At 67.5% G+C, this 113,047-nt stretch carries 108 protein-coding genes and 2 tRNA genes (1 of these 110 cut by a window edge); 52 read left to right on the top strand and 58 right to left on the bottom strand.

The window, feature by feature from the left end; translation table 11 throughout:
- The 4 genes in view from ACFTWF_RS26480 to ACFTWF_RS26465 are tightly spaced (at most 34 nt apart) and all read right to left on the bottom strand, a layout consistent with a single transcriptional unit that may run on beyond the window.
- Window positions 1-1,094, bottom strand: partial view of an oligosaccharide flippase family protein gene (locus ACFTWF_RS26480; protein ID WP_378464115.1) — the 5' portion only. Its footprint begins 466 nt before the window's first position; the window shows 1,094 of its 1,560 coding nt (coding positions 1-1,094); its start codon is at window positions 1,092-1,094; its stop codon lies beyond the left edge, outside the window.
- Window positions 1,095-1,108: 14 nt separating this feature from the next.
- Window positions 1,109-2,137 carry a glycosyltransferase family 2 protein gene (locus tag ACFTWF_RS26475; protein ID WP_378464114.1) on the bottom strand — a complete coding sequence of 343 codons (1,029 nt, stop codon included), beginning with the start codon at window positions 2,135-2,137 and terminating at the stop codon, window positions 1,109-1,111.
- A 2-nt stretch (window positions 2,138-2,139) separates the two neighbouring features.
- The gene (locus tag ACFTWF_RS26470) at window positions 2,140-3,501 is read right to left on the bottom strand and encodes a nucleotide sugar dehydrogenase (protein ID WP_378464113.1); all 1,362 of its coding nucleotides are present in this window, start codon (window positions 3,499-3,501) and stop codon (window positions 2,140-2,142) included.
- A gap of 34 nt (window positions 3,502-3,535) precedes the next feature.
- Window positions 3,536-5,563: an alginate lyase family protein gene (locus ACFTWF_RS26465; RefSeq protein ID WP_378464112.1), complete on the bottom strand. Its 2,028-nt coding sequence runs from the start codon at window positions 5,561-5,563 to the stop codon at window positions 3,536-3,538.
- A gap of 218 nt (window positions 5,564-5,781) precedes the next feature.
- On the opposite strand from ACFTWF_RS26465, the gene ACFTWF_RS26460 reads away from it, so the two are divergent.
- Window positions 5,782-7,149 (top strand): putative glycoside hydrolase, encoded by a 1,368-nt coding sequence (locus ACFTWF_RS26460; RefSeq protein ID WP_378464111.1) that lies wholly within the window; start codon window positions 5,782-5,784, stop codon window positions 7,147-7,149.
- A 14-nt stretch (window positions 7,150-7,163) separates the two neighbouring features.
- Here the strand turns inward: ACFTWF_RS26460 and ACFTWF_RS26455 are convergent, their stop codons facing one another.
- From ACFTWF_RS26455 to ACFTWF_RS26435, 5 genes are all read right to left on the bottom strand, one after another.
- Window positions 7,164-8,369, bottom strand: a complete 1,206-nt coding sequence (locus ACFTWF_RS26455; protein WP_378464110.1) for a glycosyltransferase family 4 protein — start codon at window positions 8,367-8,369, stop codon at window positions 7,164-7,166.
- Window positions 8,369-10,648 carry a glycosyltransferase gene (locus ACFTWF_RS26450; protein ID WP_378464109.1) on the bottom strand — a complete coding sequence of 760 codons (2,280 nt, stop codon included), beginning with the start codon at window positions 10,646-10,648 and terminating at the stop codon, window positions 8,369-8,371. Before ACFTWF_RS26450 ends, ACFTWF_RS26455 begins: the two co-directional genes overlap by 1 nt.
- Window positions 10,645-11,634 (bottom strand): glycosyltransferase family 4 protein, encoded by a 990-nt coding sequence (locus tag ACFTWF_RS26445; RefSeq protein WP_378464207.1) that lies wholly within the window; start codon window positions 11,632-11,634, stop codon window positions 10,645-10,647. The genes ACFTWF_RS26450 and ACFTWF_RS26445 overlap by 4 nt, the downstream gene beginning before the upstream one ends.
- A gap of 71 nt (window positions 11,635-11,705) precedes the next feature.
- Window positions 11,706-13,229 carry an O-antigen ligase family protein gene (locus ACFTWF_RS26440; RefSeq protein ID WP_378464108.1) on the bottom strand — a complete coding sequence of 508 codons (1,524 nt, stop codon included), beginning with the start codon at window positions 13,227-13,229 and terminating at the stop codon, window positions 11,706-11,708.
- A gap of 10 nt (window positions 13,230-13,239) precedes the next feature.
- The gene (locus ACFTWF_RS26435; RefSeq protein ID WP_378464107.1) at window positions 13,240-14,700 is read right to left on the bottom strand and encodes a hypothetical protein; all 1,461 of its coding nucleotides are present in this window, start codon (window positions 14,698-14,700) and stop codon (window positions 13,240-13,242) included.
- A gap of 227 nt (window positions 14,701-14,927) precedes the next feature.
- Between ACFTWF_RS26435 and ACFTWF_RS26430 the strand changes: the two genes are divergently transcribed.
- Window positions 14,928-15,638 (top strand): GNAT family N-acetyltransferase, encoded by a 711-nt coding sequence (locus ACFTWF_RS26430; RefSeq protein ID WP_378464106.1) that lies wholly within the window; start codon window positions 14,928-14,930, stop codon window positions 15,636-15,638.
- A 57-nt stretch (window positions 15,639-15,695) separates the two neighbouring features.
- Here the strand turns inward: ACFTWF_RS26430 and ACFTWF_RS26425 are convergent, their stop codons facing one another.
- A complete protein-coding gene (locus ACFTWF_RS26425) occupies window positions 15,696-17,039 on the bottom strand; it encodes a polysaccharide pyruvyl transferase family protein (RefSeq protein ID WP_378464105.1) in 1,344 nt (447 codons plus the stop codon).
- A gap of 203 nt (window positions 17,040-17,242) precedes the next feature.
- Here ACFTWF_RS26425 and ACFTWF_RS26420 point away from each other — a divergent pair, with 203 nt between their 5' ends.
- The 3 genes from ACFTWF_RS26420 (at window position 17,243) to ACFTWF_RS26410 (ending at window position 19,856) form a co-directional block, all read left to right on the top strand.
- The gene (locus tag ACFTWF_RS26420) at window positions 17,243-18,613 is read left to right on the top strand and encodes a glutamate-1-semialdehyde 2,1-aminomutase (protein WP_378464104.1); all 1,371 of its coding nucleotides are present in this window, start codon (window positions 17,243-17,245) and stop codon (window positions 18,611-18,613) included.
- Window positions 18,614-18,981: 368 nt separating this feature from the next.
- Window positions 18,982-19,209 carry a hypothetical protein gene (locus ACFTWF_RS26415; RefSeq protein WP_378464103.1) on the top strand — a complete coding sequence of 76 codons (228 nt, stop codon included), beginning with the start codon at window positions 18,982-18,984 and terminating at the stop codon, window positions 19,207-19,209.
- The gene (locus ACFTWF_RS26410; RefSeq protein ID WP_378464102.1) at window positions 19,206-19,856 is read left to right on the top strand and encodes a class I SAM-dependent methyltransferase; all 651 of its coding nucleotides are present in this window, start codon (window positions 19,206-19,208) and stop codon (window positions 19,854-19,856) included. Before ACFTWF_RS26415 ends, ACFTWF_RS26410 begins: the two co-directional genes overlap by 4 nt.
- A gap of 36 nt (window positions 19,857-19,892) precedes the next feature.
- Here ACFTWF_RS26410 and ACFTWF_RS26405 read toward each other — a convergent pair whose 3' ends face one another.
- The 3 genes from ACFTWF_RS26405 to ACFTWF_RS26395 all read right to left on the bottom strand — a co-directional run bounded on the left by ACFTWF_RS26405 (window position 19,893) and on the right by ACFTWF_RS26395 (window position 22,259).
- On the bottom strand, window positions 19,893-20,738 hold the full coding sequence (locus ACFTWF_RS26405; protein WP_378464101.1) for a polysaccharide lyase: 846 nt from the start codon (window positions 20,736-20,738) through the stop codon (window positions 19,893-19,895).
- 152 nt (window positions 20,739-20,890) lie between these two features.
- The gene (locus ACFTWF_RS26400) at window positions 20,891-21,532 is read right to left on the bottom strand and encodes a ScbR family autoregulator-binding transcription factor (RefSeq protein WP_378464100.1); all 642 of its coding nucleotides are present in this window, start codon (window positions 21,530-21,532) and stop codon (window positions 20,891-20,893) included.
- A gap of 112 nt (window positions 21,533-21,644) precedes the next feature.
- A complete protein-coding gene (locus ACFTWF_RS26395; protein WP_378464206.1) occupies window positions 21,645-22,259 on the bottom strand; it encodes a TetR/AcrR family transcriptional regulator in 615 nt (204 codons plus the stop codon).
- 239 nt (window positions 22,260-22,498) lie between these two features.
- Here ACFTWF_RS26395 and ACFTWF_RS26390 point away from each other — a divergent pair.
- From ACFTWF_RS26390 to ACFTWF_RS26355, 8 genes are all read left to right on the top strand, one after another.
- Window positions 22,499-22,569, top strand: a tRNA-Gln gene (locus ACFTWF_RS26390).
- Window positions 22,570-22,644: 75 nt separating this feature from the next.
- Window positions 22,645-24,147, top strand: a complete 1,503-nt coding sequence (glmU, locus tag ACFTWF_RS26385) for a bifunctional UDP-N-acetylglucosamine diphosphorylase/glucosamine-1-phosphate N-acetyltransferase GlmU (RefSeq protein ID WP_378464099.1) — start codon at window positions 22,645-22,647, stop codon at window positions 24,145-24,147.
- Window positions 24,144-25,124, top strand: a complete 981-nt coding sequence (locus ACFTWF_RS26380) for a ribose-phosphate diphosphokinase (protein ID WP_005238800.1) — start codon at window positions 24,144-24,146, stop codon at window positions 25,122-25,124. Before glmU ends, ACFTWF_RS26380 begins: the two co-directional genes overlap by 4 nt.
- A gap of 67 nt (window positions 25,125-25,191) precedes the next feature.
- Window positions 25,192-25,827 carry a DUF2461 domain-containing protein gene (locus ACFTWF_RS26375; protein ID WP_378464098.1) on the top strand — a complete coding sequence of 212 codons (636 nt, stop codon included), beginning with the start codon at window positions 25,192-25,194 and terminating at the stop codon, window positions 25,825-25,827.
- A gap of 154 nt (window positions 25,828-25,981) precedes the next feature.
- The gene (locus tag ACFTWF_RS26370; protein ID WP_378464097.1) at window positions 25,982-26,656 is read left to right on the top strand and encodes a hypothetical protein; all 675 of its coding nucleotides are present in this window, start codon (window positions 25,982-25,984) and stop codon (window positions 26,654-26,656) included.
- 25 nt (window positions 26,657-26,681) lie between these two features.
- The gene (locus tag ACFTWF_RS26365) at window positions 26,682-27,086 is read left to right on the top strand and encodes a hypothetical protein (RefSeq protein ID WP_378464096.1); all 405 of its coding nucleotides are present in this window, start codon (window positions 26,682-26,684) and stop codon (window positions 27,084-27,086) included.
- Between the two features lie 52 nt (window positions 27,087-27,138).
- Window positions 27,139-28,359, top strand: a complete 1,221-nt coding sequence (locus tag ACFTWF_RS26360) for a cytochrome P450 (protein WP_378464095.1) — start codon at window positions 27,139-27,141, stop codon at window positions 28,357-28,359.
- Complete coding sequence (locus ACFTWF_RS26355; protein ID WP_378464094.1) at window positions 28,356-28,949, top strand: TetR/AcrR family transcriptional regulator; 594 nt, start codon at window positions 28,356-28,358, stop codon at window positions 28,947-28,949. The genes ACFTWF_RS26360 and ACFTWF_RS26355 overlap by 4 nt, the downstream gene beginning before the upstream one ends.
- Before the next feature lie 160 nt (window positions 28,950-29,109).
- Here the strand turns inward: ACFTWF_RS26355 and egtD are convergent, their stop codons facing one another.
- From egtD to egtA, 4 genes are read right to left on the bottom strand one after another with little or no spacing between them, the layout of a single operon-like run.
- Entirely contained in the window at window positions 29,110-30,084 is a 975-nt protein-coding gene (gene egtD / locus ACFTWF_RS26350; RefSeq protein ID WP_378464093.1) for an L-histidine N(alpha)-methyltransferase, read from the bottom strand.
- Entirely contained in the window at window positions 30,081-30,827 is a 747-nt protein-coding gene (gene egtC, locus ACFTWF_RS26345; protein WP_378464092.1) for an ergothioneine biosynthesis protein EgtC, read from the bottom strand. Before egtC ends, egtD begins: the two co-directional genes overlap by 4 nt.
- 1 nt (window position 30,828) lies before the next feature.
- Complete coding sequence (gene egtB / locus ACFTWF_RS26340; RefSeq protein ID WP_378464091.1) at window positions 30,829-32,133, bottom strand: ergothioneine biosynthesis protein EgtB; 1,305 nt, start codon at window positions 32,131-32,133, stop codon at window positions 30,829-30,831.
- Window positions 32,133-33,347: an ergothioneine biosynthesis glutamate--cysteine ligase EgtA gene (gene egtA / locus ACFTWF_RS26335; RefSeq protein WP_378464090.1), complete on the bottom strand. Its 1,215-nt coding sequence runs from the start codon at window positions 33,345-33,347 to the stop codon at window positions 32,133-32,135. Before egtA ends, egtB begins: the two co-directional genes overlap by 1 nt.
- 145 nt (window positions 33,348-33,492) lie before the next feature.
- Here egtA and ACFTWF_RS26330 point away from each other — a divergent pair, with 145 nt between their 5' ends.
- The 3 genes from ACFTWF_RS26330 to ACFTWF_RS26320 all read left to right on the top strand — a co-directional run bounded on the left by ACFTWF_RS26330 (window position 33,493) and on the right by ACFTWF_RS26320 (window position 36,708).
- Window positions 33,493-34,668 (top strand): aminotransferase class V-fold PLP-dependent enzyme, encoded by a 1,176-nt coding sequence (locus tag ACFTWF_RS26330; RefSeq protein ID WP_378464089.1) that lies wholly within the window; start codon window positions 33,493-33,495, stop codon window positions 34,666-34,668.
- Window positions 34,669-34,708: 40 nt separating this feature from the next.
- A complete protein-coding gene (locus ACFTWF_RS26325; RefSeq protein ID WP_378464088.1) occupies window positions 34,709-35,113 on the top strand; it encodes a PPOX class F420-dependent oxidoreductase in 405 nt (134 codons plus the stop codon).
- A gap of 122 nt (window positions 35,114-35,235) precedes the next feature.
- Window positions 35,236-36,708 carry an FAD-dependent oxidoreductase gene (locus ACFTWF_RS26320; protein WP_378464087.1) on the top strand — a complete coding sequence of 491 codons (1,473 nt, stop codon included), beginning with the start codon at window positions 35,236-35,238 and terminating at the stop codon, window positions 36,706-36,708.
- Between the two features lie 6 nt (window positions 36,709-36,714).
- Here the strand turns inward: ACFTWF_RS26320 and ACFTWF_RS26315 are convergent, their stop codons facing one another.
- Window positions 36,715-37,917 carry a GAF domain-containing protein gene (locus ACFTWF_RS26315; protein WP_378464205.1) on the bottom strand — a complete coding sequence of 401 codons (1,203 nt, stop codon included), beginning with the start codon at window positions 37,915-37,917 and terminating at the stop codon, window positions 36,715-36,717.
- Window positions 37,918-38,212: 295 nt separating this feature from the next.
- Here ACFTWF_RS26315 and ACFTWF_RS26310 point away from each other — a divergent pair, with 295 nt between their 5' ends.
- Window positions 38,213-38,839 carry a 50S ribosomal protein L25/general stress protein Ctc gene (locus tag ACFTWF_RS26310; RefSeq protein WP_378464086.1) on the top strand — a complete coding sequence of 209 codons (627 nt, stop codon included), beginning with the start codon at window positions 38,213-38,215 and terminating at the stop codon, window positions 38,837-38,839.
- 104 nt (window positions 38,840-38,943) lie between these two features.
- A complete protein-coding gene (gene pth / locus ACFTWF_RS26305) occupies window positions 38,944-39,516 on the top strand; it encodes an aminoacyl-tRNA hydrolase (RefSeq protein WP_378464085.1) in 573 nt (190 codons plus the stop codon).
- A gap of 58 nt (window positions 39,517-39,574) precedes the next feature.
- Here the strand turns inward: pth and ACFTWF_RS26300 are convergent, their stop codons facing one another.
- Window positions 39,575-41,209 (bottom strand): fatty acyl-AMP ligase, encoded by a 1,635-nt coding sequence (locus tag ACFTWF_RS26300; protein ID WP_378464084.1) that lies wholly within the window; start codon window positions 41,207-41,209, stop codon window positions 39,575-39,577.
- A gap of 212 nt (window positions 41,210-41,421) precedes the next feature.
- Between ACFTWF_RS26300 and ACFTWF_RS26295 the strand changes: the two genes are divergently transcribed.
- A complete protein-coding gene (locus tag ACFTWF_RS26295) occupies window positions 41,422-43,125 on the top strand; it encodes a peptide chain release factor 3 (protein WP_378464083.1) in 1,704 nt (567 codons plus the stop codon).
- Between the two features lie 33 nt (window positions 43,126-43,158).
- On the opposite strand, the gene ACFTWF_RS26290 is transcribed toward ACFTWF_RS26295, so the two are convergent.
- Entirely contained in the window at window positions 43,159-44,238 is a 1,080-nt protein-coding gene (locus tag ACFTWF_RS26290; protein WP_378464082.1) for an ABC transporter ATP-binding protein, read from the bottom strand.
- A gap of 172 nt (window positions 44,239-44,410) precedes the next feature.
- Here ACFTWF_RS26290 and ACFTWF_RS26285 point away from each other — a divergent pair, with 172 nt between their 5' ends.
- Window positions 44,411-45,235: an NAD-dependent epimerase/dehydratase family protein gene (locus ACFTWF_RS26285; protein ID WP_378464081.1), complete on the top strand. Its 825-nt coding sequence runs from the start codon at window positions 44,411-44,413 to the stop codon at window positions 45,233-45,235.
- 44 nt (window positions 45,236-45,279) lie between these two features.
- On the opposite strand, the gene ACFTWF_RS26280 is transcribed toward ACFTWF_RS26285, so the two are convergent.
- On the bottom strand, window positions 45,280-46,461 hold the full coding sequence (locus ACFTWF_RS26280; RefSeq protein ID WP_378464080.1) for a hypothetical protein: 1,182 nt from the start codon (window positions 46,459-46,461) through the stop codon (window positions 45,280-45,282).
- Window positions 46,462-46,517: 56 nt separating this feature from the next.
- Between ACFTWF_RS26280 and ACFTWF_RS26275 the strand changes: the two genes are divergently transcribed.
- The 7 genes from ACFTWF_RS26275 to ACFTWF_RS26245 all read left to right on the top strand — a co-directional run bounded on the left by ACFTWF_RS26275 (window position 46,518) and on the right by ACFTWF_RS26245 (window position 53,690).
- Window positions 46,518-47,603, top strand: a complete 1,086-nt coding sequence (locus ACFTWF_RS26275; RefSeq protein WP_378464079.1) for a hypothetical protein — start codon at window positions 46,518-46,520, stop codon at window positions 47,601-47,603.
- Between the two features lie 243 nt (window positions 47,604-47,846).
- Window positions 47,847-48,806 carry a carbohydrate ABC transporter permease gene (locus ACFTWF_RS26270; protein ID WP_378464078.1) on the top strand — a complete coding sequence of 320 codons (960 nt, stop codon included), beginning with the start codon at window positions 47,847-47,849 and terminating at the stop codon, window positions 48,804-48,806.
- Between the two features lie 5 nt (window positions 48,807-48,811).
- A complete protein-coding gene (locus ACFTWF_RS26265) occupies window positions 48,812-49,693 on the top strand; it encodes a carbohydrate ABC transporter permease (protein ID WP_378464077.1) in 882 nt (293 codons plus the stop codon).
- Between the two features lie 26 nt (window positions 49,694-49,719).
- Entirely contained in the window at window positions 49,720-51,042 is a 1,323-nt protein-coding gene (locus tag ACFTWF_RS26260) for an ABC transporter substrate-binding protein (RefSeq protein ID WP_378464076.1), read from the top strand.
- Between the two features lie 28 nt (window positions 51,043-51,070).
- Complete coding sequence (locus tag ACFTWF_RS26255) at window positions 51,071-52,231, top strand: enolase C-terminal domain-like protein (protein WP_378464075.1); 1,161 nt, start codon at window positions 51,071-51,073, stop codon at window positions 52,229-52,231.
- Between the two features lie 72 nt (window positions 52,232-52,303).
- Window positions 52,304-53,101, top strand: coding sequence for an IclR family transcriptional regulator (locus tag ACFTWF_RS26250; RefSeq protein ID WP_378464074.1), 798 nt, complete (start codon window positions 52,304-52,306; stop codon window positions 53,099-53,101).
- A gap of 97 nt (window positions 53,102-53,198) precedes the next feature.
- A complete protein-coding gene (locus ACFTWF_RS26245; protein WP_378464073.1) occupies window positions 53,199-53,690 on the top strand; it encodes a hypothetical protein in 492 nt (163 codons plus the stop codon).
- 6 nt (window positions 53,691-53,696) lie between these two features.
- Here the strand turns inward: ACFTWF_RS26245 and ACFTWF_RS26240 are convergent, their stop codons facing one another.
- Genes ACFTWF_RS26240 through ACFTWF_RS26230 form a run of 3 tightly spaced genes read right to left on the bottom strand, consistent with a single transcriptional unit; the run spans window position 53,697 to window position 55,340 of the window.
- The gene (locus tag ACFTWF_RS26240; RefSeq protein WP_378464072.1) at window positions 53,697-54,374 is read right to left on the bottom strand and encodes a pyridoxal 5'-phosphate synthase; all 678 of its coding nucleotides are present in this window, start codon (window positions 54,372-54,374) and stop codon (window positions 53,697-53,699) included.
- A 28-nt stretch (window positions 54,375-54,402) separates the two neighbouring features.
- Window positions 54,403-54,816 carry a VOC family protein gene (locus tag ACFTWF_RS26235; RefSeq protein ID WP_378464071.1) on the bottom strand — a complete coding sequence of 138 codons (414 nt, stop codon included), beginning with the start codon at window positions 54,814-54,816 and terminating at the stop codon, window positions 54,403-54,405.
- A gap of 47 nt (window positions 54,817-54,863) precedes the next feature.
- Entirely contained in the window at window positions 54,864-55,340 is a 477-nt protein-coding gene (locus ACFTWF_RS26230) for a nuclear transport factor 2 family protein (protein ID WP_378464070.1), read from the bottom strand.
- 409 nt (window positions 55,341-55,749) lie between these two features.
- Here ACFTWF_RS26230 and ACFTWF_RS26225 point away from each other — a divergent pair, with 409 nt between their 5' ends.
- Window positions 55,750-57,249 (top strand): acetyl-CoA acetyltransferase, encoded by a 1,500-nt coding sequence (locus ACFTWF_RS26225; RefSeq protein ID WP_378464069.1) that lies wholly within the window; start codon window positions 55,750-55,752, stop codon window positions 57,247-57,249.
- Window positions 57,250-57,283: 34 nt separating this feature from the next.
- On the opposite strand, the gene ACFTWF_RS26220 is transcribed toward ACFTWF_RS26225, so the two are convergent.
- The 10 genes from ACFTWF_RS26220 to ACFTWF_RS26175 all read right to left on the bottom strand — a co-directional run bounded on the left by ACFTWF_RS26220 (window position 57,284) and on the right by ACFTWF_RS26175 (window position 66,676).
- A complete protein-coding gene (locus tag ACFTWF_RS26220) occupies window positions 57,284-59,068 on the bottom strand; it encodes an ABC-F family ATP-binding cassette domain-containing protein (RefSeq protein ID WP_378464068.1) in 1,785 nt (594 codons plus the stop codon).
- Window positions 59,068-60,003, bottom strand: a complete 936-nt coding sequence (locus ACFTWF_RS26215) for a 4-(cytidine 5'-diphospho)-2-C-methyl-D-erythritol kinase (protein WP_378464067.1) — start codon at window positions 60,001-60,003, stop codon at window positions 59,068-59,070. Before ACFTWF_RS26215 ends, ACFTWF_RS26220 begins: the two co-directional genes overlap by 1 nt.
- A gap of 137 nt (window positions 60,004-60,140) precedes the next feature.
- On the bottom strand, window positions 60,141-61,283 hold the full coding sequence (locus ACFTWF_RS26210) for an RNA-guided endonuclease InsQ/TnpB family protein (protein ID WP_378464066.1): 1,143 nt from the start codon (window positions 61,281-61,283) through the stop codon (window positions 60,141-60,143).
- Between the two features lie 112 nt (window positions 61,284-61,395).
- The gene (locus tag ACFTWF_RS26205; RefSeq protein ID WP_378464065.1) at window positions 61,396-62,049 is read right to left on the bottom strand and encodes an urease accessory protein UreD; all 654 of its coding nucleotides are present in this window, start codon (window positions 62,047-62,049) and stop codon (window positions 61,396-61,398) included.
- A 2-nt stretch (window positions 62,050-62,051) separates the two neighbouring features.
- On the bottom strand, window positions 62,052-62,738 hold the full coding sequence (ureG, locus tag ACFTWF_RS26200; RefSeq protein ID WP_378464064.1) for an urease accessory protein UreG: 687 nt from the start codon (window positions 62,736-62,738) through the stop codon (window positions 62,052-62,054).
- Window positions 62,739-62,771: 33 nt separating this feature from the next.
- A complete protein-coding gene (locus ACFTWF_RS26195; RefSeq protein ID WP_378464063.1) occupies window positions 62,772-63,404 on the bottom strand; it encodes an urease accessory protein UreF in 633 nt (210 codons plus the stop codon).
- Complete coding sequence (locus ACFTWF_RS26190) at window positions 63,404-65,125, bottom strand: urease subunit alpha (protein ID WP_378464062.1); 1,722 nt, start codon at window positions 65,123-65,125, stop codon at window positions 63,404-63,406. The genes ACFTWF_RS26195 and ACFTWF_RS26190 overlap by 1 nt, the downstream gene beginning before the upstream one ends.
- Window positions 65,122-65,436, bottom strand: a complete 315-nt coding sequence (locus ACFTWF_RS26185; RefSeq protein WP_378464061.1) for an urease subunit beta — start codon at window positions 65,434-65,436, stop codon at window positions 65,122-65,124. The genes ACFTWF_RS26190 and ACFTWF_RS26185 overlap by 4 nt, the downstream gene beginning before the upstream one ends.
- Window positions 65,437-65,444: 8 nt before the next feature.
- Window positions 65,445-65,747, bottom strand: coding sequence for an urease subunit gamma (locus ACFTWF_RS26180; protein WP_185728368.1), 303 nt, complete (start codon window positions 65,745-65,747; stop codon window positions 65,445-65,447).
- An 86-nt stretch (window positions 65,748-65,833) separates the two neighbouring features.
- The gene (locus ACFTWF_RS26175; RefSeq protein ID WP_378464204.1) at window positions 65,834-66,676 is read right to left on the bottom strand and encodes a YdcF family protein; all 843 of its coding nucleotides are present in this window, start codon (window positions 66,674-66,676) and stop codon (window positions 65,834-65,836) included.
- A gap of 226 nt (window positions 66,677-66,902) precedes the next feature.
- On the opposite strand from ACFTWF_RS26175, the gene ACFTWF_RS26170 reads away from it, so the two are divergent.
- Together ACFTWF_RS26170 and ACFTWF_RS26165 are read left to right on the top strand one after the other, a co-directional pair.
- A complete protein-coding gene (locus ACFTWF_RS26170) occupies window positions 66,903-67,871 on the top strand; it encodes a helix-turn-helix transcriptional regulator (RefSeq protein ID WP_378464060.1) in 969 nt (322 codons plus the stop codon).
- Window positions 67,872-67,978: 107 nt separating this feature from the next.
- Window positions 67,979-68,413, top strand: coding sequence for a hypothetical protein (locus ACFTWF_RS26165; protein ID WP_378464059.1), 435 nt, complete (start codon window positions 67,979-67,981; stop codon window positions 68,411-68,413).
- Between the two features lie 94 nt (window positions 68,414-68,507).
- On the opposite strand, the gene ACFTWF_RS26160 is transcribed toward ACFTWF_RS26165, so the two are convergent.
- The 4 genes from ACFTWF_RS26160 to ACFTWF_RS26145 all read right to left on the bottom strand — a co-directional run bounded on the left by ACFTWF_RS26160 (window position 68,508) and on the right by ACFTWF_RS26145 (window position 72,127).
- Window positions 68,508-68,711, bottom strand: a complete 204-nt coding sequence (locus ACFTWF_RS26160) for a cold-shock protein (protein WP_005255446.1) — start codon at window positions 68,709-68,711, stop codon at window positions 68,508-68,510.
- A gap of 248 nt (window positions 68,712-68,959) precedes the next feature.
- The gene (rsmA, locus tag ACFTWF_RS26155; protein ID WP_378464058.1) at window positions 68,960-69,850 is read right to left on the bottom strand and encodes a 16S rRNA (adenine(1518)-N(6)/adenine(1519)-N(6))-dimethyltransferase RsmA; all 891 of its coding nucleotides are present in this window, start codon (window positions 69,848-69,850) and stop codon (window positions 68,960-68,962) included.
- 10 nt (window positions 69,851-69,860) lie between these two features.
- Entirely contained in the window at window positions 69,861-70,988 is a 1,128-nt protein-coding gene (locus tag ACFTWF_RS26150) for a transglycosylase family protein (RefSeq protein WP_378464057.1), read from the bottom strand.
- Between the two features lie 23 nt (window positions 70,989-71,011).
- Complete coding sequence (locus ACFTWF_RS26145) at window positions 71,012-72,127, bottom strand: transglycosylase family protein (protein WP_378464056.1); 1,116 nt, start codon at window positions 72,125-72,127, stop codon at window positions 71,012-71,014.
- Window positions 72,128-72,368: 241 nt separating this feature from the next.
- On the opposite strand from ACFTWF_RS26145, the gene ACFTWF_RS26140 reads away from it, so the two are divergent.
- Window positions 72,369-73,838: an amino acid ABC transporter substrate-binding protein/permease gene (locus ACFTWF_RS26140; RefSeq protein WP_378464055.1), complete on the top strand. Its 1,470-nt coding sequence runs from the start codon at window positions 72,369-72,371 to the stop codon at window positions 73,836-73,838.
- On the top strand, window positions 73,835-74,605 hold the full coding sequence (locus ACFTWF_RS26135) for an amino acid ABC transporter ATP-binding protein (RefSeq protein ID WP_378464054.1): 771 nt from the start codon (window positions 73,835-73,837) through the stop codon (window positions 74,603-74,605). The genes ACFTWF_RS26140 and ACFTWF_RS26135 overlap by 4 nt, the downstream gene beginning before the upstream one ends.
- A gap of 51 nt (window positions 74,606-74,656) precedes the next feature.
- On the opposite strand, the gene ACFTWF_RS26130 is transcribed toward ACFTWF_RS26135, so the two are convergent.
- Both ACFTWF_RS26130 and ACFTWF_RS26125 read right to left on the bottom strand, forming a co-directional pair.
- Window positions 74,657-75,097 carry a DoxX family protein gene (locus tag ACFTWF_RS26130; protein ID WP_378464053.1) on the bottom strand — a complete coding sequence of 147 codons (441 nt, stop codon included), beginning with the start codon at window positions 75,095-75,097 and terminating at the stop codon, window positions 74,657-74,659.
- Window positions 75,098-75,235: 138 nt separating this feature from the next.
- On the bottom strand, window positions 75,236-76,078 hold the full coding sequence (locus ACFTWF_RS26125) for a TatD family hydrolase (protein ID WP_378464052.1): 843 nt from the start codon (window positions 76,076-76,078) through the stop codon (window positions 75,236-75,238).
- Window positions 76,079-76,114: 36 nt separating this feature from the next.
- Here ACFTWF_RS26125 and ACFTWF_RS26120 point away from each other — a divergent pair, with 36 nt between their 5' ends.
- The 3 genes from ACFTWF_RS26120 to ACFTWF_RS26110 all read left to right on the top strand — a co-directional run bounded on the left by ACFTWF_RS26120 (window position 76,115) and on the right by ACFTWF_RS26110 (window position 79,907).
- Complete coding sequence (locus ACFTWF_RS26120) at window positions 76,115-77,023, top strand: SDR family oxidoreductase (protein ID WP_378464051.1); 909 nt, start codon at window positions 76,115-76,117, stop codon at window positions 77,021-77,023.
- A 40-nt stretch (window positions 77,024-77,063) separates the two neighbouring features.
- Window positions 77,064-78,623, top strand: coding sequence for a methionine--tRNA ligase (gene metG / locus ACFTWF_RS26115; protein WP_378464050.1), 1,560 nt, complete (start codon window positions 77,064-77,066; stop codon window positions 78,621-78,623).
- Between the two features lie 108 nt (window positions 78,624-78,731).
- The gene (locus tag ACFTWF_RS26110) at window positions 78,732-79,907 is read left to right on the top strand and encodes a DUF2786 domain-containing protein (RefSeq protein WP_378464049.1); all 1,176 of its coding nucleotides are present in this window, start codon (window positions 78,732-78,734) and stop codon (window positions 79,905-79,907) included.
- Window positions 79,908-79,922: 15 nt separating this feature from the next.
- Here the strand turns inward: ACFTWF_RS26110 and rsmI are convergent, their stop codons facing one another.
- The gene (gene rsmI, locus ACFTWF_RS26105) at window positions 79,923-80,753 is read right to left on the bottom strand and encodes a 16S rRNA (cytidine(1402)-2'-O)-methyltransferase (RefSeq protein WP_378464048.1); all 831 of its coding nucleotides are present in this window, start codon (window positions 80,751-80,753) and stop codon (window positions 79,923-79,925) included.
- Between the two features lie 29 nt (window positions 80,754-80,782).
- Between rsmI and ACFTWF_RS26100 the strand changes: the two genes are divergently transcribed.
- On the top strand, window positions 80,783-82,336 hold the full coding sequence (locus tag ACFTWF_RS26100) for a dolichyl-phosphate-mannose--protein mannosyltransferase (protein ID WP_378464203.1): 1,554 nt from the start codon (window positions 80,783-80,785) through the stop codon (window positions 82,334-82,336).
- Window positions 82,337-82,402: 66 nt separating this feature from the next.
- Here ACFTWF_RS26100 and ACFTWF_RS26095 read toward each other — a convergent pair whose 3' ends face one another.
- From ACFTWF_RS26095 to ACFTWF_RS26080, 4 genes are all read right to left on the bottom strand, one after another.
- Window positions 82,403-84,040 carry a BCCT family transporter gene (locus ACFTWF_RS26095; protein ID WP_378464047.1) on the bottom strand — a complete coding sequence of 546 codons (1,638 nt, stop codon included), beginning with the start codon at window positions 84,038-84,040 and terminating at the stop codon, window positions 82,403-82,405.
- Between the two features lie 84 nt (window positions 84,041-84,124).
- Window positions 84,125-84,556: a DoxX family protein gene (locus tag ACFTWF_RS26090; RefSeq protein ID WP_378464046.1), complete on the bottom strand. Its 432-nt coding sequence runs from the start codon at window positions 84,554-84,556 to the stop codon at window positions 84,125-84,127.
- 64 nt (window positions 84,557-84,620) lie between these two features.
- Window positions 84,621-84,995, bottom strand: coding sequence for a GntR family transcriptional regulator (locus tag ACFTWF_RS26085; protein ID WP_378464045.1), 375 nt, complete (start codon window positions 84,993-84,995; stop codon window positions 84,621-84,623).
- Between the two features lie 81 nt (window positions 84,996-85,076).
- On the bottom strand, window positions 85,077-85,760 hold the full coding sequence (locus ACFTWF_RS26080) for an NAD(P)H-binding protein (protein ID WP_378464044.1): 684 nt from the start codon (window positions 85,758-85,760) through the stop codon (window positions 85,077-85,079).
- An 88-nt stretch (window positions 85,761-85,848) separates the two neighbouring features.
- On the opposite strand from ACFTWF_RS26080, the gene arsC reads away from it, so the two are divergent.
- Window positions 85,849-86,205, top strand: a complete 357-nt coding sequence (gene arsC, locus ACFTWF_RS26075; protein ID WP_378464043.1) for an arsenate reductase (glutaredoxin) — start codon at window positions 85,849-85,851, stop codon at window positions 86,203-86,205.
- A 66-nt stretch (window positions 86,206-86,271) separates the two neighbouring features.
- On the opposite strand, the gene arcA is transcribed toward arsC, so the two are convergent.
- Window positions 86,272-87,489 carry an arginine deiminase gene (gene arcA / locus ACFTWF_RS26070; RefSeq protein ID WP_378464042.1) on the bottom strand — a complete coding sequence of 406 codons (1,218 nt, stop codon included), beginning with the start codon at window positions 87,487-87,489 and terminating at the stop codon, window positions 86,272-86,274.
- A 107-nt stretch (window positions 87,490-87,596) separates the two neighbouring features.
- Here arcA and ACFTWF_RS26065 point away from each other — a divergent pair, with 107 nt between their 5' ends.
- Complete coding sequence (locus ACFTWF_RS26065) at window positions 87,597-88,127, top strand: FABP family protein (RefSeq protein ID WP_378464041.1); 531 nt, start codon at window positions 87,597-87,599, stop codon at window positions 88,125-88,127.
- A gap of 42 nt (window positions 88,128-88,169) precedes the next feature.
- Window positions 88,170-88,649: a redox-sensitive transcriptional activator SoxR gene (gene soxR, locus ACFTWF_RS26060; RefSeq protein WP_312033868.1), complete on the top strand. Its 480-nt coding sequence runs from the start codon at window positions 88,170-88,172 to the stop codon at window positions 88,647-88,649.
- Between the two features lie 3 nt (window positions 88,650-88,652).
- On the opposite strand, the gene ACFTWF_RS26055 is transcribed toward soxR, so the two are convergent.
- The gene (locus tag ACFTWF_RS26055) at window positions 88,653-89,147 is read right to left on the bottom strand and encodes a DUF2505 domain-containing protein (protein ID WP_378464040.1); all 495 of its coding nucleotides are present in this window, start codon (window positions 89,145-89,147) and stop codon (window positions 88,653-88,655) included.
- A gap of 169 nt (window positions 89,148-89,316) precedes the next feature.
- Between ACFTWF_RS26055 and ACFTWF_RS26050 the strand changes: the two genes are divergently transcribed.
- The 7 genes from ACFTWF_RS26050 (at window position 89,317) to ACFTWF_RS26020 (ending at window position 99,082) form a co-directional block, all read left to right on the top strand.
- Entirely contained in the window at window positions 89,317-90,771 is a 1,455-nt protein-coding gene (locus tag ACFTWF_RS26050; protein WP_378464039.1) for a wax ester/triacylglycerol synthase domain-containing protein, read from the top strand.
- Between the two features lie 16 nt (window positions 90,772-90,787).
- Window positions 90,788-93,046, top strand: coding sequence for a glycerol-3-phosphate 1-O-acyltransferase (locus tag ACFTWF_RS26045; protein WP_378464038.1), 2,259 nt, complete (start codon window positions 90,788-90,790; stop codon window positions 93,044-93,046).
- 4 nt (window positions 93,047-93,050) lie between these two features.
- Window positions 93,051-94,490: an HAD-IB family hydrolase gene (locus ACFTWF_RS26040; RefSeq protein WP_378464037.1), complete on the top strand. Its 1,440-nt coding sequence runs from the start codon at window positions 93,051-93,053 to the stop codon at window positions 94,488-94,490.
- Window positions 94,491-94,598: 108 nt separating this feature from the next.
- Window positions 94,599-95,003, top strand: a complete 405-nt coding sequence (locus tag ACFTWF_RS26035; RefSeq protein ID WP_378464036.1) for a YciI family protein — start codon at window positions 94,599-94,601, stop codon at window positions 95,001-95,003.
- Window positions 95,000-96,217 (top strand): RNA polymerase sigma factor, encoded by a 1,218-nt coding sequence (locus tag ACFTWF_RS26030; RefSeq protein ID WP_378464035.1) that lies wholly within the window; start codon window positions 95,000-95,002, stop codon window positions 96,215-96,217. The genes ACFTWF_RS26035 and ACFTWF_RS26030 overlap by 4 nt, the downstream gene beginning before the upstream one ends.
- Window positions 96,218-96,337: 120 nt before the next feature.
- The gene (locus tag ACFTWF_RS26025; protein WP_378464034.1) at window positions 96,338-96,967 is read left to right on the top strand and encodes a hypothetical protein; all 630 of its coding nucleotides are present in this window, start codon (window positions 96,338-96,340) and stop codon (window positions 96,965-96,967) included.
- A 72-nt stretch (window positions 96,968-97,039) separates the two neighbouring features.
- Window positions 97,040-99,082, top strand: a complete 2,043-nt coding sequence (locus ACFTWF_RS26020) for an ABC transporter ATP-binding protein (protein WP_378464033.1) — start codon at window positions 97,040-97,042, stop codon at window positions 99,080-99,082.
- Between the two features lie 3 nt (window positions 99,083-99,085).
- Here ACFTWF_RS26020 and ACFTWF_RS26015 read toward each other — a convergent pair whose 3' ends face one another.
- Window positions 99,086-99,925, bottom strand: coding sequence for an SDR family oxidoreductase (locus ACFTWF_RS26015; RefSeq protein WP_378464032.1), 840 nt, complete (start codon window positions 99,923-99,925; stop codon window positions 99,086-99,088).
- 143 nt (window positions 99,926-100,068) lie between these two features.
- Complete coding sequence (locus tag ACFTWF_RS26010) at window positions 100,069-100,212, bottom strand: hypothetical protein (protein ID WP_162850290.1); 144 nt, start codon at window positions 100,210-100,212, stop codon at window positions 100,069-100,071.
- A 641-nt stretch (window positions 100,213-100,853) separates the two neighbouring features.
- Between ACFTWF_RS26010 and ACFTWF_RS26005 the strand changes: the two genes are divergently transcribed.
- Together ACFTWF_RS26005 and ACFTWF_RS26000 are read left to right on the top strand one after the other, a co-directional pair.
- A complete protein-coding gene (locus ACFTWF_RS26005; RefSeq protein WP_073360053.1) occupies window positions 100,854-101,270 on the top strand; it encodes a helix-turn-helix domain-containing protein in 417 nt (138 codons plus the stop codon).
- A 134-nt stretch (window positions 101,271-101,404) separates the two neighbouring features.
- A complete protein-coding gene (locus tag ACFTWF_RS26000) occupies window positions 101,405-102,823 on the top strand; it encodes a glucose-6-phosphate dehydrogenase (NADP(+)) (RefSeq protein ID WP_378464031.1) in 1,419 nt (472 codons plus the stop codon).
- Window positions 102,824-102,836: 13 nt separating this feature from the next.
- Here ACFTWF_RS26000 and ACFTWF_RS25995 read toward each other — a convergent pair whose 3' ends face one another.
- The 8 genes from ACFTWF_RS25995 to ACFTWF_RS25960 all read right to left on the bottom strand — a co-directional run bounded on the left by ACFTWF_RS25995 (window position 102,837) and on the right by ACFTWF_RS25960 (window position 109,873).
- The gene (locus ACFTWF_RS25995; RefSeq protein WP_378464030.1) at window positions 102,837-103,850 is read right to left on the bottom strand and encodes a hypothetical protein; all 1,014 of its coding nucleotides are present in this window, start codon (window positions 103,848-103,850) and stop codon (window positions 102,837-102,839) included.
- A complete protein-coding gene (locus ACFTWF_RS25990) occupies window positions 103,850-104,350 on the bottom strand; it encodes an ImmA/IrrE family metallo-endopeptidase (RefSeq protein ID WP_378464029.1) in 501 nt (166 codons plus the stop codon). Before ACFTWF_RS25990 ends, ACFTWF_RS25995 begins: the two co-directional genes overlap by 1 nt.
- Window positions 104,351-104,352: 2 nt before the next feature.
- Window positions 104,353-105,273, bottom strand: a complete 921-nt coding sequence (locus ACFTWF_RS25985; protein ID WP_378464028.1) for a cell surface protein — start codon at window positions 105,271-105,273, stop codon at window positions 104,353-104,355.
- A 511-nt stretch (window positions 105,274-105,784) separates the two neighbouring features.
- Window positions 105,785-105,860 (bottom strand) — tRNA-Ala (locus tag ACFTWF_RS25980).
- Window positions 105,861-105,960: 100 nt separating this feature from the next.
- Window positions 105,961-106,701: a gephyrin-like molybdotransferase receptor GlpR gene (gene glpR, locus ACFTWF_RS25975; RefSeq protein WP_378464027.1), complete on the bottom strand. Its 741-nt coding sequence runs from the start codon at window positions 106,699-106,701 to the stop codon at window positions 105,961-105,963.
- A gap of 287 nt (window positions 106,702-106,988) precedes the next feature.
- On the bottom strand, window positions 106,989-107,624 hold the full coding sequence (locus ACFTWF_RS25970) for a GNAT family N-acetyltransferase (RefSeq protein WP_378464026.1): 636 nt from the start codon (window positions 107,622-107,624) through the stop codon (window positions 106,989-106,991).
- A gap of 49 nt (window positions 107,625-107,673) precedes the next feature.
- Window positions 107,674-108,933 carry a gephyrin-like molybdotransferase Glp gene (glp, locus tag ACFTWF_RS25965; protein WP_378464025.1) on the bottom strand — a complete coding sequence of 420 codons (1,260 nt, stop codon included), beginning with the start codon at window positions 108,931-108,933 and terminating at the stop codon, window positions 107,674-107,676.
- Window positions 108,934-108,952: 19 nt separating this feature from the next.
- A complete protein-coding gene (locus ACFTWF_RS25960) occupies window positions 108,953-109,873 on the bottom strand; it encodes a UTP--glucose-1-phosphate uridylyltransferase (protein WP_378464024.1) in 921 nt (306 codons plus the stop codon).
- 105 nt (window positions 109,874-109,978) lie between these two features.
- On the opposite strand from ACFTWF_RS25960, the gene ACFTWF_RS25955 reads away from it, so the two are divergent.
- From ACFTWF_RS25955 to mscL, 4 genes are all read left to right on the top strand, one after another.
- Window positions 109,979-110,557: a 5-formyltetrahydrofolate cyclo-ligase gene (locus ACFTWF_RS25955; protein WP_378464023.1), complete on the top strand. Its 579-nt coding sequence runs from the start codon at window positions 109,979-109,981 to the stop codon at window positions 110,555-110,557.
- 104 nt (window positions 110,558-110,661) lie between these two features.
- Window positions 110,662-110,973: an FmdB family zinc ribbon protein gene (locus ACFTWF_RS25950; RefSeq protein WP_378464022.1), complete on the top strand. Its 312-nt coding sequence runs from the start codon at window positions 110,662-110,664 to the stop codon at window positions 110,971-110,973.
- A 97-nt stretch (window positions 110,974-111,070) separates the two neighbouring features.
- Entirely contained in the window at window positions 111,071-111,784 is a 714-nt protein-coding gene (locus ACFTWF_RS25945) for an SAF domain-containing protein (RefSeq protein ID WP_378464021.1), read from the top strand.
- Window positions 111,785-111,867: 83 nt separating this feature from the next.
- Window positions 111,868-112,335: a large conductance mechanosensitive channel protein MscL gene (gene mscL, locus ACFTWF_RS25940; protein ID WP_378464020.1), complete on the top strand. Its 468-nt coding sequence runs from the start codon at window positions 111,868-111,870 to the stop codon at window positions 112,333-112,335.
- A 70-nt stretch (window positions 112,336-112,405) separates the two neighbouring features.
- On the opposite strand, the gene ACFTWF_RS25935 is transcribed toward mscL, so the two are convergent.
- Window positions 112,406-113,047 (bottom strand): MspA family porin (locus tag ACFTWF_RS25935; RefSeq protein ID WP_378464019.1); only part of this gene is annotated, 642 nt, incomplete at its 5' end.

Genomic DNA, 113,047 nt, shown 5'->3' with positions numbered 1-113,047 from the left:
TTCATCGCCACACCGAGTCCGATACCCGCCATCGAAGCGACCGCCACGCCCGCGCCACGCCATGGCTCGCCGAGCAGCACCACGACGGCGGGCTCACCGACAGCGACCATCACCGCCCCGGCCGGCATCGCCACCCGCCAGATCCAGCTCAGAGCACGGAGGAAGGCGGCCTTGAACCGCTGCGAGTCGGAGGAGATGCGGGCGAACGCGGGAAAAAGCACATACGAGCAGACCTGGACGATCGCCATGCCGGGGAGTAACGCGATCCTGCGGCCGTACCGGTAGTTGCCGAGCGCAGCCTCGCTCAGCCCGCGGCCGATGATCGTCAATTCGACGACCTCCTGTGCACGGGCGGCCGCGCCGTCGAGCAGCAGCGGAAAGGAGAAGACTGCCATCTCGCGCCAGATCCGAAACGAGAACCGCCCACCGAACGGATGCCATCTCGACAGCCACCAGCTCGCGACGATCCAGACGAGCATCGACGCATACGATCCGATCGCAAGGGACCAGACGCCGTACCCCAGGGCGGCGAAGACTATGGAACCCACCGCGAAGGTGATGCCCACGGCGGGATCGACGATGATCCGGCGCTTGAACTGGAAACGGCGCTGCATCAGGGCATCCGGGACGCAGGTGATCGCGATCAAGAACATCGAACCCGACATGACAGCGGCCACCGTCCCCACCGCGTGGCTGTTGAATACGCGTCCGATGATCGGAGATGCCGCCAACATGACCAGGCTCATCAGGAGCCCCGTCCCGAGAGTAACCCAGAACACGGTGGTGGCCGCATCCTCGATGTCGTGCTCACGCTGAACGAGCGCCTGGGCCAACGTGCCGTGGGTGACGACCACCAGGAAGGTGGTCATCACCGTGCCCGCCGCGAACACGCCGACGATCTCGGGGCTCAGCAACCGCGCCAGCACCAACGTCTGCACGAACGTCACACTCTGGACGATCAGAAGACCCGCCGCGGCCATCGCGGCGCCGCGGCGCAGGATGCCACTCAGTGTGCCGACCGGGGTGGTCTCGGTCGCCGGTGCAGATCCCGGGTCACCGCGCTCCGAGGCGTGCCCGGGTGTCGACGAATCCACTGCGCCGCCTTCGTTCACGGCCGACTCACGGGCTCGCGGCGCCGACCGAACGTGTGTCCGAGTGCGACGGTGATCCGGTGCTTGACCGGATGCAGCCTGCGCATCGTGTCGGGAAAGAACGCCAGTGAGCAGGCGACCAAGGCGGCGCGGAGTGTATGCCGCTGCGCGAACGCCGCTTTCGCCTCGACACGCGCCGCAGCCGAATCCCCTTCGAGTAGCGACCATCGGGCCCGCCGCATCGCCTGGTGATACCGCAACCGTCGTAGGTTGCTCTGGAGCGCGTCCCAGTCCTCGGCCCGGCTCGTGGAGCGGGCCACCGTCTGGAACGACCGCTGAATGCGCCACTCGAACGCCTCGACCCCGGCGGGGTCGCGCGACACCGAGTCCTTCCGGACGCGGCAACGCGCGAGGCGTTCGGGGAGCATGCGCACATCGAATCCGGATTCGACGAGCCTCAGCCACATGACGACGTCCACTTCGACTTCCTGTGCCGCACGCTCGTACCCACCCACTGCGCTCCACGCCTCGCGCCGAACCGCGCCCGTGTAGTAGGGGATGTATCCCGCGAGCATCTCGGTCAGCGCCAGACGGTGCCCTGGGTGCGGTCGCGTCCTGATGCCGATCGAGCGGAGGTATCCCTTCGAAGCGCCACCGTCATCGTCGAACAGGAATGCGTCACAGCCGACCGCGTCGACGGTCCTGTCTGTAGTGAGTACCGCCCCCATTCGCGCACAGAAGTCCGGCATCAGCAGATCGTCGCTGTCGAGCACGCAGAAGTATTGTCCGCGCGCCAGAGCGGCCGCAGCCGACACACCTCCCTCATATCCGCGATTCTCCTGGCGTATCAGTCTGATTCGGCTGTCGGATGCGAAGGAGCGGACTATCCTCGCGATCTCGTCGGAGTGCCCGTTGTCGACGACGATCAACTCCCAGTCGGTGCGCGTCTGGCCGCGCACCGACTCGATCGACTGTGCCAGATACCGTTCGGTCCGGTAGGCGGTGGTCAGAAAACTGAAGGCAGGGCGAGGTTGCGATTCGCTCACCGTCACCACCCCAAACCCACGTAACCTTCGCGCCGGCGTCGCTCCTCGGCGCCCGGGAGCCGGACGAGGTCGACGACCGTGTGCTGTGCGCCCGCCCGGTCGACCGCCGCCACCACCGAGGGCTCCCGGGACCCTGCGATGAGTACCTCCGCGTGGTCGAGAACGGCATCGACATCATCGGTGAGAACCTGACCGATGTGCGGTAACAGTTCCTCGATGAAGTCGCGGTTCGCACCCAACAGCCTGGACAGTGCGACATTGGCATCGCAGATCTTGACGTCGTAACCCTTGCCGATGAGCCTCTCCGCCAAGTCGACCATCGGACTCTCGCGCAGATCGTCCGTGCCGGGCTTGAAGGACAGACCGAAAATGCCGATCCTGCGCTTGCCCAGCGCGATCACCTGGTCCACTGCCCGCCGCAGGTGCATCTCGTTCGACACCAGCACGTTCGCCAGCACCGGCACTTCGACGTCGTGAATTCGTGCAGTGTGCATCAGCGCGCGCACGTCCTTCGGCAGGCAGGAGCCGCCGAACGCAAATCCCGGACGCAGATAGGCGGCACTGAGATTGAGTTTCGTGTCGGCGAGGAAGATGTCCATCACGGCGTGCGAGTCGAGCCCCAGAGATGCACAGATGGCTCCGATTTCGTTGCCGAACCCCACTTTCAGAGCGTGGAAACTGTTGTCGACGTACTTGATCATCTCGGCGACGGGAATCGGGACACGGAACCGCGGTCCACCGAGCCCGTCGTACAGGCTTGTCACCAGCCGGCCGCTGCGCTCGTCACTTTCCCCGACCACCGTCTTGGGCGGATTGAGGAAGTCGCGCACACTGCTGCCTTCGCGCAGGAATTCCGGGTTGACGCAGACGCCGAAGTCGACACCCACCCGCTTGCCCGATGCTCTTTCCAGGCGCGGAATCAGTATGTCCTCGCAGGTACCCGGGACCATGGTGCTGCGGTAGACGACGACGTGGAAGGTGTCCTTCGCCGCCAGCGCGGCGCCGATCTCGTCGGTCGCGCGCTCCAGATAGCGGGTGGTCAGGCCTCCCCCCGGTGCGGACGGGGTGCCGACGCAGACGATCGTGACGTCGCTCGAGAGGACGGCGCGGGCGGGATCCTCGCTGACGGTGAGCAGGCCGGATTCCACCACCTCGGCAATCAGCTGGCCGATCCGCTCCTCGAAGACCGGGGTCTGCCCCCGGCGCAGGAACTCGATCTTCGCGGGATTGACGTCGACCCCGACCACGGGGAAACCCCGGGACGCCAGGCATGCCGCCGAAACACATCCGACATAGCCCAGCCCGAAGACGCTCAGGGTCATCCGCCGCGCGGATGGACGCAGATGCAATTCGGTCGCGCTCATGACAACCGCCCACCAGTAGGGTTCTTGAGGTTTGCTAGTGAAGCGTCTTCCATACTACGTCCCCGTTTTTCGCCATGGTTCCCATCGAGCAGTTGATTGTTACTCGATTTTCAGCGTCCCTGTCCCGCCACCTTGCGACGAGGCACCCGTCGCGAACCGCAACGGTGAGGTCTTCAGCCCATGCGAGGCGCTCGTCGAGCGGATTGAGCACGGTAGCGACCACAGCCGGTACGCCGCCCGTGCAGTACCCACCGACCAACCATGACGGCTCTCTCGATTCGAGCCGGGACGACCACCATCCGAGGCCGAGTTCGGCGTCACCGCGCACCTCGTACGGGATCAGGTCACCGCTGGCGGCGTGGACCAGCTGGAGAACCGGCTCCCCGTCGCGGCTGGCCACGTGGCCCGCCGCGACCGGTGTGACGTCCAGCGACGGCGACAGCGGCCACGACGTGCGCACCTCGTGGCATCCCCGGCCGACGACGAGATCGACGACCAGGACGCTGCAGCGATCCGGCGGCGCGACGACCCACCTTCGATGCACCACCGGCTTCGAGAGCCGACGGTAGCCGCTGTGTTCGGCATCGACGACACCGCGCTCGAGGTCGACCGACCGAACCCGCACCCGGGCGTGCTCGGTCCACAGAAACGGCCCGCCGACCACCGACTGGTCCAGTCCGTCGACACACACGGTGGCATGAGCACGAGTGCCCCGATGAGCAACGCGCCAGTCGGGGTGCCGGTAGTAGCTGCCGGTGCCGGGATCGCCGATCACGTCCTCGCCGTCGATGCTCAGCGTCACCGAGAGGGCGTCGGCGTGCCCGTGTGCCGCCAGCGAGAGGTATCCCAGCGGGCCGACGTCGGCAGTCAGCCGACGAGCTCCCGCGCGAAGCACGACGAGCCCGCCGTGCGGAGCGAAGAAGCCATGCGAACCGGGGTCCGGGACCGCGCCCGACCCGGAAAGAGATTCTGTGCGAGCGTAGTTCATCCAGGCCGCCGACAGCGTCGTGCGGCCCACCCGACGTGCAGCCATATTGCCGGTCACCGCGCCGACAGTGCCGAGATGATCTCTGACCGTGCGCAACGGCTCGGCGCCGAGCCGGAGCGCGAAGCCCTCGTCGTCGTCGCCATAGCGTGGCGCCGGGTCACGATCACCGACGAGTGCTGCGATGAAATCGCCGCTCCGATCGACGGCCGCGATCAATTCCGCGGGCGGCCGACCGTCGCGAAGGGTCAGCAACGCGGCCACGGTGAGAAGAAGTTCCGACGTGAAGATCTGGTATCCCATTGCCTGCTCGGCGCCTGCGCCGTCGGGCAGGATCTGCCGCGCGGCCTCGGCCGACAACACGCGAATCGCGTCCCTCTCCCAGCACGCGGACCCGGCCAGGTCCGGCAGAAGAATCGCGATTGTGGCCAGACCTGCCATTTCCCCGACGAGGTGGTTGTTCGCCGAGCTGAACCGCGAACGCTCGTCCCAGCAGCGACGGGCAGACTCGGCGAGCACATGGACGACGGCCCGAAATCGCGCGGTTGTCAACGCCGGCGAATCCCGTAGACCCTGGAGTGCCACCGCGATGGAGATCGAGCGGATCCCCGCCTCGAAGGCACCCCGCCATCCGATGCCGATGCCCGGCGGATTCTGCTCGATCCACGAGTCGAGTTGACGAAACGCCTCGTCAGCGAATCGCTCGTCATCGGTGAACAACCACGCCTGGGCGAGCCAGGGAAGATGCTGGAGTCTATTGAGTTCCCAGATCCACTTCGGATCGCCGGCCGCGGTGCGGTGGTCGATCTTGGATGCGGGCACGACAGGCCAGCCGACATTCGAATGTGGGTCGTAATGCCAGTCGATCGGCTCCGGCAGAGTCACTTCCGGGTACCCGAAGTAGGCAAATCGGTGACCGGCCACGCGCTCGGCAGCCGCGATCACCTGCCCGACCCCGGCCGGATGTTCCCGCGCGATGACGGCCGCCCGGTCACGGTCCAGAAGCGCGGGCCTGCCGACGCATTCCCGGAATCGCGCCAATGCGGCGTCCCAGTCGGCCTCGGGTGTGCCGAACACGTCAGCGTCACTTTTCGCACCGTGCCCGCCGCGCGGAAGCATGCTCCGGGCGGCTCGACTCGTACGCCAAGCCACCTCGCGTGCGCTCATCGACTGCAATCGGCGCACGCGCCAAGGAAGTTGACTCACGGTGTACTCCATGCGGGTACGGGAGCGTCGTGCGGCAGATGACGGTGCGGTAGGTGACAAGGTGCCGTCGAGCGTGTCAAGCTGAGTCGGTGTCCGGCACTCTCGCCTCGCGGCGTTTCGGCCGCCTCCGGTTCGCCCTGACGACGGTCGTTACGGCCGTTGGACTGATCGCCGCGTGCGCTGTGCCCGTCGAAGAGCGTCCCGCGCCCGCCACTGCCGATCCGAACTCCCTGACCTTCCCGAGGACTGCAACCTATTTCCTGAATCAGCAGGATCTTCCGCCCGTCGAGGAGCTTTCTCGATATGACGTGGTGGTCATCGACAACGAATGGGCGAACCGGAAGCCGCGCGAATACTTCGACGAGCTCCGTCACGCCAATCCCCGTCTCCGGTTGCTCGCCTACGTGAACGTCGTCGACCATCCCGATCAACTCGGGACGCCGGCGTACTGGGCCAACCGATACGCGCTGTGGCAGTTCGACCGGAACGGTGACAGCGCGTTCCCGAAACCATGGCTGGCGCACACGAAGGATGGCGCGCCGGTCAGCGAGTGGCCGGAGTCGACGATGACCAACCTCACGGACGAGGCGCCACAGGTAGACGGCCAGATCTTTGCGGAGTACGCCGCGAACTGGGTGGTGGACGACGTCTGGTCTTCGGGTGTGTGGGACGGCATCTTCCTGGATGTCTGGGGCGACCGGATCTACAGTGCGGACCGCGATCACTGGGACATCGATTCCGATGGAACCGACGAACCGGATGATTCGATCTACGGGCTCGGCAACCCCTGGGAGCGCGGCGTGAATCGGGCAGAAGCGATCATCCGGCAACGAATTCCGAATGCCATCCTGGTCGCGAACGGGGACCGGACACTGCTGAAGCAACAATTGGACGGCCGGGCGTGGGAGAAATTCGCCGACTCCACCGCCGACCGGAATCCCATGTTCGACATCGAGCAGTACGTCAGCCTGACCGCCGAAGGGGACCACCGTCGACCCGGCCTCGCGATGACGATCGACAGGCTGGGTGCCGCACCGCATTCGGCACAGGATTTCCAGCGCGCCCGGTACTTTCTGGCGGCGACGTTGCTCCAGGACGGATTCTGGGCCCCGATGGGCGCCGACTACGACGAGATGGCGTACTTCGACGAGATGGACGGCGGCGGACTCGGCCCGGGTTACCTCGGGCATCCACTGGTGGCCGGCCCGTCGCCCGCCGCCCTCAACGATCCGTACACGGACGGGGTCGGTTCGCTGGGTCACGGCCTCTTCCGTCGCGACTTCGAGCACGGAATCGTGCTGCTGAATACCGATGACAAACCACGAGAAGTGCACCTCGAGAAACCGTTTCGCCGAATTCAGGGCGTGCAGGATCCGAGCACCAACAACGGGGCCACCGTCACGTCGGTGACCCTCCAACCGAACGACGGTCTCGTGCTCTCGAGCGAGAACCCATGACCGCATTCGGTCCCTCATCGCATCACACGCTCGGCCGCGAACAGCCGCGCGTAGAAGTCCGTGAGTGCCCGGCGCGACGTCTCCCACGACAGCTGCTGCTCCACCCGCGCCCTGCCCAGTTCGCCCATCCTGCGACGCTTCAGCGGGTCCCGTAACAGCTCGTCGATCCCTGCTGCGAAGACCGCCTCGTCGTTGGCCGGGGCGTAGACGGCGGACTCCCCCGCCGACACTCTGGATTCGACGAGGTCGAACGAAACGAGTGGCCGACCCATCGCCATGTATTCGACAACCTTGTTCATCGTCGATACGTCGTTCAACGGATTGCGTGGATCCGGCGCGAGACAGACATCTGCGGTCGACAGACACCGCTGCACGAACTCGTCGGGGACCCGGCCGGTGAATTCGACCATGTCCGTGAGTCCCAGTTTCTCACTGAGGGCCACCATGTCGTCGAAGGAGTCTCCCGCTCCCATGAATATGCAGTGGAGATCGTCCCGCCCGAGGCGGTCCCGCAGGTGCGCGAGGGCGCGTAACGCATAGTCGACGCCGTCCTGCGGACCCATCACACCCAGATACGCCGCGAGATACTGCTTGCCGCGCTTCAGATTCGGATCGGGGTCCCGGCGGACGAACCGACTCAGATCGGGTGCGCTCCGGACGACGGTAACCCGCTCCGGTGCCAGGCGACCGCGCTCGAGTGCGACCCGACGGTAGCTGTCGTTCGTCGAGATGACTGCGTCGGCGGTGGCGAATGTGAGCCGCTCCAGTAACCGGGTCGCCCAATAGAGTACCGGGCCGCCTCCGGGAAACCGGGACAGAAAGAGTTCGGGCACCAGATCGTGGTGGTCGAACACGAACCGGGTACCGGCCGGACGGAGCAGCGCAGCGACGAGGAACAGCAGATCGGGCGGATTGCAGGCGTGGACGGCGTCGACCGGATCGTCACGCCCCACCCGAAGAGCGAGCCTCGTGGTGTGCCACAACGCCAGTCCATACTCCCGCAGATAGCCCAGCGGGCCACCTTCCGCAGCACGGAGCGGGTAGCGGAGAATGCGGACCCCATCGATCGTGACGTCCGGCTCGACGTCCTGGGTCACCCCCATCGGGCATATCACCGTGACGCGGTGGCCGGCCTCGACCAATGCGCTGCTCTCCTGCCACACCCGACGGTCGAACGGGACCGAAAGGTTTTCCACCAGAATCAGAATGTGCCGACTCATCACACCTCCACAACTTCGGTGAGCAAGCGCTCGAAGCCTCGCGCCGTGTCTTCTATCCGGTAACGCTGTTCCGCCCGTGCACGCCCGGATCTCCCCTGTCGTGCGCGTAGTCCCGGGTCCGCCGCCAAGGAGAGGAGCCGCTGCGCCATCGCATGTGCATCTCCGACCGGAACCACGTATCCCTGTTCACCATCGGTGACCATGTCGCGCAGGCAACCGCAATCGGTGACCACGAGTGGCACAGCCGCGGCCATGGATTCGATCGCGATGATCGGCACTCCCTCGTGCACCGACGACAGGCAGGACACGTCGAGCCCCGGCAGGAGTTGTCGCACATCCCGGCGCACCCCCATGAATCGCGTGCGGTCGGAGATTCCGAGTTCGGCGGCAAGAGTGTGTAGCTCATCCTCGCGTTCGCCACCGCCGATCACGACCAACCGGACCCGGACATCGGACTCCGCCACAGCAGAAATGGCTTCGAAGAGCACCTGGTGCGCCTTCTGAGCACTGAGCCGACCGACGATACCGACGATGAAGTCCTGATGGTCGAGACCGAACGCGGCCCTGGCACGCTCACGGTCCGTGTTGCTCGGCAACGGCGGCAGCACGATCCCGTTGGGAATGACCACCTCGCGCGTGCGGCGCCAGGCGAAGCGTCCTACCCCTTCTTCCCGGCGCAGGTACTCGCCCTGTCGAGGGGCGAGTAGGACGAGCGCGCTCGACAGCCACAACGTTTCCACGGTGGACCGCGGCAGGCAGCGCTTGCCGACGGACGTCAGGTCCATGTCGTGGACCGCAACGATGTTGGCACTCACCCCGGCGAGTCGCGCCGCGATCCGCCCCAACGCCAGTGCTGCCCGATGGTGATGAGTAACCACTACCGCGTCCGTGTGATCGCGTCGCAGGCTACGGATCAATCGTGACAGGGTGCGAACGTCGTAGCGCCCCGTGCGGTCGAGGACTTCGACATCGAATCCCGCGCTCCGGAACTCCTCGCCGAGCGGCCCCGCCTCGCGCAGGCAGATCAGGCGCGGTCGTACCACCCGCGGATCGAGATTCCGGAACAGTTCCAGCATCAGGAGCTCGACGCCCCCGACGAACGTCAGGTCCAACACCAGACTGAGCCGGATCGGCCTCGTCGAACGACGTGGGCGCCGCCCCGCCACCTCCTCGAGCGCGCGTTCGCTCTCGGCGACGCTGGCGCGCAGACTGAACTCGGATTCGACTCGGATTCGCGCTGCCAGGCCCATGTCCCTGGACTTCTCGGTCTCCGTCAACACTCGCATCAGCCTCTCCGCGAGCGCCGTCGGCGCACGTGGGGGCACGAGAAATCCGGTCACACCCTCCGAGATCATCTCCGGCACGCCGCCGACCGCGGTGCACACCGCGGGCCGACCGGTGGCCATCGCCTCGAGCAATGCCATCGGAAAGCATTCCACGCTGTACGAGCTCAGGACGAAGACGTCCATCACTCCGAGCAGCTCCCGCACATCCGGACGCGAGCCGGTGAACACGACACGGTCGGCAATGCCCAGCTCACCGGCCAGCCGTTCCAGATCGCCGCGCATCGGCCCGTCCCCGACGACCAGGAATTTCGCGGCAGGCAGCTCGTCGATGACCTGCCGTGCCGCGCACAACAACGTGGCATGGTCCTTCTCGGGACGAAGCGCGGCCAGAATTCCCACCACCCGGTCACGGCCGCCGATCCCGAGCTCCGCGGCCGCTGTCCGGTCTCCGATCGGATCGAACTCTGCGGGATCCACCCCGTTGTGAACGATCCGGATCTTGCCCGGCGGGATGTGCAGATCGTCTACCAGATACGGAACCTGCAATTTCGCCACGCCGAAATAGGCGCTCGTGACCGGGCCGAGCGCGCGGTCGACGATCCGCCGAAGCACGCTCCTCGTGGTGGTCTCACCACAGTTGTGAACCCAGACGACCGTCCGGGGAACTCGCGCCAGGACAGCAGCGACACGACCGAGGGTCTCGGCGTTGAAGCCGCGCACGATCATGATGTCCGGGGCAATCCTGCGCGTCTCCCGCACGAGGTCGCGAAGCGCACCGACCACCTGAAACTTCGTTCGCCGCAACGCCACGGCGGGAACATCACCCGCCGCCAGGGCCGGAAACAGCTCCCCTTCGCTCCCGATGCAGATGACGCTGGGCTCGAACCTCTTTCGGTCCAGCCGCGGGAACAACGTCGCGACATGCCGCTCGGCTCCACCCACGCGGAGGTCCGGCACCACATACAACACGCGCAGTGGGCGATCGGGGGTCATCGCAGCACCTCGCGGTAGAGGGCATCGAACCGGCGCCAGACGACGTCGACGTCGAACTCGGATCGGATGCGCTGCAACGCCTGGGTTCCGAGTTCGGTGCGGGCATCGTCGTCGTAGACGACATGACGCAACGCCTCCGCCAGTGCATCGACGTCGTCAACCGGAACCAGCACCCCGCAACGGTCGTCGATCAGTTCGGGAATGCCCCCCACGGCGCTGGCGACGACGCACACCCCGTGGGCCATCGCCTCGAGTATCGCCATCGGCTGGCCCTCGTTGCGCGACGGCAGGGCCAGGACTTGGGCGCTCGCCAACAATTCGGGCACCCGGTCCGGAGCGAGCCATCCGAGCACCGTGACGGTGCTACCCACCGACAGCTCTTCGACCCTTTCCCGCGCGCGCTGTACTTCACCGTCGCCGGCGATCGTCAGTCGCGCACGCCCCTTGCCGTCGCCGATCATCTTCGCCCACGCTTCGAGCAGGGTGAAGGTCCCCTTGCGATCGCCGACGCAGCCGAGGAACAGAACGTGCACCGGTTCTCCTCCGGACGGCTGTCGTACCGGACGGCAAGGCCGTATCGCATTGGGAACGGAGACGATCTTCGCCTGCGGCGCGATCCGTCCGAGTCGCTCAACCCACCGGTCGCCGAGTGCCACGACCACGTCTGCGCTGGTGAGGGTCGCGCGGATGATCGCCTTCAGTGGGCGCGGCGATCGGTCGTAGAACAGGTGGAAATCGGAACCGTGTACGTGCATCACAACCGGCACCCGAAAGATTCGGCAAATCCACGTGAGGATGGCCTTTCGGATGAAGCTGCCGGCGACGGAGGTATGAAGGTGAACCACATCGGGCCGGTCGAAGACCAGAGCGGTCACGAACGCGCCCAGCCCCCTCACGAACGCCCCGATCCTCGTGGCGACCGACCCGTTCCGGTGGGTACTGACATGACGAATGTTCCACAGCTCCCACAGCGGAGTGGCTTGCATCGTTCGGACGAAGCTCGCTACCCCGCCCCGGGTGGATGTGCTGGTCGATGCCCACAGGGCCCGCTGCCGGTTCATGTGCGTACCTGTGCTGGTATCGATACGGACCCGAGTCCATGCGCATCCGATGTCACGAGGTTCTCAGGGGATCGATCGGCCCATCCGATCGTGATTCCGACGAGCAGCATCACGACCGCGTTCGGAAAGTCGAAGAACCGCAGATCCACCGTGAGACCGGAGATTATGAGCACGATGAAGGCCATGATCGCCACAAGCGCCAGACGCCTTCCGCACAGGCCGTCGGCCGGCAGCACCCGGTATGCGTGGAAGAGACCACAGGCCAGGAGAAGAAGCACGGCGAGCCACAACGTCAACCCGATCAGACCCAGTTCGGCCGCGATGCCGAGCTCGTTGAAGTGGGACGCGATTCCGAACCCGCGAATCCACGGCACATCGGGCGCCCACTGCTGGTGATGGTACGTATTCATCGCGGTGAATCGCCCGATCCCCCATCCTGCCAACGGTTTCTCCTGGATCGCCCAGATCGCCGTCTTCGCGGTATTGAGCCGATCCTGCAGTTCGTCGGGCGAGCCGACGCCACCCGCGGAACGATCGCTACTCGTGAAGGCCGACCATTTGACGGTCACGGCGGCCGCGGCGACCCCGCCTGTCGTGACGAATCCCGTTCGAAATCCCTTGGCAGACACCGCTCCGATCAACACCACGACAGCGAATGCCAGCCAGACGACTCGCGTGTGCGTCAGATAGACGCCGTACGCGGACGCTACCGCGATAGCGGTGGCCAGAATTCTGCTCCACCGGGGTTCGCTGCGTGTTGCGGCCAGGAGGAGTGCGACGATGAAAGCGAGGATCAACACCACGCCGTTGACCACGGGCTGGTCGAAGATGCCGACTGCTCGCCCCACCCAGCTGGGCGACGCGACGATGTAGCGGGGCCACACGAGTGCAGTCGGACCGTGAAATTGCAGGATGCTCACCGCCGCCGAGTAGGCCCCGAGCGTCAGAATCGTCCACAGAAGTAGCCGGACTGCGGACACCCGGTCGAACGTGGCCCGCCCCACGACGAATACCGTGAACGGAATGATAGCGCCGGTCAGCACGAATCGCGGCACGGAGAGTTCTGCGCCGGAGAGCGGGATCACGGAGCCGTAGGGGTGCGAGGAGAACATCGACATCACGTTCCACGTGACGTAGAGAACCATTGCACACTCGATGGCGCCCAGACGCGGAGTGCGGTCGGCCCCCCGGGCAATCCAGATCGCCCAGGCGCCCACCACCCCGAGATACGCCAGGACGAAGGGATCCACCGGCAGGATGCTGGGTGTAGCCACCCGGAGAAATGTGGTGACCAGCAGCAGAAGCACCGCGACCACCGGATCACGCAGCCCGGCGAAGACGAGAGCACTGCCGACGGCGCCGAGTAAGAGAAGCACACCGAAGTGAGTCGGTACCTTTACCACGGCCGCAAACACGACGAGCACGGCGACGGGAAACGCAACGCCCGGCATCCATCGTGAGACCGATCCACCCGTGGACGAAACGCTGGTGGGGTCGGCGAGGTGCGGAGTCCTGCTCATCGTCGTCAGGTCACGGATGCGCGGTCTGATCCGAAGCGGACTCGCGGACCTCGACCAGGTCGACCGTATCCAAGTCGTCGGAGTCGGCCGACTCCGCCGGTGGCGGGGCCGGCACACTGCGTGGCGCGCATCGAGGATCGATGATGACGGCGCCGAGCAATCTCGATTCCACCTGTCCGAGCAGCCGGCACGCCTCCACCGTTTCGGGGACGCGCGTGGTGCCCCGCTCGACGACGAGCACTACCGCATCTGCCGCCGCGCACATCACCTGCGCCTCAGCAGCTTCCGTGATCGGCGGAGCCTCGACGACAACCACGTCTGCGACATTGTGCGCGTGGTGGAGAAGATCGCCGAACCGCTCACGAGTGAACAATGTGTAGGGATCACCGTGCTCTGTCCCGGTCGGCATTTCCGGTACAGCGCCTGGTGCCGACACCAGGATGTACCCAGCGATCCCGGGTCGCCTGACGGCGGCGAGAAAATCGGCGACGCCAGGAGATCCATCGACATTCGTCATGCGCTCGGAGCTGCGCAGATCCGCCCGCAAGATCAGGCAGCGTTCACCCTGAATCGCCCTGTGCTCAGCGATTGCCCGCATCACCTGTGCAACACCTTCCGTCCGTCGCGGCGCGGTCACCACAAGCGTTGCCGGACGGGGAAGATCGGCCAAACCGACAATGTTTGCCAACCGTCGGAATTGTTCCTCGCGACGATGCTCCGCGCGCGGTTTCCCGCCGCGCGGTACCTCGACCAAGGTCTCCACACCAACCTTGCCACGCACGTCGTCGGCGGTCGTGAGGCGCTTCGACACCGCATCCAGCGCAAGAGCCGCAACGCACCCGAGTATGAGTCCACCGAACAGCCCGAGCACTGCGTTCCGCATCAGAGATGGACTCTCCTCGGCGACGCCTGCGGAGAGCTGCTGGTCTTGCAGCTCGTTTGTCGTGTCCAGTTCGATCGCAGTGATCCGGTCCTGGAGTTGTGCCATTGCGACGGGGTCCGCCTGAGGGGACGAACGCAGCTGGTCCAGCTGTTGCCTGAGCTCGTCGAGGGTGCTCGCCCTGCCGGCAAACCTGACGGCGTTGACGTCGTCGCGGAAAGCCCCGGCCATCAAGGTTGCCGCGGATGCCGCGGTCTCCGGGTCGTTCGCCGTGGCGTCGATGTAGAGGATCGGACTCGCGGCGGCCATGCTGGCCGCGAAGGCTACGTCGTCGGGAACACCTGCTCGCGCCCGGATACTCTCCTGATAGGGCTCGTTGTTGAAATAGTCGACGTACCCCACCACGAGGATTGCGTCCTGCTCGGGAGCCCGGCCCGGCGAGGAGACGATCAGCGCCGCCCTGCCCGTATAGCTGGTCCCGGCTTCCTTCACCGCTGCGACCGCGCCGAGGACTGCTAACGCCGTGATGAGGAGAACCAACACACGACGGCGCCAAATACGCTCGATCTGAACGTTCAATGTGCTGGTCACGTGTCCCTCCCACCAACGGGTTGCGGAGAATCGCGCATCCCCGCTGCGATGTCGGCCGACTCGGCACACAATCGTCCAACCCAGGGTGCCGATCCAAAGTGTCGACTTTGCGATTCCCGACCTGGAGATTAATTTACAACATCAATGAGGACTTGCGGTATGGTTTTGACGGACTTTCCATATTTGGCGTTCAGGCGCATAGAGCCGAGTAGCATCGACGGCCAGAGGTGAGATCGTTGGATCTTCCGAGAACAAGAGTTGCAGTCGTCGCGGCCGTCAGGTTCCACCTGCGGCCGCTTCGCCGGATTCGTGTTCCACGCCGCACTCCGGCCTTGCGCCTCGGCCCCATAGGCGTCGCCGGGCACCAAGTAGCGCTCCGGTCCCCGCTGCTGTCCGACGCAACCGCCTGGCGGGAAATTCGGCTGCGGGATCAGCGCCTGATCGAACCGTACTGGGTCAGTTCCACACTGAGCTGGCCCGAGCGCCACACCGAGACGATGTGGGTGGATGAATGCCTGCAGTCACGTAAAGACGCCCGCGCCGGACTCACGCTGCCACTGGTAGTCGAGGTCGATGGGCGATTCGCGGGGCAATGCAATCTCGAGCGCATCGACGTGCGCACCAAGACCGCGGAGTTGGGCATCTGGCTCGACGCACAGGTGACCGGCAGAGGCGTTTGCTCAGTCGTGGGCGTGCTACTCGCGGACTACGCGATCGATACCTTGGGACTGCGCCGAGTGACCGCGCCCATCTGTGTGGACAACGCTCCGGCCGCGAAGCGGGCTCAGGGCATGGGCATGAAGCGCGAGGGCACGATCGCCGCCTTCCTCGACGTCGGCGGCCACCGAAGAGATCACGACATGTGGGCAATCACGTCGGATATGTGGGCGCTCACCTCGACCATGAGGGAACCACAATCCGACGACATCCAACGTTGACGCACCCCGACCACCGCATTCGGTAGCGCGCGATTCGACCGGAACACGAACGGCGCGTTACCGTTCCGTTGTCCGGTGCGGTTGTTCCGACTCCAGGAGGGTGAACACGCGCTCGAACGCCCCCCTACTCGCGCACACCTGCGCGCGTGCCTCCGCACGCAGCTCGGGACGCAGATCCGGAGCGGCCCGCCACATACGGGTGATCGCACGCGTGAGTCGTTCGTCGAGCCCGTCCTCGGCGAGCTGTACCAACTCGACGCCGCCGGGGAACATCCCGCTCAGACCACCGAGCTTGTCGTCGTAATAGCGCGAAGTAGACAGTCCCACAACCGGAATTCCTTGGGCGAGAGCGAAAACCGCAACGTGGTAAGCGCCGGTGACGAGGACACGACACCGAGCCACTTCCGACACGAGGTCTCGGGCAGTGGCGAAGCGACCCAACGTGGGTCTCACGACCGGGAACCCGTCGACCAGCGGCATCGTCGAGCGACGATCCTCGGCCTCGTATTCCGAGACGATCAGCGGGACGAGACCAGCGTCGACCGTACCGGCGAACCCCCTGACCACGCGGCCGACTACATCTTGCGCCCTGCCCGTGACCGGGGAATATCCGGCAACGCGAAGGCATACCCCGATGTCTGACCCGATCGAATCGGATTGCATGTCGTAAGCCAGTTCCACCGCGTCGTCGCCGGTGACCACGATCCTTTCGGCGGACACACCGAGCGACCGTAAGAGCGCCGGACCGCGCACTCCCTCCCGGACCGCGATGAGGTCGACCTTCGGCAAGACCCGTGCGGCATGCGCAAGTATGTGATCACCCGTGATCGGCCCGATGCCCTGACCACACATCGCGGTCGGTATCTGCAGGTCAGCCGCGCGCTCGAGCAGGTCGAGGGTCCGGTGGGCTTGGTAGGGATCCACGTCGGTCATGTAGCCCCCACCCATGGCGAGCACGAGTGAGGCATCGCGGACGGCCATCGGAATGCGCGGAATGCGCCCGGTTTCGTCAGGCACCGGGACCGAGCTACGAAGGGAGTCACGAACCCTGCGCGCGTATCGCCGCGGACGATCAGAGGCAGCCCACCAGCCCTCCGATACCGGGCCGACCAGCTGGGGTCCCGCATACGCAGGTACCTGCCACCAGGGTCCGGATCGCGACCATCTGCTCCCACGGCGATAGGTGACGGGCTCGGCAGCCGGAGCGTACGCACGCAACAGGGACGGCGCGTAGGTCAGGACGCCGAGCCGGGCACCGGGCCATCGTTCGCTCAGTCTCCTGACGGTGACGTCGAGGATGGCGAGATCGCCTCGATTGGTGAGCCAGTACTCCCCGTTCTCGATCAGCACACGCACAGTCGAACTGTCGATGCCAGTCATATCGGCCTCATAGTTCGCCATTGCTGTCCTCGAGAGTCCGGAGAGATCGTGTACGGCTACAGTCTCGCGCGAGAACGCGGGGCCGACAACAGTCGCGTCAGCTGCAGCCGGGGAATGGATTCCGATCGACGCCGCTTGCGAGTACATCCCGACGGGGAGAGACTCGTGTCGACAGTACCGCAGACTTGAAGACGCTGCACCCCTCCACACCCCGGAGTTCGGCTATGTCGAATGCACCCGATGACGGCTCGGCCCGCCGATCGTTCACGCGCTCCAACGAGCTGCAGTCCCGGCTCAACAGATTGGTCCCGGGCGGCGCGCACACCTACGCGCGCGGTCCCGACCAGTATCCGGACTTCATGGCCCCCGTCCTCGTCCGCGGTTCAGGCGCGCGTGTATGGGACGCCGACGGAAACAGCTTCATCGAGTACGGCATGGGTCTGCGATCGGTGACGTTGGGGCACGGCTACCGTCCTGTCACCGAAGCCGTATCCGCAGCGATCGCCGACGGGACCAACTTCAGCAGGCCGACGGAACTCGAACTGCACGCCGCGGAAGACTTCCTCGAACTGGTTCCCGCCGCAGACATGGTGAAGTTCGCCAAGAACGGTTCGGACGTCACCACCGCCGCCGTCCGCCTCGCACGAGCGGTAACGGGTCGGGAGATGGTGGCCATCTGCAATCAACCCTTCTTCTCGATCGACGACTGGTTCATCGGTACCACAGCGATGAACAACGGTGTCCCCACCGACGTCGCCGCCAAGTCCGCCGGTTTCGCGTTCAACGATCTCGCTTCGCTCACGGCGCTCTTCGACGGGAACCCCGGTCAGATCGCTTGTGTCATCCTCGAAGCCGCCACTGCGACGGCGGAGCCGGACCCGGGCTTCCTCCAGGGTGTCCGCGCCCTCTGTGACCGGCACGGCGCACTGTTGATCTTCGACGAGATGATCACCGGATTCCGATGGGCAGCCGGCGGCGCACAGTCGCTCTACTCGATCGAACCCGATCTGTCGTGTTGGGGAAAGGCCATGGGCAACGGCTTTCCGATATCAGCCCTTGCCGGCAAACGTGAGTTCATGGACTTGGGGGGCCTGAACACGGACAGCGAGCGGGTGTTCCTCCTGTCGACCACGCACGGGCCGGAGCGCGGTGGACTGGCAGCTTTCCGAGCGGTCGTTCGCGCCTACGCCACCGAGGACCCAATCTCGCACATGATGCGGTCGGGACAGCGTTTGGCCGACGGTGTCAACACGGCCGCGGCAGAGCTGGGCATCGCAGACTACGTCCAAGTGATCGGCCGACCGTCCTGCCTCGTCTTCGTCACCCGAGACCCCGAACGTCAACCATCGCAGGAGTTCCGCACGCTCTTCCTCCAGGAACTGCTGTCGGGCGGAGTGCTCGGCCAATCGTTCGTCACATCCGCAGCGCACACCCGAACGGACATCATCCACACCATCGAGGCAACGCGAGGCGCATTGCAGATCTACAGCAAGGCGATCGAATCCGGGAGTGTGGCGGGATTCCTGCGCGGCCGGCCGGTCGCACCCGCCCTCCGCCGGTACGCCGCACCCCGCAGGATCGGCACATCCCACTAGTTCGTCAGCAGCAGAATCGCTTTCGCCGACGAAGAAATCTGATGGCAACCACAAAATTCGTCCGAGCGTCCGGTGATACCGGAGTGGCCGAGCCGTATCGGCGTCCCCACCCGAGGGAGACACGTCGAGACCCTGAAAAGGGTTCTGCAAAGCCAGAATTGCGAGTCCTCTCCTCGTCCACGACCAGCGAGCCCCGAAAAGGACGGCCGAGGTTCATTGTCGGTGTGTCGACCCGTTCACCTCGGTGCGGGCTGTACGGATGTCTACACTGAAGATCGTGGGCCGATCTCCGTCCTCGACTGATTCTTCGTGGTCAGAGGTCTCGGCCGGGGAACCCGCACATCAGTTTGCAGAAGGTCTCGATCGACATGTCTCAACCACCGGGCGAGTCCTCGAACCACTGGCCACCGCCGGAAGACCGAGCCAGAGTGCACTGGAACATCGAGCGGGAACTGCGTGAGGAACTGTTGGCCAGCACCCCCCGACACGCGCGAGGCCGTACTCGCGACGTGCACAACCGCCTGTTCGACGAGGTTCCGTGGCATCGAGCGCACGTCACGGTCGCCGCCTCCGAAGAAGCGTTCGAAGAAGGATGATTCCAACAGTACGGGGCACTGACCAGGCCGACCGACACGCTGGTCGACGTCGGCTGCGGACGAGGGGGCTGATTCGGCGATTCGCGCCGGCCGTATGCGAATGCATCGGCATCGACGCCTCGGACGCGATGGTGCAACTGGCGAACCAAGAGCGCCCGGCCAACGCACGGTTCATGGTCGGTAGCGTACTGAGCCCCCCGCTACCGCCGTCCTCGGCCGATTTCGTGGTGAGCCGTCAGGTCATGGAGCATCTGCACCCCGACGATGTCCCCGGGCACCTGGCCGCGGTTCGGAAGATTCTGCGACCCGGAGCGCGCTTTCTCATCGAAACACCCAGCCGGCTGACCGGTCCATGGGACATTTCGCGCGGCTTCACTCCTGTGGCCACGGGCTTCCACCTTCGGGAGTACACCAACGGGGAGATGGGTGCCATGCTTCGCGATGCCGGCTTCCGGCGCGTGCGCAGCCGTGCCGTGCCGAGTCGGATATTGATACACCTCGGCAGGGCAAAGCGTCATGCTTACGTGCCGGTCGCGATCAAGGCAGCCATCGAGCGTCTGCTGCAGGCGGCTCCGCTATCAGTTCGCACGAAGATCGCCGGCCCCCTGTCGGTGCGTGAAGTCATCTTGATTGCCGAGCGTAAGTAACGCGCACCCCGCTGACCTCGAATTCTGGGGCACCTCCTACAGCGCCGCCTCGTCCGTGGCGCACCGGAAGCCGGTGTGGAACACGACTCCAGTGGGTTGCATAGGTTCCCGGTAGTAGCCCTCTTTGTAGTAGACGGTGCTCGTGCCGGGAATCAGGGTGCGCACGAAGTAGGTGTCGGAGCCGGTGGTGAACGTCTGCGGTACGCCGTTGAGCCACAGCTTGATCCAGCCGGTGGCGTCCGATGCCGACCAGTTGATCTGCATCGTCACGTCATGCCACCGCCCCACGTCCAGGGGCGTCTCGAAGAGGGTGAGTGTTTCCAGATAGGCGCCGGGCACGGACTGCTTCTGGACGACCAACGACCAGTATCCGTCCCGCTGGCCCACCGACCATGCGACCGGAGGACTTCCGACGCCGACGTCCTGGTGCCACTGGTTCGTCAGCCCCCAGCCCAGGGTGGCGTGGTTCTGAGGAAACGCCGGGTCGAATTTGGTGGAGAACCGATACCAGCGTGTCTGGCCCTCGAAGCCGCCGGTGTCGTTCCCGGCCGCCACTTCGGAACGCTCACCGCCCCCGAACGACGGGACGTCACCACTCCGAACCTCGAAACGGGCCGACCTGCCGTAGGTCGGGTCCGGGACGATGCTCGCCGAATAACTGGGAACGTAACCCGTTCCCGGGCCGTTGTAATCCTTGGTCTGCACCGACGGCCATTGGGAGAAATCCCCGCTGCTGTAGTCGCCCGTGAAGAGCCGCGCCGCCGCGGGGATGATCGGCACCGCGCCTGCCTCTGGCGTCACCGCGAGCGGTGTGACCGTGGCGGAGATGACGACGGCCGCAGCGGCCGCGAGTGAACGAAGCGCGGGATGTAAGTGGAACATGGTGGCTCCATCGATATGGGTGAGCGCTGCCTCCACAGCCTTCTCTTGGCCCCCGACACAGACAAGAGAGCAATGTCACTTCGATCGAGACTACCCAGCCTGACCCCCAGAAGCTAGGGGCTCACGAGCCGGTTCCAGCGCTGGTTAGGCACTCAGCGCAGCAGACGCCGCGACGCGAACTGCCGGAAGTAGACCAGCTTCGACGGCTCGACCAGACCGGGAAGGATGAAGTACCAGACCCGTTCCATGCGTCGTGGAAGGTCGTCGAAGGCACCCGTCGCGGTCGCGACGACATGCGCCCCCAGCAACGACCCCAGCAGGAAGGCGGACAGCGTTTCGGTGGAGACGTCGTCCTCCGCGAGAATGTCGCCCTCTTCGACGGCTCTCGCCACCAGCCGCTCGAAACCCTGCTGCCACGAGGACACCACGTTGCCGTGCGTTCCCTGGTAGTCACCGATCTCGTGCTGGAGCCGCAGCATCGCGGCGACGATCGGATCCGCACTTGCCGCTTCGATCGCGACATAGGACAGCGCGACGAGCGCTTCCAGGGCCGGCGTCGGCCCGTCGCTGACGGACGTCATTCCCGCAGTGAGCCGGATCTGGCCCTCGTCGATCACGCCGCGAGCCAGGTCTTCCTTGGAACTGAAATGGAAGTACAACGCGCCTTTGGTCACTCCGGACTGCTCGATGATCTCGTTGAGACCCGCGTTCGCATAGCCCAGTCGTAAGAACACGTCGGCCGCCGCCATGAGGACCGAAGCCCGAGTTACCTCTGCTCGAACCTGTCTCGCCATCGACTGCCTCCCGAACAACCCCCCCGACGGGGCGCAAACTCCAGCGAACCCTAGCACTTGACAGGGTCCGCCCTCCGGATGTTGAACCGCGAGTCGGAAAACGAGAACATGTTCACCGAGGGGCGGAATGCGACCGATCGGTACCCAGCTGGGGATCCGCCTCGAGATTGGTCAACCCGTTCCAGCACAGGTTGACGAGGTGCGCGGCAACGACCTCCTTCGGCGGCGTCCGCTCGTCGAGCCACCACGTCGCGGTGGTGGACACCATCCCGACCAGCGCCTGCGCGTAGAGCAACGCCAGATCCGGATTGAACCCGCGCCGCGCGAAGTCGCCGGCGAGGATGTGCCCCACCTGACCGATGGCCTCGTTGAGCAGGCTCGAATACGTGCCGTCCGGCGCCGCCACCGGAGAGTCGCGGACGAGGATGCGGAATCCGTCGGTGTGCTCCTCGACGTACGTCAGCAACGCCAGCGCCACCCGCTCGACCCGGATCCGGGACCGATTCTGCTTCAGCGAGGACGTCACCATCTCCAGCAGCCGCGACATCTCCCGATCCACGACCACGGCATAGAGGCCTTCCTTGCCGCCGAAGTGCTCGTAGACGACGGGCTTGGACACGTGCGCCCGCTGGGCGATCTCCTCGATCGACGTCGCCTCGTAGCCCCGCTCGGCGAACAGGGCTCGACCGATCTCGATCAACTGCTCCCGGCGCTGGGTGCCGGTCATCCGGGTGCGCACGGCCCTCTCGGGGGTCGCGTCCACGTCCGTGGGTCGGGGCACCGGGGGCACCATCCTTTCCTGACACGCGCGACGACGAAGCGCCGCGGGCGGCGTAGAAACACTGCAGGTAGCACCCACTCTATCGGGGCGGCCGACACGAATTTCGGAAGCGGTTCGACGGGCGGCGGGTCGGCATGCGAGGATTCTCTCGCGCAAACGGGCGTGACACCCCGTGTGTGTGGCAATCCGCCGTAGTGTAATGGCAGCACCTCTGATTTTGGTTCAGATAGTTCAGGTTCGAGTCCTGGCGGCGGAGCGAAGCCTGCAGAGCGAATTCCTGCAGGTGGAGCTGTCGAGAACAGCAACAGCAGAATGACCCAGAGGGAGCTTCATGCCAGTGCAGACCGCCGTGGTCGTCCTCGCCGCCGGTGCAGGAACTCGGATGCGGTCGAAGACCCCCAAGGTGTTGCACACCCTGGGTGGACGCACGATGCTCGCGCATTCGCTGCACGCCGCCGCGGAAGTCGACCCGGCGCACCTCGTCGCCGTCGTCGGTCACGACAAGGAACGCGTCGGGGTCGCCGTCAGCGCCCTCGAGTCCGAACTGGGTCGCCCGATCGCCGTCGCCGTCCAGGAAGAGCAGAACGGCACCGGACACGCGGTCGAATGCGGCCTGTCGGCGCTGCCCGCCGATTTCCGCGGCACCGTGCTCGTCACCGCCGCCGACGTCCCGCTCCTCGACGGCCACACCCTGCACGCTCTCGTCGACGAGCATCGCAGCGAACCGACCCCGGCGGCGGTCACGGTGCTGACGTTCACCGCTCCCGAGCCCCGGGGTTACGGACGTATCGTTCGGCTGCCCCACGACGGCGAGATCGCCGAAATCGTGGAGGAAGCAGACGCCACCGAGGAGCAGGCGGCCATCACCGAGGTCAACGCGGGGGTGTACGCGTTCGACGCCGAGTTCCTGCGCTCCGCGCTCGGGCAGCTCAACGCGGACAACGCGCAGGGCGAGCTGTATCTGACCGACGTCATCAAGATCGCGCGGGAGGCCGGCGCTCCCGTCTTCGCCGCCCACCTGTCCGACTCGGCGAAGGTCGCGGGAGCCAACGATCGCGTCCAGCTGTCGCGGCTGGCCGCCGAACTCAACCGCCGCACCGTCGAGAACTGGATGCGCGCAGGCGTCACCGTCGTCGATCCGTCGACCACGTGGATCGACGTCGGTGTGACGCTCGGCTGCGACGTCACGATCCATCCGGGCGTGCAACTGCTCGGCACCACCACCGTGGGCGAGGACGCCGTGATCGGCCCCGACACCACCCTCACCGACGTGTCGGTGGGCGAGGGTGCCAGCGTCGTGCGGACCCACGGCTCGGAATCGACCATCGGCGCCGGCGCCACCGTCGGCCCGTTCTCCTACCTGCGGCCCGGCACCGTCCTCGGTGCGTCCGGCAAGCTCGGCGCTTTCGTCGAGACGAAGAACGCCGACATCGGGGCGCACTCCAAAGTTCCTCACCTGACGTATGTGGGTGACGCCACGATCGGCGAGTACAGCAACATCGGTGCGTCGAGCGTGTTCGTCAATTACGACGGCGTCGCCAAGAGCCGTACGGTGGTGGGGTCGCACGTCCGGACCGGGTCGGACACCATGTTCGTCGCTCCGGTACAGGTCGGTGACGGTGCTTACACCGGCGCCGGCACGGTGCTGCGTTTCGATGTACCACCGGGGGCACTCGCGGTCTCCGGTGGGAAGCAGCGCAATATTGACGGCTGGGTGCAGCGAAATCGGCCCGGTACGCCCGCTGCCGAGGCGGCGTCCGCCGCGTCACCGCACCACAGTTCAAATCTGCACGAAACCGAGAAGCAAGATTTAAAGGATGGCATAGAGCAGTGACCGCGAATTGGATCGACAACCAGAAGAACCTCATGCTGTTTTCTGGTCGCGCGCATCCGGAGCTGGCCGAGCAGGTGGCGAAGGAACTCGACGTGCGGGTCACCCCGCAGACTGCCCGTGACTTCGCGAACGGCGAGATCTTCGTCCGTTTCGAGGAATCGGTCCGCGGCTCCGATGCCTTCGTGCTGCAGAGCCACCCGGCCCCGCTGAACACGTGGGTGATGGAACAGCTGATCATGATCGACGCGCTCAAGCGCGGATCGGCCAAGCGCATCACCGCGATCCTGCCGTTCTACCCGTACGCCCGCCAGGACAAGAAGCACCGCGGTCGTGAGCCCATCTCGGCTCGCCTGATCGCCGACCTCCTGAAGACGGCGGGCGCCGACCGCATCATCACGGTCGACCTGCACACCGATCAGATCCAGGGCTTCTTCGACGGCCCCGTCGATCACATGCACGCCCAGGGACAGCTCGCGGAGTACATCCGCGGCAACTACGGCACCGAGAACATCGCCGTCGTCTCCCCCGACTCCGGTCGTGTCCGGGTCGCCGAGAAGTGGGCCGACACCCTCGGTGGCGCGCCGCTGGCGTTCATCCACAAGACGCGCGATCCGCTGGTGCCCAACCAGGTGAAGTCCAACCGCGTCGTGGGTGACGTCGAAGGCCACACCTGCATCCTGATCGACGACATGATCGACACCGGTGGAACCATCGCCGGCGCCGTGAAGATCCTCAAGGAGGCCGGCGCGGGCGACGTGATCATCGCCGCCACGCACGGTGTCCTGTCCGATCCCGCGGCCGAGCGCCTCGCCGCGTGTGGTGCCAAGGAAGTCATCGTCACCAACACGCTGCCGATCGACGAGTCGAAGAAGTTCCCGACGCTCACGGTGCTGTCCATCGCGCCGCTGCTCGCTCGCACCATCAAGGAAGTTTTCGAGAACGGCTCGGTCACGTCGCTGTTCAACGGCAACGCCTAGGCTTCGCCCGTGCGCCTTTCTGGTTGCTCCAGCTACCAGAAAGGCGCACAGGCGTAGCCTTGCCCGTGTGTTCACCGGGATCCCCACCGCTGCCCTCGACTTCTACGAGGACCTCGAGGCAGACAACAGCAAGAGTTTCTGGACCGCGCACAAGAGCGTGTACGACGACTCGGTGCGCGCACCCATGACCGCACTGCTCGCGGAACTCGAACCGGAGTTCGGCGCGGGCAAGGTGTTTCGCCCCTACCGCGACGTGCGCTTCTCGAAGGACAAGACGCCCTACAAGATCCACCAGGGCGGATTCGTCGAGACGCGCCCCGGTGTCGGCTACTACGTGCAGATCGACGCCGCCGGGCTGTTCGTCGCGGGCGGCTTCTACTCGCACACCCCGCTCCAGGTCGGCCGCTTCCGGGACGCCGTCGACGACGACCGCAGGGGCCGCGAACTCGTCAAGCTCGTGAAGAAGGTGCGGTCGGCGGGTTTCGAGATCGGCGGCGACGTTCTCAAGACCCGGCCGCGCGGCGTCGCCGAGGATCACCCGCGACTCGACCTGATGCGTCACAAATCGCTCACCGCCAGCCGGGCGTACCTGTCCCCCGACTGGATCGAAACTCCCCGCGCCGCTGACGAAGTGCGCGCCGCGTGGCGTTCGATGCGACCGCTCGTCGAGTGGCTGACCACCGTCATCGGCGCCGGGGAATGAAACTTACCGGTCAGGAAAGTATGTGTGGCACACAGCGTTTGCGGAGCGCTTCGGGGGGCCTCGGCATGATCTTCGTCACGCTGGACCACAGAACCGCAGGTCGTACTTCCGGCGATGTGACCCGCACGCCCGAATTCCCCTACTGTGGCTCGTCGTGATCGACGCGCAGACTCTCTCCGGCCCTATCGATATCGCTGCAATTCGAAACGTCCGGCGTTGGTCGCCGGGAGCGTGCGTGTGGTGCGGAGACGACAACGCCGTCGAGATGTTCCGGAACGAACCTCGCTGTGGCACTTGCCGCGAGAAGGAATCGGTCATCGACGAGGCCCGCCGCTTCCTCGGCATGTACGGCCTGCGTCCGCTCGGTGGCACGTTGCAGTCGGACGACGACGAAGAGCGTGAGCACCGGGTCAACGCCCGCGATGCCCGCCGCGACCTCAACGAGATGAAGCTCGCGGAACTCCCCGACCCGGCGGCGGTCCGCAAGGCCCTGCGCCCCCGCGCGGCGAGCGTGGTGTCGGAGCCGCGTAGCACCGCGCATTCGGGAACGTCGAGCGCCACCACCTCGAGCCGTCCGAGCACGTCCCGTACGTCCGCCACGCCGCCGGTCGCGCCGGTGCGCACCGACGCCGTCGACGTCGCCGCCCTGGAAACCCGGGTCACGGGCCTGCTCGATCAGCTCTCGGCCATCGACGCTCAGATGAACCTCATCGGCGAACCGGCCGGCCTCGCCGCGCGTGCCCGGATCAGCGACCTCGAGAAGCAGCGCGCCACGGTGCTCCGCACTCTCGCGGCCCTGGAGAAGGCCCGGATCGCGGCCGGCCAGTAGGCCGCACTATTCGGACTGCGGCCGGGTGATACCCTCGCCCTTCATGCAGCCCGCCTCCTCACCCACCGCGCTCGTCATCGACGCGAAGAAGCCGCCGATGGGCCCGATGCTGGTGACACCCAACGCCCGCATCAACGGATTTCCCGTACCGCTTCGGTGGGGGCGCAACGTCATTCCGGCACCGCCCGGTGTGCATCACATCCAGATCTTCGTGCCGTGGATCGTGGAGCAGGGCAAGGCGCAGATCACCGTCGACAACCGGTACCAGCCGGCACCGCCCGTGTACTACGCGTCGCCGTTCAGCAGTTTCAGCAGGGGCGCCATCGATCACCGGCCGGTGAAGAACCCGGGGCTGCTGGGACTGCTGCTCATCCTCACACCGGTCCTCGTGCTGATCCTCGCCGTCGTGGCGTTCGCCCTCTTCGGGTAAGCATCCCTCGCCCACCATTGACACTTTGGCTGATGTGTCTCAGCATCGATACATGACCGTACATGTGTCGAGCGTCTCATTCGTGCCGAGTTCCGGACAGTCGTGGCGTGCCCCGTGGCAGATGTACGCCGGCCTGCGCGATCACGACCCCGTCCATCACGTCGTCCCGGACGGCGCACCCGAGCACGACTACTGGGTGCTGTCCCGGCACGCCGACGTCTACGCCGCCGCCCGCGACGCCGAGACGTTCTCCTCCGCCGCCGGTCTCACCACGACGTACGGCGAGCTGGAGAAGATCGGGCTCCAGGACAATCCGCCGCTGGTGATGCTCGACCCGCCCGACCACACCGCGTTCCGGCGGCTCGTGTCGAAGGGGTTCACCCCGCGGCAGGTCACCGCCGTCGAGCCGGCGGTCCGGGCGTTCGTCGTGGAGCGCATCGAGCGGCTGCGGGATGCGGGCGAGGGCGACGTGGTGAAGGAACTGCTCAAGCCGCTGCCGAGCATGGTCGTCGCCCACTACCTCGGTGTCCCGGAAGAGGACCGGGCGCAGTTCGACGGCTGGACCGAGGCGATCGTCGCGGCGAACGCACAGGGCGGCACACTGCAGGCGACGGGCGCCGTCACCGATCTGATGAGCTACTTCGGCAGCCTGATCGAGCGGCGCCGCACCGATCCGGAGGACGACACCATCTCGCATCTCGTCGCGAGCGGAATGGGAGCCGACGGCGATGTGCCCGGACTCCTCTCGATCCTCGGCTTCGCGTTCACCATGGTCACCGGCGGCAACGACACCACCACCGGGATGCTCGGTGGCGCGGTCCAGCTGCTCACCACCCACCGGGAGCAGAGGCGGGACCTGATCGAGCACCCGGAGCTGATCGGTGACGCCGTCGAGGAACTGCTGCGACTCACCTCACCCGTGCAGGGCCTCGCACGCACCGCGACCCGGGATGTCGAGATCGCGGGCACCGTCGTGCCCGCGGGCCGGAAGGTGTTCCTGCTGTACGGTTCCGCGAACCGCGACCCCCGCCAGTTCGGACCGGACGCCGAGGAGCTGGATGTGCGTCGCAGGCCGAAGCAGATCCTCACGTTCAGTCACGGAGCCCATCACTGTCTCGGTGCGGCGGCCGCACGGATGCAGGCACGGGTCGCCTTGGAAGAACTCCTGATCCGGTGCCCCGACTTCACCGTCGACATCGACGCCGTCCGGTACGCCGAGGGGAACTACGTGCGCCGCCCGACGAGCGTCCCGTTCCGGGCGTGCGGCGCATGAACGCCGACTGGATGCGTGACGAACGCCCCCGCCTCGCCGCGGAGCGGATCCTCGACGTCGCCGCGCGGCTGTACGTCGAGAACGGCATCGCCGCAGTCGGGATGGCCGAGGTCGCCCGCGCGGCCGGATGTTCCCGCGCCACGCTGTACCGCTACTTCGACAGCAGGCAGTCGTTGCAGCTGGCCTTCGTCCACCGCGAGGCCCGGCGCATCGGCGCGCTGGTCGCGGAACAGGTGCCGGCGACGGGCGATCCGAAAGAGGTGATCGTCGATGCCGTGCTGACGGCGATCCGACTGGTGCGCGCGGATCCGACACTGGCCGCCTGGTTTCAGCTCGGCGACTCCGGCCTGGCCGCGCAGATCGCTCATTCGTCGGACGTCATCGAATCGCTCGGCACCGCGTTCCTGGGGCAGGCGGGGTTCAGCGGCGAGGAGTCGTCCCGCGGGGCGCGGTGGCTCGTCCGCATCATCGTCTCCCTGCTCACCGTCCCCGGTCTCGACGACGCCGACGAACGCACGATGCTCGAGCAGTTCGTCGCACCCGTCCTCGCCGCCCGCGATACCGCCGAACGGGACGCTCGTTCGATCTGACGCAACGAGCGTCCCGTTCGTCCGGGGGTGGGGTGACAGAACCCTCGGGGTACGGACGAGATAGCCAAGACCTGGCCCGATAGTGTGGTCGAGGACGCGCCGAGGCGCCTGGGGCTCGTTGCCATGCTTGCCCTTCTGTCCGGCGCTGTAGGCGAGTCGGTCAGCTCCGCGCGGCGCACACGAGCGCGAAGCGATCGTCGGGATCGCTCCAGGTGCGGTCGACGCCGAATCCCGCTTCCGCCAATTCCCCTCGAATGCCGTCGAGGGTGAACTTCGCCGAGATCTCGGTCCGCAACTGCTCGCCTTCGGCGAACTCGACGTCCAGATCCAATTCGCCCAGGCGCACCGACATCGCGCGCCCGGCCTCGAGCCGCATCTCGATCCACTCGTTGCCGGCGTCCCACAGCGCGATGTGCCGGAACTCGTCCAGCGGGAAGTCCGCGTCCAGTTGTGAATTGAGTACCCGCAGCACGTTCAGGTTGAACTGCGCGGTCACCCCGGCCGCGTCGTCGTACGCGGGGACGAGGACAGCGGGATCGGTGACCAGCCCGACGCCGAGGAGGAGGTGCTCCCCCGGCTCGAGGACGTCGGCGATCCCGGAGAGGAACTCGGCACGCTCGGCGGGCACCATGTTGCCGAGGGTGCCGCCGAGGAAAGCGATCGTGCGGCGGCCGCCGCGGGGCAGGTGGTGCAGCGACTCGGTGAAGTCGCTCACGACACCGCGCACGGTGAGATTCGGGAACTCCACACCGATCTGCTCCGCCGCGCCCTCGAGCGCGGACACCGACACGTCCTGCGGCACATATGTGTGGAGGCTTCCGTGCCGGGTGCCCGCCTCGAGCAGGAGCCGCGTCTTCTCCGACGACCCGGACCCGAGTTCCACGAGGATCTCCGGCGCCGCGACCTCGGCGATCTCCCCCGAATATCGCCGGAGCAGTTCCCGTTCCGTGCGCGTGGGAAAGTATTCGGGCAGGGCCGTGATCTGCTCGAACAACTCGCTCCCGCGGGCGTCGTAGAAGTATTTGGGCGGCAGCCACTTCGGGTTCGACGTGAGCCCGACGGTGGCGTCCTTGCGCAGAGCGGCCTTCAACTGCTCGGGCTGCAGGTACACGTCGAGTGTCGGTGTGGTGGTCATTGTGCTCCCATCTCGAGCGGGGTGACGATCAGGTGTCCGGGGCGAGCGCTGACGAAGTGTCGGTCCGGTATCGACTGCCACGCAGGGTCGTCGTCGTAGGGTTCGGACATCACGATGGCCCGCTCGTCGTCGACGAGCGCCGACAGTGAGTGGTGCCAGGTGGTGGCCCAGAGTTCGCTGCCGTTGCCCAACAGCAGATTCAAGCGGGATCCCGGGGCTGCGGCATCGACGGCACGGACGAGTGCAATCATCGCCTTCTCCGGGTCCAGCTCGCCGAGGGCGCGGCGCAGCAGCAGCCACAGCGCGGCGGAGTCGGTCGGCGCCTCCAGTTGCAGGAGATCGGCGACCGCGAGATCGCCCGCCAGCGCGCCGAGGGACTGGGGCCATCCGCGTACCACCCCGTTGTGGCTGAACGCCCAGTTCTCATCGGAGAACGGCGCACATGCCGTGTGCTGTACGGGCATCCCGACGGTGGCCGATCGCGCGGCCGCCACCACGGCCCCGGAGCGGATGTTCGGCAACATCTCTCGCACGACGGGGTCGGACCAGAGCGGCTGAGCGCTGCGGTACCGGGAGAATCCGTCCTGCCCCCACCACCCCACCCCGAATCCGTCGGCATTGATCGTTCCGCCGCCCCGCATGTCGCGCGGCGCGTACGACTGGCGCAGCAGCGAGTTCTCGCCGCGGCTGACGAGGTCGCCCACTGAGTGTTCCGGTCCCAGATAGCCCAGGTGTCGGCACATCTCAGCAGTCGTCTCCCGGAAGGTCCCGGGCGCAGCGGAATCCGGAGAAGATCTGCCGGCGGATCGGATGGTCCCAGTTGCGGAACGTCGCCCGGCACGCCACCGGGTCGGTGCCGAACGAACCGCCGCGCAGCACACGGTAGTCGCCGCCGTAGAAGACCTCCGAGTATTCGCGGTACGGGAACGCCGCGAAACCGGGATAGGGCTCGAAGGGCGACGACGTCCACTCCCACACGTCACCGATCAACTGGTGGACGCAGAGCGGGGATGCGCCCGACGGATACGCCCCGACCACGGCAGGACCGAGATGACGCTGTCCGAGGTTAGCCCGTGAACTGTCGGGTTCTCCGTCACCCCAGGGGAATCGGCGCGACCGCCCCGTGAACGGATCCCATCGTGCCGACTTCTCCCATTCGGCTTCTGTCGGTAGCCGCTTGCCGTCCCAGCGGGCGAACGCTTCTGCTTCGAAGAAGCAGACGTGCACCACAGGTTCCTGGAGATGGATCGGTTCGGTGACTCCGAACCGTCGGCGCCACCACGTTCCGCAGCCGTCGTTCTCCCAGAACTGAGGTGCCTCCAGCCCCGCCTCGACGCGGTGGGCCCATCCTCGGTCACTCCACAGTTCCCGCCGGGCGTAGCCGCCGTCGTCGATGAATTCGAGGTAGCGGCCGTTGGTGACGGGGACTGCATCGATGACGAACGCGGGAAGGTGCACGGAATGCGCGTCCCGCTCGTTGTCGAGAGCCCACGGTTCATCCGACGTTCCCATCGTGAACTCGCCAGCGGGGATGATCACCTCGTCCTCGGCGATCACGCCACCGATGCGCGGCGCGCTCTCCGCGGCCAGCACCGCTGAGCCGGAACGCAGTTGGTGGGTGGCCAGCATGGTTTCGGCGTGCTGCTGCTCGTGCTGGGCGATCATGCCGAACGCGAATCCGTTCTCCTCGAGCGGCCGGCCCCGGAAGGTGCTGCCGTCGAGGACGTCCCACGTCTTGTCTCGAACCGTACGCACGTATTCCCTGGCCTCGTCCGGATTGAGCAGCGGCAACGACGGCCGGGAATTTCTCGAATGCTTGAATGCGTCGTACAACTCGTCGATGTCGCGGCGAACCGGTTCGCGGCCGCCGACGTCGCGGACGAGCCACAACTCTTCCTGATTGCCGATGTGCGCGAGATCCCAGACGAGTGGGCTCATCAGCGGAGAGTGCTGCGCGACGAGGTCCTCCCCGTCCACACAGTCCGTCAGTGCGACGGTGCGCTCGCGCGCCCGCGTCAGCGCGGCCGCGATCTTCTCGCGGGTACCCATCAGCGGCCCTCGCTCGGAGCCTGGCCCCGGCAACATCGTTCGGCAGCGGTGTCGAGCAGTCTCACGAACTCGGGGTCGGGCGAGTACGACGCCGCCAGCGACAGCAGAGCTGTTGCCGCAGCACGTAGTTCGAGGTCGGCCAGCCCGAACTCGGCCGCGTCCCGCCAGCGTTCAGACGTGGGCTGCGCCGCGGCGAGGGCCTCGGCCATGGCACCCGGCCCCGACAGCAGCGCGTCGATCGCTGCGATCGGCACGCGCCACTGATCGCCCGGTTGCGCGTCCAGGTATCGCACCTCCAGATGACCGGCTGCGCGGACGGGCGGGAACAGGGTGGTGAGGTGATAGTCGAGGTCCGTGGCGGTCGGTCGTTCGATCACGCCGTCCAGCGCCCCGTCGGCCCAGTCCGCGAACGTGACTCCGTCGGGCGCCGTCCAATCCGTTCCGTCGTTGCGGATACACAGCAGCGGCACGTCCAGCACCCAGCCCGCATAGTCGGCGGCGTGCGGGGTTCCGGTGGTGCGCGGCGAATCGAGTTCGAGCCACGTGCGCATCCGCTGCGACGCCCACTGCCCGTCGGGCACCCCGTACAGCCGCGGCGAACACGCGAAGGCCGCGATCAACGCGGGTCCGATGGCGTGCAGCAGATTCCAGCGCCTCTCCACCGCAGCCGGATCGGTCCCGGCGTCCACGCTGATCTGCGTTGCGGCGGTGTTGCACATCATGAGCTTCCCGAAAGGGCCGATCCCGGCGAAGCGGGATTCCATGGCGCAATATCGGGGCGACTGGAGGAGACGTTGGGCGGGTCTGCGTGTGTCCGCGGCCTCGGACGACATGAGGATCGAGTGGGACGACAACAGGTCCGCGAGAAGCTTCCGGTCCGCGACAAGATAGTCGCACAACTCACGCGCGGAGTGGTATGGAGCGCTGGACAGTTCGATCTGTCCGCCGGGTTCGACCGTGACGGCGCTGCCACCGGGGAGGGGCTGGGCAGGGGAAGAAGGATCGATGGTTCGGGGGGTGTGCGGGCCGAGAGCTTCGGCGAGAGCGGCGAGATCGGGGCGCACGTGTTCCGGCAGTTGCGCGGTCAGCCACTCCAATTCCGCGCCGATCAACTGCGGTGGGCCCAGTTTGAAGCACACGCCACCGAGGTACGCCTCCGCCGCCGGCCTCGACGTGAGACACGTTGCTTCGACGGACTGAACTGCAGTAGCCATTCGACCCTCCCCTTCGGGCGCCGCCTGAACGTCGTTATCGACATTAGAGCGCCTCGGCCGTCGATGCACGCCCCATCGGCATACTTTTCGAGGAACCTACACAGGTACGTTCGAATCCAGTGACCGCGAAAGGGAGGTATCGGACATGCTCGACCTCGAGCAGGCGCGACGGGACACCCCGGGCTGCCTCGACAAGGTGTTCCTGGACAGCGCGGGCTCCTCGCTTCCCCCGGCCCCGGTCCTGGACGCCGTCTTCGCGCATCTGCGCAGGGAGGCCGACGTCGGCGGTTACATCGCGGCCGCGGAACGGGCCGACGACCTCGCCGCGGTCAAGTCGTCTCTCGGCCGGTTGATCGGGGCGCGCGCCGACAGCATCGCGCTCGTCGACAGCGCCACCACCGCCTGGAACGACTTCTTCCACGCCGTCCCCCTCCGGGCCGGCGACCGGGTGCTGATCTCGGAGGTCGAATACGCCAGCAACGCCATCGCCGTCCTGCAGCGCGCTCGGGCGGTGGGGGCGACGGTCGACGTGATCCCCAGCGACGCCGCGGGCCAGATCGACGTCGCCGCGCTCGCGACGCTCCTCGACGAGCGGGTCCGACTCGTGTCCCTCGTGCACGTGCCCACCAACGGCGGCCTGGTCAACCCGGTCCGCGAGGTGACGGAACTGGCGCACGCGCACGGGGCCCTGGTGTTGCTCGACGCGTGCCAGTCCGTCGGTCAGATCGCGCTCGACGTGGGCGAGCTGGGCGTCGACGCCCTCTCCGCCACGGGCCGCAAATGGCTGCGCGCACCGCGGGGCACCGGCTTCCTGTACGTCCGGCCGGAGCTGGCCGCGACCCTCGAACCGGCGGCCCTCGACCTGCACAGCGCACAGTGGACCGCGGCCGACGCGTACCGGCTCGCGACCGACGCGAGCCGGTTCGAGTTCTGGGAATGCGACGTCGCCGCCCGCCTCGGGCTCGGTGTCGCGGCCGACTATCTCCTCGACCTCGGCGTGGACGACGTCGAGGCGGCCGTCCTGGCCGGGGCCGAACACCTCCGGTCGGGGCTCGCCGCGATCCCCGGCGTCACCGTGCGCGACCTCGGTGCCCGCCGCTGCGGCATCGTGTCGTTCACCGTCGACGGACTCGATCCCGGCGACGTGCGGAAACGGCTGGCCGCCCGGAACGTCACGGTCACCGCCAGCCTGCGCGGATCGACTCTGCTGGACATGAGCGCCCGCGGACTGGACGCCGTGGTGCGCGCGTCTCCGCACTATTTCTGCTCCCCGGACGACCTCGACCGGTTCCTCGTCGAGGTGCGGACGCTCGCACGCTAGCGCAGTACGCTGGAGTTCACCCGAGAACCAGGACTGCGCCATGACGGACCAGGGATCACCGGCGTTGCCGCGCTTCGCCGCGGAGAAGGTCGTGCAACTGCAGACGCGCAAACGCGACGGGTCGTGGGTGGACACCCCGGTCAATCTCGTCGTAGACGGCGACCGGGCGTACTTCCGCACCCCGGGCCGGGCGTCCAAGAACAAACGACTCCGTAATTTCCCCGAAGTCCGGATCCGTCCGTGCACGTGGTCGGGCAAACCGACGGGTCCGCAGGTGCAGGCCACGGCGCGACTGCTGTCGGGCCGGGAAGCAGAGGCCGCCGGCGCCCTGATCGACAAGAAATTCCCCGTGGTGCAGCGAATCGGAGTGCATCTCGCGCACCGGCTGGCACGCACGGAGACACTGCACTACGCCCTCTCCGACGTCACGGATCTGCCGACGTAGCGAGGTCCGGAAACGCCGTCCCACTGACCGGGAGATCCCCCGAGCCCCGTTTTGTAACAGGTTACAGTCTGGGAGTTACCCCCGTCACACTGCGCCTGTGACCGCCCGAGAGGACTTTTCCCATGGCTGATGCCACCCCGATCCGCCCCCGGTCCGCAGCAGACGTCGCCGAGTGGGATTACGAGGCCGACGTCGTGGTCGCGGGATACGGCATCGCCGGTGTCTCCGCCTCCATCGAGGCGGCGCGCGCCGGCGCCGACGTCCTGGTCCTCGAACGCACCAGCGGGTGGGGCGGGGCCGCCGCGCTCGCGGGCGGGTTCATCTACCTCGGCGGTGGCACGCCGCTGCAGAAGGCGTGCGGCTTCGAGGATTCCGCCGAGAACATGAAAACGTTCATGATGGCGGCGCTCGGCCCGGGCGCCGACGAGGAGAAGATCACCGACTACTGCGAGGGCAGCGTCGAGCACTACAACTGGCTGGTCGACTGCGGCGTTCCGTTCAAAGAGAGCTTCTGGGCCGAACCCGGCTGGGAACCGCCGTTCGACGACGGCCTCATGTATTCCGGCGGCGAGAACGCGGCCCCGTTCAACGAGATCGCCACTCCCGCACCCCGCGGGCACGTCCCGCAGATGGACGGCAAGAGGACCGGCGAGAAGGGCGGCGGCTACATGCTGATGAAGCCGCTCGTCGAGACTGCCGAAAAGCTCGGGGTCCGAGCCGAATACGACATGCGGGTTCAGACTCTGATCACCGACGACACCGGCCGCGTGGTCGGAATCGTCGCCAAGCAGTACGGCAAGGAGGTCGCCGTCCGGGCGCGCCGGGGCGTCGTCCTCGCCACCGGCAGCTTCGCCTACAACGACAAGATGATCGAGGCCCACGCGCCGCGCCTCATCGGACGGCCCGGCGCCGCCATCGAGGAACACGACGGCCGGTCGATCCTCATGGCGCAGGCGCTCGGCGCCGACCTCGCGCACATGGACGCCACCGAGGTGGCCTTCGTCTGCGACCCCCAGCTGATCGTGCGCGGCATCCTCGTCAACGGGCGAGGCCAGCGCTACGTCCCGGAGGACACCTATTCCGGCCGGATCGGCCAGATGACTCTGTTCCACCAGGATAACCAGGCGTTCCTCGTCATCGACGAGGCCGCGTACGAGGAGGGGTCGGCCGCGACGACCGCCACCCCGTTCCTGCGGGTGCAGCCGAAGTGGGTGGCCGAGACCGTCGAGGAACTCGAGTCCGACATGGGACTGCCCGCCGGGGCACTCCAGTCGACCGTCGAGGTATACAACAAGCACGCGACCGAGGGCACGGACCCGTTGCTGCACAAGAAGTCCGAGTGGGTGAAGCCGATCGGCTCACCGGTCGCCGCCCTCGACCTGCGCGGCTTCACGCTCGGCTTCACGCTGGGCGGCCTGCGTACCAGCATCGATTCCGAGGTGCTGCACGTCTCCGGCGAACCGATCCCCGGCCTGTTCGCGGCGGGCCGATGCACGTCCGGCGTCTGCGCGGGCGGCTACGCCAGCGGTACCTCCCTGGGCGACGGCAGCTTCTACGGCCGCCGCGCGGGCATCAGTGCGGCGCAACAGGGTTGACGGGAACTACCCGACGAGCCGCACCGTCACATCGGGGGCGAACCGGTAGGGCTGGGTGCTGAGGACCGCGCCGAGACTCTTGCGCAGACGCGAGATCTCGGCGCGGACCGCCACCACATGATACCGGTCCCCGAACAATGATTCACTGAGTGCGCCGGCATCGACACCCGCCGGCCCCGCCACCGACAGCACCCGCAGGATCTGAGCGTGCCGGGGCGAGAGCGCCCGCGTCCAGTTGACGTCGCCCCGAACCGTTACGTGTGGGGTGTCGCCGAGGTCGAGTTCCAGTTCGATGGCCGCGCCCTCGACTTTGCGGCGCACCAGCCAACCGTCGCCGAGCGGTTCGGGGACACACAACCCGAGCCCCGGGACGAGCAGCGGCTTGTCGAGACTGGGCGGCGCGACCCGTTCGGGCGCCGCGATTCCACTCGCCTCCGCGACCCAGCCGTGCTTGTCGACGACCAGCGCGGGACCGCCCGCCGACGCGAGGAGCGGCGCCGCCCGGCCGCGCAATTTGTCCAGTTGCGCCGTGTGCTCACGCCACAGCGTCGCCTCGGCCAGGCGCACCGCGGTCCGGACGAGCGCGACCGTGGTCGGATGGACCGACATCGCCGACCCGCTGATGTCGACGACGCCGAGGATCTCGCCCGTCCGCGGATCGTGCACCGGCGAACCTGTGCACGACCAGCCGTGATGCGATGGCGCATAATGTTCGGCCGAGAATAGTTGCACCGCAGCATCTTCGATGAGCGCGGTGCCGATCGCGTTGGTACCGACGGCCTGTTCCGCCCAGCGCGCACCCTCCGTGAACCCCAGGGCGTCGGCCGCTTTCCGGACCCCGCGGGACCCTTCCCGCCACAACAGGACACCGTCGGCGTCGGCGATGACGACGATGAAATTCGCATCCTCCGCGACCTGCGTCAGCGTGCTGCGCAACTCCGGGAGCACCGTGCGCAGCGCCGTCCGGGTACGCCGGGCCTCGATCTCCGAGTAATCGGCGGGCTCGACGTCCGCGCAGTGGTCCGGGCTCACACCACCCGCCTGCAGGCGGGACCACGACCGCGCGACCACGTCCCGCGGCAACGCCGGCGGCCGCTGCCCGGACAGCACGGCATCGTGCACCCGACTGAGGAGCCGCGCATGACGCGGCAGATCTACTCCGGTGGCCACTGCGGTCAGCCGGTCGGCGGTAGGACGTTCAGCGCTCACAAGGGCGAGGCTACCCGCGGCGTTGTGAGCCACACCACTGTCCGTCGCCGCGGCCGCGCATTCACGTCGGACCGGCCGTCCGAGGACACCCGACTAGCAGGTCAGCGGGCCATCCGGTAGAGTTCCATAAGTTGTCTCGGCGAGGGTGAACCAGAAGTTCCAATTGGCTGGCTCACCGTGATCGACGCGGCTACGGCTCTGCTCGAGCGTTTCGCTCCTGGCCGTCGCGCGTTCGTCCCTCGCCGACTCGAACCGCCCGCCAGTTACCACCGTGAGTTGTAGGAGCCGTTTCACCATGTCTGACGAAAATCGCCTCGTAGCCGCCGTGCGCACCGAGTTCGGCAAGGGCGCCGCCCGCCGCGCGCGCCGCGACGGCCAGGTCCCCGCGGTCCTGTACGGCCACGGTGAGGACCCCCGCCACCTGAACGTGCCCTCCCGCGACTTCGCCGCCATCCTGCGCGCGCACGGCACCAACGCCGTCCTGACCCTCGACATCGACGGCAAGGAGCAGGTCGCGCTCACCAAGTCGGTCGTGGTTCACCCGATCCGCAACTACATCGAGCACGCCGACCTCCTCGTCATCAAGAAGGGCGAGAAGGTCACCGTCGACGTTCCCGTCGTCGTCACCGGTGAGGCCGCGTCCGGCACGCTGGTCGCACAGGACGCCGCCACCGTCTCCCTCGAGGCGGACGCGCTGCACATCCCCGAGCAGATCGAGGTCTCGGTCGAGGGCCTCGAGGTCGGCACCCAGATCCTCGCCAACCAGCTGGAGCTGCCCAAGGGTTCGACCCTGCAGGCCGACGAAGAACTGCTCATCGTCAACGTCGTCGCAGCCCCGACCGCTGCGGACCTCGAAGAGGAGACCGGCGAAGCTGCGGGCGAGACCGCCGAGGCTCCGGCCGAAGAGGGCGCCGAGGGCTGATCCTCTCGCAACCGCACTGATGTCGGCGGCGCGTCGTCCCGGATTGCCCGGGGTGACGCGCCGCTGTCGTCTGACACGACCCCGTCGCACGGAAGGACCTGTCGGTGAGTGAAGACACCGCGCTGGTGGTGGGTCTGGGCAATCCCGGACCGCAGTACGAGAAGACCAGGCACAACGTCGGCTTCATGGTGGCCGGCGTGCTGTCCGCTCGCATGGGTGGCAAGTTCAGCGCACACAAGAAGAGCGGCGCCGAGATCGTCCAGGGACGCCTCGAAGGCCGGCCGGCGATCCTCGCCAAGCCGCGATCGTTCATGAATCTGTCCGGTGGCGCCGTGGCCGGGCTCGCCCGGTTCTTCTCCGTCGACCCCGGCAACATCGTGGTGATCCACGACGAACTCGACCTCGACTTCGGGACCGTTCGCCTGAAGCAGGGCGGCGGTGAGGGCGGGCACAACGGACTGCGATCGATCTCGCAGTCGCTCGGCACCAAGGACTATCTGCGCACCCGCGTCGGGATCGGCCGTCCCCCGGGACGGATGGATCCGGCGTCGTACGTGCTCAAGCCGTTCTCCTCCGTGGAACGCAAGGAACTCGACCTCGTCTGCGAGGAGGCGGCCGACGCCGTCGAACTGGTCCTGCGCGTCGGGCTCGAGGCCGCGCAGAACCGCCTGCACTAGGCGCTCCGCGCCTGTGCGCCTTTCTGGTTGCTCCAGCTACCACAAAGGCGCACGGGCGCTACGCGCCTACGAGGTTCGCCGACGTGGTGCGGCGGAGTTTGCCCGACGACGTCTTGGGGATGCTGCCCGGCCCGAGGACGGCGACGGTGCGGGGGCGCACACCGACCTCGGAGAACACGGCGTGCACGACCTCGTGCTCGATGCGCTTGACCGTTTCGGGATCCTGGTAGTCGTTGGTCTCGACGGCGACGGCGAAGCTTTCCCGCTTCTGCCCCGCGTCGAGGCGCACCGCCACCGCGTTGCCGGGACGCACGCCTGCGACGGTGCCCGCGGCCCGCTCGATGTCCGTCGGGTAGATGTTGCGGCCGCCCATGATGATGACGTCCTTGACGCGACCGCAGACGACGACGAGACCTTCTTCGGTGAAATAGCCGACGTCGCCGGTGTTGAGCCAGCCGTCTGCGTCCTGCGCCGGCTTGTGCCCGTCGAGCGTGATGTATCCGGGGGTCACCGCCTTGCCGCGGACCTCGATGATGCCGACGCCGCGGGTCGGGAGCAGCTCACCGTCGCTGTCGACGACCCGGCCCTCGAGGTTCGGCACCATCTTGCCGAGTGTGGCGAGGGCGCGCGCGTTCGGTTTGCTCGACGGCACGGCGCGCTGCATGGCCTCGAGCAGGTCCGGGTCGACGCGATCGAGCACCTGGCCCTGGTCCGGATCCGGGATGGATACGGCGAGGGTGGTCTCGGCCATCCCGTAGACGGGGGCGAGTGCGGACGGATTCAGCCCGAACCGGGCCCCCGCCTCGGCGAGTGCGTTCATCGTGTCGGGGTCGACGGGCTCGGCGCCGTTCCACATGTACCGGACGGTGCTGAGGTCGACAGCGCCGTCCTCCGCCTGCTTGAGCCTGCGGGCGAGCAGCGAGTACGCGAAGTTGGGGGCGGCCGTCACGGTGCCGTTGTACTTTCCCATCAGTTCCGCCCACAGCAGCGGCGTGCGGAGGAAGTCCATCGGGGTGATGCTCACGACCTCCGCGCCGACCTGCATCGGCACACTCAGGAAGCCGACCATCCCCATGTCGTGGAACAGCGGAAGCCAGCTGATCATCACGTCGTCGTCGATGGAGAACTTGATGCGGTCGATCATGGCGTACGCGTTGGTGTAGAAGTTCTCGTGCGTGATCTGCACGGCCTTGGGCGAACCGGTGGATCCGGACGTGAGCTGCTGCAGCGCGATGTCGCTCTCGAACGTCTCGACCGGGTCGATCTCCGTGCCCTCGTTCAGCTCCGCGACGGTCAGCACCGTGATGCCGCGCTCCTCCAGCAGCGGCTTGGCGGCGTCGAACGGCGCACCGAGGATCACAGCCTTCGCGTCGATCATCGTGATGACGGTCTCGGTGTCCTTGGCCCACACCATCAGGTCGGTGCGCGGCGTCGGCTGGTGCAGCATCGTGACGGAGGCGCCGCGCATCCACGTGGCCTGGCAGGAAGGTGCGATGTCGACGGGCTGACCGGCGAGGATGCCGATGGCGTCACCGTGGCCGATACCCGCCCCGGCCAGTGCGCCCGCCATTCGCCGCGCGGACTTGTGGATCTCGCCCCACGGCTGTCGCAGCGGCGCGTCGGGCTCACCCGTGTTGAGGCCGCGGGTGCTGCTCTCCGCGGTCGCGTACATCTCGTCGGTGAACTTGCTCACTGTCTTCCTCCTGCACATACGGGTGTCCGAACGCAGAAACGGTGAACTCCGGAGCGCCCCGACGACTCACCCTGATTAATCCTCGACCGGCGCCCGATCGTTACTTCGCCCTGGATGTGACTGTGCTGCGAGTTCGTCCTCGGCACCCGAGTAACCTGGTATGCGGCCGCACGGCCTTCCTGCACGCATCCCGTCCCCCGAGAGGTTCTTCGTTGACTACCCCGTCCGACTCGGCCGACACCATTCCAGCCGAGACGGCGTCCGTCGCCACGGCCGCCTCGCCGGAGGGGAAATCCGAGAAGGGTGTCCGTGCCGAGGCGTCGCGTCGCCGCACGTTCGCCGTGATCTCGCATCCCGACGCCGGTAAGTCGACGCTGACGGAGGCGCTCGCGCTCCACGCGAAGGTCATCTCCGAAGCGGGCGCGGTGCACGGCAAAGCCGGCCGCAAGTCGACGGTGTCGGACTGGATGGAGATGGAGAAGGCCCGCGGCATCTCGGTCAGCTCCACGGCTCTGCAGTTCAACTACCGCTCCACCGAGGCGTCGGCGGACGAGCCCGTCGACAATGTGATCAACCTGGTCGACACCCCCGGCCACTCCGACTTCTCGGAGGACACGTATCGCGTACTGACCGCGGTGGACGCCGCCGTCATGCTGATCGACGCCGCCAAGGGTCTCGAACCGCAGACGCTGAAGCTGTTCCAGGTGTGCCGCCACCGCGGAATCCCGGTGATCACCGTCATCAACAAGTGGGACCGCCCCGGTCAGACGCCGCTCGAACTCCTCGACGAGATCCAGGAACGCATCGGCCTCACCCCCACTCCCCTGTACTGGCCCGTCGGCATCGCCGGCGACTTCAGGGGACTGTTGCGCCGCGGCGAGGACGGCGCCCCCCGCGAGTACATCCGGTTCACCCGCACGGCGGGCGGCGCGAAGATCGCCCCCGAAGAGGTCATGGACGCCGCCGCCGCCCTCGCGAAGGAGGGCGGCGAATGGGAGACCGCCGCCGAGGAGAGCGAACTGCTGTCTGCCACGGGTCAGGACCACGACCAGGAGTTGTTCCTCGGCGGCCAGACGTCGCCGGTCATCTTCGCGTCGGCGATGCTCAACTTCGGTGTCCGCCAGATCCTCGACACGCTCGTCGAGCTGGCACCGCCGCCACGCGCCCGGGACGACCTCGACGGCACCCCCCGCGAGGTCACCGACCCGTTCAGCGCGGTCGTCTTCAAGGTCCAGGCCGGCATGGACACCGCCCATCGCGACCGCCTCGCGTTCATGCGCATCGTGTCGGGAGTGTTCGAGCGCGGCATGGTCGTCACCCACGCCCAGACCGGTAAGCCGTTCACGACGAAGTACGCGCAGACGGTGTTCGGACGCGAACGGTCGACCGTCGAATCGGCGTACCCCGGCGACGTGGTGGGACTCGTGAACGCCACCGCACTGGCCCCCGGCCACACCCTGTTCTTCGAGAAGAAGGTGGAGTTCCCGCCGATCCCGTCGTTCGCGCCCGAACACTTCTCCATCCTGCGCGCCGAGAGCGCCGGCAAATACAAGCAGTTCCGGCGGGCGGTGGATCAGCTCGACTCCGAGGGTGTCGTGCAGATCCTCCGCAACGACCTGCGCGGCGACGCCTCGCCGGTGATGGCCGCGGTCGGGCCGATGCAGTTCGAGGTGGTCGCCGCGCGGATGAAGGCCGAGTTCAACGTCGAGGCCCGGATGGAACCGCTGGGCTACGCGTTGGCGCGGCGCACGGACGCCGAGTCGGCCGACGAATTGAATCGTCAGCGCGGTGTCGAGGTGTTCACCCGTTCGGACGGCGTGATGCTGGCCCTCGTCAGCGACAAGTGGCGCCTGCAGTACATCCAGAAGGAACTGCCCGACCTCACGCTCGAACCCCTCGTCGCCGCCGCCGACTGATGCGCGGGTCACCGCCCGGCCGGTGACCCGCCCCTAGTCGACGAGCCGTTCGCCGGTGACGGTGGAGAACAGGTGCGTGCGCTCCGCCGCGTACGACAGGGTGATCACCTCGCCGCGCTTCGGTGGGATGCGGCCGTCGGCGCGAACGACGATGGGCTGCTTACGCCCGTGGATGTCCGCCTGGCCGTACACGTACGCGTCGGCACCGAGTTCCTCGACCACGTCGATGGTGACGTCGAGTCCGCTGCCCGTGGTGATCACGAGGTCCTCCGGACGCACACCGAGCGTGACCGAGCTTTCCCCGATGCCGGCGATCGCGCCGCGCGGAACGGGCACCACGGAACCGCCGAAACTGACACCGCCGTCGACGAGGGGAAGTTCGAGCAGGTTCATCGCGGGCGAGCCGATGAACCCGGCGACGAAGACGTTGTTCGGGTGCTCGTACATGCGGCGCGGGCTGTCGCACTGCTGGAGCACCCCGTCTTTCAGGACGGCGACGCGGTCGCCCATCGTCATGGCCTCGACCTGATCGTGGGTGACGTAGACGGTGGTGGTGGCGAGGCGACGCTGCAGCGCGGAGATCTGCGCGCGGGTCTGCACGCGCAGTTTGGCGTCGAGGTTGGACAGCGGCTCGTCCATCAGGAACACCTGCGGCTTCCGAACGATGGCGCGTCCCATGGCAACTCGCTGCCGCTGACCACCCGACAGCGCCTTGGGCTTGCGGTCGAGGAACTTGGTGAGATCGAGGATCTTGGCGGCGTCCTGGACGCGGCGTTTGATCTCCGCCTTGTCCTCGCCGGCGATGCGGAGGCCGAAGCCCATGTTCTCGCCCACCGTCATGTGCGGGTAGAGCGCGTAGTTCTGGAAGACCATCGCGATGTCGCGGTCCTTCGGCTGGAACTCGGTGACGTCGCGTCCGCCGATGGCGATCGTGCCGCGGTCGACGTCTTCGAGGCCCGCGAGCATGCGCAGGGACGTGGACTTGCCGCAACCGGACGGTCCGACGAGGACGAGGAACTCGCCGTCGTCGATGTCGAGGTTCAGCTGATCGACCGCGGCCTTGTCGCCGCCGGGGAAGAGTTTGGTGACGCCGTGGAATGCGACTGTGGCCATGATGATGGTGGTCCCTTCACCGGCAGGAACGTGCCGGACGATCCGAGTGGGGGTGCGATGCACAGAAGTTGTTCACATATGTGAATGTTTGCCAACATAGTGACTTCGTTTAGGAGTATGTACTACCGTGATGTGCATTACAAGGCTTACTCCGAGAGAGGCACGACAACACATGACCGACACCACCTCGCGGCTGCTGATCACCGGCGCCGCAGGAAACATGGGCCGGATGCTCCGGCCGCTGCTCCGCAGGCCCGGCCGCACCCTGCGCCTGTTCGACATCGCCGACATCACCGACATCGACCCCGGACACGAGGAGTTCGTGCGGGGGTCGGTCACCGACCGTGCCGCCGTGGCCGCCGCGGTCGACGGCGTCGACGCCGTGCTCCACCTGGGCGGACTCAGCACCGAGGACTCGTGGGCGAACATCCTGTCCGTCAACGTCGACGGCACCCAGGCGGTGTTCGAGGCCTCCGTGGCACACGGCGTGACGCGCGTGATCGCAGCGTCGAGCAACCACGCCGTCGGCTTCTGGACGCATGCGGAAGCCGGCTCCGACCCGCTGCCCGGCGACGTCGCGCCGCGCCCGGACGGGTTCTACGGCTGGAGCAAGGCCGCGGTCGAGGCGCTCGGCCGGCTGTACCACGATCGGTTCGGCATCGACGTCGTCAACCTGCGCATCGGCTCGAGCTTCGACCGGCCGCCCAACTACCGCGGCCTCGCCTCCTGGATGTCACCGGCCGATACCGCCCGGCTGATCGAGGCCGCACTGTCCGACTCCGCCAAGGGTTTTCACACCGTGTGGGGCATCTCGCGCAACACTCGCAGCTGGTGGTCGGCGGCGGAAGGCGCCGCCATCGGATACGAACCTCGCGACGACGCCGAGGTGTTCGCGGACGAGTTCCTGGCCGAACACGAGTGGACGTTCGACGACCCGATCCTCCAGCGCGTCGGCGGCGCGTTCTGCGACCACCCGCTCGGACAGCGGATGCGCTGAGCGATCCGGGGTGGGCACCCATCGTGGCGCCCACCCCGGAGGCGTCAGAGCGAGTACTCGGCGACGATGCGCCCCAGCGCGCCGAGCTGCGCCCCGTCGACCAACCCGAGGTGATAGAGGTGCAGCTCGTTCGCTCCGGCGGCGACCGTGGCCGCGACGTGGCTGCTCACGTCGTCGAGGTTCTTCGGCGGCAACACCGACACGTAGGCGCCCACGTCGACGGAATCCCCGACGATTGCCCGGGTGGCCTTCGTGACGGCGACGGTTTCGGCGGTGCCGGGCCAGGCCGACACGAGCACGGCATCGACGTCGCCGGGAGCGGCGGACGTCAGCGCCGGCGACGGCCCCGTCTTCCAGGGGCTCGGGTGGCCGTGCAGCGTGACGCGGGCCGACGGGAGTTCCGCACGCACGGCGCCGAGCACCGCACCCCGGAGAGCGTCGGCGTCCGCGCGACGCACGGACAGCACCGCGTCGGCCTCGTCGGCATCGAGAATGTCGGTGATCGCAGATTCCGGGGGGAGCGTCCCCGCGGTCAGCGCGTCCACGCCGGCACGCAGTTTTGCTGCCAGTTTGTCGGGATCGACGTTCCGCTCCGCCCACAGCGCGCGTTCCCGTTCGGTGCAGCTGATCGACATCAGCGTGTCGCCGATTCCCGGAAATGCGCCGTCGGTCTTCTCGTGCGGACCGACGTGCGCAATACCCAGTTGCCCGCAGGCTTCGATCGACACACCGTGCAGGTCGAGGCCGCGCACCGCCTCCGCGGTGAGGGTACGGGCGTACCGGACGATGTCCGGATGCCCGGGCGCGAGCGCGTACGGGTAGCGGTCGCCGAAGCAGTTGACGACAGTGGCGCCGGGATGCGCGTGGCCCAGAACGGTGCTGTGCGACAGCACGATCCATGCGTTCACGCGGATGCCCGCGTCGGTCAGGATCCGGGCGGCATCGGCGAACGCGTCCTCGGATCCGCCCCAGGTCGCCGCTCTGGCAATGACCGTGTGGCCGTCCCACGCGGCGGGACGGATGGGGCGGTACAGCGCCGCGTGGTGCGCGTCGACCACCTTGTGGGCCGGGTGCAGCGGCGTTGCGGCGCGGGTCGAGTGATAGCTGGCGGCGAGCGAGATCTCGGCGACCCCGAGCGTGCGCGCTCGGTCGACGAAGTACGGATCACCGAGCACGTCCCACGGGTAGGCGTGCGCGACGATGCGATCGACAGTTCTTTCGGACATGTGGCGCCCCTCGGCAGTTCGACAATTGAGTTCGGTAGACAAGACGGAGTTCACACATGGGAACACATTCTTCGCTTCACTGTCCACGATCGATCCCCATCGCCGGGCGCCGCGACGCCGTCCGCCAGGCCCTCGGCGTGCCGGACGCACCGACCGCGGTCACGCCCGACGTGCGGTACGGCAGGTCGTGGATCCGACACGGTGTCGCCGGCCGCGAACTCAGTTGGCCGGCCCGCGACGGCGGTCCGGACACCGCTGCCTGGCTCCTGCGCCCCGACCGTCCACGCGCGACCACGGATCGCCCCGCCATCCTGCTCATGCACGCGCACGACGGCGTCAAGTTCTACGGCAAGGAAAAGGTGGCCGACGGTCCGGGCGGTGTCGCGCCGGGAATCGCCGAACTCCGGGCCCGCGGCTACGAGGGCGGCGCGGTCGCAACAGGCCTGGTGCAGGCCGGTTTCGTCGTACTCGTCCACGACGTGTTCCCCTGGGGCAGCCGGCGCGTGCCCTGGCCGGAACTACCGGACCGCGCCAGGTCGGCAGGGTTCACCGCATACCCACCCGGGCCAGACACCCCCGACATCCGTCGGCGCCGCTACGAGGCGGCGGCCCGCGAGCACGAACACGGGCTCGCGAAGGTCGCGGCCCTGACCGGCACGTCGCTCGCCGGCACGGTTGTCGCCGAGGATCTCCGGGCACTCGACGTCCTCCTCGCGACCGACGGCGTCGACCCGAACAGGGTCGCCGCCGCAGGATTCTCGGGCGGCGGTGCGCGCGTCGCCCACCTGCTGGCGTGTTCGACACGCCTGCGGGCAGGAGCGATCACCGCGATGATGAGCACGTTCGCCGACGTCGCGGACGGCAGGGCAGACGACACGACGTGGCTGATGATCACTCCCGGCCTGCCCGCGGTGTGCGACTGGCCCGACGTCGCCGGGAGCGCGGCGCCGCGGCCGCTACTGGTTCAGTTCGCAAGCGGCGATCCCCATTTCAGCCGGCCGGGGATGGAGGATGCCGAGACGCTGCTGCGCCGGGCGTACGACGGATCGGACGCGCTCACCACGCAGTGGTTTGCCGGCGGACACCGGTTTTCAGCACGCATGCAGGCCGCGGCGGCCGCGTGGCTCACCCGCACGGTCTAGGCGATCACCCTTGACAGACCTTGTGACTGCCGTCATAGTGAGTTCGGCAATTCACATAGAGGACGTGAGTTCACATACATGAACAATAAGCGCGCACACGCCGCCGACGGAAGCCCATTGCATATTTCGGGCGCCGCGAGCAGGTCGGAGTCCGCATCGTCCCCCTCGATCTCGCCCCAGCCGCAGCAACTACATTCCCCTGACCCGCCGGCGCGACCGGCACCGAACTTCGGAGCGTGCACCATGGTCACCACCACCTCCTCCAGGCCGGGAGGGCAGTCCGCGCCGGCGGCGCCGGTCTCCCCCGGTCGCACACATCGCAGACCGGCCCGGCGCAGGGCCTGGGCCCCCTACATCCTGATCGCACCCGTGGTGATCCTGCTGACCGTCTTCATCTTCTACCCCGTCGGCAGTGTGTTCTATTACAGCCTGCAGTACTACAACCCGACGACGCCGTGGGACAACGGATTCGCCGGCCTCGACAACTTCCGGCTGATGTTCGCCGACTCCCTCTTCTGGACCAGCCTGGTCACCACCGCGAAGTGGGTGGGGTTTCAGGTCGTGTTCCAGCTGATCCTCGGACTCGGGCTGGCCCTACTGGTCAACGAGGTGTTCCGGGGCCGCGGCCTGGCCCGCGCCTTGGTGTTCTCCCCGTGGGCCGTCTCCGGCGTCCTCACCACCGGCATCTGGCTGCTGATCTACAACCCGTCCACGGGCCTGTTCAAACTTCTCGGCAACATGGGCATCGGTGACGGCACCGCCGCTCCCATCGCCGATCCGGACACCGCGTTCTGGGCGACGGGCGTTGCGGAACTGTGGCGCGGTGTTCCATTCTTCGCCATTCTCATCCTGGCCGAGCTGCAGAGCGCTCCCAAGGACTTGTACGAGGCGGCCAACGTGGACGGCGCCAACCGCTGGCAGCGGTTCCGCTTCGTCACCCTCCCACACCTGAAGGCCGTCATCATCCTGTCGACGCTGCTACGCGGTGTGTGGGAGTTCAACAACGTCGATCTGCTCTACACCCTCACCGCGGGCGGCCCGGCCGACGTCACCACGACACTCCCGCTCTACGTCTCCCAACTCGCCACCACTGCCCAGGACTTCGGATACGGCGCGGCACTCACCACGGTCGCGTTCGTGATCCTGCTGTTCTGCTCGATCCTCTACTTGCGCCTGAGCAAGTTCAACAGTGAGAAGGTCTGACCGTCGTGACCACCACCACCGATCGTCCCACCGCTGCGCCGGCCGAGCCGGACACCTCCGGACTGCTGCGCGCGCCCGCGAAGAAGCCGCGCATGTTCAGTGTCGGACTCCCCCTCGCGCTGTACCTGCTGTTCACTCTCGTCCCCTTCTACTGGATGATCGTGTTCGCGTTCCGGCCCGCCGGATCGAATTCGATGCTCCCCTGGCCCATCACGTTCGACCATTTCGACACCGTGTGGAACACCCTCGGCTTCAGCTTCTTCTTCAAGAACAGCCTCATCGTCGCGGCGCTGTCGCTCGTCCTGACCACCTTCGTCGCGCTGGCCACCGGATACGCGTTGGCTCGCTTCAAGTTCCGCGCCAAGATCCCGTTGGTGATGGCCCTGCTCTGCAGCCAGTTCGTGCCCGGGGCCATGCTGCTCATCCCCCTGTTCCAGGTGTTCCGCGAGATGAATCTCGTCAACAATCTGACGGGCCTCATCGTCGCCGACACCGTGTTCCAGCTTCCGCTGGCCGCCATGCTCATGGCCGGTTTCATCGCGCAGATCCCGGTGGAACTCGAGGAGGCCGCGATGGTCGACGGCTGCTCACGCCTGCGTGCGTTCCGCATCATCATGCTGCCGCTGCTGCGGCCCGGCCTTATCGCCGTCGGATCGTTCGCCTTCATCGGCAGCTGGAACAACTTCCTGTTCGGCCTGATGTTCATCAGCAGCCAGGAGAAATTCACGCTGCCGGTTGGGCTCAGCTACACCATCGGCTCCTACAACGTCGACTTCGGAGTCCTCGCCGCCGGTGGTCTGATCGCCGCCGTGCCGGTGGTCGCCGTGTTCGCCGTCATCCAGAAGTACCTCGTCCAGGGCCTCAGCGCCGGCGCGGTCAAGGGCTGATCATGACTTCCGAAAAGAGGACCCACATGAACCGGCGAACGCTCCTGCGTGCCACCCTGGTCGGCGCGGCGGCGACGCTCGTGCTCGCCTCCTGCAGTTCCGAGACCTCCCTGCCCGACGGAGCCCTCGGCGACCCGAACAACGCCCGGCTCACGTTCTGGGACAACAACGCCGGACCGGATCGCACCCCGCTGTACGAGGAGCTCATCCGGAGGTTCGAGGCCGCCAACCCCGGGATCGAGATCCAATACGTGGGCCTGCCGTCGGACAGCGCCCAGCAGAAGTACCAGACCGCGCTCGCCGGCGGTTCGGCGCCGGATCTCGGGATCGTCTCCACGGCCTACCTCGCCCCGCTCGTCGCCCAGGACGCCGTCATCTCACTCGACGACTTCATGGCGGCGTCACCGCAGCACGACGAGTACGATGCCGGAATTCTCGAATCTGCGCGTGAATCCGGCGGCGGCGAACATCTCTACGGTCTCCCGTACACCAGCAACAACGCCACCCTCTGGTACCGCGCCGACTGGTTCGCCGAGGCGGGGATCGAGCCCCCCGACACGTATGACGAGTTCTACGAGGCGGCGAAGGCGCTCACCGACAAGGACGACGGCCGTTACGGATTCACCATCCGCGGCGGCGCCGGGTCGATCTACCCGCTGTTGCAGTACATGTTCGCGAGCACCGGCATCGAGAGCTTCTTCGAGGACGGCAAGTCGACGCTCAACCGCCCCGAGATGGTCGACGCCATCGAACGCTTCGCCGCGCTCTACGACGTCGACACCCCGACCGCGGACGTCAACAACGGCTTCCCGCAGATGGTCGCGAGTTTCGGCGGCGGATCGGTTGCCATGATGCAGCACAACCTCGGCTCGCTCAGCAACCACCAGAAGGCACTCGGCGACAAGGTCGGAGCGGTGGCACTGCCCCGCAACGAGGACGGAAAGCGCACCGTGATGACGGACCCGTTCCCGTCGTACACCGTGTTCAAGAGCAGTCAGCACCAGGCCGCGGCGTGGAAATTCCTCGAGTTCATGACGTCCCAGGAATCGCAGGCGTACTGGAACGAGCGCGTCGGACAGATCCCGGTCAACAAGGCCGCCCGCTCGGCCCCCGAATTCGCGAGCATGCCGTCGGTGCAGGCCGCTCTCGCGGCGCTGGACGACCCGAAGACCGTACTGGTCACACCGCCGGACTACCTGCCCGATTTCGGCAAGATCGTTCAGGTGCAGATGCTCGGCCAGTGGCAGAAGGTGCTGATCGGGCATCTCAGCGCGCAGGACTTCGCCGACGATTTCGCCGAGAAGCTCGATCGCTCCATGGCCAAGTACGTCGCCCGCCAGGGCAAATAGAAGATTTTCGAACAGGAAGCGAATCATCATGTCCAGCGTGATCACAGAAGTCGCCGTACAGGTTTTCAAGACCGAGGCACGCACCTCGGTCGACTCGTACGGTCATCGCCATCCCGGCCCGTCCGTGCCTACGACCGGGGCGCTCCTGCGGATCACCGACTCCGACGGCGTCAGCGGATACGTTCTGGGCAAACCGAACTACCTTCGGCAGGACCAGGTGGAGCAGCAGTTCCGGCCCGTCCTGATCGGTGCCGATCCGCTGGCGCGCGAGGCGATGGACAAGAAGTGGTCGATTCGTCAGCGCACCCGGGCCGTCGAACTTCCCGAGCACACCTGCAGCTACCTGGACCAGGCGCTGTGGGATCTCGCGGGCACCAAGTTCGACACCCCGGTGTGGAAGCTGCTCGGCGGCGCCCGCACCGAGGTCAAGGCGTATGCGAGCACCATGTGCGGTGACGACATCGACGGCGGCCTCGCCACACCGGAGGACTACGCGAACTTCGCTGTGGCGCTGAAGAAGCGCGGATACCAGGGCATCAAGCTGCACACCTGGATGCCTCCGCTGCCGGACTCACCGAACCTGAGCCGGGACATCGACGCCTGTGCCGCGGTCCGCGATGCCGTCGGCGAGGATTTCTCGCTGATGCTCGACGGATACCACTGGTACTCGCGCACCGACGCCCTGAAACTCGGGCGCGAACTGGATCGGCTGAAGTTCGATTGGTTCGAGGAACCGATGGACGAGTTCTCGCTGCGCTCGTACCGGTGGCTCGCCGACCAGATCGACACCCCGGTGATCGGGCCCGAGACCACACCGGGGCGCCACCGGTCACGCGCGGACTGGATCGCGAACGACGCGTGCGACATCCTGCGTGTCGGGGCCATGAACGGCGGCGGCATCACACCGGCGCTGAAGACGATGCACATGGCCGAGGGTTTCGGCCTCGAGTGCGAGATCCACGGCAACGGCGCGCCCAATCTCGCGCTCGTCGGTGCCGCCAACAACGTCCAGTGGTACGAGCGCGGCCTTCTTCACCCGCACGTCGATTACGACTGGGTGCCGCCCCACCTGAAGTCCATCGTCGATCCCGTCGACGAGAACGGCATGGTGGCGATGCCGCAGAGACCGGGTCTCGGCGAGGACATCGATCTCGAGTACATCGCGGCCAACCTCGTTGCGGAGTACTGAATGGGCTCCGTCGCCGGCAGCGAACACGCGTCAGTAGGTGATATCGCGTTCAGAATGAGAGATAGTGTCTTCATGGTGACAGAAGACATTCGTGGGGCCGCCCCGGAATCCCAACCGGTCAAGTCTGCCGAGCGCACCATCCACATCCTCGAGACGCTCGCCGCGTCGCCGACGCGGATGAGCCTCGGTGAGCTGCAGGAGGCGTGCAAGTACCCGCGCTCGAGTCTGCATGCCCTCCTGCGCACGCTCAAGGATCTGCGGTGGATCGAGGCGGACGAGTCGGGTTCGCGTTACGGCATCGGCACCCATGCGCTGCTCGCGGGCACGTCGTATCTCGACAAGGATTCGGTCGTCTCGCGTGCGGCGGCGGTGCTCGAGGCGCTGCGGTCGGAAGTCAGCCACACCGTCCACTTCGCGCGGCGCGACGAGGCCAGCGTCATCTACCTCGCCAGTCGCGGATCGAAGGTCGAAGTTCGGCGCATGCACCGCGTCGGGCGCAAACTGCCGTGTCACGTCACTGCACTCGGGCAGGCGCTGCTCGCCGAACTGACCACCAGCGAGGTCCGGCAGATGCTTCCCGAGAAGCTCGAGCGGTTCACCGACAACACCATCGTCGACCTCGACGACCTCGTCACCGAACTCGGCGAGGTGCGCAACCGTGGCTGGGCTCTCGAACGGGAACAGGGGACGGTCGGTGTGGTGTGCATCGCGACCGTCGTGCCCTACCGGATTCCCGCCACCGACGCCCTCAGCGTGTCCATGCCCGCCGAGGTCGCGTCGTACCCGGGTGAGCTGGAGCGGATCGCCGGCGTGCTGACGAAACACGCCTCGGCGTGGGCCCGGGAATTGCGGGCGGAAGGCGTTCGCTGACGCGGCCGTTCCACGCTGCTGGTAACTTTCACTGCGAATCGAGCACACTGACGGGCTTTGCGCGGTACCCGTTCGGCCACGAGCAGGAAGCGACACGATGGAAAACGGCATTTCCACGAACGGATCGGGCAGCAACGGCTCGGCGGCGGAGTCCCCGTTCGCCGAACCGGGCACGGGCGGTCTGACCGGTGGCAACGGCAACGGCAAGTCCACCACCAGCTCCGCCGAGACGTTCACCTTCCCACTGCCGACGCGTAGCTCGGGTTCGCACAGCACCGAGGAGCCGGTCGCCGCGCCCGAGACGACGGCGTCGCTGGAATCTCGAGGACGCACCGTCATGCGACGCAACGCGATGGGAGTGGCAGCCGTGCGAGTCGCCGGTCGTCTTGCACACACCGAACTGCTCGAGGAGCACCTCGCGTCGTCGAGCAGTCACTCCGCCGACCCCACCGTGGACGCCGACGAACTGCTGGCACTGCTTGGCGAGTACCTCGTCGCTGCCGGGTTCGAGCGCCCGGAGATCCACGCGAAGCTCAACGGCCAGTCGATCGTCGTCGACCTGCGCTCGCCCTCGGCGACCACCCGCTGAGCCCGGCTACGGCCACAGCACCTCACGGATCCACCGGTCGGACACGCGGCGGTAGAGCTGGCGCACGTGCCTGCGCCCCGTGTCCGCCTGCCAGAACTCGACGGTGCCGGGAACGACGCACCATGCCCGCCACGTGTCCGACACGAAGTCGGGGTCGGCCTCGATGCGGGCCACCGCCGCCGCGACGGCCCGGTCGTACTCGGCGGGGTCGTCCAATATCTCGCTCTGGCGGCTCGCGGCAGCCACGGCCCGCGCGGTGATCGACCGTTCGCGGAAGTCACGGGCGGAGAGCGCCGGATCGCCCTCGACGACAGTTCCGCGGACCCGCACCTGCCGCCCCTGTTCCTTCCAGTAGAAGGTCAGGGCCGCAACGGCATTCGCTTCCAGATCACGCCCCTTCGGCGACCGGGCGTCGCCCGAGAACCAGAAGCCCTGCTCGGTGACGTCCTTGAGGAGCAGGAATCGGGCGTCCGGAACGCCCTCGGCATCGACGGTCGACAGCGCCGCGGCGTGCGGTTCCGGAACGCCGGCCGCCGCGGCCTGCGTCATCCAGTCGAGAAACAGCGCCCCGGGTGACTCCGGAAGCGCGCCGACGGGCGGAGGGGTGACGCCGCCGAGTGCGGGCAGGGCCCGAATCCACGCGCGGGTGTCCGGATACGACGAACGGTCGGGAGTAGTCGGCATGTGCCGAGAGTAGCCGCGGCGCTGACCGTCAAGCGGGCGCGGCCGGATCCGATGGCCCCACCAGCATCCAGCGATGGCCGAACGGATCGATGAGGGTCGCGTTGCGATGGCCGTGCCCCTCCGAGATCCACCGTTCCACCGTGCCGCCGGCGTCGCGGGCACCGACCAGGACCGCATCCGGATCGTCGACCGACAACATCAGGCTCACGGACGTCGACCCGGATTCCGGCGCGGTCAGGCCCATCTCGGGAAACTCCTCCGCCAGATAGATCATGCCGGTCGGCAACCGCAGTTCGGCGTGGCCCACCCGGCCGTCGTCCATGACGATCGGCTCCCCCACCACCTCGGCGCCGAACACCTTGGAGTACCACTCGATGGCCTCGATGCCCCGCCGCACCGTCAGATACGGCAGCGCGCCGGGAACAGGGACGTCCGGAGACATCGTCACCTCCCTGTGGTCCGTGATGCGTCGGATCTCAGTGTGCTCCCTCAGGCGGACGCGGGAGGTTGCAACATCGCCCACTTGTTGGACGTGAGCCGGAAACTCGGGAAGTCGGAGAGCGCCGCCACCGATTCCCAGGTGCGTTCGTATCCGGTGTGCGTGATCCGCCAGTTCCCATCGGAGCACCGAAGATAACGGTCGTGGTAGTAGGCAGAGCCCCGCAACAACATCCCGTCCTCGGGAATCAGCGTGGTGTCGGCGAGAAACCACACGCCGACGGCGGTGTCACCGGTGACGGTGATCTCGGGCTGGCCGCACTGATGCTCGGTGATGACGTGGGTCCCGAGAGTGTTCTCGAGGAAGGACACGAATGAGTCACGGGAGTCGAACGTGAGGTATTCGCTGTACGTCGCGGTGACGTCCGGGACCATCGTATCGGCGAACTCGACCCACGACTTCGTGTCGAGAGCACGTGAATAACGGTGCTTGAGCTGCTCGATCTGTTTGATTGCTTCGAGATCCATGACCCCCGCCTCCTGTGCAGCGAACATGCAAGCCCTGGAGTGCAGATTAGTCGGAAAATCTGCACGTTCGCCTTGGATTCCCCCGTTTTGCCCGGATCATGCATATTCAGGCCGTGATCCGGGACACGAAAAGGTTACGAAATGACTGCGTGGCCTGCGGTTCCAGCACACCCACAGCCTACCTTAGGCAAGCCTCACCTGATGAGCTTCGGTTGGCAAAGCTCGCGGCGCGAGCCGCACCACCCGAATCTGCACCAATACCATTGCTTTGCTTGATATCTCGCGCTGTCCACATCCCCAGCCGCGCCTTCACTCGGGCACTCCGGATGCAATTGCTGTGACCCGAAGTCCACAGGTAACTCGTCCCGCACTATCGTGACGCTGACGTGGTCACGCGAGAGGGGTACCCATGGCCGATCCGACCCGCACACCGGTGATCGTCGGTGTCGGCGACCTCCGTTCCGGCAGGGCGGGCGACACCGCCGGCCCGCGGGAACCCCTCGACCTGATCACCGACGCCGCCCGCGCCGCCGTCGCCGACAGCGGTTCGGCTGCGCTCGGTGCCGAGATCGACACCATCCGTGCGGTGAAGACTGTCAGCTGGACCTACGACGACCTCCCTGGACTGCTCGCCGCCCGGCTGGCGCTGCCGGCACCGCGATCGAGCACGTCCCCGATCGGCGGGCACTGGCCCGCCGCGCTCCTCGACCGCATCGGCGGCGACATCGCGGCGGGACGGTCGTCGGCAGCGTTGCTCGTCGGCGGGGAGACGCAGGCGACCATGACGTCGCTGCGGAAGTCGGGTACCGATCCCACGTCGCTGGACTGGTCGCGCGCCCCGGGCGGACCGCCCGCCTTCGATCCCGCGGATCTCGGAAGTCCCGCGATGCAGCGTGCGGGGCTCATCGTGCCCACGCGCGTGTATCCGCTGTTCGAGAACCGCCTCGCCCACGAGTCCGGCCTGAGCCCCGACGAGTCGCTGGCGGAGTCGGCGCGGATGTACTCGGCCTTCTCCGAACTCGCCGCGGAGAATCCGGCGTCGTGGACGTCCGAGGTGTACACCGCGGAGGAGATCGCCACGGTGGGTCCGGGGAACCGCATGGTGTGCGAGCCGTACCCGTTGACGCTCAACGCCATGCCGTTCGTCGATCAGGCCGCCGCCGTGCTGGTCTGCTCGCTGGCCGTCGCCCGGGAACACGGTGTCCCGGACGACCGCATCGTGTACGTATGGGGCGGGGCAGGAGCCACCGATTCGGTGGATGTACTGAGCCGCAACGGTTTCGGCACGTCGAATGCTCTGACCGACGCGGTGGGCCGGGCGCTGTCGCGGGCATCGATCGATGCCTCGGCACTCGACGTCGTCGACGCCTACAGTTGTTTCCCGGTGGTTCCGAAGCTCCTGGCCCGGACGCTCGGCCTGCCCGCGCACGCCGTGCCGAGCGTGACCGGCGGTCACTCCTTCTTCGGCGGTCCCCTCAACAGCTACACGCTGCACTCCATCGCCGAGGTCACCCGCCGGCTGCGGGAGGGCGCCGGACCGGCCCTGATCCACGGCAACGGCGGCTACCTGACGTACCAGCACGTGGTGTTGCTGGCGAGCACCCCGCACCCGGGCGGATACGTCGGCGATCCGGAGCCGGCGCAACTCGCGTCGGAGGCACCGGAGATCGTCACCGGTTACCAGGGACGAGCCGAGATCGTCACGTCGACGGTGGAGTACGGCCGCGGCGGCGCTCCCGCCACCGGCCTCGTCGTGGCGACCACCCCCGACGGCCGGCGGCTCGCCGGACAGACCGGCCCCGAGGAGGCGGCCGCGCTGTCCGCGTTCACGCGGACCCCCGCGCGGTCGGCGATCGGCTGCTCCGTCCACGTCGAGGACCGGGACGGCGTCCTGTCGCTGCGGTTCTGACGCGACCCGCGACCCGCGACCGAGGGGGAGGATGCTAGTCCAGCTCGGCGGCCAGCTCCATCCACTGCTCCTCGGTGGCTTCCTTCTCCGCGACGACCTCCTTGAGCTCGGCGTCGAGCTTCTGCAGCTTGTCCGGATCGGTGGCCGCCGCCGCCAGCTTCTCGTGCAGCTTCCGTTCGCGGTCGTCGAGCTTCGCCACGGCCCGCTCGAGACGCGACAGTTCCTTGCGGGCGGCGCGCTCGGCGGCCCCGTCGCGCACCTGCTTGGGTGCGGACGCACCGGAGGCCGTCGACGCGACCGACGGCGCGCCGGTGTCGACCATCGCCGCCCGGCGACGCAGATAGTCCTCGATGCCGCCGGGCAGGTTGGTCAGTTTGCCGTCGCCGAACAGGGCCCACGTCGAATCACAGATGCGCTCGATGAGGTACCGGTCGTGACTGATGACCACCATGGTGCCCGCCCAGCCGTCGAGAATGTCCTCGAGCTGCTGCAACGTGTCGATGTCGAGGTCGTTGGTGGGCTCGTCGAGCAGCAGCACGTTCGGCTCCGCCATCAGCACCCGCGTCAGCTGCAGCCGGCGCCGCTCACCACCGGACAGGTCGCCCACCGGCGTCCGCTGCCGGGCCGGCGTGAATCCCAGCCGTTCGGCGAGCTGCCCGGCCGACACCTCCTTGTCGCCCAACGTGATCCGCTCGGCAACGTCCTTGACGGCCTCGAGCACCCGCATGTTCGTCGGCAGGTCGTCGAGTTCCTGGCGCAGCCAGCCGATGTGCACGGTCTGACCCTGGAGCCGCTTGCCCGACGCCGGGGCGATCTCCCCGGCGAGCGTGCGCAGGAGCGTCGTCTTGCCGGAACCGTTGACGCCGACCAGGCCGACCCGCTCCCCCGGAGCCAACCGCCACGTGAGGTCGTCGACGAGCACCCGGCCGTCGGGGGTTTCCAGCCGCGCGTCCTCGAGTTCGATGACGACCTTGCCGAGCCGGCGCTGCGCGAACGACGCCAGCGCCACGTTGTCGCGGGGCGGGGGCACGTCCGCGATCAGCGCCTCGGCGGCCTCGATCCGGTACTTCGGCTTGGACGTGCGGGCGGGCGCACCGCGGCGCAACCAGGCCAGCTCCTTGCGGGCGAGGTTGCGTCGACGTTCCTCGGCCGCGTCGGCCTGCCGCGAACGCTCCGCCCGGGCGAACACCCAGTCGTTGTACCCGCCCTCGTAGCTTTCGACCCTGCCGCCCACCACTTCCCACGTGCGGTTGGCGACGGTGTCGAGGAACCAGCGATCGTGGGTCACGACCACCAGCGCGCTGCGGCGGCCGACGAGATGCTCCGCCAGCCACTGCACACCCTCCACGTCGAGGTGGTTGGTCGGCTCGTCGAGCACCAGCAGATCGAGATCCTGCACGAGCGCCGCGGCCAGCGCCACACGACGCCGCTCGCCGCCCGACAGCCCGTCGACCTTGGCCTCGAGACCCAGGTTGTCGATGCCGATCCCGGCCAGGATCGACCGGATGCGGGCGTCGCCCGCCCATTCGTGGTCGGCCACACCCAGCGGTCCGAGCACGACGTCGCCGACGCTCGAACCGGCAGGCAGGACGCCGCGCTGGGTCACGACCGCCATCCGCAGTCCGCCGACCCGGCTGACCCGTCCGGAATCGGGTGCCTCCACCCCGGCGAGCACCTCGAGCATGGTCGTCTTGCCACCGCCGTTGAGGCCGACGACACCGATGCGTTCGCCTTCCTGCACTCCGAGAGATACCGAATCGAGCAGCGGCTTGATGCCGAAGGACTTCGATACCTGCTCGAGATTGATCAGATTCGCCATCAGTGCGATCCCTCCGCCGCGTCGTTGATTATTCGTGCGCCCGGCACGGGTCCGCTGGCGACCCGCACCGTGCGACACACCCCCGCACCAGCGAGTTCTGCACTGACCTGGACCGCGGCATCCGCGTCAGCGCACAAGAAAGCACAGGTCGGGCCGGACCCGGAGACGATCCCGGCCAGGGCGCCCGCCGAGACCCCGGCACGCAGCGTCCGCCGCAGGCCCGGGTTCAGGGACAGGGCGGCAGATTGCAGGTCGTTGCCCAGCAGCGGGGCGAGCGTCGCGGCGTCGCCCGTCGTGAGCGCGTGCATCAGTTCCTCGGCACCGCCGAGTCGCGGCGGATTTCCCTCGGCCCGCAGACGGTCCAGCTCCCGGAACACCGTCGGTGTGCTCAGTCCGCCCTTCGCGAGCGCGAGCACCCAGTGGAACGTGCTGCGGGACAGCACGGGCAGGAGGCGCTCGCCGCGCCCCGTCCCGAACGCGGTACCGCCGTGGAGGGCGAAGGGGACGTCGCTGCCCAGCTTCGCGGCGAATCCGTCGAGTTGCTCCCGCGACAGGTCCAGCGCCCACAGCGCGTTCAGCCCCACCAGCGTCGCCGCCGCGTCGGCGCTGCCGCCGGCCATCCCCCCGGCCACCGGGATCCCCTTGTCGATGGCGATCTCGACGTCCGGGCGGCGTCCCGATTCGGCGGCGAGCATCTCCGCGGCCTTCCACACCAGGTTGCTGCTGTCGGTGGGTACCACGCGGGCGTCTTCGCCGCGGACCGTCACCGACAGTGTCTCCGCGGGAACCACCGACACGGTGTCGCCGAGCGAGAGCGCCTGGAACACCGTGTTCAGCTCGTGATAGCCGTCGCCACGCAGGTCCCCGACGGCCAGATGCAGATTGACCTTGGACGGGGCCCGGACGACGACGGGGCGGGGAACGACGGAAAGCACAAGGGTAGAGCTTAGGCGCTCCCGGTACGCGTGCGGAAATGCGCACCTTGACGTCCTCTCGGCCGTGAACGACCGAGATTCCCCTCGAGACTCACGTCCCAAGGTTCCTGTTTCACCGACAGTTGCCTCCCCACACCTTAGGTGCGGGGAGGTCTCACACCATCTCCGCAGGCTGCCACCGCCAGTCCGACGGCCAAAATATTCCTCGCCGCATTCACATCCCGATCGTGGACGGCGCCGCACCGGCACGTCCACTCCCGCACGTCCAGCGGCATCGCCGACGCGATCTCCCCGCACACCGAGCAGGTCTTCGACGACGGATGAAACCGGTCGATCGCCACCACCCGCCGCCCGTACCAGTCGGCCTTGTACTCGAGCATCGACCGGAACTCGGACCACCCCGCATCCGAGATCGCCCGCGACAACGACCGATTCCTGACCATGTTCCGCACACTCAGATCCTCGACGGCGATCACTTGGTTTTCGCGCACCAGTCGAGTGGAGAGTGTGTGCAGATAATCGCGCCGCCGATCGGCGATCCGACCGTGAATCTTCGCGACCGTCAGTCGGGCCTTGGCCCGGTTACGGGATCCTTTCTGCTTCTTGGCGAGCACCCGCTGCGCCTTCGCCAACCGCGCACGGTCCCTGCTTTCATGACGCGGGTTGGTGATCTTCTCCCCCGTCGACAGGGTGTACAAGCTCTCGATCCCGGCGTCGAGCCCGACCACCCGATCGGTCGGTTCGAGTTCGGTGATCGTGTCCTCGACGAGAATCGAGATGTGATACTGGCCGCGAGCATTACGCGACACCGTCACCTGCGACGGCACAGCCCCCTCCGGGAGCGGCCTCGACCACCGAATGTCCAGCGGTTCGGACTGCTTGGCCAACCGAATCTGCCCGCCGCGGTACGTGAAGCAGTTCGAGAAGTAGGTCGCCGAATCCTTCGACTGCCCCTTCTTCTTGAATTGCGGGTAGCGGGTCTGCTTGCGCCAGAACTTGTCGTAGGCGCCCTGCAATTGCCGCAGCGACTCCTGCAACGGTCCCTTCGACGGCTCCGACAACCACGCGGTCTCCGCCTCCCGTTTCCATCCGGTGAGCATCTTCGAGGTATCCGCGTAGGTGATCCGCCGCCGCTCCTGCGCCCAGGCACGCGACCGCTCCGCCAACGCCCGGTTGTAGACATACCGGGTGCACCCGAACGTCCGAGCAAGCTGATCCGCCTGCACCGCAGTCGGATAGAAACGGTACTTGAACGCCCGCCTCACCACCCTCCCCGCCATAACCCAGACACTAACCCCACGGTCCGACAAAACCAGATCGGCTATCCCAGACCTGAAGGACCGGGTCTGCGCCGAAAGACTCACGGATCACGCACTTTGCCGCTCACCTGCGTCACAGGTGCGGGCCCAGCCGCGTGGTGAGGCTGCCACCGCGTGCGAGGGGAAGACGGGTGCGTGCCGACCGGATGTCGCCCGCGACGTCCGCAGGCCGCGAGTCCGGATACCGCAGCGCACTCGTCACTGCTGCCGGGCGGTCCAGCACGTCGTGCGAGACCGTGCCGATCCCGAGTTCCAGCTGGTGCCGGAGCAGGGGCACAGCGCCGAGATCGGCGTTCGTGATGCCCACCCAGCGGCCGGTCTCCTCCCCCGACCGGCCGATCTGCACCCGCTCGCGCAGCAGCAGTGTGGACGATTCCGCGAGTGACACGGTCGTCTCCACACGATGCTCCGCGCCGCCCGCGATCACCGTGGGTTCCAGCGCGCAGTCGAGCGCGGCGTCGTCCGCGACCTCCACCGACCACCGCGCCGTGGACAGCGCGCAACCCCGGCCCGGCAAGGCCAGGGAGGCCGCGACGCTGCGCAGCGTCAGCCGGGCCCCCGGCAGCACCCGGACGGTGATATCCCAATGGTCGCCGCCGAGCGGGGTCGCGGCGGTGCCGATCACGTGGACCGTGTCGCGTCCGGTGATCCGGGCTGCCAGTCCCCCGGCCGCGGCGATCCGCGGACTGCGATCGGGCGACGCGACGATCGTCAGTTCGGTGCGCACCGTCAGTGCACGGCGGTGAGCGTGCGCACCTGCTCGCGCACCCACGCCAGCGCCGGCCCGGACGACGGGTCCTCCGTCAACGAGATCAACACCGTGGGCCTGCCCTCGCGGACCTTCTCGGCGTCGCGGCGCATCACCCCGAGATCGGCTCCGACCATCGGGGCGAGGTCGGTCTTGTTGATCACGAGCAGATCCGAGAACGTCACACCGGGACCACCCTTGCGGGGCACCTTGTCGCCACCCGCGACGTCGACGACGAAGATCTGCACGTCGATCAACCCCGAGGAGAACGTCGCGGTGAGATTGTCGCCGCCCGACTCCACCAGGATCAGATCGAGCGGTGGATTGGCCGCGACCAGGTCGTCGATGGCGTCGAGGTTCGCGGTGATGTCGTCGCGGATCGCCGTGTGGGGGCAGCCCCCGGTCTGGACGGCGGCGATGCGCTCGTCCGGCAGCACGGCGTGGCGGCGCAGGAAGTCCGCGTCCTCGGTGGTGTAGATGTCGTTGGTGAGCACGGCCAGCGACAACTCCTCGCGCAGCTGCCTGCACAGCGCCGCGACGAGCGCGGTCTTGCCCGACCCGACGGGCCCACCGATCCCGATCCGGACCGGTTCGCCCGCCACCCGGACCCGCCGGGGACGGTCGTGCTGATGGTCGTGGGGTTCACCATCGATGAAATGCGGTGGCATGGTTGATCTCTCCTTACCGGGGTACAGCTGGTGTCACGACATGAACAGGGGGCGGTCCCGCAGGACGTGCCGCTCGGCGACGATGTCCAGGAAGGGGTCGGACACGCTCGACAGTCCGGTCGCGCACTGGTCGGCGATGTCGTCGCACAGATCGGACAGTGCGAACGTGCACGCGGCGACCTGCGCGGGATCGAGAGCGAGCAGCCGCTGCGCGGCGATCGCGGAGCCGGTCATCGTGGTGTAGACCACGACCAGCGCGGCCTCACGGGGCGCGAGCGCGGTGACGGTTCCGACCGTCCCCGAGACGACGGGCAGGTGCGGGCGGGTTCCGAGCGGGGACCAGTCGTGCTCGGGCCACGTGGTGCGGGCCAGCCGCAGCAGACCTCTCCCCTGTGCCCGCGACGACGACCGCGCCGCCGGGGACGGGGTTCGCGCATCCATCTCCGCGTCCGCGTGTTCGGGGGTGAGCCGGCCGTCGCACACCGCCGCGCCGATCGATCCGGCGACGAGTCCGGCGGTCCGGATCCGTCGCCGCAGGAACGCCTCCATCGTGGCGACGTCGCGGACGACGCCGCTCGCGACGGCCTCCTCGATGCCGCCCGAATGCACGTGGCCGCCGGTCGGCAGCCGCGAATCTGCGAGGGACATCAGATGAGCGAGGCGCATCAGAACAGGAAGTAACGCTGGGCCATCGGCAGTTCCGCCGCCGGCTGTTCTTCCCACACCTCGCCGTCGATGCGGACCGTGAACGTGTCGGGGTCGACCTCGATTCTCGGCTGCGCGTCGTTGCGGGGCATGTCGGACTTGCCCCGCGAACGCACGTTCGCGACCGGCACCAGTCGCCGGCTCAGATCGAGCCGGTCGGCCAGGCCGTCCTCGAGGGCGTGCGGCGCGACGAAGTGCACGGACGTGGCGGCCGCCGCCTTGGGCGCCGCCCCGAACATCGGGCGCGGCAACACGGGCTGCGGAGTGGGGATGGACGCGTTGGCATCTCCCATCGCGGCCCAGGCGATCATTCCGCCCTTGAGCACGGCGTGCGGCCGCACCCCGAAGAACGCCGGATCCCACAGCACCAGGTCGGCGAGCTTGCCCACCTCGACCGATCCGATCTCGCCCTCGAGGCCGTGCGCGACGGCGGGGCAGATCGTGTACTTCGCCACGTAGCGCTGGACGCGCCGGTTGTCGGCGCCGTTGTCGCCGGACAGGAATCCCCGCCTGCGTTTCATCACGTGCGCGGTCTGCCACGTGCGCAACACGACCTCGCCGATGCGTCCCATCGCCTGGGAGTCGCTGCCGATCATGGAGATGGCGCCGAGGTCGTGGAGGAGATCCTCCGCCGCGATGGTGGACGGCCGGATACGGCTCTCCGCGAACGCGAGGTCCTCCGGGATCGCCGGGCTCAGGTGATGACACACCATCAGCATGTCGAGATGCTCGTCGAGCGTGTTGACCGTGTGCGGCCGGGTCGGATTGGTGGAACTCGGCAGGACGTTCGCGTGCGCGGCCACCGTGATGATGTCCGGCGCGTGGCCGCCGCCCGCCCCCTCCGTGTGATAGGCGTGGATCGCGCGTCCGGCGATCGCCGCGACTGTGTCCTCGACGAAACCGGCCTCGTTCAACGTGTCCGAGTGGAGTGCCACCTGCACACCCGCGGCGTCCGCGACGGTGAGGCACGCATCGATCGCGGCGGGGGTCGAGCCCCAGTCCTCGTGCAGCTTGAATCCGGAGACGCCGCCGCGCAACTGCTCCCACATCGAGTCGGAACTGACCGTGTTGCCCTTGCCGAGCAGGGCGATGTTCATCGGCCAGCCGTCGAGCGCCTCCAGCATCCGGGCGGTGTGCCACGAACCGGGCGTGACGGTGGTGGCCTTGCTGCCCTCGGCCGGGCCGGTGCCGCCGCCGATCATCGTCGTGATGCCGCCGCCCAGCGCCTCGTCCATGATCTGCGGGCAGATGAAGTGCACGTGGCAGTCGATGCCGCCGGCGGTGAGAATCTTGCCGTTCCCGGCGATGATCTCGGTGGACGGCCCCACCACCAGATCCGGGTGGACACCCGACATCGTGTCGGGGTTGCCCGCCTTGCCGAGCGCGACGATGCGCCCGCCCCGAATACCGACGTCCGCCTTGATGATTCCCCAGTGATCGACCACCACGACCCCGGTGATCACCGTGTCGGGCGCACCCTCGGCACGGGTCGCCCGACCCTGGCCCATGGACTCGCGCAACACTTTTCCACCACCGAACACCGCTTCGTCGCCGGCCAGTCCCGGACCGCCGCTCCGGTCCTCGGTGATCTCGATCAGCAGGTCGGTGTCGGCGAGCCGGATCCGGTCGCCCGTCGTGGGACCGAACAACTCGGCGTAGCGGGCACGGCTGAGATGGGTCATGACGCATCCAGCTTCCCTGGCGGAGTGAGGCTCAGCCCGTGCACTTCACGGGTACCGCGCAGCGGCACGAGCGAAATCGTCTGCGCGATACCCGGTTCGAAGCGCACCGCGGTGCCCGCGGGGATGTCCAGCCGCAGCCCGTGGGCGGCGGCCCGATCGAACTGCAGGGCGTGATTGGCCTGCGGAAAATGAACGTGGCTCCCGACCTGGACGGGGCGGTCACCGGTGTTGACCACCGCGAGTTCGGTGCGCGGAGAACCCTCGTTGAGCTCGATCACGCCCTCGGCGCACAGCACTTCACCGGGAATCACGGCCACCCCTACGCAATCGGATCGTGGACGGTGACGAGCTTGGTGCCGTCCGGGAACGTGGCCTCCACCTGCACGTCGTGCAGCATCTCCGGAACGCCGTCCATCACGTCGGACCGGGTGAGCACCTCACGACCGGACACCATCAGTTCCGCCACCGACCGGCCGTCGCGGGCACCCTCGAGGATGTGATCCGTGATGAGGGCCACCGCCTCCGGATGGTTCAGCACGAGCCCGCGCTGCCGGCGCCTGCGCGCGAGATCCGCGGCATAACTCAGGAGCAGACGCTCCTGCTCGTGGGGCGACAGTCGCATGTGTCCTCCTGCGGTCGGTGCGTCGCCATACTGCCACGAACTGCAGTCCGGCACCGCCCACACCGGAGGGGCCGGGTAGGAGTGCGTCAGTAGCCGGCGGGAATGCCGAACACCCTGATCGCGTCGCGATACATGCCGAGCTGCTGGTCCTTGGTCAGCGGCATCACTTCGGCGATCAGCTGACCGGCACTGGTGACCGCGCTCATCGCCCCGACCACCGGCAGTCCGGCGACGGTGAAATCGACCGTTGCCCTGCGGATGTGGTTGGCGGATGTCACGAGAATCGCCCCTCCCGCACCGAGCGACCGGGCGAGCGGGACCGAGTTGAGGGCGTTGCCCACCGTCGATCCGGCGCGGTGCTCTGGGTGGATGCGATCTGCCGGGACTCCGTGAGCCTGCAACCATCCCTGCATCGCGGCGGCCTCGGTGATGCCGTTCTGCGGATTGCCGCCGGTGACGATGATCGGCGAGAGCGGCGACACCCACGACTGGACGAGCGCGGCCTGCAGTCGGGTGACCAACTCCGGCCGCATCGTGCCGTCGGGGAGCAGTCCGAAGCCCAGGACGATGATCGCGGTGGACGGCCCCTGGATGGCCGGCAGCGGGTTCGGAGGGGTGAACGACGCGATCCGGATCGCGTTCAGCATGCCGTCGACGCCGGCGCGCATGCCACCGTCCAGGCCGCCGAGACGGGCGAGCGCGGCCTCCCGGGTGATCAGGTCGCCGGCCGCATCGGCGTAGATGGCTTGCAGGGCCAGGGCGTTGGTGTCGCCCGGTTCCCCGGCGACGGCGCCCCCGATGTCCGCGAGAGCGCCGTGGGTGTCGCCGGCGGCGAATCTGCCCTGTGCGCTGTTGAAGAGGTCGGCCGCCGACGCGGACGCCGTCGCGGTGGTCGACACCGCGAGGGTCAGGCAGAAGGCGGCGGTCATGACGGTGGCGAGCAGCGCCCGAACTGCTGCGGAGAGGGGCTGGACACGGGAGTGCGTCACTCGAGGGACCTTTCCGTCGGATTCTTCACTGAAGTACGTGCGATGTCCGTGGATCGTCGGCGCCAGTGTAGTGACACTTGTGGGGCTGGTGGGAATATTGTTACTTACCGTTATCTACTCCCGATAGAGGACAGAAGATGTCCGCTATCGGTGGCATCCTGAGGCGATGCGGGAAACCTCGGCACGACTCCTCCGGCTGCTCTCCCTGCTCCAGACCCGAAAAGACTGGTCCGGGGCGGAACTCGCCGACCGGCTCGGAATCACCCCACGCACCGTCCGCCGAGACGTGGAGAAGCTGCGCGACCTCGGCTATCCCGTCGACGCGACGGTCGGGGTGGGCGGTGGATACCAGCTCGGCGCGGGCGCGGAGATGCCGCCGCTGCTCCTCGACGACGAAGAGGTGCTGGCGGTCGCACTCGGCCTGCAGTCCGGCGCGACCGGTTCCGTCGTCGGCATCGGCGAGGCGTCGATGCGAGCGCTCACCAAACTCCGGCAGGTGATGCCGTCCCGACTCCGGCACCGACTCGAGACGCTGCAGGTCGACGTGGTCCACCGCGAGCCCGCGAAGAGCGCCGTCGACGCGCAGGTGCTGTCGGCCGTCGCCTCGGTGTGCCACAACCACGAACGGCTCCGATTCGACTACCGCACCCACGACGGCACCGAGAGCCGTCGTGAAGTGGAGCCGTACCGGCTCGTCCGGGCCGGCCTGCGCTGGTATCTCGTCGCGTGGGACCTCACGCGCGCGGACTGGCGATCCTTCCGGATGGACCGCCTGACACCGAAGATCCCGACGGGACCACGATTCGTACCCCGCGAACTGCCGCCCGGCGGCGCCGCGGAATTCGTCGCCCGCGGAATCAACCGCGCCGTCACCCGGGTTCGGGCGCGAGTGCTGCTGCACGCGTCGATGGACGAGATGGCGGCCCTGGTGCACGAGGACTGGGGCACCCTCGAGGAGATGCCCGACGGGCGGTGCGCGGTCGCTCTCGGCGGCGACTCCGTGTCGTCGATCGCCAACTGGCTCAGCGCATTCGGCGTCGACTTCACCGTCCTCGACCCCCCTGAGCTGCGCGAAGAGTGCCGACGGGTGGGTGAGCGTCACCGCCTGTTCGCCGACCGCTACGGTAACGCCTGACCGAGACGCCGTTCAGCCGTCACCGTGGACCGAAAATCCGTGGAACCGAACGGTCCTGCGCGGCGTCCAACCAGGTGACGGACAAGGAAGGGTCGGGGTAGTCGGGGATGCAGCACACGATTGTCGAGAAGGGGCGGGCGCGGGCGCCCGCGGGGGTGGGAACGGCCGGGAAGGTGCTCGTCGGGGGCCATCTCGCGCTCGGTGGCGCGACGGTGGTGATCATGGCGTTCTCGCTGTCGTTCGTGTGCACTCTCGACAATGGAACCCAGCCGTGGACGTGGCCCAGCCGGTATTCGACGGCGTGGTTCGTCGCGGCCGCCATCGTCGTGACCACCCTGTGGGCGCTCTTCGTGACCGGTGTGGTGATCTTCGCGTCGGGCCCCAGCCGGGCACTCGGCACGGCCACCCTCGTCGTCGCGACCGCACTCGGAGCCGCCGCGGTGATCGGATTGTTCGGACCGTCGGAGAATTCCGCGTTGCAATTGTGGCTGGTCTGCGCCATGAACCTCGGCTATCAGGCAGTCCACCTGCGGTCGGGGTGATACCCGACGGCAAACGAGACAAGGCCCCACTCCGTGACGAGTGGGGCCTTGCTCGAACGTCATGTCCCGGCGAACCGGGAAGTCATGGCCGTTCTCAGATCAGGGTGACGCCGGTGGCCTGCGGGCCCTTGTTGCCCTGGCCGATCTCGAACGAAACACGCTGATTCTCCTCGAGCGTGCGGAAGCCGCCGCTCTGGATCTCCGAGTAATGGACGAACACGTCAGCGCTGCCGTCCTCGGGGGCGATGAAGCCGAACCCCTTCTCGGAGTTGAACCACTTCACGATGCCCTCTGCCATGTAAATCTCCTCTAACACAGTAACTTCTTCAGGCAACCGGCTCGGTTACCAGGGTCATTGACACGACCGCTTACGACAATTCCTGTGGAGGACGTCCAAACGCTCGCAACCATCGATTTGCGAGCGTGGGAAACACAAACACAAAACTTACGACCTCCAATAGTGAACCACACATCCGGTCGGTTGTCTCCCCCTGGGTGCGCTTCGCGCCCGTGAGTACTTGTTAACCGCCCGCGGTTAACAAGTACTCACGGGTGGGTGGAGGCGAGCCGGACGAACGCGGCGGCGTCGAGGGTCTCGCCGCGACTCGACGGTGCGATACCGGCCTCGAGCAGCCGCCGCTCCGCGTCCGCCGGCGAGCCCGCCCACCCACCGAGAGCGGCGCGTAACGTCTTGCGGCGCTGGGCGAAAGCCGCATCGATCACGGTGAAGACGCGGCGGCGGTGTTCGTCGTCGATCGGCCACGGCGGTTCGGCGTACCGGTCGATGCGCACGAGACCCGACTCGACCTTCGGGACGGGCCAGAACACGGCACGCCCGACGGCGCCCGCGCGACGGACCGAGCCGAAGAAATTGGCTTTCACACTGGGCACGCCGTAGATCTTGCTGCCCGGGGACGCCGCCAGGCGGTCCGCGACCTCGGCCTGCACCATCACCAGAGCCGTTCGGAGACTGGGCAGTTCGGAGAACAGATGCAGCAGCACGGGCACTGCCACGTTGTAGGGCAGATTCGCGACGAGCGCCGTGGGTTCGCCGGGAATCTCCGACGGTGTGACCCGCATCGCATCCGCACCGACCACCGTGAGCCGGTCCGCGAGGCCGGGGGCACGGTCGGCGACCGTGACCGGGAGTCGTGCGGCGAGGTTGGGGTCGATCTCGACGGCGATGACCTTGTCGACGACGTCGAGCAGCGCCAACGTCAGTGACCCGAGCCCGGGGCCGACCTCGAGGACCGTGTCCTCGCGTCCCACCCCGGCGGTCGCGACGATGCGACGGACCGTGTTGGCGTCGTGCACGAAGTTCTGCCCCAACTGCTTGGTGGGGCGCACACCGAATTCCTCGGCGAGCGCGCGCACCTCGGCGGGGCCGAGCAGTGCGGCCTGACCTCGAGCGGCGGAGGGTACTTCGGCGTCGGACACCAGGTGAACTTTAACGCACGCCGAGCCTGCCCGAGCACGTCGGCCACGCTCCCCACCCCTGCGTCTTCTGCGTCTTCGACGCGACGGCGATCTGCTCCTCGCGGGTCGCGAGGTCGGCGCGCGGTGCGTACTTCAGGCCGCCCTGACGCTCCCAGGTGTTCTGGTCGAACTGGACGCCGCCGAAGAAGCCGTTGCCCGTGTTGATGGCCCAGTTGCCCGTGGCCTCGCACTGCGCGAGGGCATCCCACACCGAGCCGTTCTCGACCGGCGGGACCTCGGTGCCGGGCTTGGAACCGACCCGGACCACCTTCGGCTGAGCCGGCGTCGTGACCGATGCGGCCACCTGGTTCCGTCCGATCTCCTTGCCGTTGACGGTGTTGACCGCGAACGTCACGTCCTGCACGCCGGGCAGGCCCGGGCTCTCGACCACGGTGCGGCTCATGTTCATCGTCGGGTCCTCGATGCGCTGTTCCCCGGGAGCCAGCGGCAGCGTTTCGACCTTCGTTTCGGTGCGGTCGCGGGTGACCGTGACATCCATGCCCTCGGCCAGCGGAGTGTCCGCGGACGGAACGACGGTGTCGGCCTGCTCGAGCGGTGCACCATGCGCGGCGAGGAAGTCCCCGACCGTCGGCGCGGCCATGCGCACGTCGGTGACCGGCAGGGCGCCGTCGGTGAGCTTGACCACGAGCGGGTTGAGCACGTCGAGCGCCGCCCCGTCGAGCGGAAGTCGCTGCGAGCGGGATGCGGACACGTGGACGTCGTCGCCGAGGTCGAACTGCTTCAGCGCGTCCTCGACGGTGAGCGCGGTGGTCCACACCGTCTTCGGCTGACCGTCTACGGTCAGCGACACCTCGCGCGCACGGCGCAGCACCACCGTGTCGCCGTCGGACAGGGTCGCATCACGCTCGGGCGCCACCACGTCGCGGTCGCTGATCGAGTACCCGGCGTCGGACAGGGCGGCGTCGACGCTCGTGGTCATGGTGCTCAGCGAGATCTGCTCGCCGTCCACGTCGAGTGTGACGGTCTTGTGCCGGACCACGGCCATCACCCCGCCGGCGATCAAGGTGGCGAGAAGCAGGGCCACCACTGTGTACAGCAGCGGCGAGCGGGCCGAGTTGATCTTCGCGAAGGGTGACATCGAGTTCCTTTACTTCAGACCGTTCAGCGGAGTCCGAGCTTGCTGGTGCAGGCGGGCCAGGCACCCCAGCCCTGCGCCGCCTGAACCTTCTCGGCGACGGAGATCTGCTGTTCGCGGGATGCGAGGTCGGCGCGGGACGCGTACTGGGTGCCGCCGAACGCCTCCCAGGTGCTCTGGGTGAACTGCAGTCCGCCGAAGAAACCGTTGCCGGTGTTGATGGCCCAGTTGCCGGTGGCCTCGCAGTGCGCGATCGAATCCCAGGTGGAGGCGTTGGAGATGGCGAGTTCCTTCACACCGACCTTGACGACTGCCGGGGCGGGCTCGCGGAGCACCTGCGAGCTGAGCTCCTGCCGTCCGGCCTCGACACCGTTGATCGTCTTCACGGATGCGGTGACGGTGCGCTCACCGGGAACTCCGGGGTTCTCGACGACGGTCTTGCCCTTGTCCAGCGCGGGGTCGTCGACGCGGTTCTCGGGCGGCGCGATGGGGAGTGTCTCGGTGCGCGTCTCGGTGCGATCGCGGGTCACGTGGATCTCCGAGCCCTCGACCACCGGGGTGTCCGCCGCAGGCACGACCGTGTCGGCCTGCTCGAGCGGAGCTCCGTTCGCCGCGAGGAGTTCGCCCACGGTGGGGGCGGCCAGGCGGACGTCGGTGAGCGGGGCGCCGCCGTCGGCGACCTTGACGAGTTTCGCGTTGACGACCTCGAGCGCGCTCCCCTCGAGCGGCAGGCGGTCCGAGCGGGATGCCGAGACGTGGACGTCGTCGGCCAGTTCGAACTGCTTGAGTGCGTCGTCGACGGTGAGCGCGGTGGTCCACACCGTCTTGGGCTGGCCGTCGACGGTGAGGTTCACCTCACGGGCACGGCGCAGCACCACGGTGTCGCCGTCGGATATCGACGCGTCGGCAGACGGCGCGACCGCGTCCCGCTCGCCGACGGTGTATCCGGCGTCGTCGAGTGCGCCGGTGACGTCGGAGGCCATGGTGCCGAGCGAGATGGTCTCGCCGTCGACGTCGAGCGTGACGGTCTTGTGCCGCGCCACTGCCAGCGCACCGCCCACGACGAGTGTCGCGAGCAGTGCTGCGACGACCACGTAGAGAAGAGGCGATTTGGCGTTGTTGATTCTGGCGAAAGGCGACACGTGAAATCCCAAGGCTGGCGAATGTTTGATCACGGTACGGTAACGAATCGGCGATGGACTGGCAACTTTGCCGCTACGACCTGCGTCTCAGATCACGAAAAGGTTGAGATCGGGGACCGTTTTCACTTCTCCGGGATGAATCGCTTCTGGTCCGGACCACGCTCGGAACGCAGTATCTTGCGACATGCACCAAGAAGCCCGGAAGCGACCGGGCACTACTGACTGAGAAAGCTGGGGTTCCGTGCGCAGCAGATCCGATCGACTTCTGAGACTCGTCAGACGTCCGAGAGTGCCCGCGGTGATCGCCGCGCTGACGCTGCTCGTCACACTCGTCGCGCCCGGCCTCGCGGGCGCGCAACAGCCCGCTCCGGGCAACAACTACAACATCGCCACCGACATCACGTTCGCCCCGTTCGAATTCCAGGACGAGAGCGGCAAGCTCGTCGGTATCGACATGGACCTCCTCGCCGCCATCGCCGAGGACCAGGGCTTCACGTACCAGGTCAACCCCGTCGGGTTCGACGCCGCGCTGCAGGCGGTCACGGGCGGTCAGGCCAACGGCATGATCGCCGGCATGTCGATCACCGACGCCCGCAAGGCGACGTTCGACTTCTCCGATCCGTACTTCGAGTCAGGCGTGCAGATGGGCGTGCTCGACAGCAACGACTCGGTGACGTCGTACGAGGACCTGCGCGGGAAGTCCGTCGCGGTCAAGAACGGCACCGAGGGCGCCACGTACGCGGAGTCGATCAAGAACCAGTACGGGTTCACCACCAAGTACTTCGCCGACTCGTCGAGCATGTTCGACGAGGTCCGCACCGGTAACTCGGCCGCCGTCTTCGAGGACTACCCGGTGCTCGCCTATGGCATCAAACAGGGCAACGGCTTCAAGACCGTCACCGACAAGGTCCCCGGCGCAAGCTACGGGTTCGCCGTCGCGAAGGGCCAGAACGCGGAGCTCCTGCAGGAGTTCAACGCGGGACTGGCGAATGTGAAGGCGAGCGGCGAGTACGACGAGATCCTCGACACGTACCTCAACTCCGACGCGTCCGACGACGACAACTCGATCCTGGGCCTGATCAAGAGCACCTACCCGCTGCTGCTCGAGGGCCTGTGGCTCACCATCGCCCTCACCGTGATCTCGATCGCCATCGCACTCGTGCTCGGCGCGATCTTCGGCCTGTTCCGGGTGTCGACCAACATCGTCCTGCGCGGCATCGGCACCACGTACGTCGACGTGTTCCGCGGCACCCCGCTGCTGGTGCAGGCATTCTTCATCTACTTCGGCATCCCCGCGGCACTGGACTTCCAGATGTCGGCGTTCACGGCGGGCATCATTACGCTGAGCCTCAACGCCGGCGCCTACATGGCCGAGATCGTGCGCGGCGGCATCCTGTCCGTCGACAAGGGTCAGATGGAAGCGTCGCGGAGCCTCGGCATCAGCTACCTGAAGTCGATGCAGAAGGTCGTGATGCCGCAGGCCGTGCGGACGATGATCCCGTCGTACATCAACCAGTTCGTGATCACGTTGAAGGACACGTCGATCCTGTCCGTGATCGGACTCGCCGAGCTCACCCAGACCGGGCGGATCATCATCGCCCGCAACTTCCAGTCCTTCAACATGTGGCTGATCATCGGCGTGATGTATTTCATCATCATCATGGCGCTGACGAAGCTGTCGAACCGGCTCGAAAAGAGGATCAACAGGTGACCGAGACACCGGTGTCAGAGAACAAGGCCGAGACCGCCGACCCGAAGATCCGGGTGAAGGGCCTGAAGAAGTCGTTCGGCGACAACGAGGTGCTCAAGGGCATCGACGTCGACATCGCGAGCGGTGAAGTGGTCTGCGTGATCGGGCCGTCCGGTTCGGGCAAGAGCACGTTCCTGCGCTGCCTCAACCGGCTCGAGGACATCACCGACGGCAACGTCGTGGTCGACGGATTCGACGTGAGCGACAAGAAGATCGACATCGACCGGGTGCGTCAGCACATCGGCATGGTGTTCCAGCACTTCAATCTGTTCCCGCACATGACTGCGATCGAGAACGTGATGCTCGCGCCCGTGCAGACGAAGCGGGCCTCCAAGGAGGAGGCGAGGGCGACGGCCGCCCGGCTGCTCGAACAGGTCGGGCTGGCCGAGAAGGCGGATGCGAAGCCGGCGAACCTGTCGGGTGGGCAGAAGCAGCGCGTCGCGATCGCGCGGGCACTGGCGATGAACCCCGACATCATGCTGTTCGACGAGGCCACCAGCGCCCTGGACCCCGAGATGGTGGGCGAGGTGCTGCAGGTACTGCGCGATCTCGCGAAGGGCGGCATGACGATGGTCGTGGTCACGCACGAGATGGGCTTCGCCCGCGAGGTGTCCGATCGGGTGATCTTCATGGCCGACGGGTTCGTGGTGGAGGAGGGATCTCCGGAGCAGATCTTCGGCGATCCGCAGCAGTCCCGCACCCAGGACTTCCTGAACAAGGTCCTCTAGGCACGTGAGTGGCAAAACGTGCCGGGGCACGCTTTGCCACTCACCTGCGGGTCAGACGGTGGCGGGTTCCTTCGCGGCCCACGGCAGCTTGTCGCCGAGCAGTCCGTCCACGCCGAACCGGCCCGATCCGACGACGGCGAGCAGCAGCGACGCGGCGCCCAGCGCCAGCACCAGTTCGTAGCCGCCCTCGCTCGCGAAGATTCCCTTGTCGACGTGCACGAGGAAGAATGCGCCGAGCATGTCGAGGAACAGCAGGATTCCGAAGACCGGCACCGCGGCGCCGGCGATCAGCGCGATGCCGCCGATCAGCTCGATCCACGTCGCGAGGAACGCGGACAGGCCGGGGAGCGGTACGCCCATGGCCTCGAAGCCGGCGGTCTGCCCGTCGAGTCCGTTGGTGAAGGCCTTCTGCCAGCCGTGGGCGAGGAAGATGATGCCGATGCCCACGCGGGCAAGGAGAATTCCCAGATTTCGAACTGCGGGGTTACTCATGGATGCGCCTTTCATCGAGGTGTCCCCGCGCGACCGGGACGACCAGTGGTTGAACCGGCAACGATCCTAAGACGCCTAAGTTGAAACTTCAACTTAGGGTCCGCGGCCCCGTGCGCCCTCGACGAGTCCAGGCACTCGCTAACCGCTCACGGGCCGGAGGCCGTACACGCGCTCGGCGGTCGCGGTGGACGCCTTCGCCAGTTCCTCCGGGTCCTCGCCACGGACCTCGGCGAGCGCCCGGACCGTGTACGGCAGGCAGTACGGCTCGTTGGGAGCGCCCCGGAACGGGTGCGGCGTGAGGAACGGCGCATCCGTCTCGACGATCAGCTGATCCGACGGCACCAGCGGCGCCGCCTCCCGCAGGGCCTTCGCGTTCCTGAAGCTGACCGTGCCGGAGAAGCTGAGGACGTAACCGGCGTCGACGCACTCGCGCGCCATCTCGGCGTCGGAGGAGAAGCAGTGGAAGATCACCGTCTCCGGCGCCCCCTCCTCGCGCAGCACCTGCAGCAGCGCCTGGTCGGCCTCGCGGTTGTGGATCATCAGCGTCTTGCCGAGCCGCTTCGCGAGGTCGATGTGCCAGCGGAATCCCTCGGTCTGCTCGGGGATCGTGGCACAGCCGTCGAGTTTGCCGGGCCAGTAGAAGTCGAGTCCGGTCTCCCCCACCGCGACCGCCCGCGGATCGGCGGCGAGCCGCTCGATGTGCGCCCCCGTCGCGTCGTCGAGCACGTTCGCCCGGGTCGGATGGATGGCCACCGCCGCATAGACGCGGGGATCCCAATGCGCCGCGTCGACGGCGAACTGCGCGGCCGCCAGATCGTCGGCCACCGTGACCACTCGCTCCACCCCGACCGCGGCGGCCCGGTCGACGATCTCCCGGACGCTCGCGGCGTCCGAGGCTCCGCACGCGTCGAGATGGGTGTGCGAGTCGACGAGCGGGAACAGCGGCTCGGGGGCTTCCGGGGCGGGACGGTCTTTGCTCATGCGGACATTGTCGACGCCCGCCGCCGCGCATGTCACATGCGGTACTTTCTCCCGGACGGGGAGGGAGCCGTGTCCATGACTTCGAGCTCGATGAACGGCCGCGTGATCGCGGTGACCGGCGGTGCGCGGGGTATCGGGCGGGAGATCGCCCGACAGCTGGCTGTCGCCGGGGCGCGGGTAGCGATCGGCGACGTCGACGGCGCCGCGGCCCGCGCGACCGCGGACGAACTCGGCCGGGCAGGCGGGTCCGTCGAGGGCCTCGAACTGGACGTCACCGACACCGAGTCGTTCGCCTCGTTCCTCGCCGCCGTCGAGGACCACTGGGGACCGATCGACGTGCTCGTCAACAACGCGGGCGTCATGTGGGTGGGACGGTTCGACGAGGAACCGGAGTCCGCGACGGCGCGGCAAATCGCGGTGAACCTGCACGGCGTCATCCGCGGCGTGAGACTGGCGGCGCCGGCAATGCGTGAGCGCGGCCGCGGTCAGATCGTGACGGTGGCGTCGGCCGCGTCGAAGGTCGCGCCGCCCGGCGAGTCGACGTACGCCGCGACGAAACACGGCGTACTCGGCTATCTGACCGGCGTCCGGGAGGAACTGCACGGGTCGGGGGTGCACATCTCGGTGATCATGCCGGGTGTCGTCGACACCGCACTCGCGGCCGGGACCGCGACGGGCGCGGCAAAGCTGCTGACCCCGGCCGACGTCGCGAAATCGGTGGTCGCGGTGATCCGGCGTCCCCGGTTCGAGGTCACCATCCCCCGGTACGTCGGGCCACTCGCCCGACTGGTCACCGTCTTTCCGCAGTTCGCCCGCGACTTCGCGATCCGGCGGATGGTTCCCGACCAGGTGCGGTCCACGGACAAGTCGGCCCGCTCGGCGTACGAGTCGCGCGCCGTCACCGACGACGACGGCGGCACCAGCTCGGGCCGGAACGGAATCTGAGCGTCGCGAAACGGCGGCGCGCAGATAGAGTGGTCGCACCATGAATGCTGCTGATTCCACCGCCTCGCGGCCACCTTTCTATCTGACGACGGCGATCGCGTACCCGAACGGCGTCCCGCACATCGGCCACGCCTACGAGTACATCTCCTCCGACGCCCTCGCCCGGTTCAAGCGTCTCGACGGGTTCGACGTCTTCTTCATGACGGGAACCGACGAGCACGGCCTGAAGATGCAGCAGACCGCCGTCAAGGAGGGCATCGACGTCCGCGACCTCGCCGCGCGGAACTCGGACGTGTTCGAGGCCATGGACAAGACGCTGAACATCTCCTTCGACCGGTTCATCCGCACCACGGACGCCGATCACGAGGAGGCCAGCAAAGCGATCTGGCAGAAGATGCTCGACAACGGCGACATCTACCTCGACACGTACTCGGGCTGGTACTCGGTCCGGGACGAGGCGTTCTACACCGAAGCCGAGACCACGCTGCAGGAGGACGGTTCGCGTCTGTCCACCGAGACGGGCACGCCGGTCGAGTGGACCGAGGAGTCCACGTATTTCTTCAAGCTGTCCGAGTACCAGGACAAGCTGCTCCGGCTGTACGAGGAGAACCCCGACTTCATCGCGCCCGCGACGCGGCGCAACGAGATCGTCAGCTTCGTCAAGGGCGGGCTCAAGGACCTGTCGATCTCCCGCACGACGTTCGACTGGGGCGTTCCGGTGCCCGGACATCCCGAGCACGTCATGTACGTGTGGGTCGACGCGCTCACCAATTACCTGACGGGCGCCGGATACCCGGACACGGACTCCGAGCAGTTCGGCAAGTTCTGGCCGGCGAATCTGCACATCATCGGCAAGGACATCACCCGGTTCCACACCGTGTACTGGCCGGCGTTCCTGATGTCGGCGGGAATCGAGTTGCCGAAGCGCGTCTTCGTGCACGGCTTCCTCTACAACAAGGGCGAGAAGATGTCGAAGTCGGTCGGCAACGTCGTCGACCCGGTCGCCATGGTGGAGCAGTACGGTCTCGACGCGGTCCGCTTCTTCCTGCTCCGCGAGATCTCCTACGGTCAGGACGGCAGCTACAGCCACGAGGCCATCGTCACCCGGATCAACGCCGACCTGGCGAACGAACTCGGTAATCTCGCGCAGCGGTCACTGTCGATGGTCGCGAAGAACTGCGACGCCCAGGTCCCGACCCCGGGCGCGCTGACCGAGGACGACACGGAGATGCTCGCGCAGGCGGACGCGCTGCTGGAGCGGGTGCGCGCCGAATACGACGTCCAGGCACTGCATCTCGCGCTGGAGGCGATCTGGTCGGTTCTCGGCGAGACCAATCGGTACTTCTCCAAGCAGGAGCCGTGGGTTCTGCGCAAGACGGACCCGGAGCGGATGGCGACGGTGCTGTACGTGACGCTCGAGGTGGTGCGGATCGTCGGCATCCTCGTGCAACCGGTGATGCCGGACGCCGCGGCGAAGATCCTGGACCTGCTGGGTCAGAACGGTGACGCCCGGCAGTTCGGCGACCTCCCGACGCGCATCGTGGCGGGCACACCGCTGCCCGCGCCGTCGGGTGTGTTCCCGCGCTACGTGGAGGACTGATCCGGGCGGGGTCCGTTCTTGTCGGACCCCGCATGCACACTCTCACTCATGACGCCGAATAGAACATACATTCGATCTTTTCACGGTGGATTCGGGAACGGAGCGCGCGTGTTCGACGACGAAGTGAGCCCTCAGGCCGCGGCAGCGGTGCACACCCTGATGGGTGAGTTGTCGGCCGCGTACGAGCGTGGGTGGCAGCCCGCCGACGTGGTGCACCTGGCCCGCAGATCGAAGGAACCGTCCGACGCGGCGCTCGCCGCGGCGGTGGTGTTGCACGAGGCGGAACGCACGCGCGCCGCGCACCGGGCGCCGCGTGACTGGGTGGAGCAACTCGTCACCGTCGGAGAGCAGTACCCGGCCGCGTCGCGTCTCGCGGGGCGGGTTCCGGTCGACGGTCCCGACGTGCGGGCCCTGGCCGCCGGATTGTTGTTCGAGGATCCGTACCACTCCGTCTACCAACTCACCGACCTGTCGATGACGTGGACGAATCTGCCCGGCTGGACGGTACTCACTCCCCCGCCCTCGACGTGGCCGGTCGTGCGGGTCGCCGACCCGGTGGCCGCGATGTCGGGCGAGACCGAGGCCGACGCGAAGGTACTCAACCGGATTCGGGGTCTCCTCGCCAAGGCGGAGGCCACCGATTTCGCGGAGGAAGCGGAGATCTTCACCGCGAAGGCGCAGGAGTTGATGACGCGCTACGCGATCAACGCCGCCCTCCTCCACACCCAGAACGGCGCCGGCAACACGGCAGTGCACAGTCGGCGGATCCATTTGGAGAATCCGTACGTCAAGGAGAAGGTGCACCTCCTCACCGAGATCGGCGATTCCAACCGGGTGCGCACGGTGTGGTTCAGTTCCCTCGCCATCGCGACCGTGGTCGGAACCCCACTCGACCTCCAGCAGGTCGACATGCTGTTCACGTCACTGCTCGTGCAGGCCACGCGCGCAATGCAATTCGCCGACGCCGACAGTCGCGGCGGGTCACGGACCACGTCGTTCCGGAAGGGTTTCCTCGCCGGCTTCGCCAGTCGTATCGGGCAGCGGCTGCGCGATGCCGACAGCAGGGCCACCGCGGAGGCCGCCGACGAGGCGTCGATTCCCGTCTCGGACCTCCTCCCGATTCTGGCCACCAAGTCCGAGGCCGTCGACGCCGAATTCGACCGCCTGTTTCCGCGCACCAAGAAGGCGCGTGGCCGGTCCGTCGACGCGAACGGCTGGTACGCGGGGCAGGCGGCCGCCGACGACGCCTCGCTGGCTCCCGGGGATCGTGCCCTCCGGCGGTAGCGCTCGCGAGGGCGCCTAGCCCTTCCGGGACGCCAGCACCGTTTCGTAGAGTTCCCGCTTCGACACGCCGGTGGTGGCGACGAGCGCGCACGCATCCTTGAGCCGGGTGCCGTCCGCGACGAGTCGCTCCACCTCGTCGACCAGGTCGGCGGGGTCGGACGCGACGAGGGTGGCACCCTCGACGACCACCGTGATCTCGCCGCGGACGCCCTCGGCGGCCCACTCGGCGAGTTCGGCGAGGGTGCCGCGGCGGACCTCCTCGTACGTCTTGGTCAGTTCCCGGCAGACGGCGGCGCGGCGGGTGCCGCCGAGCACGTCGGCGGCGTCCGCCAGACAGTCGGCGAGCCGGTGCGGCGCCTCGAAGAACACGCAGGCGCGCTGCTCGGCTACCAACGCCTGCAGCCACGTCTTGCGCTGCCCCTGTTTCCGGGGCGGGAAGCCGTCGAAACAGAACCGTTCGACGGGCAGCCCGGACAGCGCGAGTGCCGTCGTCACCGCCGACGGTCCGGGCAGGCAGGTCACCGCCAGATCCTCGGCCACGCACGCGGACACCAGCCGGTACCCGGGGTCGCTCACGGACGGCATGCCGGCGTCGGTGACGAGGAGGACGGTCTTGCCGGACGCGACGTCGGCGACGAGCGCCGGCAGCCGGGCTGTCTCGACCTGATCGTAGAAGCTGACGACCTTCCCGGTGATCGTCACGTCGAGCGCGGAGGCGAGGGCCTTGGTGCGGCGGGTGTCCTCGGCTGCGACGACGTCCGCTGTTTCCAGCGCCGTACGCAGCCGCGGCGAGGCGTCACCCACGTCCCCCATCGGTGTTGCGGCGAGCACTAGGCGACCAGTCATGACCCACAGCCTACGATTGCGGCGTGACGATGCTGACGGACGAGCGACCGACGCCCTCCGCACGACAGCCGTCCGTGATCGGTCCGGCACCGCTCGTGCCGCCTCCCGACTTCGGTCCCGTCGACCGCGCCCGCGGCTGGGTAGTGACGCTGTTCGTCACGGCGATCGCGGCGATCACCCGGTTCACGATGCTCGGTTACCCGACCGACGCGGGCACCCCGGTGTTCGACGAGAAGCACTACGCGCCGCAGGGCTGGCAGGTACTCACCGGCGGCTGGCTGGAGGACAACCCCGGCTACGGGCTGGTGGTGCATCCTCCGGTCGGCAAGCAGCTGATCGCGATGGGCGAGGCGATCTTCGGGTACAACGGCTGGGGCTGGCGGTTCGCCTCCGCCGTGGCCGGGACGATCATGATCCTGCTGGTGATCCGTATCGTTCGCCGGCTCACCCGGTCGACGCTGATCGGCGGCCTGGCGGGCATCCTGCTGGTGGCGGACGGGGTCACGTTCGTCTCGTCCAGGCTGGGCATGCTCGACATCTTCCTGGCGTTGTTCGCCGTGGCCGCCCTCGGTTGCCTGATCGTGGATCGCGACCAGGTCCGCGAGCGGATGGCCCGCGTGTACGACGAGGGCAGGATCGGCGACAGCGACTGGGGTCCGCGGCTCGGGGTGCGCTGGTGGCGGTTCGGCGCCGGGATCATGCTGGGTCTGGCGTGCGGAACCAAATGGTCGGGCGTCTACTTCATCGTGTTCTTCGGGCTTCTCAGCGTCGCATTCGACGTGTCGGCGCGGCGCGCCTACGGAGTGCGTCGCCCGTGGCTGGGCGCCGGCGTCCGCGACGTCGGACCCGCGCTGTACGCGCTCGTCGTCGTGCCGCTGTTCGTCTACCTCGCCAGTTATTGGGCGTGGTTCGCCAGCGAGACCGGCGTGGACCGGCATGCCGTCGGCAACGAGATCGGAACGGACGGCACCTGGTCGTTCGTGCCGGGGGCGCTGCGGTCGCTGTGGTACTACAGCGGCAACGTCCTCGATTTCCACTCGGGTCTCACCAATTCGGCGGGCAACCATCACCCGTGGGAGTCGAAGCCGTGGACGTGGCCGATGGGTCTGCGCCCGATGCTGTACTACTTCGCCGAGGGCGATCACGTCACCGGTTGCGGGGCGTCGAGTTGCGTCAAGGCAGTCATGCTCATCGGCACACCGGCCATGTGGTGGCTGGCTCTGCCGATGCTGGGGTGGGCGCTGTGGCAGTCGGTGGTGAAGAAGGACTGGCGCTACGCCGTCGTCCTCACCGCGTACGGTGCGGCGTTCCTGCCGTGGCTGACCACCCTGGACCGTCAGATGTACTACTTCTATGCGGTGGCGCTGGCGCCGTTCATGGTGATGGGTTTCGCGCTGGTCCTCGGCGACGTCCTGGGGAGCGCGAAGGCGTCGTTCGAGCGCCGCACCACCGGTCTGCTCGCCGTCTGCCTGTACGTGGGTCTGGTGGTGGCCAACTTCATCTGGCTGTGGCCGATCCTGACGGCCGTCCCGATCACCCCGGAGATGTGGCAGCACCAACTGTGGCTTCCCAGCTGGCGTTGACGGCCCGACGCACGAGTCGAGCCGCCCGGGTCCCGTGGGACACCGAGCGGCTCGCGGACTGTTCCTCTAGCGGGACGAGATCCGGTCGCGACGACGCTTCGCCGCCGCTCTCCGCATCTCCCTCCGCATTTCCCGGCCGTCGACGATGAGCGGGTCGCGGGACAGGTCCTTGTAGAGCGAGAAGCACAACCCGATCATCACGAGGACGAACGGCGCCGCGGCGATGATCGTCATCGTCTGCAGCCCGTCGAGGGCGGTGTCACCACCGGTCCACAGGATGAGCGCGGCCACACCACCGGTCAGCACGCCCCAGAACACGACCACCCAGCGCTGCGGTTCCAGCGACCCACGCTGCGACAGGGTGCCCATCACCATCGACGCCGCGTCGGCGCCGGAGACGAAGAAGATTCCGACGAGGACCATCACCAGGACGGTGGAAATTCCGGTGAGCGGCAGGTGGTCGAGCATCCCGAACAGCTGCCCCTCCTGGGTGTCCTGCCCGGCGAGGTCGATTCCGTCGCGCTGCTGGGCGATTCCCGCGCCACCGAAGATCGCGAACCACACGAGGCTCACGGCGCTCGGCACCACGATCACGCCGATCACGAACTGGCGCACCGTCCGGCCGCGGCTGATGCGCGCCAGGAACATGCCGACGAAGGGGGTCCAGGAGATCCACCACGCCCAGTAGAAGATGGTCCACGACGACAGCCATTCGCCGGTCGCCGGATCGGACGACGCTCCGGTGCGGGCCGACATCTGCGCGAGTTGCGCGGCGTACGCGCCGATCGTCGTCGGCAGCAGGTTGAGGATCAGGACCGTCGGGCCGACCACGAACACGAACAGGGCCAGGACGACGGCGAGCACCATGTTGGTGTTCGACAGCCACTGGATACCTTTCGCGACGCCCGACACGGCGGACGCGACGAAGGCCAGCGTCAGCAGGGCGACGATGGCGACCAGCAGGAACGTACTGACCTGCGACATCCATCCGACGACCTGGAAACCGGAACCGATCTGCAGAGCACCGAGGCCCAGCGACGCGGCGGTGCCGAACAGTGTCGCGAAGATCGCGAGCACGTCGATGAACTTGCCGATCGGCCCCTCCGCGCGGCGGCCGAGCAGCGGGATGAACGCGGAGCTGAACAACTGCTTGCGGCCCTTGCGGTACGAGCCGTACGCGATCGACAGTCCGACCACCGCGTACATCGCCCAGGGGTGCAGACTCCAGTGGAACATGGTGGTGGCCATGGCAGTTCCGATGCCACCGTTCGAACCCGGAGGGGGTGTCACGTAGTGCGCGAGCGGTTCGGCGACCCCGAAGAACATCAGCCCGATGCCCATTCCGGCGCTGAACATCATCGCGATCCAACTCACCGTGCGGAATTCGGGCTTCTCGCCGTCCTTGCCGAGCGGAATGTGACCGAACTTGCTGAACGCGAGCCACAGCGAAAAGAGGACGAACCCGGACGCCGACAGGACGAACAACCAGCCCATGTCGGTGACCAGCCAATCGAGCGCCTTACCGGTCGTGGTGTCGAGATTGTCGGGGGCCAGGAGCCCCCAGACGACGATTGCCGAGACCGCTGCGGCGGCGACGGAGAACACGACGTAATCGGTGCGTACACCGACCCGTTTGAGCCCTCCGCCGACCGCCGGGTCAGCGCTCCCGGAATCTTGATCAGGCAGATCAGTATTCGTTGCCATGAACAACTACGTTGGTCATTTTCGGTGGTAAAAGCAAGCTAGCCCACCGCTGCACACCGAATCGAAACCCGGTGCGCGGCGTCGTTACGCTGCGGTTTTTCCCCATCCCGAGCCTCTTCCGAGAAGCCCGTCGATGCTGAGCCCTCCGGCGCCGATCACGGCGAGAAGTAGCGACCCGACGCCGAGCGCGACGACGAGTTCGTACCCGCCGTTGGTGACGAAGACACCCCTGTCCGCGTGCACCAGAATCAACGCGCCCAGCATGTCGAGGAACAGCAGGATTCCCGCGACCGGTGTGGCCACGCCGACGATGAGAGCAAATCCACCCGCAAGTTCGATAGTGGCGGCCGCAACAGCCGAAATGTCCGGCAGCGGAACGCCCATGTCGGCGAACGAAGCCTGGGTGGCCTTCACCCCGTAGTCGAAGAATTTCTGCCAGCCGTGCGCGACGAAGACCACGCCGAGCCCGATCCGTGCGATCAGCAGTGCGAATTCGCGGAAGAGTGCGGAAGCCATACCGAGCGTCTACCTTTCTGGGTCACACTTGATGGGGTCACACCTTCTGACTTCGGCAACGGCCTCAGTCGGCGCCGCGGAGAGCGGACTGCACGAAGCCGAGGATTTCCTCGTCGGACACCCCCAGCTTCCGCAGTTCCTGCACATAGCCTGTGGCGGCCTTCTCGGCCCCGGCGCGGATGGGGTCGCCGCCGCTCGCGATGAACGTGCCCTGCTTGCCGCGGGTTTCGATGACACCCTGCTCGCCGAGTTCCCGGTACGCCTTCGCGACCGTGTTCGGAGCGAGCCCGACCTCGACGGCGAGCGCACGGACCGTGGGGATCTTCGTTCCCGCGATCAACTGCCCGCTGCGGACCTGCTCGATGATCTGCAAACGCAACTGGTCGAACGGGGCGGTCGACGAATCCGGATCGATGTCGATGTGCACGGCCGGCGCCACCTCCGTTGTTCCAGGCGTTGTATCAGACCGTAGTTGCGCGGTTGCGGCGCCGCAACGGTTACACGGCGCCGACGGCGTGGGTTACACGGCGGCGACGGCCTCGTCGATCGGAGTGGGACCGGACGTGAGCATGAGCGTCGTCTTCACCGTGTTCGGGTGGTCCAGGAGCGCCGCGACCACCGCGGCGACGTCGGCGCGCGTGACGGTGCCGCGTTCGAGCGGGGGCGCGGTGAGGGTGACGTGACCCGTCGGGTCGTCGTCGAGCAGGCCGCCCGGACGGATGATCGTCCAGTCGAGGTCGGTGCGGGCGCGCAGGTCTTCCTCCGCGGCCGTCTTCGCGACGAGATAGGCGGCGAACACGTCGTCGGTGCCCTCGGGGATCGGCTCACCCGCCCCGAACGATCCGACCTGCACGAATCGGCGCGTACCCGCCTTCTCGGCGGCGTCGGCGAGGAGGACCGCCGCGCCGCGGTCGACGGTGTCCTTGCGGGCGACGCCGCTGCCCGGACCGGCGCCGGCGGCGAATACCGCGGCGTCCGCGCCCACGAGCGTCTTCGCCACGTCGTCCGCGCTTGCCGTCTCCAGATCGATCACCACCGGTTCGGCGCCGAGCGCCGCCACCGCATGCTCGTGGTCGGGGTTGCGGATCAACGCGACCGCACGGTCTCCACGCGCCGTGAGGATCTTGATGAGGTGACGGGCGATCTTCCCGTGTCCACCCGCGATGACGATGCGGCGCGGAGTCGCGTCGGTGTGCTCGGCCATGATCGATCTCCCTTTTTCGTCGACTGTTCACGACTTACTACCCCTGGTGCAGCGCTCCGTGCGGGCGGCTTTGTTCCCACGGGGCAGAATGGCCGACATGGCGAACACCGCGACCATCTACCACAACCAGCGCTGCAGCACGTCCCGCACGGTCCTCGGACTGATCCGGGACGCGGGCATCGAGCCGACCGTCGTGAAGTACCTCGAGACTCCGCCCTCGCGGGACGGATTGCGCAAACTTCTCGACGACGCCGGGCTGAAGCCGAGCGAGGCGATCCGGAAGAAGGAGGCCGTCTACAAGGAACTGGGCCTCGAGCAGGCGTCCGAGGACGAACTGCTGGAAGCCATGGTGGACAATCCCATCCTCATCGAGCGGCCGATCGTCGTGACGGACAAGGGCACCGTCCTCGCCCGCCCGGCGACGAAGGTCAGCGACATCCTCTAGGCGCTTCGCGCTCGTGCGCCTTTCTGGTTGCTCCCACGACCAGAAAGGCGCACGGGCGCGAAGCGCCTACAGCGGGTCCCGCGACACCGGACAGGACATGCAGCGGGGACCGCCGCGACCGGAGCCGAGTTCGGAACCCGCGATACGCAGCACCTCGATGCCCGACGCCTCGAGCCGGGCGTTGGTCTCCGCGTTCCGTTCGTACGCCACGACCACGCCGGGTGCCAGCGCGAGTGTGTTGTTTCCGTCGTCCCACTGTTCGCGTTCGGCGGTGACGTTGTCGAGTCCGGTGTCGATGACGCGCAGTTTGCCGATGCCCATGGCCTCGGCGGCGGCGTCGAGGAACGGATCGGCCCCGCGGATCGACACGCCCTTGTCCTCGCGGTGAATCGTGAACGCCGACAGCGTGTCCTGGATGATCGGGTACATCACCACGGCGTCGTGATCGACCATCGTGCACACGGTGTCGAGGTGCATGGACGCCCGGGCCTGCGCGATGGGCACCACCAGCACCGTGTGCGCGAGTTCGTCCTCGAAGACGCTGCGCGCCAACGCCTCGGCACCGGCGGGGGTGGTGCGTTCGCCCACTCCGACGGCGACGACGCCGGGTGCGAGGAGCAGGACGTCGCCGCCCTCGACGGGGGCTGTGTGGGATTCGTAGGCGCGCCGGGCCCCACGGAAACGCGGGTGGTGGGCGTAGATGATGTCGGTGAGGGACGTTTCGCGGACTCTGGCGGGCAGCGCCAGCGACGTGATGGCGACGCGGGGTCCGATCCAGAACGACGAGTCCCGGGTGAACAGCAGGTTGGGCAGCGGGTCGATGACGAAGTCGCCACCGTGGTGCATCCGGCGGACCAGCGACGCCGTGTTGGCGGCGACGGGGAGTTCGTCGAACGTCATGCCCGCGGTGAGGATGGTGGACAGCTCGGGCGCGGGGACACTGCGGAGGTGAGCGGCCAGTTCCTGCGCCAGGGTGTGCCCGAGTTTGCGCGGGTCCACGGCCGCGCCGATGCCGTGGATGCGGGCGGCGCCGCTGGCGCCGAGTGTCTCGGAGAGCAGGTCGGACAGCAGCAGGACCTCGACGCCGCGGCTGCGCAGCAGGTCGGCGAACGCGTCGTGCTCTTCCTGCGCGCGGTCGACCCACGGCAGTCCGTCGAAGAGCAGTTGGTCGTTGTTGCGGGGCGTCAGCCGCTTCAGTTCGTCCCCGGGGCGGTGCAGGAGGACCGCACGAAGCTGCCCGACTTCGGAGTTGGCTCCCAACGGCGCAGAACCGGACGCGTTCATGTCTAGACGGTAATGCCGGCGGGCCCGGCAGGCACGCTCAAACACTCCGCCGCCGACCGTGTCCCTCGGCTCCCGGGGCGGGTACGGTGAAACGGCGGAGGTATCTCATGGACGAGAACTCGACTCTCTCGCCGGCGCAGTCGGACGCGACGGCGAGTTCTTCTGCGGACTCACCGCCACTCCCCTTCGTGCCGGACGCCCTGGCCCCGTTCGCCGGTCGCTGGCGCGGCGAGGGCGAGGGTGCCTATCCGACGATCGACGATTTCGCGTACACCGAGGAGATCGAATTCGCTCCCACCGGTAAACCGTTCCTGGCGTACCGGTCTCGGACGTGGGAGGCGGGCAGCGGCCGCCCGTTGCACACGGAGTCCGGCTATCTGCGGCTCGTCGCCGAGGACGAGGCGGAACTGCTCGTCGCGCAGCCGACGGGTTTCGCGGAGATCCACCGCGGTCAGATCCGGGAGGGAATCATCGAGTTGTCGATGACGTCGCTGGGTGCGTCGCCGGACGCCAAACCGGTGCACAGCATCCGGCGGCAGTTGTCGGTGCGCGGCGGCGACCTCACCTACGACCTGTGGATGGCGCACGACCTCACGCCGCTCACTCACCACCTCCACGGGCATCTCCGCCGCGACTGACCTCGAGTATTGTTGAGGTAACCCGGTGAAAGGTTGCCTGTCGTGGAGATGCCCGAGTGGAGAGCGAAGGAACTGACGCCCGGACAGCTGTCGGAGCGCAGCGGTGTGGCGGTGTCGGCATTGCACTTCTACGAGCGCGAGGGGCTGATCACCAGCAGGCGGACGTCCGGCAACCAACGGCGCTACCGGAGGGACACCCTGCGCCGGGTGGCGTTCATCCGCATCGCCCAGCGCGTCGGTATTCCGCTCGCCGAGATCCGGGACGCTCTCGCGACCCTGCCGGAGGGCCGCACCCCGAACCGCAAGGACTGGGAGAAGCTCTCGACGCGGTGGCACGCGGATCTGGATCAGCGGATCGAGCAGTTGATCCGGCTCCGTGACAACCTGACCGGCTGCATCGGCTGCGGGTGCCTGTCGCTGGGCAGTTGCGCGATCGTCAACTCCCACGACCGGCTCGGGACGGCGGGGCCGGGTGCCCGCACGCTGGACGTCGCACTCGACAGCCCGGCACCGGGGTCGTGAGCGTCAGCTGTCGCCGAGCCACTTCTCGATCGCGTCGCGGTCCTGCCCGACCATGTCGCCGACGAGCTTCCTGATCAGGGATTCGATCTGCCCTCCGACCAGCGGAATCTTGACCTGCACCGATCCGGTGAGGCCGAGGACGGTGACGTCGCCGGACGCGCGAAGCACCGACGTGCCCGCGATCTGCACCGGGATCCCGGTGGAGCTGCCGGTGATCCTGCCGTCGGCGTGGTCGCTGTCGAGGGCGCCCCATGCGTCGGCGCGCTCGACCTTCAGTTCGCCCGTGACGACCTTGCGCACCAGCCCGGGGAGGGAGGACGCGCCGATGGTGTCGCGCATGGTCGCGGTGAGCGTGCCGGGGCCCCCGCTGTCGTCGAGGGTGAGTTTGTCCGGCGCCTCCTCGAACCGGTGCTGCCAGAACGCCGGATCCGTCACTGCCGCGTGCACCCGGTCGATCGGGTACGCGACCTCTTCGGAGTAGTCGAAGCTTTTCGCCATGACGGCAGCCTACGACAACTCCGTGCGCGGCGAAGGAGTCCAGGGACTCGCCGGCCGCGCACGGGCGCCGAGCGCGAATCCGCCGGAACCAGGGACGGGATCTGCGGGGCGGGTCCACACTGGAAAAGCAGCAGCTGAGGGCAACTCGAGCAACCGAATGAGGGTGGGCATGGCCGACGGCGAACCTCTGATTCCACCGAGTGCCGTCGACGTGGACTTCTCCGACGTCGCCTGGGGAGCGGACCGCACGATGTCCGACTTCGAGACGGGGATGTGGCGGATGGAGGAGGTGCAGCCGAAGCTGCGTTCGCCGATCGTCGCGGTCGACGTCCTCGACAAACCACCGGACTGGGAGCGGCTGGTGCGCGCCCACGAATGGGCGTCGCACATGGTGCCGCGCATCCGGATGCGGGTGGTGGAACCGACGCTGCGGCTCGGCAACCCGATGTGGTCGGTCGACCCCGAGTTCGATCTCGACTATCACCTGTCGCGGGTCCGACTGCCGGAGCCGGCGACGTTCGACCACGCGCTGCGGATGTGCAGGCACATGGCCACCGAGCCGTTCGACCGTGCCCGGCCGCCGTGGAGCGCGATGCTCATCGAGGGGCTCGAGGACGGCCGCGCCGTGTACGTGGTGAAGACGCACCACAGCATCACGGACGGTCTCGGCGGCATCCAGTTGATGACCCTGTTGCACAGCAGGCGCCCGGAACCGTCACCGGACAAACCGGATCGGCCCGCGCCGCTGCCGGAGCAGATGTCGGGAGGGGGTGCCCTGTTCGAGCAGGCCCTCGACAACGTGCGCAGCGCCCCGGGCCGGATCGGGGGCCTGATCCGCGGCGCCGTACGGACGGCGCGGACCGTCGTCACCGACCCGGTGGGAAGTGTCGCGGAGGTCGCCGGGTACGCGAATTCGATCCGCCGGGTCGTGACCCCTCCCCCGACGACCGGTTCGGATCTGCTTCGCGACCGCGGGCTGGGCCGCTGGTTCGGGGTGCTCGAGGTGAGTGTCGACGAACTGCGTTCGGCCGCTCACATCGCCGGCGGATCCTTGAACGACGCGTACGTCGCTGCCCTGCTGGGCGGTTTCCGCCGCTACCACGAATCGTTCGGCCACGACGTCGAGACGATTCCGGTGGGGATGCCGGTGAGCATGCGGTCGGCGTCGGATCCGACGGGGGGCAACCGATTCGCGGCGGCCCGGTTCGCGGGACCTGTCGGTGAATGCGACCCGGTCGCGCGGATCAAGAAGGTCCGCGCGATCATCCTGGGTCTGCGTCAGGAACCTGCGCTCGGACTGTTGGATTCGGCCGCCCCGATCCTGGTCCGGATTCCGACGGTGGTGCTGGCCAACTGGTACCTCTCGCAGTCGACGGGCCTCGATCTGCAGGCCAGCAACGTCGCGGGGGTCCCGGTGCCCGTGTATCTGGCCGGTGCCCGGATCGAGCGGATGTTCCCGTTCGGCCCCGCCCCCGGCTGCGCCGTGATGGCGACCCTGGTCTCCCACGTCGGCACGTGCTGTATCGGTGTCAATCTCGACACCGCGGCCGTCACCGCGCCGGCGCGGTTCATGGTGTGCCTGCAGGAGAGTCTCGACGAGATCGTCGAACTGGGCCGTGGCTGAAAGGAAGGCTGGCGCGATGGACGAACAGAGGGCGCGGCCGCGGGTGTATCTCATCGAGACGATGAGTGACATGGAGGACGACGTTCTCCGGACGTGGCTGGAGCGGCAGGCGAACGACAGCGGCCAACCGCCGCCTGCGGTCCGCGTCACCGATCAGGCTCTCGCCGATCTCGCACGGCGGAAGGATGATCCGCTGCTGACCCCGCTCCGGGTGGTCTGGCTACCGAAGGAGACCCATCCGGACGGCGCGCAGCGGTTGCGGGAGACCCTGTCGCTCCGCGACCCGTTGCATCCAGGCCAGAACACGCAGCGCCGCGTGATGCGCGACGACCCGGCCCGCTGCCAGGTCCTCGAGGGCGACCCGGCGCCGCTCAGCGACCTCGAACGCCGGCTCGCCGAGAACGGCGGCGGGTCGCTGCCCGACTTCATCCGCCGCCAGGCCGCACTCACCCTCGAGCGGGCCGAACGCACGGTGCTGGGCACCCAGTACAAGGTGTCGAGGTTCGTCGTCGACGAGATCACCGACGCCAGCCGGTACCACGACGGCACCCACGAACTGTCGGCCGCGTTGAATCTCCCCGTCGCCGAGGTCGATCGCCGCGCCCGCGGCGCACTCGACGAGATGGTCGCCGCGCAGAGCAGGCGGGCCATCGCGCTGTGGGACCAGTTGGGCCGCTACTTCTCCCGCGCCTACCGCCTCGACGTCGACACCACCCGGCTCGACCAACTGCGGGAGCTGAACAAGGAACATTCCCTGGTGTTCCTGCCCAGTCACCGCTCGTACCTCGACCCGCTGGTGCTTCGGCCGGCGCTGCTCGCGAACGACCTTCCGCTCAACCACGTGATGGGCGGGCTGAACATCAACTTCTGGCCGATCGGACCGATCGGCAAACGCAGCGGCACCGTGTTCATCCGCCGGAAGATCGAGGGCGACGAGATCTACAAGTGGACGCTCCGCGAGTACATGCGCTATCTGCTCACGAAGCGGTTCAACCTCGAGTGGTACATCGAAGGTGGGCGCAGCCGCACCGGTAAGCTGCGGCCGCCGCGGTTCGGTCTGCTCAACTACCTCGCGAAAGCCTTCCAGGACAGCGGGATGTCCGACGTGTACCTGGTCCCGGTGTCACTGACCTACGACCAGCTCTACGAGGTCGGGGCCATGGCGGCGGAGGCGCACGGCCAGGCGAAGAGCAAGGAGAGTCTGCGCTGGCTCTTCGGATACGTTCGGGCCCAGGGGCAACGGCACGGTGTCGCGCACGTCAACGTCGGCAGGCCGATGTCGCTGGCGGACTACCTCGGGCAGGAGGACGACCTGCGGCTGGCGGTGCAGAAGACGGCGTTCGAGGTGTGTCACCGCATCAACGAGGTCACCCCCGTCACGGCGTCGTCCCTCGTCATGCTCGCGTTCCTCGGCATCGAGGACCGGGCGCTCACCGTCGCCGAGGTCGGTGCCATCCTGGGACCTCTCGTCGACTACATCACGGCGCGCTCCCTGCCCACCGCGGGCGACGTGGATCTGACCGATCCGCAGGTGATCCGCAAGGCCGTGCGCACCCATCTCGACTCGGGGGTCCTGAAAAGCTTCGACCAGGGCAGCGAGCGGGTCTTCTACCTCGGGCGGGATCAGCACCTCGTGGCGGCGTTTTACCGCAACAACACGATTCACTTCCTGGTGATGCGGGCGATCGCGGAGATGGTGCTGCGGGCGGCCGTCGATCAGCAGTTCACCGATCCGCTGAACGACGGGTGGGATGCGGCGCTGCGCATTCGCGATCTCCTCAAGTTCGAGTTCTTCTTCAGCGAGAAGGACGCCTTCCGGAAGGAACTGCGGGCCGAACTGGACCTCATCGACCCGGCGTGGGAGTCGAATCTCGGCGACCCGCAGCACGCGGCGAACCTGTTGTCCGGGATGCGTATTCACCTGGCTCATCGGGTTCTGCAGCCGTTCCTCGAGGCGTACGCCGTGGTCGCGGGTCAGTTGTTGCGCACTCCGGTGGACCGGAAGTTCGACGAGAAGGCGTTCATGACGGCGTGTCTCGCGCTCGCCGAGCAGCGACGGCTGCGGCAGCAGATCGGGAGCAGCGAATCGATCTCGGCGGAACTGTTCACGACGGCGCTCAAGCTGGCACGGAACCGGGGCCTGGTCGAACCGAATGCCGAGAACATGGCGGCCCGGCGGGTCGAGTTCGAGGCCGAACTCCAGGGCCTGATCGCCCAGGTGCTCCGCATCCGGGCCATCGCGCACGAGAATCTCGACCAGATGGGTGGCAGGTGAGTCGATGAGCGATCTCCGCAGTCTCCACGACGACATCGCGGCCGCTGTTCCCGGCCCGGCCACCCTCGCGGCATTCGATCTGGACGGCACGCTGATCAGCGGGTACTCCGCGAGCGTCGTCTACCGGGATCGACTGCGCCGCTTCGACATCAGCGTGGCCGAACTGCTGCGGACCACGGGCGCCGCGGTCGACACCCGATTCCGGGGTGCGGACGTCGGCAACCTGATGCGCATCGGTGTGGAGAGTCTGGCCGGGCGCATGGAGGACGAACTGCAGGAGTGGGGACAGCGGCTGTTCCGCCAGGAGATCGCACGGATGATCTTCTCGGAGGTGCGCGGACTGCTCGCCGCGCACCGGCATGCCGGTCACCGGGTGGTGATGGCCACGTCCGCAACGCCGTACCAGGCGCTGTCGGTGGCCGCGGATCTCGACATCGACGTCGACGACGTCCTGTGCACACGTCCCGCGGTGCTGGACGGCATGCTCACCGGGCAACTCGAATCGCCGGCGCTGTGGGGTCCGGCCAAGGCCGAGGCGCTACGTGAGTACGCCGACAAGCACGGCGTGGACCTGGGTGACAGTTTCGCGTACTCCAACGGCGCCGAGGACGTCCCGATGTTGAAATCGGTGGGACACCCGGTGGCCTTGAATCCCGACCGCAAGCTGGCGGCCACAGCGCGGCAGAACGGATGGCCGTCGGTGCGCCTGCGGCCACCGGAGAGCGGCGCCGACCCGATGTCCATCGCCCGCACCACCACGGCCATCGGTGCCCTGATGGGTGCGGCGGCGTTCGGTGTCTCCGCGGGCCTGCTCACCCAGAACCGGCAGACGGGCGCCAATCTGGTCGGCAGTTTCGGCCCGGATCTCGCGCTCGCGATCTGCGGTATCAACGTGCGCATCAAGGGCAGGGAGAATGCGTGGTCGGCCAGGCCCGCGGTGTTCATGTTCAATCATCAGAGTTCCCTCGACATGCTGGTGATCGGCAGCGTCATCCGACGCGACGTCACCGGTGTCGCGAAGAAGGAGGCCGCGCGCGATCCCCGGTTCATCCCCGTGGGCGCCCTGCTCGATGTGGCGTACATCGACCGGTCCGACAGCACGAAGGCCCGAGCGGCATTGCGTCCGGCCGTCGACAAGCTGCAGTCCGGCATCTCCATCGCGATCGCCCCCGAGGGCACCCGCTCGGCGACCCCTCGCCTCGGCAAGTTCAAGAAGGGCGGCTTCCACCTCGCGATGCAGGCGGGTGTCCCGATCGTGCCGATCGTCATCCACAACGCCGGTGAACGGATGTGGCGGAACTCGCTGGTCGCGCACCCCGGCACGGTCGACGTCGACGTGCTCGCTCCCGTGCCGACCGACGGATGGGACCTCGCGGACCTCGACCGGCACGTCGACGAGGTTCGCTCCCTGTTCGAGGACTGTCTGCACGCCGGGCATCGCTGAAAAAAATTCTCCGAAGAAACTTTCCGAGGGATGTCGAGAACCTCGGATGTGCTCCGTCCTGTTCCTGAAAGCGCCAGAATGGGCGCCACACCGGGTAAGGAGTCAACGATGCCGAAGTTCATGTTGCTGCAGCACTACGAGGGCGGCGCGGGATGCGACGTGCCCATGACCGAGTGGAAGCCGGAGGAGGTGCAGGCGCACATCCGGTTCCAGCAGGACCTCAACGCGGAACTCGTCGCGAAGGGCGAACTCGTCGACGCCCAGGGACTCGCCGGACCGGACGTCGCGAAGCGCGTCACGTTCGACGGGAAGGGCGCTCCGGTGGTGACCGACGGGCCGTTCCCCGAATCGAAGGAACTGCTCGCCGGGTACCGCTTGATCGACGTCGAATCCGAGGCCCGGGCACTGGAGATCGCCGCGCGGACGTCGGCCGCCCCGGGCCCGGGTGGGACGCCGATCCAGCAGGCGATCGAGGTGCGGCAGGTGATGGGCGCGCCCGACACCGATCTGTGAAGACCGACCCTGCCACCCTGGACCTGCTGCGCGAACTGGCGCCGCAGGTCCTCGGTGTGCTCGTGCGGCGGTCCGGTGATTTCGAGGGTTCCGAGGATGCGGTGCAGGAGGCGCTGCTCACGGCCGCCGAGCACTGGCCGCGCGAGGGGCTGCCGGACAATCCGCGGGGCTGGCTGATCCAGACCGCCACCCGCAAGATGACCGATCAGATCCGCAGCGAGATCGCCCGCCGCACACGGGAGGACGCGGTCGCCCGGCAGGCGCCGCCGTCGGCGGACGTACCGGATCGGGACGACACCCTGCTCCTGCTGTTCCTCTGCTGCCATCCCGCTCTGACACCGGCCTCGGCCATCGCGTTGACCCTGCGCGCGGTCGGTGGTCTCACCACCGCCGAGATCGCCAACGCATTCCTGGTGCCGGAATCGACCATGGCTCAACGGATAAGCCGCGGAAAACAGCGCATCACGACGTCGGGGATACCGTTCCGCCGGCCGACGGGTGACGAGTGGACCGAACGCCTGCGCTCCGTCCTGCACGTGCTCTACCTGATCTTCAACGAGGGGTACGCCAGCAGCATCGGCGACCGTCTGCACCGCACCGAATTGTCGGCCGAGGCGATCCGGCTCACGTGGGCCGTGCATGCGATGCTGCCCGACGACGGTGAAGTCGGTGGGCTGCTGGCGTTGATGTTGCTGACCGACGCCCGCCGTCCCGCCCGCACCGGTCCGCACGGCGAATTGATCCCGCTGGCCGAGCAGGATCGCACGCTGTGGAACCGGGAGTTGATCGCCGAGGGACAACGCGTGGTGATGGACGCCGTCGCCCACGGGTCGGTCGGGGCCTACCAACTGCAGGCCGGAATCGCGGCGATACACGACGACGCGGACCGGGTCGAGGACACCGACTGGGCGCAGATCCTCGCGCTGTACGGACTACTCGAGCGGATGTCCGACAATCCGATGGTGACGCTCAACCGCGCCGTGGCCGCGGCGATGGTGCACGGACCGGCCACGGGGCTGACGATGCTGAGGCCCCTCGACCAGACCCTGGCAGGGCACTACCGACTCGACGCCGTCCGCGCTCATCTGTTCGACCTGGCGGGCGACCCGGAATCGGCGCTCGCGCACTATCGCGCGGCCGCGAACCGCACCACGAACGTGCCGGAACAGCAGTACCTCGCGGCCCAGGTTGCCCGGCTCAGCGCTCTCGACTGAACGAGGTCCTGCGTCACCCGCGCCCGGAGTCACGATTCGAGTAGCCGCCTACGCGCGACGAGACCCGGGTTGCACGGAAAGGTCGTTTGCGACCGATATCGCACGGAATGGAGCAGGACGATGAGCGAGCCTGACCGCGTCAAATCGCTCGACGGAGCGGACCCGCGGCGACGCGAATTTCGGCTCAGCATGCTCGTGGCGTCGATGGCCATCGTCGGCACGCTGATCGGTTCCGTCTGCGGAGGGGTGTTCACCCTGCTCAACACGTCGAATCAGGTCGCGGCGACCGTGAACCAATCCGCGAACGAGTTCCTGCGAACGCAGCGGCAGCAGATCTACTCGGACCTCCTGACCGCGGCCAACGAGGTGCGCCTCAGCTCGGGTGCCATCTCGATGGCGTTCGACAACTTCGAGGGGCCGCTTCTCCTGGCCACCGTGCGGGACATGATCGGACCCCTTCACGACCAGCAGGTCCGGTTCGTCTCCAAGTTCGCGGCAGTGGAGTTGATCGGATCCGGACCGGTGGTGGAACCCGCCCGGCGAATGCTGACGGAGTATTCGGCCGGAACCGAGTCGGTCGGCTGGCTCACCGTCGATCTCGCAGACGACGACGCCGTTCCCGCGGACACCCTGTCCACCCGACAACAGCAGTTCGTCGAACATTTCCAGGCCGGGAGCGGCGCCCAGGAAGACTTCCTCACCGCCGTCCGGGCGGAGCTCGGCATCCCGGACCTCGGCGACCAGCCGTAACCACCCACGAGCAGGAGGCCGGGGCCGCATCGAATCCGCTCGCCGGAACGGCGGCGAGGGCACGATGGGGAGATGCCCGCGACCGGTCCCCCGTCCACTCAACAGACCTCCGCCGTCCCCGCGGAGCCTTCGCTGTTTCCTCGTATCTGGGCGCTGCTGCGTCCCTACCGCGGGTGGCTGGTGCTCGTCGCCGCTGCGATCGTCGTGTCGTCACTGCTCGGCATCGTCAATCCCTTCCTCACGAAGGCGGTGTTCGACCGCGCACTGTTTCCCACCGACGGCAGTGGTGTCCATCTGACCCTGCTGCTGTGGCTGGTGGTGGCCATGATCGCGGTGACGCTGGCGGGTTCCGTGATCGGCGTCGGCCAGAGTTACCTCACCACCAAGGTCGGGAACCTGTCGATGGCGGATCTGCGGGAGCGGCTCTTCGCCCACCTCGAAAAGATGGAACTGGCCTTCTTCACATCCACCAAGACCGGTTCGATCCAATCGCGCCTGGCCAACGACGTCGGCGGGGTGCGCTCCGTCCTCACGTCCACGGCGTCGAGCATCCTGTCCAACGTTGTCACCGTCGCAGCCTCCCTCATCGCGATGCTGCTGCTGTCGTGGCAGCTGACCCTTCTCGCTGTCGCACTGCTTCCCGGATTCGTCTATCTGCAACGGCGAGTCGGCGCCCGGCGACGGGTGCTGGCACGCAAGACGCAGGAGTCGTTGTCGGACATGACCGCGATCACCGAGGAAGCGCTGAGCGTGTCGGGGGTGCTCCTGACGAAGGTGTTCAACCAGGCCGATACCGAACTCGACCGGTACCGGACCGAGAACGCCCGGCAGACCGAACTGCAGGTGCGGCAGGCCATGACCGGTCAGGGTTTCTTCGCCGTCGTCAGTTCGTTCATGGCGATCACTCCCGCCCTCGTCTACCTGCTGGCGGGATATCTCGTCAGCGGCGGTTCCGCGGCGCTCTCGGCCGGCACACTCGTCGCGTTCTCGACCCTGCAGGCCCGGTTGCTGCAGCCGCTGGTCTCGCTGATGCGGGTCACTCTCGACGTCCAGACGTCGATGGCGTTGTTCCGCCGCATCTTCGAGTACCTCGACCTGCAACCCGCGATCGTGAATCGGCCGGACGCCGTCGAACTGTCCCCGGACTCGCCCGGGCGGGTGGAGTTGGACGACGTGTACTTCGCGTACCCCGCGCCCGTCCGGTTGACCACCGCGGATCCCGACCCGGTGGCACTGCGCAGCCTGGGTCGCGGTGGAGGCGGCCTGCGCGGAGTCTCGACCGTGGCGACTCGCCTGCCCTCCGCGGTGGCGCCCGAAACACCACCGGCGGACCGTCGCAGCCGGCGGTGGGCGGTGGCGGGCACCTCCCTCGAGATCGAACCGGGGCAGCTCGCCGCCTTCGTGGGACCGTCCGGCGCAGGGAAGACCACACTCTGCTACCTCGTGCCGCGTCTGTACGAGGTGAACAGTGGCTCTGTCCGGGTCGACGGTTACGACGTGCGCGACCTGACGATGAGCTCACTCGCCGAGGCGGTCGGGATGGTGACCCAGGACCCGTATTTGTTCCACGCGTCGATCGCCGACAACCTTCGATACGCCAAGCCGGATGCGACCGATGCCGAGTTGCGAGCCGCCGCCGAGGCCGCCAACATTCACGACCGCATCATCGGATTCGACGACGGATACGACACCCTGGTGGGCGAGAGAGGATTCCGCCTTTCCGGTGGCGAAAAGCAGCGCTTGGCCATCGCCAGGGTGCTGTTGAAGAACCCCCGCGTGCTGATCCTGGACGAAGCGACGTCGGCGCTCGACACCGTCTCCGAGCGGCTCGTCCAGAAGGCCCTCGGTGAGGTGATGCGCGGACGGACCACCCTCGCGATCGCCCACCGCCTGTCCACCATCCAGCACGCCGACGTGATCTTCGTGATCGACGAAGGAACCCTGATCGAACGCGGCACACACACCGAACTCCTTGCGCAGCAAGGGCTGTACGCACGACTTCACGCGGAACAGTTCGGTGGCGGCCAGGTGGAGTGCCGGTGCACCGACGGCGTGCGATTCACCGACGGGACGGTGCTGGCCCCGAGTTCCCGCACGGGAACGGGAGAGTTCTAGCTCCTACAGGAACTTGCTGAACTGATCGTTGGCCTTCTGCATCACGTAGTCGTAGGGCGGCGAGAACTTGCGGGCCCACCAGTAGCCGAACCGGATGTCCGGCGAGGTGTACACCATGTACCGATCCTTCTTGATGCCGGCGATGATGCAGGACGCGACCTTCTCGGGGGTGACGGCCCTCTTCTCGAAGCGGTGGATCGCCTTCTGGATGCGCGGGTCGTCGCGATCGACTCCGGCGATCTCGACGGTGCCCACCAGCGGCGTCTGTACTGCGCCGGGAACGACGAGGCTGACCCCGATGCCGTGCCGTTTGAGGTCGAACCGGAGAACCTCGGACACCCCGCGGAGACCGAATTTGCTTGCGCTGTACGCCGCGTGCCACGGCAGGGCCAGTAACCCCGCCGCCGACGACACGTTGACAAGGTGACCGCCGCGCCCCGCACGCACCATCGGGGGTACGAACGTCTCGATGACGTGGATCGGACCCATCAGGTTGACGTCCACCATGGACTTCCAGTGCCGGTGTTCGAGGTTCTCGACCGTTCCCCACGCCGAGATGCCGGCGACGTTCATGACGACGTCGAGGCTTCCGAACTGTTCGTGGACATCCGCGGCGAATGCGGCCACGGCGTCGTAATCGGACACATCGAGCGCACGGGAGAAGCTGACGGTGCCGCCGCGGCTGCCGACCTGTTCCACCGTCTGCGCCAGTCCGACCTCGTTGATGTCGGTGAGGAACAGTTCGGCGCCCTCCGCCGCCGCCGACAGAGCCGTCGCGTGCCCGATCCCGCTACCTGCACCCGTGATCAGGCACTTCTTGCCGTCGAGCGTTTTGATCGCCATAGTCGTGCGAGCCCCCGTCGTCACCGATCCGTGTCGGCTGGAAGTCTACGCACGCAATCTGATTGCGCGCACGCATCTACGAGGGCGCTCATCGCGCGAAGCCACACGAGTCGACCCCGGTCCGGGGGCCGACTCGTGACGGTTCACAACCGCTGCGTCATCTCTTCCTGATAGGTGCGAATCGTCTTCTCGATTCCGTTGGCGTCGTCGTCGTGTCCTCGATGCCGGGCGTCGTCGGCGCGCTCGCGCAGAACTCGAATCGCCTTCCGAAGCTCGGCGTCACTCATTCTGTGTTCCATATCACAATCATCCCCGACGGCTTCAGATTTGACCAGACTCGGGGGCGTGAGGAGGTGCCCAGAACCGCCCGAGCTGGACAATCGTCCAACGAGGACGACCCGCCGCCCAGTCGGTACGGCCCCGCAGCCCGACCGAACTGCGACCCACGCCCCACAGCCCGTGCGGACGACACTGCTTCGCAGTAGTGTTCACGAGGCCCATGGTGCACGAGCGACCTTCGGACGTTGCAATGCGCAACGCAACACAATGCTCCTGAGCAGGGCGAACGAGCGGGATGCCCCGAGGCGCACACCCGTGCAACGCTGCCAGCTAACTCTCAGTGATTGAAGGAGCAACCATGCGGTTGCCGCTTGCGCACGCATCAGTTGTCACAGGCGCACCACAGTGCACATCCGAAGCTCCCTTGAACTTTCAACGATAAGGCGTGCATGACGAGCACAGAGAGCTCTCTCAGCGCCGTCGCTCCGAAGGCGCGCGTCACGCAGTCGTTGAAACATATAAGAAATACGATTGACGCAATTCGGCGACGTTTTGCCCCTATCTGTGTGAGTTATCAATCGGTTATCATCGTGGTACGGTGTCGTTCACACGACTGACGCCCGCACGAGAGAGGACCCGGCGGCTCACAATGGCAGATTTTGCTGCTCGGCTGAACAAGCTCTTCGACACGGTCCACCCTCCGGGACGCAAACCGCATACCAACGCTGAGGTCGCGGCAGCACTCATCGCGGACGGGCATCAGATCTCGAAGCCCTACATCTCCCAACTCCGGTCGGGGCAACGCACCAATCCCTCCGACGAGACCGTCGCGGCGTTCGCCCGCTTCTTCAAGGTGAAGCCCGACTATTTCTTCAACGACATCTACGCGGCCAAGATCGACCACGATCTCGAACTTCTCTCGCAACTCCAGGGATACGGACTCCGCAAGCTCTCCAGCCGCGCGTTCGACCTCTCCGAAGAGTCCCAGAGTCTGCTCACCACGATGGCCGAGAAACTACGGGCCAGCGAGGGCCTGCCGGAGGTCCCACCGGACGCGTCGCGCTGATCTCTCGAAACCCCTGGGCGGCAACGATTTCGGTGCAACGTGGCAGTTGACGTCCGAATGTCGCACGCCCGACTCCTCGGGCAACCGCTCCGGAATTCCCCGCCCGACAGGCCGGTGTGGCGCATGATGGAGCCATGGTTGACAGACCGCAGCTCGGTCCCACGATCTTCGTCCTCTTCGGCGCCACCGGGGACCTGTCCAAACGGATGGTCCTGCCCGCCTTCTTCCAGCTCGCCCAGTCGGGTCTGCTGAACTCCGACTGGATGCTGATCGGCACCGGACGCGGCAACGTCTCCGACGATCAGTTCCGCGACCACGTGCGTGACGTCGTCAACCAGTTCGGTGTGCCCCACGACGACTCGGACTGGGATGCGTTCGCCCGGCGGCTCCGATTCGCGGGCGGCGGCTTCACCCCCGACAACCCGGGAACACTCCCCACTGCGGTGCAGCAGGCCCGCGACGACCTCGGTACCGCGGACGCCCAGTTGGTCCACTACCTGGCCCTGCCACCTCTCACCTTCGCCGAGACCACCCGCGCACTCGGCGCGCACGATCTCGCCCGGGGCGCCCGCGTCGTGTACGAGAAGCCGTTCGGAACATCCCAGGAGGCGTTCGCCGAACTCGACCAGGCCGTTCACCACGTCCTCGACGAGAAGCAGATCTACCGGATCGACCATTTCCTCGGCAAGGAGAGCACCCAGAATCTGCACATTCTGCGCTTCGCCAACGGACTGGTCGAGGGTGTCTGGAACCGCGAGCACGTCGAACAGGTGCAGATCGACGTGCCCGAGACACTCGACATCGACGACCGTGCCCGGTTCTACGACGCCACCGGCGCCGTCCTGGACATGCTGGTGACCCACCTGTTCCAGGTTGCGGCCGAGATCGCGATGGAGCCGCCTGCGACACTGGGCGCCGACGACCTCCAGTCCGCCCGCGAATCCGTGATCGGGACCTTCCGTCCCCTCGACCCAGCCGAGGTGGTGCTCGGTCAGTACGAGGGCTACCGCGACGTCGACGGTGTCTCGGACGACTCGACCACCGAGACGTTCGTCGCGGCGCGACTGTGGGTCGACACGGACCGCTGGCGTGGCGTGCCGTTCCTCCTCCGGACCGGAAAGATGCTGGGCGTCAGCAGGCAACGGGTGAGCCTCGTCTTCCGAAGCCCCGAAGGCCCGCTCACCGACATTCCCCCGGACGGCGCCGTCCTGTCCTTCGACCTGTCCGGGGACGGCGAGATCGACATCGCCATGGTCGTCAAGGAACCCGGACCCGACGACACTCTTTCGGTAGGCCACATGAGCCTTCCCCTCGACACCGTGCCACTCGCGCACGCCCTCGCCCCGTATTCACGGCTCATTCTCGACGTCCTGCACGGCGACCGGTCGCTGTTCACGCGCCCCGACGGTCTGGCACACGTGTGGACCGTCGCCGATGCACTGTTGCGGGATCCGCCACCGGCCAAGCTGTACCCCGCCGGATCCATGGGTCCCGTGGAGGCCGAGGACCTCGCGACTCCCTGCGGGTGGCTCGTCACCGGTTCGCCGGACTGACCGGCGGCTGCGGCTATTCCGCAGCCGATTCGAGGGTGTCCGCCTTCGCCGGCGCAGAATTCGTCTCGAGGAAGTCGTCGTATGCGCCGGCGAGATCCAGCACCCATCGGCGTGGCGACACGCCCGGGGGCGGCGCGATCCACTCGGTGTCGAGAACGTCCGAGCCGACCGGGTCGTCGATCCAGCGGGCGAGGATCCGGGCACGGTCCGCGGCCGAGTCGGGAAGTTCCTGTTCGTTCGTGTCGAGCATGCCCGCACCCGACTGCAGATACAGCGCATCCATGACGTGGGCGACCGCATCGGAGGCGCGGAGGACGGTGGTGCTCCCCTTACCGTCGCCCTCGACGACCTCGGGGAACCGCGAGACGAGAACCGAGTGCACGGCGCTCATGCGACGCAGATCCTGCCGTGCGCGCAGCCAGGTTTCGACGAGCACCCACACGGTTCCGACCGACACCACCACCGCGGCGACCAGATACGCCGGCGTGGAACCCACCGTCCACGTCTCCCCCGAGACCTCACGCACGAGCCCCACGGCGGCCGCGACGAGAACGATCGCGGACCCGACGACGATCAGCGAGATCCCACGACCGAGCGGAGTCCACGCGACGTGCCGTACCCCGGTGACGACCACCGCGGTCAGGGCGATCACGACGAACACCAACGCGGGAACGGGATAGCCGCCGGCGAGCCCTATTCCGAGCACGATGGCCACGGTGTACACGACGACGGCCACGGCACGCAGAGCAGTCCGCGGCAGGATCGGCCACACCGACACCGCACCGACCGCGCTCGCGGCGGCGAACAACGTCCAGGCCAGCTCGACGAGAATCTCCGACAGACCGGCCGTCGGGGCCAGCGTGTCGAGACGCGCGGCGACGTCCGCGATCGCCAGTGTCGACGCACCTGCCGCACTCGACACCGCCACCACCATCGCCACCCGCAGCGGCGTCGGCTGACGCGCGGCGACCCGGCCGATCCGGGCACCGGCGGCAGTCCAGACGACGAGCGCCACCAGCCAGCCCATCAGCCGATCGCCTCGTCGTAGCGCAGCACCGACACGGGAGTTCCGCGCCCCTGCATCGTCTTCAACCGAATGAGCAGCATCGACGCGAACGTCTCTGCCTCCCACTCGGCCACATCGTCGGGCGGCTGTTCGTCCTCCCGCCGTCGCGACCTCTGGCTGAGCATGTACGCGATCAGATCGTCTCCGGCCTCGAGTGTCGCGGCGACGATCTCGGCGCCCTCGTGCCGAAACACGATGTGACCCAGCTCGTGCGCGAGCGTGCGGTCGAGGTCGGGCAACCCCGGCGCCAGGACGATGACGTCACGGTCGGGGTACGCGCGCCGTTGACCGCACACGCCGGGCGCCATCGCCGTCGTGAAGTCGAGTTCGATGGGACGCTGACGTTCGCGGGCCACCGCGTCCACGACGTGGCGGAGTGACACAGCTTCGGCGCGGGCTGCGGCATCGCACACCGCGTCCACCGCTGCCGCGACTCGCCGATGAGATCTGTTCGCCCCCACGACTACACCCCTCCACTCGACGCGGGCGGGAAGAATTCCGCCCGCGCGGCTGCGATGCGCGCCTGTTGTGCGCGAGCACCCTTGAACGTCAACGCACCCGCTCCGCCTGCGAAACAGAGCAGGACGCCGACGCCACCGAGAACGGTGACGGCAGGCAACGGCTCGCTGTGCACCACGGGAACCATTCCCGGCGGCGCAGCATCCGGGTCGCCCTTGTCGGGTGACTGTGCACCTGCCGACGACCCGTCCCTGTCCGGGGAAATCCCGGCGGTGGAACCCTCGGGTGCAGACTCCGCCGCTCCGCTCGTCCCCGGTCCGGACGCGGCGCCGGAACCCGGACCTCCGGCAGCCGCGCCGCCGGAAGCCGGCGGTGCGGCAGGGCCCCCGGAGCCCGGAACTGCGGCAGCGCCGGAGCCCGGGAGCTCGGTCGCTGCGCCGGAGCCGAAGTCGTCGTCGCCGGACGAGTCGGGGCGCGAGATCTCCGGTTCGCGCACGGTCGGCAGTTGGATGGGTGGAGGCACCACGACAACACGTGACGTCGAGGGAGACGACGTCTTCGTGGGCTCAGCGGTGCCGGACGGTTCGGTGCTCTCGCTGGGCTCCGCAGTCTCGCTGGGTTCCCACGTCGGGCTGGGTTCCCCGGTCTCGCTGGGCTCCGCAGTCTCGCTGGGTTCCCGTGTCTCGCTGGGCTCTCCGCCGCATCCGCCGCGACTCTCGCACGGCGGATGGGGATGCTGGGGCTTGCCGCCGCCGGGGGACTCCGTGGAGCCGTCGTCGCAGCGACCGCCAGAGCAGTCGTGGTATTGGGGATCGGCGGCGGCATCCGACGGGAACACCGAGACGGTGACCCACCCGAGCCCGGCCAGGAAGGCCAACGCCAGCCCGACCATGGTCAGTCTTCGGACAACACGACGCGCGCTCACGGTGCACCCCCCTCGTAATCACGACGCGACACCACATCTACGGCGACGTCGCCGCTGCCATGGTATCGAGCGAACCGAACGGAGGTGCTGGTGGTGCCGGTGTCGGGGGACCGGCACCACCAGCGATGCCCGAGCCAGGTGGGACTCGAGCAGACTGTGCGAACCCCTGCGGGTTCCGTGTTCGTCGTCTGGTGGTGCTGATCGATCAGCGGAGGTGCGACATCCCGGACACGGTGATCAGAACACCGGACGACCGGCAGGATTTCACAGTACGTTCACCAGCAACATTGTCGCGGTGATGGTCGCGACCACCGTCACCGGTTCGAGGAACTTCGAGATCCTGTCCATTGCCTGCATGTTCTCCCACCCCGCGCGACCGACCCCGTGACGGCCTACGAACAGTACACAGCATGCAGTTACCTTTTGGCAATTCCGGCTCCGAGAGACCGCGTCCACCGACGCCGGAACGCAGAAAAGGCACCCGCTCCGGATGGAGAGAGTGCCTTTTCGGTGGTGGAGCTGAGGGGAATCGAACCCCTGACCTCTTCGATGCGAACGAAGCGCGCTACCAACTGCGCCACAGCCCCTTTTTGCGAATCCTGCGATCCGCTCGGCAAACTCTAGCAGGCCACCCGCGCGGGGAGCGAATCGCCTGCACGGACGTGCCTTTCGGTCCGAATCGCCTGGCTACTCCCCCGCCGCTCGGCGCATCGTCGCCTGCTGCATCGGCTCGTCGTCGAAGTGCCCCAGATGCTCGAATTCGGGATCCCCGTCGTCCACTTCGAGAACGACTGCCCCGGGACGGCGCAACCGCGCGGGAATGAGGCGCAGTTCCTCGTCGCTGCGGGACTCGACGCCCAACCGCGAGCGGTTGAGTCGCGCCGTCCGTCGACGACGGATCTCCTGCTCGATCTGAACCTGCCGGCGCAGGTACGCCATGTACCCGAAGAGACCCACCACCCCGGCAGCGAATGCCCACCACATGAGCGGGGAGATGATCAGCCCGAGTGCCGCGGACATGATCGTCGCGAACACGAGCCCGAGCACCGATCTCTGGCGGAACGCGTACCGGGCCTCGCGGGCGATCGCATCGGCCTCGGGATCGAAGCCGCCGCGCCCGCGGCGAACCGGCACGTACTCGCCGACCGGTGCCCGCTCACTGTCGAAATCGTCTTCCTCTGCGTGAGTGTCCACAAGGTCCTCCGCGTCGTGGCCGTAGTGGTCCGGTTCCGGTTGCCAGTACGGATCGCTGCGGTGTCCTGCGGCGGGTCCACGCTGCACGGGACGCTTGTCACCGCGGTGCAGCACGCGCGTGGCGAGTGCTGCGTCACTGGTTTGCCGAATCCGGGGGCGGTTGTTCACCAGCATCGGGACCAGGACGAAGAGCCATACGACGACGAGCCCGATCCAGAGAAACGAGTTCGGCATACGGCGACCTCCTCCCAATCGTCTACCAGCATGGATACCGCTGTTGACCCATCCAGGCTAACCGCATGAACACGCACATCTTCGCAGACGCGCCGATCTCACCATACTCAGGTGTCACATGCGTAACGCGAAAATGTGGCTCTCGACATGACGTGGGAGAGCGAGCGACACGATCCGGCAAAGACTTGGCGAAAGGAGAGTGACTGGTCAGAAACTTTTGATACCGTCAGATAACTGCCGCGTAGCTGGACGTTTGTCCATGTCCACTTTGGGCTTTACCGCGGTGGTTATGCCCAGGTGGCTTTGCCACTGCGCACGAGCGAATCCGACACCGTGCCGGGCACGTCCTCGACCGTCATGCCGACCAGGATGTGGTCACGCCACCGCCCGTCCACGTCCAGGTAGCGCTTGAGCAGGCCCTCCTCGCGGAAGCCGACGTTGCGCAGCACCGCCTGGCTCGCCAGGTTCTCGGGACGGACGGTGGCCTCCACACGGTGCAATCCCACCGGACCGAAGGCGTGGTCCAACCCCAGCGCGAGGGCACCCGTCGCCACGCCGAGGCCGTTGACGTCGCTGGCCACCCAGTATCCGATCCAGGCGGAGCGCAGCGCGCCCCGCACCACGTTGCCGATCGTGATCTGACCGCAGAAGTTGCCGTCGAGTTCGATGGCCATCGGCAGCATGTGACCCTTGCGGGCCTCCGAGCGCAGGCTGCTGCACAGCCCCGGCCATCCCGAGATGTGGTGCCGCGCATCCCAGGGCGCCTCCCCCGTCGGTTCCCACGGCTCGAGGTGTGCCCGGTCGCGGGTTCGCAGACGACTCCACGCGGCCGCGTCACGCAGCCTGATGGCGCGGACGGTGACCACGCCGCCCTTCACCCGCAGGGGCCCGAGGTGCGGCGGCCAACCCGGATGCTGTGTCATCTCGTCTCACCCGAATGCTGTGTCATCGCGTCCCACACTCGCAGTGCCGTCAGCCCCGTTGAGCCAGGAAGGCCACATCCACCTGGTCACCGGTCCGGACCTCGGTGACCTCGGGCTCGATGAGGACGAGACAGTTGGCCTCGGCCAGGGTGGCGAGCAGGTGTGAGGACGCGCCCGGCGCTCCACCGAGAGCCTGGACGAGGTACTCCCCCGTCGCCTCGTCGCGCATGAGCTGGCCGCGGAGGAAGCCCTTGCGGTCCTCGATGGACGTGATGGGTGCGACGGTGCGGGCAGTGACGACGCGCCGCATCGGCTGCCTGCGCCCGAGGGCGATGCGGATCAGCGGACGCACCATCACCTCGAACACCACCAGGGCGCTCACCGGGTTGGACGGGAGCAGGAAGGTGGGCACCTCGTCGCGGCCCAGCTGTCCGAAACCCTGGACGGATCCCGGGTGCATCGCGACCCGGTCGACCTCGAGGTCGCCGAGATCGGCGAGCGCGTCGCGGACGTCCTCGGACGCGCCGCCGCCGACCGCCCCCGCGATCACGACGATCTCGGAGCGGATCAGCTGACCCTCCATCACCTCGCGCAGACGGCGGGCATCGGCGTTCGCGATTCCGACCCGGTTGACGTCGGCGCCGGCGTCACGGGCGGCGGCGGCCAGCGCGTAGGAGTTGACGTCGTAGACCTGGCCGGGACCGGGGGTGCGATCGACGTCGACGAGTTCGCCGCCGACGGAGATGACGGACAGTCGCGGCCGCGGATGCACGAGGACCTTGTCGCGCCCCACGGCGGCCAGCAACCCCACCTGGGCTGCTCCGATGATGGTGCCCGCGCGGACGGCGACATCTCCCGGCTGCACGTCGTCGCCGGCCCTGCGGACGTAGTCGCCGGAGCGGACCGGCTTGTAGATCTTGACGCGGGCCCGGCCACCGTCCGTGCGGTCGAGCGGGAGGACGGCGTCGGCGAGCGTCGGGAGCGGTGCACCCGTGTCGACTTTGACGGCCTGGCGCGGCTGCAGCCGGATCGGCTGCCGCGAACCCGCCGTGACCTCGCCGACCACGGGCAGCGACAGCTCCACGGGCGCGCCGTCGTCGTCCCGGATGTCGGTGCCGGCCGCCTGGACGTCGACGCTGCGGACGGCGTAACCGTCGATGGCGGCCTGGTCGAAACCGGGAAGCGGACGCTCGGTGACCACCTCTTCGGCACACAGCAGCCCCTGGGCTTCGGAGATCGCCACACGGACCGGCCGCGGCGCCACCGCGGCCGCGGTCACGATCGTCTGTTGCTCCTCGACCGACCGCAAGTTCTTGCCTCCCGAGCCTCTAGGAATCCGTTCGCTTCAATCGGTCGATCAGCCATTCACGCAACGATGGGCCGTACTCGTCCATGTCCAACGCAAAGTCAACCGCAGCACGGAGGTAGCCGCCGGGATTTCCGAGGTCGTGTCTCGTGCCGCGGTGCACGACGACGTGGACGGGATGGCCGTCCTTGATCAAGAGAGCAATGGCGTCGGTGAGCTGGAGCTCGCCGCCGGCGCCGGGTTCGATCCGCCGCAGCGCATCGAAGATCGCGCGGTCGAGGAGGTAGCGACCAGCGGCGGCGAACGTGGACGGCGCGTCCTCGATGGCCGGCTTCTCCACCATGCCCACGACCTTGAGGACGTCCGGGTTCGTGGCGTCGGGAACCGTCTCGACTTCGAAGACGCCGTACGCGCTCACCTGGTCCTTGGGGACGTCGATGGCGCAGAGCACGGTGCCGCCGCGCTTCGCGCGGACCCGGGACATCGTCTCGAGCACCCCGCGAGGCATCACCAGATCGTCCGGAAGGAGCACCGCGATGGCGTCCTCGTCGTCGTCGAGGACCGACTCCGCGCAGCCGACGGCGTGGCCGAGACCGAGGGGCTCGTCCTGCACGACGGACTCGACCTCGAGCAACCCGGGAGCCTTCCGCACCTTCTCGAGCAGGTGATACTTGCCGCTCGCCTCGAGCTTGCTCTCGAGGACGAGGTCCTCGACGAAGTGGGCGACCACGCCGTCCTTGCCCGGCGACGTCACGATCACCAGCCGGCCGGCTCCCGAATCCGCGGCCTCTCCGGCCACGAGTTCGATACCCGGGGTATCCACAACCGGCAGCAACTCTTTCGGCACGGTCTTGGTCGCGGGGAGGAATCGCGTACCCATTCCCGCTGCGGGCACGACAGCCGTGCGAAAGGCGCTGGCGGTGTGCGGTGCGGCGTCTGTCATGCCCACACCATAACGGTGCCGACCTACTCCTCAGTTACCAAGATCCTGTCAGTAACCTCCGGGAACCCGTTGGGAACGCTCCGCGGGCGGCTCTAGGGTTGGGGCATGCAGGCACGAACGAAGGCCGAATGGCGTGAACTGGTGCTGTCCGGGCGGCGCGCACTGACCCCCGAACTCCGCGCCTCCGAGGACCAGGCACTTGCCGGACGCGTCACAGTCGGCGTCGCCGGCGAATCGACCGTCTGCGCCTACGTCCCCACCGCCCTCGAGCCCGGTTCGCTGGAATTCCTCGACGCTCTCCGCCGGGTCGCCGGTCGCGTCCTCGTGCCGGTCACGCGCGGTCCGGGACCCCTTTACTGGGCCGAATTCACCGGCGCGGATGATCTCGCCGACGCGAGCTACGGCCTCCGCGAACCGACGGGGCACACCTGGGAACCCGACGAGATTCGTTCGGCCGAAACAATTTTCGTGCCCGCCCTGGCCGTCGATCGGCAGGGGGTGCGGCTCGGCCGCGGCGCGGGCTTCTACGACCGGTCGCTCGGTCTCGCCGCGCCCGGCGCGCGGTTGATCACCATGGTTCGCGACGAGGAGCTGGTGTCCGCGCTGCCCGAGGACCCCCATGACATCCGTATGGGGTGGGCGCTCACGCCCGGCTCGGGCCTGGTTCGGCTCGGCGACGAGTGAGGGCGGCGGCACCCCCGGAATACTTCCCTGATTAGCGTTGTTGGCACTGTCGGCTGTAGAGTGCTAAAACCTGCGGTTTGACTACACAGTGCGGAGGAACCCCAGTGCCCACCTATTCATACGCGTGTACGGAATGCGACAACCGTTTCGACATCGTCCAGTCGTTCAGTGATGACTCCCTGACCGTCTGCCCCGCGTGCTCGGGCAAGCTTCGCAAGCTGTTCAACTCCGTCGGCATCGTCTTCAAGGGCAGCGGCTTCTACCGCACCGACAGTCGTGGCACGTCCGGCGCGGCCAGCGAGCCGGCAGCCAAGACCGACTCCACTCCCGCGGCCAAGTCGGAAAGTTCCTCGAAGGCCTCGTCCAGCTCGACGAGCACTGCGACCGCCGCACCGGCCAAGGCTGCTGCCAGCTAGTTCACCGCCACCCGCGGGTTATCCACAACTTCTCGTCCATCCACAGGCAGGCCTCGTCCCGGTCCTCGCCGGCATGGCGGTCACATAGCGTCGAACCATGTCGTTCGAGCCCGCCCAGACCGGTCGCCGCCCCCGGAACCGAGCACACCGAAGCCTGAGCCCGTCCTGGGCCGACCGGCTGTCGGATCTCACCCACCCGGGTCGGGCCCACACCCTCGTCGCGAGACGCGTGCTGGCCGCCGCGCTCGTCTGCCTCGCCCTGGGTCTTCTCGCCCGCGGAAACCCCGACTCCGCCCGCTCCGCGGTCGTGGTGGCCGCACGGGATCTACAGCCGGGCGTGGTCCTCACGGAAGCCGACGTCGAAGTGGTCGACCGCGAATCGGGGAGCCTGCCCAACGGGGCCGTCACCGCCGTCGCGGACCTCGACGGGCGCACCCTCGCCGGACCCACCCGCGCCGGCGAAGCCCTCACCGACGTCCGGGTACTGGGACCACGTCTGGCCGCCGCCGCAGCGGGCAGCGAGGACGCCCGCATCGTTCCGGTCCGACTCGCCGATCCTGCCGTCACGGAACTGCTGCGTGAGGGCGATCGCGTCGACGTGCTCACCGTCGATTCGGACACACCGGCGAATCCCGACCGGCGGCCGGGCGCAACGGTGCTGGCGTCCCGTGCCGTCGTGGTGCTGGTCACACCGTCCGGGAATGGACGTGACCAGCGCGAACGTGTGGTCATGCTGGCTCTTCCGGCGGCCGATGCCACGACGGTGGCCGCGGCATCCCTCACGAGCGCGATCACCGTGACCTTTCAGTGACCTGTCACGCGGAACCGCGCTGATCTAGGCTTTTCTGCGAAACAGTGCTGGATGAGTTGCCACCCACTCGAGGAGACGTCGACATGTTCAAGGGATTCAAGGACTTCCTGCTCCGCGGGAACGTCCTCGACCTCGCCGTCGCGGTCGTAGTCGGAGCCGCGTTCACCGCCATCGTCACATCGTTCACCAACAACGTGATCAATCCGCTGATCGCCGTTGCGGGCGGCGCCAACGATCTGGGGTGGGGCTACCAGATCATCGCCGACAACCCGGCAACCTTCATCAACATCGGCGCCGTCGTCACGGCCGTGATCAACTTCGTGATCATCGCCGCGGTCGTGTACTTCATTCTCATCGTCCCGGCCAACGCCGCGAAGAAGCGGTTCATCACCGAACCCGCAGACAAGAAGGCCAGCGAGGCCGACCTGCTGATCCAGATCCGCGACATCCTCGAGGCGAGCCTCCAAACCGACGGAGCGGCAGCGAGTTCCGACGGAGCACACGCGATGCCGGCAGAGAAGGCAGCGAAACTCGAACAGACCCGCGAATAACGCTCGAACGACTCCGGGCCCGTGCATGCAGCTGCATGCACGGGCCCGGAGTCGTGGGTAGAACGAATTATCAGCCGATGCTGAAGGGCTGTCCCCACAGGGTGACTGTGCTGCTCACATTGTCCGTCTCGACAGAGACGTTCACGTACGACCGCGCCTGCGCGTAGCCGGCGCAACCGCTCACTCCGAGGGTCGAGTCGGCCCAGGTGACCGAGCCGTCGGTGCCCTCGAAACTGTTGTATGCCGAGTGAGACTCTCCGCCGTAGGCGTCCGGCGCCTCGAGGTCCAGGATGTCGACACTGACCGCCTCGCCGGGCCCGAGGGTGATGCCAGCGCTTGTGCCGCCGTCAAGAGGGACCGAAACAGTACCGTCAGCGTTCATCACAGGAGTTGTGCTGGTTTCACCTTCGGCTCCCGCTCCGAAGTCGACCTGGCAGGCGAGGACGTAACCGGGCTGAATGTCTGCGCCGGTCGCTCCGGCTCCATCCAGGTGCACGGAGGCCTTGCCGTTGACCCAAACGTTGCGGTGCAACGGCGTCGAACCCATCGACGGCGAAATGTTCGCACTCTCGTCCGTCAGGTTCACCGTCACCACGGTGCCGTCGGCCAGGGTCTGCGTGATGCTGCCACCGGGCAGCGGAATGAACGTGTCGGCGTTCGCCGCACCGACGGAGAAGAAGCCCATGGTCGCGGCAGCAGCGGCACCGACCGC

The organism is Rhodococcus sp. NPDC056960 (genome assembly GCF_042674125.1).
Taxonomy (GTDB): domain Bacteria; phylum Actinomycetota; class Actinomycetes; order Mycobacteriales; family Mycobacteriaceae; genus Rhodococcus_F.
Note: the sequence above shows the minus strand (reverse complement) of the source record. Positions and strands in the feature narration are given on the sequence as shown.

What these genes read in the sequence shown, in the direction of transcription:
- ACFTWF_RS26005 (WP_073360053.1), top strand. Translation starts at nt 100,854, where the DNA reads ATGGCAGATTTTGCTGCTCGGCTGAACAAGCTCTTCGACACGGTCCAC.
- ACFTWF_RS26450 (WP_378464109.1), bottom strand. Translation starts at nt 10,648, where the DNA reads ATGACCCCCGATCGCCCACTGCGCGTGTTGTATGTGGTGCCGGACCTC.
- ACFTWF_RS25995 (WP_378464030.1), bottom strand. Translation starts at nt 103,850, where the DNA reads ATGGGCTGGCTGGTGGCGCTCGTCGTCTGGACTGCCGCCGGTGCCCGG.
- ACFTWF_RS26100 (WP_378464203.1), top strand. Translation starts at nt 80,783, where the DNA reads ATGCTGACGGACGAGCGACCGACGCCCTCCGCACGACAGCCGTCCGTG.
- ACFTWF_RS26000 (WP_378464031.1), top strand. Translation starts at nt 101,405, where the DNA reads ATGGTTGACAGACCGCAGCTCGGTCCCACGATCTTCGTCCTCTTCGGC.
- egtD (WP_378464093.1), bottom strand. Translation starts at nt 30,084, where the DNA reads ATGACCACCACACCGACACTCGACGTGTACCTGCAGCCCGAGCAGTTG.
- arcA (WP_378464042.1), bottom strand. Translation starts at nt 87,489, where the DNA reads ATGAACGCGTCCGGTTCTGCGCCGTTGGGAGCCAACTCCGAAGTCGGG.
- ACFTWF_RS26040 (WP_378464037.1), top strand. Translation starts at nt 93,051, where the DNA reads ATGAGCGATCTCCGCAGTCTCCACGACGACATCGCGGCCGCTGTTCCC.
- ACFTWF_RS25970 (WP_378464026.1), bottom strand. Translation starts at nt 107,624, where the DNA reads ATGACACAGCATCCGGGTTGGCCGCCGCACCTCGGGCCCCTGCGGGTG.
- ACFTWF_RS26470 (WP_378464113.1), bottom strand. Translation starts at nt 3,501, where the DNA reads ATGAGCGCGACCGAATTGCATCTGCGTCCATCCGCGCGGCGGATGACC.
- ACFTWF_RS26170 (WP_378464060.1), top strand. Translation starts at nt 66,903, where the DNA reads ATGCGGGAAACCTCGGCACGACTCCTCCGGCTGCTCTCCCTGCTCCAG.
- ACFTWF_RS26420 (WP_378464104.1), top strand. Translation starts at nt 17,243, where the DNA reads ATGTCGAATGCACCCGATGACGGCTCGGCCCGCCGATCGTTCACGCGC.
- ACFTWF_RS25960 (WP_378464024.1), bottom strand. Translation starts at nt 109,873, where the DNA reads ATGACAGACGCCGCACCGCACACCGCCAGCGCCTTTCGCACGGCTGTC.
- ACFTWF_RS26235 (WP_378464071.1), bottom strand. Translation starts at nt 54,816, where the DNA reads ATGTCTCCGGACGTCCCTGTTCCCGGCGCGCTGCCGTATCTGACGGTG.
- ACFTWF_RS26445 (WP_378464207.1), bottom strand. Translation starts at nt 11,634, where the DNA reads ATGCAAGCCACTCCGCTGTGGGAGCTGTGGAACATTCGTCATGTCAGT.
- ureG (WP_378464064.1), bottom strand. Translation starts at nt 62,738, where the DNA reads ATGCCACCGCATTTCATCGATGGTGAACCCCACGACCATCAGCACGAC.
- ACFTWF_RS26280 (WP_378464080.1), bottom strand. Translation starts at nt 46,461, where the DNA reads ATGTCCGAAAGAACTGTCGATCGCATCGTCGCGCACGCCTACCCGTGG.
- ACFTWF_RS26150 (WP_378464057.1), bottom strand. Translation starts at nt 70,988, where the DNA reads ATGTCACCCTTCGCGAAGATCAACTCGGCCCGCTCGCCGCTGCTGTAC.
- ACFTWF_RS26440 (WP_378464108.1), bottom strand. Translation starts at nt 13,229, where the DNA reads ATGAGCAGGACTCCGCACCTCGCCGACCCCACCAGCGTTTCGTCCACG.
- ACFTWF_RS26175 (WP_378464204.1), bottom strand. Translation starts at nt 66,676, where the DNA reads ATGACCGCCGCCTTCTGCCTGACCCTCGCGGTGTCGACCACCGCGACG.
- ACFTWF_RS26210 (WP_378464066.1), bottom strand. Translation starts at nt 61,283, where the DNA reads ATGGCGGGGAGGGTGGTGAGGCGGGCGTTCAAGTACCGTTTCTATCCG.
- ACFTWF_RS26425 (WP_378464105.1), bottom strand. Translation starts at nt 17,039, where the DNA reads ATGGCGAACTATGAGGCCGATATGACTGGCATCGACAGTTCGACTGTG.
- ACFTWF_RS26180 (WP_185728368.1), bottom strand. Translation starts at nt 65,747, where the DNA reads ATGCGACTGTCGCCCCACGAGCAGGAGCGTCTGCTCCTGAGTTATGCC.
- ACFTWF_RS26080 (WP_378464044.1), bottom strand. Translation starts at nt 85,760, where the DNA reads ATGGCCGAGCACACCGACGCGACTCCGCGCCGCATCGTCATCGCGGGT.
- ACFTWF_RS26225 (WP_378464069.1), top strand. Translation starts at nt 55,750, where the DNA reads ATGGCCGATCCGACCCGCACACCGGTGATCGTCGGTGTCGGCGACCTC.
- egtB (WP_378464091.1), bottom strand. Translation starts at nt 32,133, where the DNA reads ATGGGTACCCGCGAGAAGATCGCGGCCGCGCTGACGCGGGCGCGCGAG.
- ACFTWF_RS26330 (WP_378464089.1), top strand. Translation starts at nt 33,493, where the DNA reads ATGCTCGACCTCGAGCAGGCGCGACGGGACACCCCGGGCTGCCTCGAC.
- arsC (WP_378464043.1), top strand. Translation starts at nt 85,849, where the DNA reads ATGGCCGACATGGCGAACACCGCGACCATCTACCACAACCAGCGCTGC.
- glpR (WP_378464027.1), bottom strand. Translation starts at nt 106,701, where the DNA reads ATGCCGAACTCGTTTCTCTGGATCGGGCTCGTCGTCGTATGGCTCTTC.
- ACFTWF_RS26245 (WP_378464073.1), top strand. Translation starts at nt 53,199, where the DNA reads ATGGAAAACGGCATTTCCACGAACGGATCGGGCAGCAACGGCTCGGCG.
- ACFTWF_RS26260 (WP_378464076.1), top strand. Translation starts at nt 49,720, where the DNA reads ATGAACCGGCGAACGCTCCTGCGTGCCACCCTGGTCGGCGCGGCGGCG.
- ACFTWF_RS26405 (WP_378464101.1), bottom strand. Translation starts at nt 20,738, where the DNA reads ATGTTCCACTTACATCCCGCGCTTCGTTCACTCGCGGCCGCTGCGGCC.
- ACFTWF_RS26360 (WP_378464095.1), top strand. Translation starts at nt 27,139, where the DNA reads ATGACCGTACATGTGTCGAGCGTCTCATTCGTGCCGAGTTCCGGACAG.
- ACFTWF_RS26050 (WP_378464039.1), top strand. Translation starts at nt 89,317, where the DNA reads ATGGCCGACGGCGAACCTCTGATTCCACCGAGTGCCGTCGACGTGGAC.
- egtC (WP_378464092.1), bottom strand. Translation starts at nt 30,827, where the DNA reads ATGTGCCGACACCTGGGCTATCTGGGACCGGAACACTCAGTGGGCGAC.
- ACFTWF_RS26195 (WP_378464063.1), bottom strand. Translation starts at nt 63,404, where the DNA reads ATGCGCCTCGCTCATCTGATGTCCCTCGCAGATTCGCGGCTGCCGACC.
- ACFTWF_RS26090 (WP_378464046.1), bottom strand. Translation starts at nt 84,556, where the DNA reads ATGGCTTCCGCACTCTTCCGCGAATTCGCACTGCTGATCGCACGGATC.
- ACFTWF_RS26415 (WP_378464103.1), top strand. Translation starts at nt 18,982, where the DNA reads ATGTCTCAACCACCGGGCGAGTCCTCGAACCACTGGCCACCGCCGGAA.
- ACFTWF_RS26125 (WP_378464052.1), bottom strand. Translation starts at nt 76,078, where the DNA reads ATGAGCAAAGACCGTCCCGCCCCGGAAGCCCCCGAGCCGCTGTTCCCG.
- ACFTWF_RS25945 (WP_378464021.1), top strand. Translation starts at nt 111,071, where the DNA reads ATGTCGTTCGAGCCCGCCCAGACCGGTCGCCGCCCCCGGAACCGAGCA.
- ACFTWF_RS26220 (WP_378464068.1), bottom strand. Translation starts at nt 59,068, where the DNA reads ATGGCGAATCTGATCAATCTCGAGCAGGTATCGAAGTCCTTCGGCATC.
- ACFTWF_RS26020 (WP_378464033.1), top strand. Translation starts at nt 97,040, where the DNA reads ATGCCCGCGACCGGTCCCCCGTCCACTCAACAGACCTCCGCCGTCCCC.
- ACFTWF_RS26095 (WP_378464047.1), bottom strand. Translation starts at nt 84,040, where the DNA reads ATGGCAACGAATACTGATCTGCCTGATCAAGATTCCGGGAGCGCTGAC.
- ACFTWF_RS26065 (WP_378464041.1), top strand. Translation starts at nt 87,597, where the DNA reads ATGGACGAGAACTCGACTCTCTCGCCGGCGCAGTCGGACGCGACGGCG.
- ACFTWF_RS26250 (WP_378464074.1), top strand. Translation starts at nt 52,304, where the DNA reads ATGGTGACAGAAGACATTCGTGGGGCCGCCCCGGAATCCCAACCGGTC.
- ACFTWF_RS26010 (WP_162850290.1), bottom strand. Translation starts at nt 100,212, where the DNA reads ATGAGTGACGCCGAGCTTCGGAAGGCGATTCGAGTTCTGCGCGAGCGC.
- ACFTWF_RS26130 (WP_378464053.1), bottom strand. Translation starts at nt 75,097, where the DNA reads ATGAGTAACCCCGCAGTTCGAAATCTGGGAATTCTCCTTGCCCGCGTG.
- ACFTWF_RS26290 (WP_378464082.1), bottom strand. Translation starts at nt 44,238, where the DNA reads ATGGCCACAGTCGCATTCCACGGCGTCACCAAACTCTTCCCCGGCGGC.
- ACFTWF_RS26240 (WP_378464072.1), bottom strand. Translation starts at nt 54,374, where the DNA reads ATGCCGACTACTCCCGACCGTTCGTCGTATCCGGACACCCGCGCGTGG.
- ACFTWF_RS26455 (WP_378464110.1), bottom strand. Translation starts at nt 8,369, where the DNA reads ATGAGTCGGCACATTCTGATTCTGGTGGAAAACCTTTCGGTCCCGTTC.
- ACFTWF_RS26160 (WP_005255446.1), bottom strand. Translation starts at nt 68,711, where the DNA reads ATGGCAGAGGGCATCGTGAAGTGGTTCAACTCCGAGAAGGGGTTCGGC.
- ACFTWF_RS26015 (WP_378464032.1), bottom strand. Translation starts at nt 99,925, where the DNA reads ATGGCGATCAAAACGCTCGACGGCAAGAAGTGCCTGATCACGGGTGCA.
- ACFTWF_RS26230 (WP_378464070.1), bottom strand. Translation starts at nt 55,340, where the DNA reads ATGGATCTCGAAGCAATCAAACAGATCGAGCAGCTCAAGCACCGTTAT.
- ACFTWF_RS26120 (WP_378464051.1), top strand. Translation starts at nt 76,115, where the DNA reads ATGCGGTACTTTCTCCCGGACGGGGAGGGAGCCGTGTCCATGACTTCG.
- ACFTWF_RS26165 (WP_378464059.1), top strand. Translation starts at nt 67,979, where the DNA reads ATGCAGCACACGATTGTCGAGAAGGGGCGGGCGCGGGCGCCCGCGGGG.
- ACFTWF_RS26055 (WP_378464040.1), bottom strand. Translation starts at nt 89,147, where the DNA reads ATGGCGAAAAGCTTCGACTACTCCGAAGAGGTCGCGTACCCGATCGAC.
- ACFTWF_RS26270 (WP_378464078.1), top strand. Translation starts at nt 47,847, where the DNA reads ATGGTCACCACCACCTCCTCCAGGCCGGGAGGGCAGTCCGCGCCGGCG.
- metG (WP_378464050.1), top strand. Translation starts at nt 77,064, where the DNA reads ATGAATGCTGCTGATTCCACCGCCTCGCGGCCACCTTTCTATCTGACG.
- ACFTWF_RS26410 (WP_378464102.1), top strand. Translation starts at nt 19,206, where the DNA reads ATGATTCCAACAGTACGGGGCACTGACCAGGCCGACCGACACGCTGGT.
- ACFTWF_RS26400 (WP_378464100.1), bottom strand. Translation starts at nt 21,532, where the DNA reads ATGGCGAGACAGGTTCGAGCAGAGGTAACTCGGGCTTCGGTCCTCATG.
- ACFTWF_RS26355 (WP_378464094.1), top strand. Translation starts at nt 28,356, where the DNA reads ATGAACGCCGACTGGATGCGTGACGAACGCCCCCGCCTCGCCGCGGAG.
- ACFTWF_RS26275 (WP_378464079.1), top strand. Translation starts at nt 46,518, where the DNA reads ATGGGAACACATTCTTCGCTTCACTGTCCACGATCGATCCCCATCGCC.
- ACFTWF_RS26395 (WP_378464206.1), bottom strand. Translation starts at nt 22,259, where the DNA reads ATGACCGGCACCCAGCGCCGGGAGCAGTTGATCGAGATCGGTCGAGCC.
- glmU (WP_378464099.1), top strand. Translation starts at nt 22,645, where the DNA reads ATGCCAGTGCAGACCGCCGTGGTCGTCCTCGCCGCCGGTGCAGGAACT.
- ACFTWF_RS26310 (WP_378464086.1), top strand. Translation starts at nt 38,213, where the DNA reads ATGTCTGACGAAAATCGCCTCGTAGCCGCCGTGCGCACCGAGTTCGGC.
- rsmI (WP_378464048.1), bottom strand. Translation starts at nt 80,753, where the DNA reads ATGACTGGTCGCCTAGTGCTCGCCGCAACACCGATGGGGGACGTGGGT.
- ACFTWF_RS26325 (WP_378464088.1), top strand. Translation starts at nt 34,709, where the DNA reads ATGACGGACCAGGGATCACCGGCGTTGCCGCGCTTCGCCGCGGAGAAG.
- ACFTWF_RS26285 (WP_378464081.1), top strand. Translation starts at nt 44,411, where the DNA reads ATGACCGACACCACCTCGCGGCTGCTGATCACCGGCGCCGCAGGAAAC.
- ACFTWF_RS26035 (WP_378464036.1), top strand. Translation starts at nt 94,599, where the DNA reads ATGCCGAAGTTCATGTTGCTGCAGCACTACGAGGGCGGCGCGGGATGC.
- egtA (WP_378464090.1), bottom strand. Translation starts at nt 33,347, where the DNA reads ATGGCTACTGCAGTTCAGTCCGTCGAAGCAACGTGTCTCACGTCGAGG.
- mscL (WP_378464020.1), top strand. Translation starts at nt 111,868, where the DNA reads ATGTTCAAGGGATTCAAGGACTTCCTGCTCCGCGGGAACGTCCTCGAC.
- ACFTWF_RS26025 (WP_378464034.1), top strand. Translation starts at nt 96,338, where the DNA reads ATGAGCGAGCCTGACCGCGTCAAATCGCTCGACGGAGCGGACCCGCGG.
- ACFTWF_RS26255 (WP_378464075.1), top strand. Translation starts at nt 51,071, where the DNA reads ATGTCCAGCGTGATCACAGAAGTCGCCGTACAGGTTTTCAAGACCGAG.
- ACFTWF_RS26045 (WP_378464038.1), top strand. Translation starts at nt 90,788, where the DNA reads ATGGACGAACAGAGGGCGCGGCCGCGGGTGTATCTCATCGAGACGATG.
- ACFTWF_RS26190 (WP_378464062.1), bottom strand. Translation starts at nt 65,125, where the DNA reads ATGACCCATCTCAGCCGTGCCCGCTACGCCGAGTTGTTCGGTCCCACG.
- ACFTWF_RS25955 (WP_378464023.1), top strand. Translation starts at nt 109,979, where the DNA reads ATGCAGGCACGAACGAAGGCCGAATGGCGTGAACTGGTGCTGTCCGGG.
- ACFTWF_RS26320 (WP_378464087.1), top strand. Translation starts at nt 35,236, where the DNA reads ATGGCTGATGCCACCCCGATCCGCCCCCGGTCCGCAGCAGACGTCGCC.